This is a genomic window from Calditrichota bacterium (assembly GCA_013112635.1).
GTDB lineage: Bacteria > Calditrichota > Calditrichia > Calditrichales > J004 > JABFGF01.
In genome coordinates, this window is the sequence record JABFGF010000002.1 from 230,685 (window position 1) to 346,027 (window position 115,343).

Annotated in this window: 113 protein-coding genes and 4 tRNA genes (2 of these 117 cut by a window edge); 29 read left to right on the forward strand and 88 right to left on the reverse strand. The window is 36.7% G+C overall.

Annotated features, from left to right (window positions below; translation table 11 throughout):
- Window positions 1-1,187, reverse strand: partial view of a M24 family metallopeptidase gene (locus HND50_06140; protein NOG44792.1) — the 5' portion only. 244 nt of this gene lie to the left of the window's left edge; 1,187 of the gene's 1,431 nt are visible here — the first part of the coding sequence; its start codon is at window positions 1,185-1,187; its stop codon lies off the left edge, out of view.
- A 164-nt stretch (window positions 1,188-1,351) separates the two neighbouring features.
- Here HND50_06140 and HND50_06145 point away from each other — a divergent pair, with 164 nt between their 5' ends.
- Window positions 1,352-1,843 (forward strand): acyl-CoA thioesterase, encoded by a 492-nt coding sequence (locus tag HND50_06145; GenBank protein NOG44793.1) that lies wholly within the window; start codon window positions 1,352-1,354, stop codon window positions 1,841-1,843.
- Window positions 1,844-1,852: 9 nt separating this feature from the next.
- Here HND50_06145 and rpsU read toward each other — a convergent pair whose 3' ends face one another.
- Window positions 1,853-2,050: a 30S ribosomal protein S21 gene (gene rpsU / locus HND50_06150; protein NOG44794.1), complete on the reverse strand. Its 198-nt coding sequence runs from the start codon at window positions 2,048-2,050 to the stop codon at window positions 1,853-1,855.
- Window positions 2,051-2,220: 170 nt separating this feature from the next.
- Here rpsU and HND50_06155 point away from each other — a divergent pair, with 170 nt between their 5' ends.
- The 4 genes from HND50_06155 to HND50_06170 all read left to right on the forward strand — a co-directional run bounded on the left by HND50_06155 (window position 2,221) and on the right by HND50_06170 (window position 9,465).
- A complete protein-coding gene (locus HND50_06155) occupies window positions 2,221-3,900 on the forward strand; it encodes a SpoIIE family protein phosphatase (protein NOG44795.1) in 1,680 nt (559 codons plus the stop codon).
- A gap of 131 nt (window positions 3,901-4,031) precedes the next feature.
- Window positions 4,032-6,935 (forward strand): PAS domain S-box protein, encoded by a 2,904-nt coding sequence (locus tag HND50_06160; protein NOG44796.1) that lies wholly within the window; start codon window positions 4,032-4,034, stop codon window positions 6,933-6,935.
- A gap of 91 nt (window positions 6,936-7,026) precedes the next feature.
- Window positions 7,027-8,088, forward strand: coding sequence for a PAS domain S-box protein (locus HND50_06165; protein ID NOG44797.1), 1,062 nt, complete (start codon window positions 7,027-7,029; stop codon window positions 8,086-8,088).
- A gap of 21 nt (window positions 8,089-8,109) precedes the next feature.
- Window positions 8,110-9,465 carry a sigma-54-dependent Fis family transcriptional regulator gene (locus HND50_06170; protein NOG44798.1) on the forward strand — a complete coding sequence of 452 codons (1,356 nt, stop codon included), beginning with the start codon at window positions 8,110-8,112 and terminating at the stop codon, window positions 9,463-9,465.
- A gap of 69 nt (window positions 9,466-9,534) precedes the next feature.
- On the opposite strand, the gene HND50_06175 is transcribed toward HND50_06170, so the two are convergent.
- From HND50_06175 to HND50_06230, 12 genes are all read right to left on the reverse strand, one after another.
- Window positions 9,535-10,140 carry a hypothetical protein gene (locus HND50_06175; GenBank protein NOG44799.1) on the reverse strand — a complete coding sequence of 202 codons (606 nt, stop codon included), beginning with the start codon at window positions 10,138-10,140 and terminating at the stop codon, window positions 9,535-9,537.
- Between the two features lie 241 nt (window positions 10,141-10,381).
- Entirely contained in the window at window positions 10,382-11,326 is a 945-nt protein-coding gene (locus tag HND50_06180; protein NOG44800.1) for a hypothetical protein, read from the reverse strand.
- 165 nt (window positions 11,327-11,491) lie between these two features.
- Window positions 11,492-12,328 carry a hypothetical protein gene (locus tag HND50_06185; protein ID NOG44801.1) on the reverse strand — a complete coding sequence of 279 codons (837 nt, stop codon included), beginning with the start codon at window positions 12,326-12,328 and terminating at the stop codon, window positions 11,492-11,494.
- 144 nt (window positions 12,329-12,472) lie between these two features.
- Window positions 12,473-13,075 (reverse strand): DUF4145 domain-containing protein, encoded by a 603-nt coding sequence (locus HND50_06190; GenBank protein ID NOG44802.1) that lies wholly within the window; start codon window positions 13,073-13,075, stop codon window positions 12,473-12,475.
- Between the two features lie 160 nt (window positions 13,076-13,235).
- Window positions 13,236-13,928, reverse strand: a complete 693-nt coding sequence (locus HND50_06195) for a sulfite exporter TauE/SafE family protein (protein NOG44803.1) — start codon at window positions 13,926-13,928, stop codon at window positions 13,236-13,238.
- A gap of 166 nt (window positions 13,929-14,094) precedes the next feature.
- Window positions 14,095-14,547: a FixH family protein gene (locus tag HND50_06200; protein NOG44804.1), complete on the reverse strand. Its 453-nt coding sequence runs from the start codon at window positions 14,545-14,547 to the stop codon at window positions 14,095-14,097.
- The gene (gene ccoG / locus HND50_06205) at window positions 14,547-15,974 is read right to left on the reverse strand and encodes a cytochrome c oxidase accessory protein CcoG (GenBank protein NOG44805.1); all 1,428 of its coding nucleotides are present in this window, start codon (window positions 15,972-15,974) and stop codon (window positions 14,547-14,549) included. The genes HND50_06200 and ccoG overlap by 1 nt, the downstream gene beginning before the upstream one ends.
- A gap of 3 nt (window positions 15,975-15,977) precedes the next feature.
- A complete protein-coding gene (locus tag HND50_06210) occupies window positions 15,978-16,637 on the reverse strand; it encodes a c-type cytochrome (GenBank protein ID NOG44806.1) in 660 nt (219 codons plus the stop codon).
- 2 nt (window positions 16,638-16,639) lie between these two features.
- Window positions 16,640-16,828 (reverse strand): CcoQ/FixQ family Cbb3-type cytochrome c oxidase assembly chaperone, encoded by a 189-nt coding sequence (locus HND50_06215; GenBank protein NOG44807.1) that lies wholly within the window; start codon window positions 16,826-16,828, stop codon window positions 16,640-16,642.
- A 12-nt stretch (window positions 16,829-16,840) separates the two neighbouring features.
- Complete coding sequence (ccoN, locus tag HND50_06220; GenBank protein NOG44808.1) at window positions 16,841-18,976, reverse strand: cytochrome-c oxidase, cbb3-type subunit I; 2,136 nt, start codon at window positions 18,974-18,976, stop codon at window positions 16,841-16,843.
- 29 nt (window positions 18,977-19,005) lie between these two features.
- Window positions 19,006-19,155, reverse strand: a complete 150-nt coding sequence (gene ccoS, locus HND50_06225) for a cbb3-type cytochrome oxidase assembly protein CcoS (GenBank protein ID NOG44809.1) — start codon at window positions 19,153-19,155, stop codon at window positions 19,006-19,008.
- A gap of 123 nt (window positions 19,156-19,278) precedes the next feature.
- A complete protein-coding gene (locus HND50_06230) occupies window positions 19,279-21,693 on the reverse strand; it encodes an HAD-IC family P-type ATPase (protein NOG44810.1) in 2,415 nt (804 codons plus the stop codon).
- Window positions 21,694-22,024: 331 nt separating this feature from the next.
- Between HND50_06230 and HND50_06235 the strand changes: the two genes are divergently transcribed.
- The 6 genes from HND50_06235 (at window position 22,025) to HND50_06260 (ending at window position 31,223) form a co-directional block, all read left to right on the forward strand.
- A complete protein-coding gene (locus HND50_06235) occupies window positions 22,025-22,420 on the forward strand; it encodes a response regulator (GenBank protein ID NOG44811.1) in 396 nt (131 codons plus the stop codon).
- Window positions 22,421-22,507: 87 nt separating this feature from the next.
- The gene (locus HND50_06240) at window positions 22,508-24,151 is read left to right on the forward strand and encodes a M1 family metallopeptidase (protein ID NOG44812.1); all 1,644 of its coding nucleotides are present in this window, start codon (window positions 22,508-22,510) and stop codon (window positions 24,149-24,151) included.
- A gap of 321 nt (window positions 24,152-24,472) precedes the next feature.
- Window positions 24,473-25,717 (forward strand): hypothetical protein, encoded by a 1,245-nt coding sequence (locus tag HND50_06245; GenBank protein NOG44813.1) that lies wholly within the window; start codon window positions 24,473-24,475, stop codon window positions 25,715-25,717.
- A gap of 65 nt (window positions 25,718-25,782) precedes the next feature.
- A complete protein-coding gene (locus HND50_06250) occupies window positions 25,783-26,490 on the forward strand; it encodes a DUF4212 domain-containing protein (GenBank protein NOG44814.1) in 708 nt (235 codons plus the stop codon).
- A 66-nt stretch (window positions 26,491-26,556) separates the two neighbouring features.
- Entirely contained in the window at window positions 26,557-28,194 is a 1,638-nt protein-coding gene (locus tag HND50_06255) for a VC_2705 family sodium/solute symporter (protein ID NOG44815.1), read from the forward strand.
- Window positions 28,195-28,310: 116 nt separating this feature from the next.
- On the forward strand, window positions 28,311-31,223 hold the full coding sequence (locus tag HND50_06260; GenBank protein NOG44816.1) for a PAS domain S-box protein: 2,913 nt from the start codon (window positions 28,311-28,313) through the stop codon (window positions 31,221-31,223).
- A 17-nt stretch (window positions 31,224-31,240) separates the two neighbouring features.
- Here HND50_06260 and HND50_06265 read toward each other — a convergent pair whose 3' ends face one another.
- Complete coding sequence (locus tag HND50_06265) at window positions 31,241-32,065, reverse strand: sugar phosphate isomerase/epimerase (protein ID NOG44817.1); 825 nt, start codon at window positions 32,063-32,065, stop codon at window positions 31,241-31,243.
- Between the two features lie 99 nt (window positions 32,066-32,164).
- Complete coding sequence (locus HND50_06270; GenBank protein ID NOG44818.1) at window positions 32,165-33,925, reverse strand: ABC transporter ATP-binding protein; 1,761 nt, start codon at window positions 33,923-33,925, stop codon at window positions 32,165-32,167.
- Between the two features lie 219 nt (window positions 33,926-34,144).
- Here HND50_06270 and HND50_06275 point away from each other — a divergent pair, with 219 nt between their 5' ends.
- Window positions 34,145-34,948 carry a hypothetical protein gene (locus tag HND50_06275; GenBank protein NOG44819.1) on the forward strand — a complete coding sequence of 268 codons (804 nt, stop codon included), beginning with the start codon at window positions 34,145-34,147 and terminating at the stop codon, window positions 34,946-34,948.
- Window positions 34,949-34,970: 22 nt separating this feature from the next.
- Here the strand turns inward: HND50_06275 and HND50_06280 are convergent, their stop codons facing one another.
- The 54 genes from HND50_06280 to HND50_06545 form a co-directional block, all read right to left on the reverse strand.
- On the reverse strand, window positions 34,971-36,437 hold the full coding sequence (locus HND50_06280; protein ID NOG44820.1) for a hypothetical protein: 1,467 nt from the start codon (window positions 36,435-36,437) through the stop codon (window positions 34,971-34,973).
- A 57-nt stretch (window positions 36,438-36,494) separates the two neighbouring features.
- Complete coding sequence (locus tag HND50_06285; GenBank protein NOG44821.1) at window positions 36,495-41,984, reverse strand: response regulator; 5,490 nt, start codon at window positions 41,982-41,984, stop codon at window positions 36,495-36,497.
- 15 nt (window positions 41,985-41,999) lie between these two features.
- Window positions 42,000-43,790, reverse strand: a complete 1,791-nt coding sequence (locus tag HND50_06290; GenBank protein ID NOG44822.1) for a methyl-accepting chemotaxis protein — start codon at window positions 43,788-43,790, stop codon at window positions 42,000-42,002.
- Entirely contained in the window at window positions 43,790-44,266 is a 477-nt protein-coding gene (locus tag HND50_06295) for a purine-binding chemotaxis protein CheW (GenBank protein ID NOG44823.1), read from the reverse strand. Before HND50_06295 ends, HND50_06290 begins: the two co-directional genes overlap by 1 nt.
- Window positions 44,267-44,292: 26 nt before the next feature.
- Complete coding sequence (locus HND50_06300) at window positions 44,293-45,426, reverse strand: response regulator (protein NOG44824.1); 1,134 nt, start codon at window positions 45,424-45,426, stop codon at window positions 44,293-44,295.
- A 14-nt stretch (window positions 45,427-45,440) separates the two neighbouring features.
- On the reverse strand, window positions 45,441-46,220 hold the full coding sequence (locus HND50_06305; GenBank protein NOG44825.1) for a ParA family protein: 780 nt from the start codon (window positions 46,218-46,220) through the stop codon (window positions 45,441-45,443).
- A gap of 160 nt (window positions 46,221-46,380) precedes the next feature.
- Window positions 46,381-47,466 (reverse strand): family 10 glycosylhydrolase, encoded by a 1,086-nt coding sequence (locus HND50_06310; GenBank protein NOG44826.1) that lies wholly within the window; start codon window positions 47,464-47,466, stop codon window positions 46,381-46,383.
- A gap of 131 nt (window positions 47,467-47,597) precedes the next feature.
- Window positions 47,598-48,047, reverse strand: a complete 450-nt coding sequence (gene rplQ / locus HND50_06315) for a 50S ribosomal protein L17 (protein ID NOG44827.1) — start codon at window positions 48,045-48,047, stop codon at window positions 47,598-47,600.
- A gap of 20 nt (window positions 48,048-48,067) precedes the next feature.
- Window positions 48,068-49,057, reverse strand: coding sequence for a DNA-directed RNA polymerase subunit alpha (locus HND50_06320; protein NOG44828.1), 990 nt, complete (start codon window positions 49,055-49,057; stop codon window positions 48,068-48,070).
- A 25-nt stretch (window positions 49,058-49,082) separates the two neighbouring features.
- Complete coding sequence (gene rpsD / locus HND50_06325; GenBank protein NOG44829.1) at window positions 49,083-49,697, reverse strand: 30S ribosomal protein S4; 615 nt, start codon at window positions 49,695-49,697, stop codon at window positions 49,083-49,085.
- 21 nt (window positions 49,698-49,718) lie between these two features.
- Complete coding sequence (gene rpsK, locus HND50_06330) at window positions 49,719-50,108, reverse strand: 30S ribosomal protein S11 (GenBank protein ID NOG44830.1); 390 nt, start codon at window positions 50,106-50,108, stop codon at window positions 49,719-49,721.
- 16 nt (window positions 50,109-50,124) lie between these two features.
- Complete coding sequence (gene rpsM, locus HND50_06335; GenBank protein NOG44831.1) at window positions 50,125-50,493, reverse strand: 30S ribosomal protein S13; 369 nt, start codon at window positions 50,491-50,493, stop codon at window positions 50,125-50,127.
- 18 nt (window positions 50,494-50,511) lie between these two features.
- Window positions 50,512-50,628 carry a 50S ribosomal protein L36 gene (rpmJ, locus tag HND50_06340; protein ID NOG44832.1) on the reverse strand — a complete coding sequence of 39 codons (117 nt, stop codon included), beginning with the start codon at window positions 50,626-50,628 and terminating at the stop codon, window positions 50,512-50,514.
- Between the two features lie 10 nt (window positions 50,629-50,638).
- A complete protein-coding gene (gene infA / locus HND50_06345) occupies window positions 50,639-50,860 on the reverse strand; it encodes a translation initiation factor IF-1 (GenBank protein ID NOG44833.1) in 222 nt (73 codons plus the stop codon).
- 16 nt (window positions 50,861-50,876) lie between these two features.
- Window positions 50,877-52,208, reverse strand: a complete 1,332-nt coding sequence (gene secY, locus HND50_06350) for a preprotein translocase subunit SecY (protein NOG44834.1) — start codon at window positions 52,206-52,208, stop codon at window positions 50,877-50,879.
- Window positions 52,202-52,642 (reverse strand): 50S ribosomal protein L15, encoded by a 441-nt coding sequence (gene rplO, locus HND50_06355; GenBank protein NOG44835.1) that lies wholly within the window; start codon window positions 52,640-52,642, stop codon window positions 52,202-52,204. The genes secY and rplO overlap by 7 nt, the downstream gene beginning before the upstream one ends.
- A gap of 17 nt (window positions 52,643-52,659) precedes the next feature.
- Entirely contained in the window at window positions 52,660-52,857 is a 198-nt protein-coding gene (gene rpmD, locus HND50_06360) for a 50S ribosomal protein L30 (GenBank protein NOG44836.1), read from the reverse strand.
- 24 nt (window positions 52,858-52,881) lie between these two features.
- Window positions 52,882-53,385: a 30S ribosomal protein S5 gene (gene rpsE, locus HND50_06365; protein NOG44837.1), complete on the reverse strand. Its 504-nt coding sequence runs from the start codon at window positions 53,383-53,385 to the stop codon at window positions 52,882-52,884.
- A gap of 18 nt (window positions 53,386-53,403) precedes the next feature.
- Window positions 53,404-53,730, reverse strand: coding sequence for a 50S ribosomal protein L18 (locus tag HND50_06370; GenBank protein NOG44838.1), 327 nt, complete (start codon window positions 53,728-53,730; stop codon window positions 53,404-53,406).
- 21 nt (window positions 53,731-53,751) lie between these two features.
- Complete coding sequence (rplF, locus tag HND50_06375) at window positions 53,752-54,291, reverse strand: 50S ribosomal protein L6 (protein ID NOG44839.1); 540 nt, start codon at window positions 54,289-54,291, stop codon at window positions 53,752-53,754.
- 18 nt (window positions 54,292-54,309) lie between these two features.
- Window positions 54,310-54,708 (reverse strand): 30S ribosomal protein S8, encoded by a 399-nt coding sequence (gene rpsH, locus HND50_06380; GenBank protein ID NOG44840.1) that lies wholly within the window; start codon window positions 54,706-54,708, stop codon window positions 54,310-54,312.
- A gap of 20 nt (window positions 54,709-54,728) precedes the next feature.
- Window positions 54,729-54,914, reverse strand: a complete 186-nt coding sequence (locus tag HND50_06385) for a type Z 30S ribosomal protein S14 (protein ID NOG44841.1) — start codon at window positions 54,912-54,914, stop codon at window positions 54,729-54,731.
- A 15-nt stretch (window positions 54,915-54,929) separates the two neighbouring features.
- On the reverse strand, window positions 54,930-55,490 hold the full coding sequence (rplE, locus tag HND50_06390; protein ID NOG44842.1) for a 50S ribosomal protein L5: 561 nt from the start codon (window positions 55,488-55,490) through the stop codon (window positions 54,930-54,932).
- Window positions 55,491-55,508: 18 nt separating this feature from the next.
- On the reverse strand, window positions 55,509-55,829 hold the full coding sequence (locus tag HND50_06395) for a 50S ribosomal protein L24 (protein NOG44843.1): 321 nt from the start codon (window positions 55,827-55,829) through the stop codon (window positions 55,509-55,511).
- 15 nt (window positions 55,830-55,844) lie between these two features.
- On the reverse strand, window positions 55,845-56,213 hold the full coding sequence (rplN, locus tag HND50_06400; GenBank protein ID NOG44844.1) for a 50S ribosomal protein L14: 369 nt from the start codon (window positions 56,211-56,213) through the stop codon (window positions 55,845-55,847).
- Window positions 56,214-56,236: 23 nt separating this feature from the next.
- Complete coding sequence (gene rpsQ / locus HND50_06405) at window positions 56,237-56,494, reverse strand: 30S ribosomal protein S17 (GenBank protein ID NOG44845.1); 258 nt, start codon at window positions 56,492-56,494, stop codon at window positions 56,237-56,239.
- Between the two features lie 2 nt (window positions 56,495-56,496).
- Window positions 56,497-56,703 carry a 50S ribosomal protein L29 gene (gene rpmC / locus HND50_06410; GenBank protein NOG44846.1) on the reverse strand — a complete coding sequence of 69 codons (207 nt, stop codon included), beginning with the start codon at window positions 56,701-56,703 and terminating at the stop codon, window positions 56,497-56,499.
- Window positions 56,704-56,718: 15 nt separating this feature from the next.
- A complete protein-coding gene (gene rplP / locus HND50_06415) occupies window positions 56,719-57,129 on the reverse strand; it encodes a 50S ribosomal protein L16 (protein NOG44847.1) in 411 nt (136 codons plus the stop codon).
- A 32-nt stretch (window positions 57,130-57,161) separates the two neighbouring features.
- Window positions 57,162-57,794 carry a 30S ribosomal protein S3 gene (rpsC, locus tag HND50_06420; GenBank protein ID NOG44848.1) on the reverse strand — a complete coding sequence of 211 codons (633 nt, stop codon included), beginning with the start codon at window positions 57,792-57,794 and terminating at the stop codon, window positions 57,162-57,164.
- Window positions 57,795-57,814: 20 nt separating this feature from the next.
- Window positions 57,815-58,153 (reverse strand): 50S ribosomal protein L22, encoded by a 339-nt coding sequence (gene rplV, locus HND50_06425; protein NOG44849.1) that lies wholly within the window; start codon window positions 58,151-58,153, stop codon window positions 57,815-57,817.
- 14 nt (window positions 58,154-58,167) lie between these two features.
- Window positions 58,168-58,455, reverse strand: coding sequence for a 30S ribosomal protein S19 (rpsS, locus tag HND50_06430; protein NOG44850.1), 288 nt, complete (start codon window positions 58,453-58,455; stop codon window positions 58,168-58,170).
- A gap of 12 nt (window positions 58,456-58,467) precedes the next feature.
- Entirely contained in the window at window positions 58,468-59,295 is an 828-nt protein-coding gene (gene rplB, locus HND50_06435) for a 50S ribosomal protein L2 (protein ID NOG44851.1), read from the reverse strand.
- Between the two features lie 20 nt (window positions 59,296-59,315).
- Window positions 59,316-59,615 (reverse strand): 50S ribosomal protein L23, encoded by a 300-nt coding sequence (gene rplW / locus HND50_06440; protein NOG44852.1) that lies wholly within the window; start codon window positions 59,613-59,615, stop codon window positions 59,316-59,318.
- Window positions 59,615-60,241, reverse strand: coding sequence for a 50S ribosomal protein L4 (rplD, locus tag HND50_06445; GenBank protein NOG44853.1), 627 nt, complete (start codon window positions 60,239-60,241; stop codon window positions 59,615-59,617). The genes rplW and rplD overlap by 1 nt, the downstream gene beginning before the upstream one ends.
- 19 nt (window positions 60,242-60,260) lie before the next feature.
- A complete protein-coding gene (gene rplC, locus HND50_06450) occupies window positions 60,261-60,881 on the reverse strand; it encodes a 50S ribosomal protein L3 (GenBank protein ID NOG44854.1) in 621 nt (206 codons plus the stop codon).
- A gap of 21 nt (window positions 60,882-60,902) precedes the next feature.
- Complete coding sequence (gene rpsJ / locus HND50_06455; GenBank protein ID NOG44855.1) at window positions 60,903-61,211, reverse strand: 30S ribosomal protein S10; 309 nt, start codon at window positions 61,209-61,211, stop codon at window positions 60,903-60,905.
- A gap of 14 nt (window positions 61,212-61,225) precedes the next feature.
- The gene (gene tuf, locus HND50_06460) at window positions 61,226-62,416 is read right to left on the reverse strand and encodes an elongation factor Tu (GenBank protein ID NOG44856.1); all 1,191 of its coding nucleotides are present in this window, start codon (window positions 62,414-62,416) and stop codon (window positions 61,226-61,228) included.
- 23 nt (window positions 62,417-62,439) lie between these two features.
- On the reverse strand, window positions 62,440-64,530 hold the full coding sequence (fusA, locus tag HND50_06465; GenBank protein ID NOG44857.1) for an elongation factor G: 2,091 nt from the start codon (window positions 64,528-64,530) through the stop codon (window positions 62,440-62,442).
- A gap of 18 nt (window positions 64,531-64,548) precedes the next feature.
- A complete protein-coding gene (gene rpsG, locus HND50_06470; protein NOG44858.1) occupies window positions 64,549-65,019 on the reverse strand; it encodes a 30S ribosomal protein S7 in 471 nt (156 codons plus the stop codon).
- Between the two features lie 25 nt (window positions 65,020-65,044).
- On the reverse strand, window positions 65,045-65,416 hold the full coding sequence (locus HND50_06475) for a 30S ribosomal protein S12 (GenBank protein NOG44859.1): 372 nt from the start codon (window positions 65,414-65,416) through the stop codon (window positions 65,045-65,047).
- Between the two features lie 64 nt (window positions 65,417-65,480).
- Window positions 65,481-69,716, reverse strand: a complete 4,236-nt coding sequence (gene rpoC / locus HND50_06480) for a DNA-directed RNA polymerase subunit beta' (GenBank protein NOG44860.1) — start codon at window positions 69,714-69,716, stop codon at window positions 65,481-65,483.
- Between the two features lie 41 nt (window positions 69,717-69,757).
- Window positions 69,758-73,498, reverse strand: a complete 3,741-nt coding sequence (gene rpoB / locus HND50_06485; GenBank protein ID NOG44861.1) for a DNA-directed RNA polymerase subunit beta — start codon at window positions 73,496-73,498, stop codon at window positions 69,758-69,760.
- Between the two features lie 188 nt (window positions 73,499-73,686).
- Entirely contained in the window at window positions 73,687-74,070 is a 384-nt protein-coding gene (gene rplL / locus HND50_06490; GenBank protein NOG44862.1) for a 50S ribosomal protein L7/L12, read from the reverse strand.
- Window positions 74,071-74,103: 33 nt separating this feature from the next.
- Window positions 74,104-74,619, reverse strand: coding sequence for a 50S ribosomal protein L10 (gene rplJ, locus HND50_06495; protein ID NOG44863.1), 516 nt, complete (start codon window positions 74,617-74,619; stop codon window positions 74,104-74,106).
- Window positions 74,620-74,642: 23 nt separating this feature from the next.
- The gene (locus tag HND50_06500) at window positions 74,643-75,344 is read right to left on the reverse strand and encodes a 50S ribosomal protein L1 (GenBank protein ID NOG44864.1); all 702 of its coding nucleotides are present in this window, start codon (window positions 75,342-75,344) and stop codon (window positions 74,643-74,645) included.
- A 14-nt stretch (window positions 75,345-75,358) separates the two neighbouring features.
- A complete protein-coding gene (gene rplK, locus HND50_06505) occupies window positions 75,359-75,781 on the reverse strand; it encodes a 50S ribosomal protein L11 (GenBank protein NOG44865.1) in 423 nt (140 codons plus the stop codon).
- A 28-nt stretch (window positions 75,782-75,809) separates the two neighbouring features.
- On the reverse strand, window positions 75,810-76,355 hold the full coding sequence (gene nusG / locus HND50_06510; protein NOG44866.1) for a transcription termination/antitermination factor NusG: 546 nt from the start codon (window positions 76,353-76,355) through the stop codon (window positions 75,810-75,812).
- A 17-nt stretch (window positions 76,356-76,372) separates the two neighbouring features.
- Window positions 76,373-76,555, reverse strand: coding sequence for a preprotein translocase subunit SecE (secE, locus tag HND50_06515; GenBank protein ID NOG44867.1), 183 nt, complete (start codon window positions 76,553-76,555; stop codon window positions 76,373-76,375).
- 29 nt (window positions 76,556-76,584) lie between these two features.
- Window positions 76,585-76,658 (reverse strand) — tRNA-Trp (locus HND50_06520).
- Window positions 76,659-76,665: 7 nt separating this feature from the next.
- A complete protein-coding gene (gene rpmG, locus HND50_06525; GenBank protein NOG44868.1) occupies window positions 76,666-76,815 on the reverse strand; it encodes a 50S ribosomal protein L33 in 150 nt (49 codons plus the stop codon).
- A gap of 12 nt (window positions 76,816-76,827) precedes the next feature.
- Window positions 76,828-78,018, reverse strand: coding sequence for an elongation factor Tu (gene tuf, locus HND50_06530; GenBank protein ID NOG44869.1), 1,191 nt, complete (start codon window positions 78,016-78,018; stop codon window positions 76,828-76,830).
- A 63-nt stretch (window positions 78,019-78,081) separates the two neighbouring features.
- A tRNA-Thr gene (locus HND50_06535) sits at window positions 78,082-78,154 on the reverse strand.
- Window positions 78,155-78,212: 58 nt separating this feature from the next.
- Window positions 78,213-78,286, reverse strand: a tRNA-Gly gene (locus HND50_06540).
- Window positions 78,287-78,343: 57 nt separating this feature from the next.
- A tRNA-Thr gene (locus HND50_06545) sits at window positions 78,344-78,416 on the reverse strand.
- A gap of 175 nt (window positions 78,417-78,591) precedes the next feature.
- Between HND50_06545 and rpsT the strand changes: the two genes are divergently transcribed.
- A complete protein-coding gene (gene rpsT, locus HND50_06550; GenBank protein NOG44870.1) occupies window positions 78,592-78,846 on the forward strand; it encodes a 30S ribosomal protein S20 in 255 nt (84 codons plus the stop codon).
- Window positions 78,847-78,912: 66 nt separating this feature from the next.
- On the opposite strand, the gene lon is transcribed toward rpsT, so the two are convergent.
- The 4 genes from lon to tig all read right to left on the reverse strand — a co-directional run bounded on the left by lon (window position 78,913) and on the right by tig (window position 84,561).
- Window positions 78,913-81,234 carry an endopeptidase La gene (lon, locus tag HND50_06555; GenBank protein ID NOG44871.1) on the reverse strand — a complete coding sequence of 774 codons (2,322 nt, stop codon included), beginning with the start codon at window positions 81,232-81,234 and terminating at the stop codon, window positions 78,913-78,915.
- A gap of 79 nt (window positions 81,235-81,313) precedes the next feature.
- Window positions 81,314-82,561 (reverse strand): ATP-dependent Clp protease ATP-binding subunit ClpX, encoded by a 1,248-nt coding sequence (gene clpX, locus HND50_06560; protein ID NOG44872.1) that lies wholly within the window; start codon window positions 82,559-82,561, stop codon window positions 81,314-81,316.
- Complete coding sequence (gene clpP, locus HND50_06565) at window positions 82,562-83,170, reverse strand: ATP-dependent Clp endopeptidase proteolytic subunit ClpP (protein ID NOG44873.1); 609 nt, start codon at window positions 83,168-83,170, stop codon at window positions 82,562-82,564.
- A gap of 131 nt (window positions 83,171-83,301) precedes the next feature.
- Window positions 83,302-84,561, reverse strand: coding sequence for a trigger factor (gene tig, locus HND50_06570; protein NOG44874.1), 1,260 nt, complete (start codon window positions 84,559-84,561; stop codon window positions 83,302-83,304).
- A 186-nt stretch (window positions 84,562-84,747) separates the two neighbouring features.
- Between tig and HND50_06575 the strand changes: the two genes are divergently transcribed.
- From HND50_06575 to HND50_06635, 13 genes are all read left to right on the forward strand, one after another.
- Window positions 84,748-87,144, forward strand: coding sequence for a zinc-dependent metalloprotease (locus HND50_06575; protein ID NOG44875.1), 2,397 nt, complete (start codon window positions 84,748-84,750; stop codon window positions 87,142-87,144).
- A gap of 56 nt (window positions 87,145-87,200) precedes the next feature.
- On the forward strand, window positions 87,201-88,658 hold the full coding sequence (locus tag HND50_06580) for a 2Fe-2S iron-sulfur cluster binding domain-containing protein (protein NOG44876.1): 1,458 nt from the start codon (window positions 87,201-87,203) through the stop codon (window positions 88,656-88,658).
- Between the two features lie 4 nt (window positions 88,659-88,662).
- Entirely contained in the window at window positions 88,663-88,935 is a 273-nt protein-coding gene (locus HND50_06585; protein ID NOG44877.1) for a DUF4258 domain-containing protein, read from the forward strand.
- Window position 88,936: 1 nt separating this feature from the next.
- Complete coding sequence (locus HND50_06590; protein NOG44878.1) at window positions 88,937-89,161, forward strand: type II toxin-antitoxin system MqsA family antitoxin; 225 nt, start codon at window positions 88,937-88,939, stop codon at window positions 89,159-89,161.
- The gene (locus HND50_06595; protein ID NOG44879.1) at window positions 89,161-91,419 is read left to right on the forward strand and encodes a molybdopterin-dependent oxidoreductase; all 2,259 of its coding nucleotides are present in this window, start codon (window positions 89,161-89,163) and stop codon (window positions 91,417-91,419) included. Before HND50_06590 ends, HND50_06595 begins: the two co-directional genes overlap by 1 nt.
- Window positions 91,420-91,621: 202 nt before the next feature.
- A complete protein-coding gene (locus tag HND50_06600) occupies window positions 91,622-91,927 on the forward strand; it encodes a DUF2442 domain-containing protein (GenBank protein NOG44880.1) in 306 nt (101 codons plus the stop codon).
- Between the two features lie 39 nt (window positions 91,928-91,966).
- Window positions 91,967-92,668, forward strand: coding sequence for a purine-nucleoside phosphorylase (deoD, locus tag HND50_06605; GenBank protein ID NOG44881.1), 702 nt, complete (start codon window positions 91,967-91,969; stop codon window positions 92,666-92,668).
- Window positions 92,669-92,961: 293 nt separating this feature from the next.
- Window positions 92,962-94,110 carry a hypothetical protein gene (locus tag HND50_06610; protein NOG44882.1) on the forward strand — a complete coding sequence of 383 codons (1,149 nt, stop codon included), beginning with the start codon at window positions 92,962-92,964 and terminating at the stop codon, window positions 94,108-94,110.
- Window positions 94,110-95,423 carry an allantoinase AllB gene (allB, locus tag HND50_06615; GenBank protein NOG44883.1) on the forward strand — a complete coding sequence of 438 codons (1,314 nt, stop codon included), beginning with the start codon at window positions 94,110-94,112 and terminating at the stop codon, window positions 95,421-95,423. The genes HND50_06610 and allB overlap by 1 nt, the downstream gene beginning before the upstream one ends.
- 82 nt (window positions 95,424-95,505) lie before the next feature.
- Window positions 95,506-96,510, forward strand: coding sequence for an allantoicase (alc, locus tag HND50_06620; protein NOG44884.1), 1,005 nt, complete (start codon window positions 95,506-95,508; stop codon window positions 96,508-96,510).
- Window positions 96,507-97,013, forward strand: a complete 507-nt coding sequence (gene uraD, locus HND50_06625) for a 2-oxo-4-hydroxy-4-carboxy-5-ureidoimidazoline decarboxylase (protein ID NOG44885.1) — start codon at window positions 96,507-96,509, stop codon at window positions 97,011-97,013. Before alc ends, uraD begins: the two co-directional genes overlap by 4 nt.
- 82 nt (window positions 97,014-97,095) lie before the next feature.
- A complete protein-coding gene (gene uraH / locus HND50_06630; protein ID NOG44886.1) occupies window positions 97,096-97,434 on the forward strand; it encodes a hydroxyisourate hydrolase in 339 nt (112 codons plus the stop codon).
- Between the two features lie 124 nt (window positions 97,435-97,558).
- A complete protein-coding gene (locus tag HND50_06635) occupies window positions 97,559-98,980 on the forward strand; it encodes a phosphoenolpyruvate kinase (protein ID NOG44887.1) in 1,422 nt (473 codons plus the stop codon).
- Between the two features lie 123 nt (window positions 98,981-99,103).
- Here the strand turns inward: HND50_06635 and HND50_06640 are convergent, their stop codons facing one another.
- The 5 genes from HND50_06640 to HND50_06660 form a co-directional block, all read right to left on the reverse strand.
- Window positions 99,104-99,919 (reverse strand): XdhC family protein, encoded by an 816-nt coding sequence (locus HND50_06640; GenBank protein ID NOG44888.1) that lies wholly within the window; start codon window positions 99,917-99,919, stop codon window positions 99,104-99,106.
- A 231-nt stretch (window positions 99,920-100,150) separates the two neighbouring features.
- Window positions 100,151-100,993: a hypothetical protein gene (locus tag HND50_06645; protein NOG44889.1), complete on the reverse strand. Its 843-nt coding sequence runs from the start codon at window positions 100,991-100,993 to the stop codon at window positions 100,151-100,153.
- A gap of 56 nt (window positions 100,994-101,049) precedes the next feature.
- Window positions 101,050-101,976 carry a bifunctional molybdenum cofactor biosynthesis protein MoaC/MoaB gene (locus tag HND50_06650; GenBank protein ID NOG44890.1) on the reverse strand — a complete coding sequence of 309 codons (927 nt, stop codon included), beginning with the start codon at window positions 101,974-101,976 and terminating at the stop codon, window positions 101,050-101,052.
- 1 nt (window position 101,977) lies between these two features.
- Window positions 101,978-102,754 carry an amidohydrolase gene (locus tag HND50_06655; GenBank protein NOG44891.1) on the reverse strand — a complete coding sequence of 259 codons (777 nt, stop codon included), beginning with the start codon at window positions 102,752-102,754 and terminating at the stop codon, window positions 101,978-101,980.
- Window positions 102,742-103,902: a methionine aminotransferase gene (locus tag HND50_06660; protein ID NOG44892.1), complete on the reverse strand. Its 1,161-nt coding sequence runs from the start codon at window positions 103,900-103,902 to the stop codon at window positions 102,742-102,744. Before HND50_06660 ends, HND50_06655 begins: the two co-directional genes overlap by 13 nt.
- A 175-nt stretch (window positions 103,903-104,077) precedes the next feature.
- On the opposite strand from HND50_06660, the gene HND50_06665 reads away from it, so the two are divergent.
- Window positions 104,078-104,689: a PAS domain S-box protein gene (locus tag HND50_06665; GenBank protein ID NOG44893.1), complete on the forward strand. Its 612-nt coding sequence runs from the start codon at window positions 104,078-104,080 to the stop codon at window positions 104,687-104,689.
- On the opposite strand, the gene HND50_06670 is transcribed toward HND50_06665, so the two are convergent.
- The 5 genes from HND50_06670 to HND50_06690 form a co-directional block, all read right to left on the reverse strand.
- Window positions 104,686-105,099 carry a hypothetical protein gene (locus tag HND50_06670; protein NOG44894.1) on the reverse strand — a complete coding sequence of 138 codons (414 nt, stop codon included), beginning with the start codon at window positions 105,097-105,099 and terminating at the stop codon, window positions 104,686-104,688. The genes HND50_06665 and HND50_06670 overlap by 4 nt on opposite strands.
- A gap of 29 nt (window positions 105,100-105,128) precedes the next feature.
- Window positions 105,129-105,464: a rhodanese-like domain-containing protein gene (locus tag HND50_06675; protein ID NOG44895.1), complete on the reverse strand. Its 336-nt coding sequence runs from the start codon at window positions 105,462-105,464 to the stop codon at window positions 105,129-105,131.
- Between the two features lie 136 nt (window positions 105,465-105,600).
- On the reverse strand, window positions 105,601-106,974 hold the full coding sequence (locus HND50_06680; GenBank protein ID NOG44896.1) for an NAD(P)(+) transhydrogenase (Re/Si-specific) subunit beta: 1,374 nt from the start codon (window positions 106,972-106,974) through the stop codon (window positions 105,601-105,603).
- On the reverse strand, window positions 106,974-107,273 hold the full coding sequence (locus tag HND50_06685; protein ID NOG44897.1) for an NAD(P) transhydrogenase subunit alpha: 300 nt from the start codon (window positions 107,271-107,273) through the stop codon (window positions 106,974-106,976). The genes HND50_06680 and HND50_06685 overlap by 1 nt, the downstream gene beginning before the upstream one ends.
- A 73-nt stretch (window positions 107,274-107,346) precedes the next feature.
- Window positions 107,347-108,480: a Re/Si-specific NAD(P)(+) transhydrogenase subunit alpha gene (locus HND50_06690; GenBank protein NOG44898.1), complete on the reverse strand. Its 1,134-nt coding sequence runs from the start codon at window positions 108,478-108,480 to the stop codon at window positions 107,347-107,349.
- Window positions 108,481-108,782: 302 nt separating this feature from the next.
- Between HND50_06690 and HND50_06695 the strand changes: the two genes are divergently transcribed.
- Window positions 108,783-109,103, forward strand: a complete 321-nt coding sequence (locus HND50_06695) for a BcpO-related WXXGXW repeat protein (protein NOG44899.1) — start codon at window positions 108,783-108,785, stop codon at window positions 109,101-109,103.
- A gap of 93 nt (window positions 109,104-109,196) precedes the next feature.
- Here the strand turns inward: HND50_06695 and HND50_06700 are convergent, their stop codons facing one another.
- From HND50_06700 to hppD, 4 genes are all read right to left on the reverse strand, one after another.
- Complete coding sequence (locus HND50_06700) at window positions 109,197-109,817, reverse strand: flavin reductase family protein (GenBank protein NOG44900.1); 621 nt, start codon at window positions 109,815-109,817, stop codon at window positions 109,197-109,199.
- Window positions 109,818-109,914: 97 nt separating this feature from the next.
- Window positions 109,915-111,063 carry a homogentisate 1,2-dioxygenase gene (locus HND50_06705; protein NOG44901.1) on the reverse strand — a complete coding sequence of 383 codons (1,149 nt, stop codon included), beginning with the start codon at window positions 111,061-111,063 and terminating at the stop codon, window positions 109,915-109,917.
- Between the two features lie 143 nt (window positions 111,064-111,206).
- Window positions 111,207-112,142: a fumarylacetoacetate hydrolase family protein gene (locus tag HND50_06710; GenBank protein ID NOG44902.1), complete on the reverse strand. Its 936-nt coding sequence runs from the start codon at window positions 112,140-112,142 to the stop codon at window positions 111,207-111,209.
- 98 nt (window positions 112,143-112,240) lie between these two features.
- Window positions 112,241-113,332, reverse strand: coding sequence for a 4-hydroxyphenylpyruvate dioxygenase (gene hppD, locus HND50_06715; GenBank protein NOG44903.1), 1,092 nt, complete (start codon window positions 113,330-113,332; stop codon window positions 112,241-112,243).
- Window positions 113,333-113,547: 215 nt separating this feature from the next.
- Here hppD and HND50_06720 point away from each other — a divergent pair, with 215 nt between their 5' ends.
- Window positions 113,548-115,343: the 5' portion of a TonB-dependent receptor gene (locus HND50_06720; protein NOG44904.1), read on the forward strand. It continues 1,402 nt past the right edge of the window; the window shows 1,796 of its 3,198 coding nt (coding positions 1-1,796); it begins with the start codon at window positions 113,548-113,550; its stop codon lies beyond the right edge, outside the window.

Below are 115,343 nucleotides of genomic sequence, written 5' to 3' on the forward strand. Positions count from 1 at the left end.
ACATATATCCCTGGCTCTACTGTAAAAACCATTCCCTCTTCTAATATACGTCCCTTTTTACTTCTCTCCGAATAGCCACCGGCATCATGTGTATCCAATCCAAGCCAATGGCTTACACCATGCATAAACCAAACTCTGGTTTGCCAACGACTGTTTTTATCTGTAATTAATCCTAATTCTAATAATCCATCTTGAATAACACGTGCACTTGTTTCATGGACTTCACCAATTCCAATTCCTGGTTTCGTCTTTTCAATTCCTGCATTTTGCGCATCCAATACTATTTGGTAAATATCCGCTTGCTCTTTCGAGAATTTGCCATTTACCGGAATTGTACGAGTCACGTCGGCAGAGTACATCCCAAACTCCGCGCCAATATCCATCACCACAACATCACCATTTTTCATTTTATAATCATTGTCTTGATAATGTAAAATGGTCGAGTTTACACCAGAACCTACAATAGACGGAAATCCAACTCTCGGGCTACCATTTTTTAAATAGACATAATTAATCAACGCATCAATTTCGTACTCAAATAATCCGGCTTTTGTAGCTTGCATCGCTTCTTTTTGTGCTTCTACCGTTATGTCAATTGATTTTTGTAACTGTTCAACTTCCCAGGTACTTTTAATTAAACGCAATTCACCAATGTGTTTTCTAACATCTTCAGTTTTTTTAGGATACATGCCCCAGGAAGATTTAAGTACCCCTAAAACAGTTTCTATTAATTCCAAATCATCAAAAGGGAAATAAACTTTCTCTTTCCCACGTAGCAAGGTTTTTAATTTTTCTTCAAACAGATCCTTTGAATACGCCGTATCAGCCTTAAAAATATTCATGGCTCCATGCACTCCATAAGATTCTCCTACCCAAATCGCCATTCTAGGATCATTTGGTTTCACAAAAAGAATAAAATTTTTCGCATCACCTGGCATAATTATCATTGTGGCATCCGGTTCATCAAAGGCGCTCAAATAATAAAAATCGCTTTTTTGGCGAAATTTATATTCAACATCATTATTTCTTGGTTGTAAAGTGGCACCTCGCAAAATTATAACCCCATCATCTAATTTTTGCATCAAAGCCTCTCGCCGCGAAGCAAATTCTTCTGTATTTACTTGTGACAAAAGGAATGTGCTCATTAGTAATATTAAAACTATTGCCCAAATTTGTATGCGGCCCATAATGTTCTCCTAAAAATTAAATAATCTGAAAATAATTTTTTGTTATGGAAAAAAACTATAATTTAAATGAAATATTTGAAGAGCGTTGCAAAAAAGAGAATCTATAAAAGAAACAAGTATTCCCCAAATTGAGTTCTGCCCCATCCAAAAAACAATGAGGTATAATGATCCAAAAAAAATCGATTGCTTTGTCTAGCTGGGATATCGTTTTTCCAAATGATGCCAATCCGTTGGGTACAATGTTTGGAGGAAAATTAATGGCCATCATGGATGAGATGGCGGGTATTGCCGCTGCACGCTTTTGTAACCGGCCATCGGTAACCGCTTCAACAGAAGCTTTTATTTTTAAAAATCCTGTAACAGTAGGCGATAGAATTGAAACAACCGCGCGGGTTGTTTGGGTTGGAAAAACATCTTTAGTAGTTAAAGTAGAGGTGTTTTCAGAAAATCCTGTAAAAAACAAGGAAAGAAGATCATGCACAACCGGCCACTTTAATATGGTCGCCGTAGATGACAATGGAATTCCTACAAAGGTTCCACAATTAATTGTAGAATCCGATATGGAAAAACAAGACTACGAAGTAGCAGAAATTGTAAAGAGGCAGGCATTAATTCGAAAAAAGGAAGTATTAAAACGAAAAGGAATACTTCGGTAAAACCTGTTACTATAAAGAATACCTTTGCTGACGCATCATTTTTCTGATCTTTTTAACAGCTTCTTTTTGTTTTCTTTTTTTCTTTTCAGAAGGTTTCTCATAAAAACTACGTTTTTTCATCTCTTTGTAAAAACCTTCTTTTTGCATAATTCTTTTTAAGGTTCTTAACGCACGGTCAACATTGTTATTGTGTACTTTAATCTTCATAAATCATTGTTCCTGGTTTGTTGTTTTATTTAAAGAGCATGGAATATACAAAACTTCAATGCATGTTAAAAATAATTTTTATCTTTTATTAAAAAAAATATACATTTTATCTTCTTTTACAGGGATAAAATATTTAACTAGTTAATATTTATTTAGGTTGAAAACACTCTATGTTACTAAACTCCGAAAAATTTCATAAAAATCTTGAGCAACTTTTACAAAAGTTCAGATTGTTATGGCCGCTAAATTCTATATATGTATTTACTTTTAAAAATAAACTATTCAATGTTTGCTATGTTGATGAAAAAGGTGCCGTTGTTTACAAAGAACCGCCCAATGTTGAAAAACCAGAAAACTCATTTCTAATATTTGATATAGGTAAGAATGGTTCAAACACGGTTACTGAAACTATTAGTGATTTTGGTCTTAATACCCTCTTTTGTGAACAAACAGCAGCAAAAGAGCCTTTACTTATTGGATTGGTTTTCCCAGGTGCTTCAGAAAAAGAAAACGAAGTAAGCCTGATCTGTCATTCAATTCTATCTTTATATAACCAAAATTTCTTTGATGAAAAACTTCAGAAAAGTACAGAACGCTCAAAACAGGTTATGTCTGAAGTAAGTGTAATGCATGAGATTAGCCGTGCTTTTGAAGGATCAAATAGTCTTGACAACCTGCTTCATTACATTGTCGAAAAATCCAAATTTCTTATGCGTACTGAATCCGCTTCATTGATGTTGCATGTGGCTGAAACGGATGAGTTAGAGTTCAAGGTTGTTTTAGGACCGAAATCTGAAGAAGTGAAACCCTTTCGTCTTCCTGTAGGAAAAGGTATTTCAGGATGGGTTGCTCATAACCGTAAGCCTATCCTTATACCCGATGCTTATAAAGATGAACGCTTTGATCCAACTTTCGACAAACGAAGTGGCTACAGGACACGCAGTATATTATGTGTTCCTATGGTTCATAAGAATAAAATGGTTGGTGTAATGACCGTTTTAAACAGATTAGATAATCAACCCTTTTCTGAAGATGACAAGAACTTAATGCTTACTTTTGCTTCACAAGCGGCACTGGCAATTGAAAATGCCCGTTTATTAATTTCTGCGTTGGAAAAAGAACGCCTGGATAAAGAACTTCAGGTAGCATCTGAAATCCAAAATTTATTATTACCACAAGAAATACCGCAGATACCCGGTTTGGATATTAGTGCAACATATCTTCCTTGCAAAGAAGTAAGTGGTGATTTTTATGATATAATTAAACTGGATGAACACCGCTCAGCATTTATTGTGGCCGATGTAGCTGGCAAAGGCATCCCTGCAGCTATGCTGGTTTCTACAATGCAAGCAACTTTAAGCGCCTATCTGGAAGGAAGCCTTGATCTAATTTCAATTGTAGACAAATTAAATCTTAGTATTATAAAAAAATCTACTGAAGACCGCTTTATCACTTTTTTTATCTGTATATATGATTCCCGTTTCTCTACTATTACATATTTAAATGCCGGGCACAATCCACCTATTTTAGTGCGCAATAATAAGCTGATACACTTAAGGACTGGCGGGCTTTTCTTAGGATATACACCCTGGCAATATGAAAGTGAGACCATAGAACTAAAAGAAAACGATATATTGACACTTTATACAGATGGCCTTGTTGAAGCTATGAATGAGGCGCATGAAGAGTATAGTGATGAGCGGCTGGAACAAGTAATTCTTAATAATCAGAACAATCCCACACATTTAATCCTAAAGAATATTGAAAGCGATGTAAATAAACATATTAAACAGACTAAGCTAGACGATGATTTTACTTTGGCAGTCATCAAAAAAATCCCTCAGGATTGACTTCACAATAGAAATGACCTTTTATAGTTTTTAAAAATCTGCGAATACTTATTTACCATTACGAATATTCAATTAACAACTATATCTTTGTTTCCGAATAAAAACATATTACAAAAATAAAAATTGGAATTATGGCATTTCAGGAAAACAAAGTTTTTTCTGGTGAGGACTCCTTGACTGTTCTTGACCAGAAAGAAACAGAATTTGATTATAAATCAATCTTAGATACAATTGCAGACGGCCTGGTTATTACAGATGAATTTGGCACTATTGAATCTGTAAATAAATTAATTGAAGATATATTTGGTTATTCTGAAAATGAAATTCTTGAAAATAATATTAATGTTTTGGTTCCAATTCTTTTCATTAACGGACAACCAACTTTTACAAAGAAGACCGAATCTTTAGGGGTAAGACAGGATAACAATTCCTTTCCAATTAAATTTTCTGTTTCCAATTTGCATCAAAACGGCAAGCTTTTTTATAGCATCATCATTCAAGACATTAGTAAACAAAAATCATATGAACAGCAGCTTCAACTTGCGGCAAGTGCATTCCAAACAAATGAAGCCATTCTAATTACAGACAAAAATGGGCAAATAATCAAGGTTAACGATGCCTTTTCTAAAATTACAGGTTATCTATTTGAAGAAATTGAAGGGAAAACCCCGGCGGTCCTAAGTTCAGGTATCCATGATTCTGATTTTTACAAATCATTTTGGAATAAGCTAGTTTCAGATGGCAATTGGGAAGGTGAAATTTGGAATAAGAAAAAAAGTGGCGAAATTTATCCCCAGCACGCAAGCATAAGCGCTGTTAAAAATGAGGAAAACAAAACAACTCATTATGTTGCCATTTTTTCAGATCTTTCTGAAATAAAACGCCAGGAAGAGAATTTAAAAAGAAAGTCTGCAGAAGAAAAGGCATTAAGTTCCCTGCTTCGGTTGGCGCTAAAACCATCAAACACAAAAGTGTATTTACAAAAATCACTTGTCAAAGTATTATCTTCAATTCCTTGGCTTAAGCTTTCTAAAAAAGGGGCAATCTTCTTAGTAAACTTTGATCATGAAGGAGATGGTGAATTAGAAATGATTGCCCATTATAAACTTGGAGCTAATTTAAGAAAAAAATGTAATAGGGTAAATTTTGGCTCGTGTTTATGTGGAATAGCAGCGAAAAAAAAGAAAATACAATTTGCCTCTTGTATTGATAAGCGGCATACCACTACTTATGACGGGATTAAAGAGCACGGACATTATAATATTCCAATAATTGTTGAAGATGATGTAATAGGTGTTATTGTTTTCTACTTACAACACAACCACAAAGCCATGCCGCACGAAAAGCAATTCTTAAAACAAATTGCTAATGTTTTGGGTATCGGTATTTCACGTAGATATGCTGAAGAAAACTTGACAGAAGCTTTGATTAATGCGCAAATGGCACGAAACGAAATACAGGTTATTGCCGCGGAGGCTGAGCAAATGCGGGTTAAGGCTGAAATGGCAACAATAGCAAAAAGTCAGTTCCTAGCATCGATGAGCCATGAAATCCGTACTCCTATGAATGGTATTTTGGGTATGACAGATCTTCTTTTAAATACCAATCTTGATCAGGAACAGCAGGAATATGCCCAGTCGGTTAAATACTCCGGTGATACCCTTTTAACATTAATTAATGACATCCTGGATTTCTCAAAAATAGAAGCGGGTAAAATAGAATTGGAATCTATTGATTTTGAGCTACGGGATATTATGGACGGCATTAACGACATACTTGCGGTAAAAGCTAATGAAAAAAACTTGAATTTTAGCTGCCTTATGGATCCGGCTATAAGAAGTGAAATAAAAAGCGATCCAGGACGGCTTCGTCAAATAATAGTTAACCTGGCCGGCAACGCAATAAAGTTTACTGAAAAAGGTAGTGTAGAAATTTGTGGAAAACTGGAGTCTGAATCTGATACGAAATTGAAAATTAAATTTAGTGTCAAAGATTCTGGAATTGGTATTCCAAAAAGTGCCCAATCTAAACTATTTAAAGAGTTTACCCAAGTGGATTCTACCACAACACGCAAATATGGTGGAACAGGATTGGGGCTTGCCATATCTAAAAAGTTTGTCCAGCTGTTAGGCGGCTCAATAGGTGTTGAAAGTGAAGAAGGAAATGGCTCGACATTCTGGTTTACCATTGAAGTTGACAAAACAAATCATAAAAAAAATCAGTTTCAGATTGACTTACGGGGCAAAAAAGCCTTATTAAATTCTGATGCTGAAGCGACAACTTTATATCTGAAAAAACAATTGGAATCCTGGGGAGCTTTGGTTACCGAAACAGATTTTTCGAAAGTGTATCAGCATTTAAGCATAAACTCATATGATTTTATATTTGCTAAAACAAATGACCCAGATATTAGTTTGGATGAATTTTCTTTATATTTAAAACACAACAAAGCTCATAAAAAATGTAACATGCTTTTATTAACGCCTTTATATGCTAAAGAAAAATTAGAAGATTTTAAAAATGAATTTACTTCGCACTTAACATTGCCTTTAAAGCATAAACAGCTTTTCAATTGTTTTTCTGCACTTGTTAAAGATACAACGAAATTAAATGAAAATAAGAAACAGGATATTAGAAATAGTTATTCGCAAGAGAACAAAAAACAGACAAAAATCCTGCTTGCAGAGGATAATAAAATCAACCAAAAAGTTGCCTTAAAAATGCTGGAAAAAATAGGCTATGATGCCGATTGTGTTGAAAATGGTGCAGATGCTGTTAAGGCAATTAAAACTAAAACTTATGATATTATTTTGATGGATTGCCAAATGCCGTTAATGGATGGTTTTGAAGCTACTGTGGCAATTAGAAACCTGGAAATGGAAGGCAATCCAAAAACAAATATAATTGCAATGACCGCATTTGCTATGAAGGGCGATCGTGAAAAATGCATAAATTCTGGAATGGATGACTACCTGAGCAAACCCATCGATAGAAATGCCCTTAAAAATATGATTGAAAGCTGGTCCCCTAAATAAATACCCTGCCGAAGCTACCGGGAAACAGAATACATTGGAAAATGGTGTTCAATTTGTTAATTTTATTAAATCTTAACAAAAGAATTTTTTAATGGACAAACCCATAAACGATTGTGCTTTATTTAAAAGCGCTTTTAAATATTCACCAGACGCTATAATTCTTACAGACTTGGATGGATATATTACCGATGTAAATCAGGCCTTTGTTGATTTATATGGTTGGCAAAAAACAGAAATACTTGGAAAGAATACAAGTATTGTTCGGTCTGAAAAAACAGATGATGCCTTTATCAGGGATATGTGGAAATCGATAAATGAAAGTGGCCGATGGCAAGGTGAAATTACCAATAAAAATAAAGATGGAAAGCTGATCCCTATTTTATTGACGATAACGCAAATTATAAGAGACGGGCAAAAAATTGGTTACATGGGTCTTGATATTGATATGACCAACCAGCTAAAAATGCAAGAACGCATCGCCCAATCACAAAGACTTGCCACCATTGGCAAAATGGCATCAAAAATTGCTCATGAAATCCGCAATCCTCTTTCCTCAATAAGCCTCAATGCAGAGTTACTGGAAGACGAGATGACTTCCGACACGTTAGACAAGGATGAAGCAAAACTTTTACTAAAATCCATAATGAGTGAAGTAGACCGGTTAGCCAAACTTACAAACGAGTATTTGCAATTTTCACGTTTGCCCCGCTTGCAAAGTAGTGAACATGATATTTGTAGTTTAATCAATAACTTGGTTTTACTTATTGAGAATGAAATAAAAGCCACCAAAATTGAAATGAATATTCAGCTTCCGGATAAGCCCGTTATTCTAAATATGGATAAAGATCAGATTCATCGCATGCTTTTAAATCTTATCCGTAACAGCATTGAAGCCTTGCCAAACGGAGGTTTAATAAGCGTAGGAGTTGTTCAAAAAAATTCTCACATTGAAATTGATCTGCAGGATAATGGAGCAGGCATTCCTGAGGACCAGCTTGATAGAATATTTGAGCCATTTTACACAACAAAAAATCTTGGTACAGGATTGGGCCTTTCCATTAGCAGACAAATAATTGAAGAACATGACGGTGTAATTCAATACATTACAAAAAATAGTGGTGCTAATTTCTTAATTACCCTGCCAATAAAATGATCTTAATAATGAAGGTGATCTTTGCAAAATCCCACAAATAATATTTTGATTGTTGATAATGAAACCAGTATCCGGCAATCGATTACAAAAGTTTTAGAACGTTCCGGTTATTCCGTTTTTCAAGCTGAAAGCGGAAGGAGTGCCCGAAAAATTATAACGGAGCATCCGATTTCTGTAATTATTAGCGATTTAAGTATGCCAGTTATGGATGGTATGGAGCTTTTAAAATCTATTAAAAATCAATATCCTCTTATTGAATTTATTATGATTACCGGCCATGGTACAATTGAACGGGCGGTTGAAGCAATAAAATCCGGGGCTTACGATTTTATAAGTAAGCCGTTTAAACGAGCAGATATAATAAGAATTGTTGAAAAGGCACTCGTTAAGTTTAATCTTGCAACAGAAAACCGCTATTTAAAACAGCAACTGGCAGAAATTGAAACTGAAAAACATAACTTTATTGGCAACAGCCAACATGCGGTAGAGATTAAAGCTCTAATCCAGAGAATTGCCAATACGCCTTCTAATATTCTGGTTTCGGGAGAAAGCGGAACAGGAAAGGAAGTAATCGCTCGTTTAATCCATACAAACAGTAACCGAAATGATAAACCTTTTGTAGCCGTTAATTGTGGCGCGATTTCTGACAACCTGATTGAGAGTGAGTTATTTGGACATCTCAAGGGTTCATTTACAGGGGCTATCCGCGATAAAGATGGGCTTTTTATTTCTGCTAAAGACGGAACCCTTTTTCTGGATGAAATTAGTACAATCCCTATAAATCTCCAGGTTAAATTATTACGGGCTTTGGAAGAGCATGAGGTAATGCCGGTTGGGGCCACTAAAACTTATCCGGTAGCTGCCCGAATTATTGCAGCAACAAACCAAAACCTTCAAAAAGAAGTTGCCGAGGGTCGTTTTCGGGAAGACCTTTTTTTTCGCCTAAATGTAATTGAAGTAAATATCCCGCCATTAAGGCAGCGTGCAGAAGATATTCAGCTTTTAGTGACATATTTTATTAACCGAATTAACAAAAGTTTAAACAAAAATGTACAAGGTTTCTCAGCCAATGCTCTTCATTTGCTGCACTCACATTCATGGCCAGGCAATGTTAGAGAGCTGGAAAATGTGGTGGAACGAGCTATGATTTTTTGTGATGATGAATTAATTCATTCCAAACATTTACCACCCATGTTTTCTACCCAGGAAAATAACGGCCCGACAAGTTTAAAGGAAGCTGTTGCCCATTTTGAAATGAAGCATATAAACTCAATTCTATCCATGACACAGGGTGACAAGAAGGAAGCTGCAAAGATGTTGGATTTGGGTGTTTCGTCTCTTTACAGGAAAATAAGTGAATTGGGAATTGAGAAGTAAAAAGTTGTTCAAACATGACAGACTGAGCATAACGGGATTAACCGACTGCTAAATTTTCTGGCTGCCAATTCATCGTCCGGCGGTTTTACCGGTAATAGCCCAATGTAACTTATTTTGCACAGTCTGATAAAACAGTTGGGTTAATTCTGCCTGTGGATCATAATCGATGCTGCATTGCACGTAGATGTCAGTGATCTTTTGATAGAAGCGGCGTTCACTGGCACGGATTTCCCGGATGCGTTCCAACAGTTCATCAAAGTAATCTTTACCGAACAGTGTACCGCCTTGCTTTAAGCGCTCATCATCCAGGGCAAAACCTTTGGTGATAAACTCACGCAAAACACGTGTTGCCCAAATACGAAATTGTGTTGCAATACTTGATTTAATCCGGTAACCAACTGAAATAATAGCATCCAGGTTGTAAAACTTCTGATTTCTTTTTACTTCCCTGTTTCCTTCTTTTTGAACTTGTAAGAAATCCTTACAAGTTGCTGATTCTTCCAGCTCGCCTTCTGCATAGATATTTTTTAAATGCAGCGTAATATTTTGTGGTGTGGTCTGGAAAAGCTCCGCTAACATCTTTTGCGTAAGCCAAACTGTTTCTTCCCGCATAAGGACTTCAACTTTAACATTGCCCTGGGGCGTGGTATATAAAATGATCTCAGAGCTTTTCATAATTTCAGGTTTCTTGTGTTGGTATTTGTAAAAAATTTTGTGGACATTAAGTACTCACAGGAATAGTGAATAACGTAAAGAGAAGATAATGGAAAAAGTGATAAAAAAATAGAGAATTCATAGAACTATTTTAGAAGGATAGAGTTGGTTAACGACCGTGGTCAAGCCGATTTACGATTGCAAATTTTCAAACCAGGATTCATGCTCCTACGAGCAAATTAGGCTACAATATTTTGTTAATTTATTTAGTTATATCTAACATTTCATCAATAAAATCTTTATGTTTTGAGCTTATATTTTCAAATGAATAATTTTCATTCTTCGAAAAAGATCTTGAATCATAGAAATGAATCTCAAAAAATGGGTTCTTAAATGGATATCCATAATGGGCAAAAACTAAGTTTCGAAAATATCGAGCAACCCCATTAAAGTCGCCATGATTAAAAACATCATATTGTGCTTCAATCATCCAGTCGAGTGTTTTATTTTTATACATATCGGGTAAAGAAGAAATTGATAGATTAAACTCAGGATTAATATCTGTAAAATTCCACTCAAGAATTACATAGTTATTTTCAACGTAGCAGTTACTTTCTTTTGGACTGATTATTTGAAATTCAGGAACCCTTTTCTTTCTAATTTTCAGTTTGATATCAATTTTTTCAATATCTCCTTTCCATAAAGAACCAGTCTGTAAAATATATTCAAAACTTTTTGAACCTACTGAGTTAAATGACTCAGCTAATGAATATGTGTGTTTTATCCTCTTCGATTCTCCTGGCTCAAAATGCACATTAAATGTATAGACAACTGCATACTTTATATCTGGGAACTGTTTATTTAGCGTACCATTTTTCAGTTTAAAAGGATATTCTTTGTCATTAACAAAAACCTTGAAAGAATCTGGAGTAGAAGGATAATTAATAATATCACCGCCACCATTGTACACCCTAAACGGAAACCCAATTTGTAAGTCAAGTGCATCACCATAATTTTTAAAAGTTGCATCAACAAAAACATCCCAATAAGGTCCGGCCCTTTCGGTGATCTCAATTGTTTCATGAACCATTTGGACATCAGATGAAAACTCAGGAGTTACATTAACACCACTACCTTTAAATACACTGTCATTTGAAAAAGTAAAACCATGCAAAACAAAGATTATACAAAGAATGTTTTTTGTCATTTTATATTTTATACCAATATTTTTTTTGATAAGCTAACGATCTGCAATAAGGTGATTTGCCACTGAGCAAAACCCTCCAAGCCAAAATCATGCTCCAACGAGCAAATTCACCTACAATATTTTGTTATAATGCCCATATTTTAGCTAATAAACTGTTTGATACTTTTAAAACTGTACTTCTTTTATAACATGTATTTTAATATTATTATCTTCTGCTATTTTGTTTGCTCTTTCTTTGTTGACACCTATAAATTTAAAAGAGATATTACGAAATTCCTGAAAGTCTTCTAATATTGAATATGACTTAGGCAAATGAATTGAATTGTTACTCACTAACTCAATAATAATAGATCGTTCACTTTCAATATTTTTAAAGCTAACCATTTCAAATTTTTCATTCGATTTCAACTCTTCATATATTAAATCTTTTACATCTAATCCAGGGAAGTTTTCAAAGTATTCTTTTTTAATTTTTACAGTCCCTTTATACTTTTCCCAAATAAATACGCTATCAATTCCTTCAATAAAAACAAAAGCTTCATTCTTAATAATGTTATTGAATTTTCTACATTCATTGAGTGTTTTAAATTGGACATCCAAACCAATTAATGGCTTAAAAAAATCTTTATATTTTAATAAGTCATTAGGATTGAAGTCATAGCTTCCGAAACTTGTATTTAACTTGTCAAGGCATTTATTAAATGAAAAACTGCGCTGAGGAACATTATCCTTTAATACAAATAATTTGAACTTGGGAAAGGATTTTGAAGTGTTGTCATGATATTCCCAATTCTCAAGGATTGTTCTGATAGTTGATTGATTATCTAATAAAATTCCATTCTCTAATGGAAGCGCACATGATTCATCACCTAAATCAAATTCGAAAGGGAAAACACATATTTTCAGATTGTCAGGCGTAATATCAATATTCTCAAAAATTCGTTTGGAATTATCACATGAAGATATTAGCAGAACTATAAATATGGAGAATATATTTTTCATTATTAAAATACCGATTTACGATTTTTTCATTCTAACGTTTTGGGTTTACGGATTTAATACTGAAAAATATTAGAACCCTGAATCATGCTCCCCGTGTTAAATTCCTTGTACAACCCTTTGTTATAAGCATTGATATACAATTTATTATGCCTTAAGATTTTTTAAGATTTGTGCACCATTATTTAAAATAATATGCACAGCCTCTTCATTTACTTTCTCTCCATGAGCTGCGTGATTCGCAATATCGATCAAAGTTTTTAATCCTTCAAAAACATTTTCAGTTATGATATTTTTTTTATAAAGAGATCTTAATAAAGGAAAGAGTGGCAATCTGCTTTCAATACTATTTTTTTGGGCTATATCCAATATTCTTTTTTCCAATTCTATCCGAAAGCCTATTAGACCTAAATTTGGATCATGTTCGGCTACCTTTAATAATATTGCCATTGGATCAGGAGAAATAACCGTTGGATTGGCAGACATTGAAGATTCTTCCTCTATTTTTCCAGATACAGTTATCAACTTTCCTGTTACTTTTTCTGTCGCTTCTTTTATATCACGCAATTCGATTTTTATTCCCCCGGGCAACTCTAAGTTCTTCAGGTATGGTAAAATCCATGGCAAAAAGGCTAAAATGAACAGGGAAAGGGCAATTGTATCAATTTTAAAATTGGGGAAAACCAAATGCAAAACTAAAAGAACAAAAGATAGAATAGAAAAAATAATTAAAAGTATTTTTGATTTCATTTTTATCCTATATTTTTGAATTGCTTATAACATAATATTAGCGTGATTCAACTTGATTTAACTCTATCACTATACGACATAAAATCAACAAATTCAACCGTTTAAAGTTACGTTGAAAACTGCAAAGAATGTTGAATGAGATTTATATTCAGGAAGACACTTAATGGCAATCGGGGATAAACAATTCCTGGTTGGTGCCCTTGTTTCTTAAGTCCGGGCTAATGTAGGGAATACCTAAGGAAAGACCGCGCAAAATGAGCAATATTCCTAAAACAAACATTGTAACCGGTAAAGCTCGTTTTATAAATCCTTGCCAATTAATTTTTGTAATCCGCCCAACAATGGAAACAACGATTAAAGCAGGGATTGTGCCCATGCCAAAAACAAACATAAACATCGCACCATATAAGCTGTCACTTGCTGCGATGGCACCTGCTAAAGCCGTGTAAACAAGACCGCAAGGTAAAAGGCCATTTAGCAATCCAATACCTGCCAATGCGGAGAATGATTTCTTTTTGAATAAACCACCAAGTGTTTTCCGCCATAAGGGACTTGTATTTATTACATCCAGGGTTTTACTGATGGGCAAAAAAAGGGAAGCTAGAATAAGAACGCCCAATACAATTGAAAGAGTGGATTGAAAACCAGCAAGCGAAATTACTTTTCCAAGACCGCCAAAAATTAATCCAAGAATAAAGTAAGTTACAATCCGGCCTAAATTATAAACCAGCCGACCTGTTAAAAAGTGAAGTTTTGTTGGATTTTCTGTTTGAGGAAGGGCAAGAACTATCGGGCCACACATTCCAACACAATGCAAACTGCCGACAGTACCTAATATTAGTGCCGTTAACATTTTTATTCTTTTAATTTAAAATAATACATACCATAAAGATCACGAAGTAGACGAAAAGAATACCATTTCAAAGCTACTCTAAATTCGTGAGCAAAAGTTTTATTGTCACCAAATACACCATTGATCGCATCGACAAACTAAACAGGGATAGCTCTACATGTTTTCTCTACAAAACCAGGACTTGTTTATAAAAGTATTCTGTGCCATCAGCAGTCCAATGTAACTGAACATCCCATTTTCCTTTAACAATACCGGTTACCGGAATAACCTGAATATGATTTTCATTAATATTCAATTTTATTGTTTGGTCAAGGTTTGCATCCGAAGGCCGGAAAAAAACAATTTTCCCGGTAATGGATGAGCTATCAAAAACAGCCGGCATAATTAGAAAAATTTCATTTGAAGCTTTATTGAAATTAAAAACCGGTTTTATCTTTAGCGCATTTGTATTACGGATTCGATTAATCTGATCTTCATATTCCAGGGTTTTTTCATAATAATTATCCGTAACCATTTGAATATTATTATTGAATGAAAAAAATAGAAATGAAAGCATCGCAATCATGAAAAGGACATAGAAAATTGTGATCGAATATGGCCAGCTTTTATTTTTATCCATTAATTTGCCCCCGGAGCAACAAAACCGGTTGTCACTGTATCTAGTATTTCACCATTACTTGTTATTTCAATTGTGATACTGTTTTTACCTGGTTTTAATACTGAAGGATCAAACTCGACAATTAGAGCTGATTGCCCAATACCGTCCGGTTCTATAACAAGTGTAGATCCTGCCAGAATCAGTTTTCCTTCTATACCTTTTAAATTAAATTCAAGCGGCATTTTCTCGAATGTTTTGTTTACAATTTTCACAGAAAAAAGATTGCTAACATTACCATTTTCAAGCATCGTAAACATTGTTCCCGGTGACCGCAAAATAGTAGTTTCGATTGGCGACCTTAATACAAGCAAAGTTGTGAGCAAAACTATTAATGCCGTTAACACCGCTGTATATCCAAGGGCCCGTGGTGTAATCAGCTTATGGTTATTTTCTTTTATAGCATTATAAGATGCATATTTTATCAGACCACGCGGTTTATTTATTTTGTCCATAACAGTATCACACGCATCAATACATGCTGTGCAATTTACACATTCAAGCTGTGTACCATTGCGGATATCAATTCCTGTTGGGCATACATCCACGCACTGATTACAATCAATACAATCACCCTGATCTGGCTTAGGCTCTTTTCGCTTGGATACTTTGCCCCGCTTTTCGCCACGTAAAAAATCATAAGAAATAACAATTGAAGTTTTATCAAGCAAAACTGATTGGAAGCGTCCATAGGGGCAAACAATAACACAGGCTTGTTCACGAAATCGTGAAAACACAAAGTAAAAAATTCCGGAAAAAACAATAACAGAAATAAAACCGGTCATGTGTTCGGAAGGTGATGAAGTAACTATTTTAAGTGTTTCATCAATACCAACAATATAAGCCATAAACATATTGCCAATTAGAAAAGCAATCCCCAAAAAAATTATATGTTTAAGGCTTTTCTTGAAAAACTTTTCACCGTTTAAAGGCATGGAGTTTAGTTTTTTTTGCTGACGGGCATCGCCTTCGATCAAATATTCAATTTTGCGGTAAACCAGTTCCATGAACACTGTTTGAGGACAAGCCCAGCCACACCAAACACGGCCAAAAACGGCTGTAAACAAAACTATAAAAACAACAAAAGTTATTGTCGCCAAAAGAAACAAATGGAAATCCTGAGGCCAAAAAGCTAAGCCCAAAACAATAAATTTCCGTTCCAGAAAATTAAGCAACAATAAAGGCTGCCCGCCTATATGAATAAACGGGCCGCCAAAAAAGATCGCAAGTAAAAGAAAACTTACCCACGTACGCGCATTGTAAAACTTTCCCTTTGGTTTTTTGGGATAAATCCAAACGCGTTCGCCTTTTCTATCAACAGTTGCTATTGAATCCCTAAAAGATTCATCCGCCAGTTCCTTTTTTTCTTCTACTTGTGGATCTACGTTCACTACTTAGTCTCCGTACTTTTCACCTTGTGGTTCTTTTGGGTTTGGTGGATTAGTACCTATAAGGTTGTACATATGGCTTGATACATCCAACAAATCACTCTCTTTTAAAACAGGTTTCCAGGCAATCATTCCTTTTACGGGAACACCATCCTGAACAACTTTTACAATCGAATTAAAAGAACCATCACCATTTATCCAGTAATTATCAGTCATATTCGGCCCAATACCACCTTCTCCATTTGCTCCATGGCACGCCAGGCAATTTGCCGCATAAACCTTTGCACCATTTTCAAGCCGGCCTGCATCAGTTACAAGATCATAATTAATCGCAGGTACTTCCTCTACAGGCTCCTGGCTTTCTGTAGTTTCTGTAGTGGCGGCTTCCCCACCGGCTGGCGGTGGAGGCGGAGTTTTATCACCGGTATCGGCATATGGGGATTGATAGCCGGATAACCCGGATGAGCTTTCTTCTATAACTCCCATTTCAATATTATATTCATCAATTTGCAAAGGGCCCATATCAAATACATGATAGTAGAAAACATAAATCACACCCCAGACAATTGTTATATAAAACAGGTTTAACCACCAGGGAGGGAGGCTGTTATCCAGCTCCTGAATCCCATCATAATTGTGGTCAAGTAGTTTATCTTCATATTTCATATTTATTTTCTCCCAATATTTTGAGACTGATCATTATCTTCAAGTGGCATATTCTCCAATTTTTTAACTGTTTTCTTATCAAGCTTTACAACCCAAAACAATACAACTACAAAAAAAGTTGTGAAGATCAATAACGAAATCAATGGAAATATTTCTACACCTGATATTGATTCGAGTACATTTTTAATCACTTTTTCCTCACCCTATTTGGTGGCATTTTCCGAAACCGCAGAACCCTTTATATCTGTTCCAAGTCTCTGCAGATAAGCTATTAAGGCAATAATTTCCTTGTTTGGATCTGCATTTGAAATACCTTGTGTTTTCAAACTGGCAGCAATTTTCTCTGCCTGAGCTTTGAGATCATTTAATGCCTGACTTGAATAACCCTCGGCATAAGGGACACCAAGTGTCTGCATTGCTTCAATTTTTGCTGCAATATCTGATGTGTCTAAATCGTCTTCAATTAGCCATGGATAACGTGGCATCAGTGATCCGGGAGACATCAAGCTTGGGTCATCCATATGGTTGTAGTGCCATGCATCAGGATATTTTCCCCCAACACGGTGAAGATCCGGGCCTGTTCTTTTTGATCCCCACAAAAATGGATGATCATAAACAAACTCGCCTACTTTTGAGTACTCACCATAGCGTACAGTTTCCGAACGGAATGGACGGATCATTTGTGAGTGGCAGTTGTTACAACCTTCGCGAATATAAATATCGCGTCCTTCGAGTTCTAGTGGTGTATAAGGTTTAACGCTTGCAATTGTTGGTACATTGGATTCAACCATATACATTGGAATCATTTCCACTGCCCCACCAATTAAAATAGCCACGGTTGCCCATACAGTAAAATGAACTGCTTTTCCTTCTAACCAGTGATGCCAATAGCCAGATTCTTCTTTATACTCTTTTTCAAGGGCTGGTGCTTCAGCCTTTTCATCTGCTAGTAAGTTACCTGCTTTAGCTGTTTTAAATAAATTCCATGCGCCTATTATTGTACCAACCAGGAACAATGTACCACCAATGGATCTGACAATGTACATTGGAACAATCTGTATAACCGTTTCTAAAAAGTTCGGATATTGTAAAAATCCATCTGCGGTAAATTCTTTCCACATTAAGCTTTGTGTCAATCCTGCCCAATACATTGGTAAGGCATAAAAAATTATTCCTAAAGTGCCAATCCAAAAATGAGTATTTGCTTGTTTTACAGAATGTAGTTTGGTTTGAAAAATGCGTGGCCACAGCCAATACAACACTCCAAAAGTAATAAAACCATTCCATCCCAAAGCACCAACATGAACATGCGCAATAGTCCAATCTGTGTAATGGGTTAATGCATTTATACTTTTTACTGAAAGCATTGGGCCTTCAAATGTGGACATACCATAGGCTGTCACACCCACAACCATAAATTTTAAGATCGGATCTTCCCTTACTCGGTCCCATGCTCCACGCAAAGTGAGTAAACCATTTAGCATTCCACCCCAAGAAGGTGCAATAAGCGCCACAGAAAAAACTGTTCCTAAAGTTTGAGCCCAATCCGGTAATGACGTATAGATTAAATGATGTGGACCAGCCCATATATAAATAAAAATAAGTGACCAGAAGTGGACAACGGATAATTTATATGAGAAAACAGGCCGGTTAGATGCCTTTGGCAGGAAGTAATACATTAATCCTAAAAAGGGTGTTGTCAGAAAAAAAGCAACAGCATTATGACCATACCACCACTGGGTCAACGCATCCTGAACACCTGCATAAATTGAATAACTTTTTAACAAAGTAACTGGTATTTCCAAAGAATTGACAATATGCAAAACCGCAACTGTAACTATGGTAGATATATAAAACCAAATAGCAACATAAAGATGACGCTCACGCCGCTTTGCAATTGTTCCAAACATATTTATGGCAAATACAACCCATATCAAAGTAATAAGAATATCGATAGGCCATTCCAGTTCAGCATATTCTTTACTTGTCGTAATACCAAATACAAATGAAAGTGCCGCAAGCACAATAATTAACTGCCAACCCCAAAAATGTATTTTGCTTAACGTATCGCTAAACATTCTCGCTTTAGTTAAACGCATCAATGAATAATAGACACCCGTGAAAATAGCATTACCGGCAAATGCAAAGATAACTGCATTTGTATGTAAAGGGCGCAACCGACCAAATGTTGTCCACGGGAGATTGAAGCTAAATGCAGGTATATACAGTTGGATTGCTATTATAACCCCAACCAACATACCAACGATCCCCCATAATAAAGTTGCAAAACCGAAGTTCCGCACAATCCGGTTATCGTAATAAAATGTCTCTACAGCCATAGAGAAGACCTCCTTTTAATTAATTAAAATCACTTTTTTATTTCATCATCAAATAGCATACGAATTGCTGGCGTTTCCTGGTCATCAAACTGCCCTTTTTTTACTGAAAATAAAAAGGCAATCAGGAACCCCAAAGCCACAGAAAAACTAGCGCCGATTAGAATAAAAATTACTTCCATAAAATCCTTAAAATCTAAAACATTAATTTTCAAATAACATACAAATTACAATATCCAATTTTAAATTGTATCTAAATGTTTTGGATTTTGATATTTGTGTTCTGTTAATTGTATTTATTGTCTCTATAATCCCAGCCTTTTTGCATTTATCCGTGTGGAAAGTGTTGCAAAAACCACAACGGAAATTGAGCTTAAAGGCATTAAAATCGCTGCAATCAAAGGAGATAAAACCCCTGTTACTGCAAAATATAATCCAACCGAATTATATAAAAATGATAAAATAAAACTTGTAATTACCGTATTATAACTCGATTTGGCATAATTTATAAACACAGGTAATTTTTCAAAATGGTTTGCATTTAAGATTGCATCACAAGCCGGAGAAAAAGTATTCACATCCTCCGATATAGAAATCCCCAAATCGCTTTGCTTCAGAGCACCGGCATCATTGAGGCCGTCTCCTATCATCAATGTTCTGTCTCCGGCTTTCTGTAAATTCAAAATAAAATTTTGCTTGTCATAAGGAGTTTGGTTAAACCGTATTTCTCCTTTTATTTTAAACTTTTCAAACAGACCTGTTAAGAAGTTTTTCTCACGGGCATTATCTCCGGAAATTAGGGCTATTTTAAAGTTTTTGGCCAACTTTTGTAAAACATTGCTCAACCCTGGACGGTAGCTGTTTTTTATGCTGAAATAACCTTTATAATCACCATCAATTAGTACATGGGCAGTCGATCCGGAAAACTCAATATTTTGTAATTGAGGTACGCCAATCCATTGTGCGCTTCCAATCCGTACATCATGGCCATTTATTTGTGCCAGCATTCCTTTGCCGCTGATTTCAACAAAATCATTTGCCGGCAATATTTTCCCTGCTTTTAAAAAATTATAAATAAAACGGCTTATCGGATGAACCGAATTATTTGTTAAAGATTTAATCAACTCTTCGTCAGGAAGACTTAGTTTTTTAGAAAATGAAATTTCTGGTTTTTTTTGCCAGGTCAAGGTTCCTGTTTTGTCAAAAACAATATGCGAAATTGATTTTATCTGTTCGATGGTTCGGATATTTTTTAGAAAAAATTCATTCTTTCCAAACACACGCAAGGCATTACCAAAAGAAAATGGAATAGACAAAGCCAACGCACATGGACAGGCAATAATCAAAATGGCAGATACAACATTTATGGTCATTCGCCAGTCAACCATCGCCCAATAAGTTCCGGAAATTATTGCAATAGCCAGCACAGCAAAAGTAAAGTTCTGAGCGATCTTATCAGAAAGTGAGGATAATTTAGCCTGGCCTTCTTCTTTAAAAATATCGTTGTTCCACAGTTTGGTTAAATAGCTTTGGGACACTTTTTTTACAATTTTAACCTCAATTGTCGATCCGCTTAATCGTCCGCCCGCGTACAACATCTCATTTTGATTTTTATCAACCAGCTCAGATTCACCGGTTACAAAACTATAATCAATGGAGGCAGTCTCGGAGAGCAAGAGTGCATCAGCCGGTATTAACTCCTGGTTTCTCAACAAAATGGTATCTCCGATATTTAGTTTTGAAACGGGAATGACCCTGTTTTCACCAGCCTCTAAAAGTGTTACGGAAACAGGAAAGTATGATTTATAATTTCGCTCAAAAGAGAGGGTTGCATACGTTTTATCCTGGAACAACCGGCCTAAAAGCAGAAAAAATACCAACCCTGTAAAAGAATCGAAATACCCGGGTCCATTTCCACTAATAATTTCAAACAAGCTACGTGCAACCAATGCCAAAATCCCAATTGAAATGGGGACATCAATATTTAGCATTTTTTTACGGAGCCCTTTAAATGATGAGATAAAATAATCTGATGCACTGTAAAATAATACCGGGATTGCTAACAGGATATTTAATGTACCAAAAACCAATTTAAAGTCTGAAGTTAATGCCTGCCAAGCATCAAGGTATTCAGGAAAACTAAACATCATCGAATTGCCAAAAGCAAATCCGGCTATGCCAATTTTTATATATAGCTTTTTATTTGATGTTTCCTGCTTTTTCTGTTCCAGGTCTATTAGGTTTATTTGGGGCTCATAACCAAGCGAAGTTAATAATTCGGCAATTTCACGTAATGAAATATTAGCGTTGTTATAAGTTAAAGATACCTCTTTTTTTACAAAATTTACCCTTGATGACTTTACAGCGGGGTTTAGCTTATATATTTTTTCCAGTAACCAAATACAGGAGCTGCAGTGAATTGAAGGGATAAAAAATGTAACTTTTGAAGTTTCGCTTTCTGAAAATTCTAAGAGTTGATTTATAACAGCATTGTCATCTAAAAATGAAAACTTCTCTTTAAAAAAGGGAGTTGCGGCGTTAATACCAGGAGAGTTCTCCAAATTATAGTACGTGCAAAGGTTATTCTCAGATAAAAGCTCGTAAACAACTTTACAGCCGTTACAACAAAACAGCTTATCATCGAAACTAATCTTTGTTTCGCGGCACTCTTCACCACAATGATAGCAAAGTTGTTTTTTGTCTATTGAAGTTTCATGCATAACTAAAAAGCGGGATTCGACTCAACTATTGAATATGCTAAATACATGCCAAATATTAAAATTATCATGGTTTATATTATGAATCGGGAATTGCGTATTTTAGTACAAAAAACCCTTCATTACAAAAATAAGATATTACTAGTGATTCTTATTTATAGCACAATAATTAAACCATATTCCCACTAATGAGAACTTAGTAAAATAATACATTGATCTAAACATGATAATTGATGCATTAATGCTAATATCGATACAAATTAATAATGCCAATTATACAAGTATTTATATTGAATATTTATGGCACTAAAATTGTACTTAGCTGAAATAAACTATGCGTTTAGATTTTATGACTATAAAAAACGAAAATAAAAAAATCCTTTTAATAGAAAGTGATCAAGTATTAAGCCAATCTCTTATCCGGATGCTTAATAAAGAAGATTACAATTTAGTCTTCCATAAAAATTTAGAAAAGGCCATTTGTGATCTTAAAACAAAACATTTTGATACTATCATTTTTGGACTGAATCAACCCTTCACTAACTCGATTGATTCACTTAATCACCTACAATCTTTATCAGGTATTCCAGAGATAATTGTTTTAAGTTCATTTAACTTAGATGAAATCAAAAGCGCTTTTCAATCGCGCTTAATAAATAATATTTTGATTAAACCAATCAAAAAAGAAACCCTCTTAGACTGTATTTCAAATATTAAAACATTTGCCTAACTTTTCCTGTAAATTAGAACGGGACATCTCTTTAACTTAAATTAAGTACATTCCTGTGTGTAAATAAAACTTATTTTGGGATCTTTAATGAAAACTTTTTTTAAATGGTTGGGAATAATTATTGGTAGCCTGATACTACTTTTGATAATTGTTGCAGGTATACTTTATTGGTATTTTAGTCCGGATTATTCCTCTGGTGGAATCCTTTCAGAAAACCAGGCCCAATACGATGTTTTGCATTACAATATAAACCTTGAAATTGATGCACAAGAAGAGACAATTGACGGCTATACTATAATAAATATTAAATCCACTTCAGATTCGTTAGATGTACTGGAATTTGACCTGCTTGATAATTTTGATATTTCAAATATCGAGATTGATGATGTTACAATAAAAAGTTTTACCCATGTGGATTATAAACTATTAATCGATGCTGGCAAAACCTGGCAGAAAAATGATCAAATAAAAATAAAAATTGTTTACAGAGGCTCACCTCCTGAAGCCAAAAGACCTCCATGGGTTGGCGGATTTGTTTGGGAAAAAGATGAAAATGAGAATGATTGGGTTGGGCTTGCCTGCCAAGGAGAAGGTGGTAAAATCTGGTTCCCTTGTAAAGATCATCCATCAGATGAACCGGATAGCGCAGCTATAAATATTACAGTCCCGGAAGATTATTTTGTAGCAGCAAATGGACTTTTGCGAAAAGAATCATACCCCAAGCCCGGGCATAAAACATATCACTGGTTTACCGGTTACCCTATCAATAATTATTTAATAAACTTCGGAATGGGCAAATTTGAAAAGGTTGAAAAAAAATATCTCACAGAAAGCGGCAAAGAAATGCCTGTTGTTTTTTATGTTTTACCACAAATGCGTTTCGGTGCAGATTCGCTTTTAGACCAGGCTGTTGATATGCTTGAATCCTACAGAAAGTTTTTTGGGGAGTATCCCTGGACAGATGAAAAACTTGGCCTTTTAAACACCAGTTTTTTGGGGATGGAACATCAGACAATAATTGCTTATGGAAACAAATATCATAATCGCACAATTGGTGATTTGAGTTTTGACCAACTATTGTTACATGAGCTGGGTCATGAATGGTGGGGAAACAAAGTAACAGCCGGGGATTGGGGTGATTTTTGGATTCAGGAAGGTATTTGCACTTATGGAGAAGCATTGTATGTTTTGGATAAAAGCGGTGAAGAGGCGTACCATGAATATATGAGACGTTTTCAAAGAAGAATCTGGAACCGGTCACCCATCGCCAGCCCTAAAAATACAACATCTAATGATGCTTATAGTGGAGATATTTATACTAAAGGGGCTGCATTTATGCATACTCTTAGATTTGTAATTGGTGATTCTGTTTTCTTTCCTACTCTGAAACAATTTGCAACAGATTCGGCATATACTTTTCATAATTTTGTAAGTACTAATGATCTACTAAATTTAGTAAATAAAAACTCTGGAATGGCTTTGGACAGCCTTTTTAATCTATACCTTTATACGACAGACTATCCGCAAATAAGAATTGATTCTCTCTCGGCAAACAGTTTTAATGTTTCTATCCCAAATATAAATTTTAATCTTCCAATGGAAGTAAGTTATAATGGAATAACTGACACACTTCAGATTGGCAAGCAGACAATCCAAATAACTTCAGATAGCAGACCGGTTGTTGATGAGAAAAACTGGTATTTAAAAGAAGTGGCCAAGACTGATGAATAGAAAATCCGATTGTAAAATGTAAACTTAACTATCTTTAATTTTTTTAATATAGGATCGAATCGCAAAAAAATGTTCACTTAATAACTTCCTTTATCGAAGTGAATCATGCTTCTTCTTTTCTAACTTTACTACCTTCATAATACCTCTAAACAGCTGTTTATTTATAAGAAAAAAGAATTTTCAAACATTGTGAATTTTATCTCTAATATGGTTATATTAGAGGTGATTGTTTGAAAGTTTAGAAATAGCGTCACATAATTTAGAGCAAATTCAATCCCAGAATTATTGAACTCAACTAGATAGACAACAGGAGGTAGTACAGTGCATAAACTCTTATTACTTTTATTACTTTTTTCAATTTCATTATATGCTCAATCAGCTCAGGAAGTTGAAAATACATTCGGTGTAAAGTTTAGTGGTTTTATTAAAACTGATGTTATGTTTGATAGCCGCCAAACCGTTTCTGCGCGGGAAGGCCACTTTCTCCTTTATCCTGCAGGTGAAATGCCGGATGCAAATGGAGATGATATTAATGCAAAGCCAAATTTGAATATGCTTTCAATCCAAACCCGGCTCAAAGCAGGAATCACAGGCCCAAATGCCTTTGGTGCAAAAACAAGCGGCGTAATTGAGGGTGCCTTTTTTGGACACTCAAACTCCGACATAAATGGATTCAGGCTTCGCCATGCTTTTATTAAACTAAGTTGGCAAAAATCATCTTTGTTGATTGGTCAAACCTGGCACCCAATGTTTATCACAGAAGTTTTCCCTGGTGTCGTTTCATTTAATACCGGTGTTCCATTCCAGCCATTCTCAAGAAATCCACAAATAAGATATACAAAAAATGTAAACCATATTTCAATTAGTTTTACTGCCGCATCTCAAAGGGATTTTGCAAGCACCGGCCCAAACGGAGGTACATCCTCATACCTGAGAAACTCTTCTATACCAATTATAAACACAACTGTTAAGTATAAAACCGATAATGTCGTTTTAGGTGCCGGATTAAATTACATGACAATTATGCCAAGATTATTTACTTCTAATGATTATGGTGCTGATCCGCTTACTAAATATGATGCTGATGAAACCGTAAGCAGTTTAGCGGGGATTGCTTTTGCAAAATTTGTCTCTGGTGAGTTTACAATAAAAGCTGAAAGTATTTATGGGTCTAATATGACCGACTTGCTTATGCTTGGTGGTTATGCAGTTAAATCTACAGACTTAGCAACCGGTGCAGAAGAATATACCAATTCCAAAACCTTGTCTGCCTGGACTGACTTATCCTATGGAAAAGGATTTGGTTTCGGTCTATTTGCCGGTTATACAAACAATATGGGGACAGAAGATGAAAATACCGGTCCGTATTACTCACGCGGATCAAATATTGACAATGTTATTCGTGTCTCCCCACGGCTTCAATACCAAATAGGTAAAACACGGTTTGCCGGAGAAGTTGAATATACATCTGCAGCTTATGGTACAGCAGATATCAACGGAAAAGTTAAAGATACAACAAACACTGATAATATCAGGTTGGTTATTGCAGCCTATTTATTTTTTTAAAAAACAATCAAAATGTTACGTGCTAAAAAAGTGAAATTTTATTTACATAATTTTAAGGGGTAAATATGACAACTCAAGATCAGTATAATATCAATTTCTTTAAACCGCTGACCGAACATGCAAAAGGCAATAAGAAATTAATTTCCAGTTTAGCAATTATCTGGGCCGTTGCCGTGTTCGGTTTTCATTTCCTGCTAATATTTGTTACTACACCCACTGCAGAACAAACCCTAGATGAGTTTAATTCCGTATGGCCACAGGTAGTCGAAGACACTTCAGCAGCAACGGAAATGAAGCAAACATTTGCTAAATCTATGTTAGCGGTTTTAGGTAAAAATATTGCTGTTAAAGACAATCATAAATCAGTTTTAAAAGAATCATTAAGTTGGATTGTTTTTGATATGCAGCCCGATTCAATTAAACCATTGTTTACAAAGGAAGTAAATGATGAGACCATAATTCAAGCCGCTGCAACTATTGGCTTAAAGGCGGAAGGTTTTGACAAGATTATGAAAGATCTTCTGCCGACATCATTGACCAAAGTTGAAAACCCTACTTTGAATGCAGAATCAATCAGCTCATTACCGCCAATTATGAAGCTCTATTTAACACATAATCAAAGTTTTTTAACAGATTTTAATTTTCTCGGATTTCCTTTCCACTATTGGTATACGGCACAATTCTTATTAATTCTGTTTGTTGTATTGTGTTTAATTTATGCGATTTCAATAGATAAACTAAATACCAAATTTGAAATTGTTGAAGAGACTTGATAAACCTAAAATTGAATTGGAGGAATTGTGAAAAAGTTAGTCAATATTATATGTACATTATTTTTGATGGTATTGTTTTCCGGCTTTGCCTTTGGCCAGGAAGCTACAAAATTAGAGGGCGAATTTAAGATTGGCCCAGCTATTATTTTAATCATTCTTTTACTTACTTTTATTTTAGTGGGTGTTTTTAACAGGGCCAAAGATACAAAAACATATTGGGCTGCAGGGAGAAAAATTTCCCCGGTTGGTGCCGGTATGGCAATTGCATCAAACTGGATGAGTGCTGCGTCCTTTTTAGGAATGGCCGCCGTAATGTATGGTGCGGGATATCATGGGCTGGCTTATGTTGTTGGTTGGACTGGCGGATATGTATTGCTTTTAATATTAATGGCCGGTCAAATAAGGCGATACGGCAAATATACTGCTGCAGATTTTATTGGTGACAGGTATTATTCACAAGGTTTAAGAGGCTTTGGTGCCGGCCTGGCCATTTTTATTTCATTCTCATATTGTGTTGGGCAGTTTGCAGGAATTGGGCTAATGTTCAAATGGATTTTGGGAATTGACTTTGCCTGGGCAGTTATAATTGGCGCATCAGTGGTTTTAGCATATACTCTTATTTCGGGCATGCTTGGTGTTACAAAAAATATGCAGATTCAATATGTAATCATTATTATTTCCTTTATAATCCCACTTTTTATTTTATCCTATAAGTTTGGATATTTTTACTGGCTTCCACAAGTTGGTTACGGATCAGTTATAAGTGATATTGTAAATGGCATTGCACCCGGAGCCGGAATTTCCGCAATGGGTCATGACTTTGCGATTCTTCCATCGCCTGAGTTTGCCATGCCCTGGGATCCTGCAACTGGACAAACTGCTTTTCAGTGGCTGGCAATTTGTTTCTCATTAATGATTGGAACTGCCGGATTGCCTCATGTTATCCAAAGATTCTATGTTGTACCACGCGCAAAAGATGCACGCTGGTCTGTAGTTTGGGGACTCTTTTTTATTTGTATTCTTTATTGGAGCGCTCCGGTTTATTCAGCATTTGGAAAAGTATTATCTTCTAATCCTGAAGTAGGAAAGTTAGCTAAAGATGCGATTGTAGTTTACACAGCTCAGCTGGGAGACCTTTATCCACTTGTAATTGGGTTTCTTGCTGCAGGTGCGGTTTCTGCTGCCTTTTCAACCGTTTCCGGATTACTTGTAGCAGGTGCATCGGCATTTTCACATGATTTATATTACAATGTAATAAACCCAGAAGCATCCGAAAAAACGCAAATGATGATGGCCAGATTAGGTACAATCCTAATGGCAGCCGGTGTTGCTATTATCGCTTTACTTAATTTGGGTTTAATAGCGCAATTGGTTGCAGTTGCTTTTTCATTGGCAGGATGTACAATTTTCCCACTTTTCTTACTGGGCATTTGGTGGAGTGGATCAAATAGAACCGGTGCATGGGCTGGTCTTATTGCCGGTTCTTCTGTAACACTTGTAGCGCTGGTTTATTTTATTGCCGGTAAATTTGGAGTTACTCTTCCTTTCCAGGAATTTATTAACTATTATTTAAATGCGTGGTACTTTGCCTGGTTGGGTGCTCCATTAGCAATAATCGCAAATATTATTGGATCTAAACTTTCTAAAAACAAAACGCCAATTGAAATTAAAAAATTCTTAGCAGAGAAAGTTCATAACGCTTAATTATCAAAATAAAAACCCCGCATAACAGTGGGGTTTTTGTAAAATTTAAATGAGAATTGTTTAATTTATCTAAACTTTCTTATTATTTAATTATTTTCATTAAAAATTCATTTAAAATGAACAAAAGAAAAATTAACAAACAATTTGTTCTTAAGATAATACTCCCCACGTTTTTGGTTTTTTCCATTTTCACAACTTTGATATTCGCTGTAATAATTCCATCAATCAAAAGCTATATGCTGGATGGTAAACGTGAAATGATTATGGAATTAACCAACTCTGCATGGAGCGTTCTTGATGAATTTGAAAACGAAGTTTCGGACAGCATTCTGACCCTTCAGAAAGCACAACGCGAAGCTATTACAAGAATTGAAAACATGCGTTATGGATATGAAAGAAAAGATTACTTCTGGATTACTGACATGCATCCCAACATGATAATGCATCCATACCGCAAGGATTTAAACAACACTGATTTATCATCATACACAGATCCGACTGGCAAAAAACTTTTTGTGGAATTTGTTAATGCCGTTGAATTAAATGGCCAGGATTATGTTGACTATATGTGGCAATGGAAAGACGATTCGACCCGGATTGTTTCAAAGCTTTCTTTTGTAAAAGGATTTAAAAAATGGGGATGGGTTGTTGGAACGGGAATTTATATAGAAGATGTAAATGAAGAAATATCTTCGTTGACAAATAGTTTATTTTACGTATCTCTCGTGATTTTACTATTTCTTGGTTTTAATCTTTTTTTCATAAGCAGGCAAAGTTTATTGATCGAGACAAAACGAAATAAAGCAGAGGAAGGTCTGAAAGAATCGAAAGAGAAATATAAAGCATTGGTGGAAGCTTCGACAGATGGTTTGGTTATGTTGCTTGATGGGACTTATATCTTTTCTAATCTGGCAATGTTGAATATGCTTGGTTATGAAACGACTTCGGATATCGATATAAATAAAATCCTTTGCAATGATGAACAAAATCAAATATCAGGCTCAGAGTATTTCACTAATATAGCCTCCGGCAAAAAACCAGAAGATCAATATTCAGCTCAATTAAAAAGAAAAAACGGCAGCATTATTGATGTGATTTTATATGCATCAAAAATTTCTTTGGGAGAAAAAGATGGATATAGCATTATTGTAAAGGACGTAAGTACGCACAGACAAATTGAGGAGGAGTTATATTTAAATAAGGAAAAATATTTAACACTGGCGAACAGTATTCGGATAGGTGTGTTTAGGTCTACTCTTGGTTCAAACGGGAAAATAATTGAAGCAAATGCTTCTGCTATCAATATTTTCGGATATAATACACCGGAAGAACTTTATGCAATAAATCTTATTGATCTTTTTACTAATAATTCTGATAAAAGAAGTTTTACAAAACAGTTGATGGATGAAGGAAGTGTTAAAAATTCAATTATTCAGATCAAAACGAAAGATGGCTCAACGTCAATTGTTTCAATTTCTGCTGTATTGGTTAAAAACGAAAATAACGACCCTAAATACTTTGATGGTACAATAGATGATATAACCGATAAAATAAAAGTTGAAGAGCAAAGAGAAAATTTGATAGTTGAGTTACAAACGTCACTTCGCTTTTTAAACCAACCCATTAGCCATTTTTTAAAACATCTTGTCTCTTGTGATATGAACACTCCCATCTATAAAGTAGCAAAGTTAATGACCAAAGAAAGATATAGTGCTGCTCTTATTAATACCGATGCCGGAGAGTTTATCGGGATTATTACAGATCAGGATTTACGAAAACGGGTTGTTTCTGAAAATCTAAATCTGGAAAATCCTATTTTTGAAGTAATGAGCTCCCCATTAAAAACAATTTCTTCTAATTCCCTGGTTTATGAAGCTTTCCTTATGATGAACGAATCTGCAACCCGCCACCTGGCTGTTAAAAATGGCGACAATGAAATAGTCGGAATTATTAGCAGTGAAGAATTAATTACTGTTCAAAGACATTCGGCCAGTTATTTATTGCAATCGATTGAAAGGGCTAAATCAATTGATGATCTTATTTCTACGACAGACAAACTACCAACACTTGTAAAAGTTTTAATTGACAGCGGAGCCAAAAGCAGCAATATTTCGCACATCATTTCTTCAATCTTTTCATCTATTTCTACAAAATTAATTTCATTTGCAATTACTGAGTTAGGAGAGCCACCGGTTAAATTTGCATTTATTGCACTTGGCAGCGTAGGCCGAGAAGAACAAACTCTTATCTCTGATCAGGATAATGCCATTGTATATGAAGACATCCCAAAGGAATCTGAAAAAGAAGTTCATAGTTATTTTCATAATTTGGGAACAATGGTCTGTGACTGGTTAAATGATTGTGGATATGTCTATTGTATTGGGGAGGCAATGGCTAAAAACCCAAAATGGTGCCAACCTATTTCACAGTGGAAAGATTATTACCACAATTGGATTACAAACTCCGATCAGCAAGATTTAATTGATCTAAGTATATTTTTTGATTTTCGATGCATTTATGGGGAAAGTAGCCTGGCGGATGAACTGAAAAAATATCTCTTTGAAACGGCTAAGGGACAAGCCGGATTTTTTCAACATCTTACAAAAAATAGTTTGCTCCATAAACCACCTGTTGGACTACTCGGAAAAATTGTTGTTAAATCAAAAGGAGAGCATCAGGAGACTTTTGATATAAAAGCTGCAACGATGCCAATAACAGATTTTTGTAGAATTTACGCTTTAAAAAACAGTGTAAGTAATCCAAATACTTTAGCCAGGCTTAGTGGCCTATTAAAAAAAGATGTCATAAACAAAACGACAAACCAGGAACTAGAGCAAGCTTACAATTATTTGATGCAGTTGAGATTGAGACATCAAACAGAACAAATAAATAAAAATGAGATTGCAAATAACTATATAAATCCATCCAAGCTGACACAAATTGAACAAAAAACATTAAAAAATATATTTACTCAAATATTAAGTGTTCAAAAGAAATTAAGTTACGATTTTAGTGGTGAGGCACTTTAAGTAGAATGGTGGTTTATTTAATTATTTGTAAAATAGTTTTCAAAAAGTAAAGCCGATTCATGTGCTTTAATACCGCGGCACTCACTAATAATTGGGCCTGTAAAATTTATATCTTCTAACTTAGATGCCAGTTCTTGCCAAGGAACTTTTCCTTCTCCAATTGCTAAATGCTCATCATTAAACCCATTATTATCATGATAATGAATGCAACTTAGCTTCTCATGGAAATTATTTATATACTCAATTACGCCTTCGGCCATATTAGCGTGACCCGTATCTAAACAAAATTTTAAATACTCTGATTCAACATTGGAAAAAATATATTCAAAATCATCGATGTTATCCCCAAGCAAATAATATTCTGAACCGCTTGGAATAGGAACCACATTTTCGAGAGCAATAACCACACCCTTTTCCTCACAGAGTTTCAATATTTTTACAAGACTTTTAATAAACCTTAATAAGGCTTTTCTCCTTTCCCATTTTTCAACAGGAAACCAATAAAAATTTCCAAGATGGAGCGTAACATGGGTTGATTTTAGCTCGCTGGCAAGTTGGATAGATTTTGATAAATACTTAATGCTTGAACGTCTCAAGTGAATTAATATATCGGAGATATTTGTATAGTAGGGAATATGAAAGCTTAGTTGAATATTATGCTCATCAGAGAGATTTTTTAACTTACTTATTTTATCTTTTGTAAATGTTTTTAACCCAAATTTCTCACTCGATAGATTAATTTCTATGTGTTTCAATCCTGAAGAAGCTGCATACTCAAATAAATTTTCAGGGTTATGATTATTTACATTTAAACCATATTTTCGCTGAAAAATAATAGACATTTATTTCATGGGTTTGGATGCGCAATAGCTATAAATATATCATTTATTTTTCAGCAAAACAAAATAAGAAAAGAATACTTTTCCTTTAATAACCCGTTTTTAAATACGTGCCTGGTATGTGTACAGCCTATGGTAACGACCTTCCGTTTTTATCAAATCATCATGGGTGCCCCGCTCTACAATCTGCCCTTCTTCAATCACTAAAATCTGGTCTGCCTGGCGGATTGTACTAAGCCTGTGTGCGATAACAAATGTTGTCCGGCCCTTCATTAATTTTTCCAACGATTGCTGAATATATTTTTCGCTTTCAGTATCCAGATTTGAAGTTGCTTCATCCAAAACAAGAATTTTAGGATCAGCAAGAATTGCCCTGGCAATTGCAATCCTTTGGCGCTGGCCACCGGATAGCTTCACACCACGCTCACCAATTAATGTATCCAAGCCATCATCAAATCGGTTTGTAAATTCATCCACGTAAGCAGCTTTTACTGCTTCATTTACTTGTTCATTGGAAGCATCTGGTCGTGGAAAAAGAATATTTTCTTTTATTGTGCCCTCAAATAAAAAATCATCCTGCAATACAACGCCCAATTGTGAACGGTAGCTTTCAAGAGTTACTTTGCTCAGATCATTTTCATCAATTGTTATTTTACCGGAACCCGGTTTAAAGTAAGAAGCAGCTAATCCGGCAATTGTGGTTTTTCCTGATCCTGAACTACCAACTAATGCAGTAACCGTTCCTGAAGGTGCATCGAAGGAAATATTTCGCAATACCTCAGTGCCTTCATCATATGAAAAATGAACATCGTCAAAACGAATATTACCCTTAATATTTTCAACCTGAACGGATCGGTCATTATCCTGATTTTCTTTTTCCATCTGAAAAATTTCATCCATGCGATCCAATCCTGCAAAGGCTTCGGTTATCTGGCTGCCAATATTACTCATCTGCACGATGGGAGCAATCAAAAAAGCGAGATATAAAATAAAGGCTACAAAATCACCGGTGGTCATTTCATTGTTTATTATCAGGTTGCCGCCTACGCCCATAATTGCCACGGATGTTATGCCCATCAACAAAGTGGCAGAGCTTGTAACAAGGCTAGAGGATGTGAGCGATTTCTTCACGTTCAGGTACAGTTGTTCCACACCTTTTTCAAAAACATTCATCTCCTGTTTTTCTGCGTTAAACCCTTTTATCACCCGGATGCCATTTAAAGACTCTGTTAACCTGCCTGTTACATCTGCATTAATTACACTTCTTTCACGAAAAATTGGCCGGATAAATGCGAATGCCTTCATGGAAATTAGTCCGAATAAAAGCAAGGGTACAATGGCGATTAGCGTCATCATTATATTGATTTTTAAAAGAATAATCAGTGCAATAATCGAAGTGAGAACACCGCCAAAAAGTTGCACAAGACCAGTGCCAACAAGGTTACGTACACCCTCTGCATCGCTCATAATTCGAGAGACAAGTGACCCGGATTTGCTGTTATCAAAAAAACGAACAGGCAGAAATAGAATTTGTTTTTGTACCTGTGCGCGCAAAAGAGAAATAAGATGCTGGGCCTCAACGCTTAATAAACGGACAAGAGAAAATGAAGTCACAGACTGAACAGCAACAGCGGCAATAACTGCCACAAGCAAAGTGTACAGCAAATCATAATCAGAATTTAAAATAACACTATCCAGCAAATATTTACTGGCCCCGGGTAAAACCAATCCTGAAAGACGGTTTATTATTATTAATATTAATCCAATAAAGAGAACTTTTTTTCTGGGAAGTAAAATCTCGTTAAAAACATATCTTATCGAATTTCTTCTTGTTTTGCGCACCGCTGTGTCTTTTTTGCTCATATTAAAACTTTTCCTGAATTTGAATTATTTTTATCAATGAGGATATTTTAACTAAAACGGGGTTTAAGTTGCTAAAATTTCACAAAAATAGCCAAATAACAATCATTTTTTGATTTGATTGGCTACTATTTTATTTAACACTCTTTTTGGCACAAATAGTGCATTTAGTTTCAAAGATTTTTTCTCCAAACATGGATGCATAACTAATAAAGGAAGCAAATGAATACAGCAAAGATTATTACTCACAATGGTCAGGCACATTTTGATGAGTTTTTAGCAATCTCTTTAATACTTGCCCGCCACGAAGAAACACATTTTTTTATCGAACGTCGTGAGCCGTCTGAAAAAGAATTATGCGATCCAAATACCTGGGTTATAGATATTGGAGAACGCTATGAGCCGCATTTAAAAAATTTTGATCATCATCAGGATTTAAAGCTTCCTGCAAGTTTTGTACAAGTGGCTGAATATTTAGAATTAGAAGATATTTTAAAAAAGTCTCCATGGTGGGAGTTTAAGGACAAGATCGATCGCAGGGGAGGATTTAAAATGGCCAGCGAATTAGGCATTGAATCGCTTGATCCGTTAAACAGTCCACTTGAAAATTTCTTTTTGGAAGTTTTTGCTCAAAGCCCAATTTCAATGTACCAGCAAATGAAGTTTTTTGGGAAGAAACTAATTGCAAACGGCTATCGCTTAAAAGAACAGATATCATTTTGGGAAAACTGCGATCAGCTTCATATAAAAGACAAAAAAGTAATAGTCGGTTATACCGATGAAACACTGGGTTCTGTTCAATATTGTGAATCCCTGGATAATCCACCTGCGGTAAGAATAAACTACGATGGACGTGGAGATGGCTGGAGTATGTCTACTATTAAAGATGCCGATGGTATCAACTTCTTCAGAGTGCAGGATCATGAGCATATAAAGTTTGCCCATAGAAATGGATTTATGGCAAAAACAAAAACTCGGATTCCACTGGAGAACGTTTTGCAGCTTGTTGAGATGTCAATAATCTAAACGAAATAATTATAAACGAGGATTAAAACTCAAAGAAAATATTTGTATAAAAGCGAACCGGGTTATTTTTGATTGTTCCCGGTTTATATTTAAACTTCAAAGCAGTTTCTACAGAAAGCTGATCAAAATAAGGATTTAAACCTTTTATTACTGCGGCAGATTCTACTAATCCATTTTTGCTAACAACAGCACGAACAATTATTTGACCTTTAGCCCCTCGCCCAAGAGTTGAATTAGAAATTTGAGGTGCAAATTTCTGTACAACCTCACCTTTTTGTGTATCCAGAAAATACTCTAAAAATATTTGGTCGTAATTAACCTGTGGTGGCGCAGATTTGGTTTCAAGATTTTCTATCGGTTTTACGTCATTACTCGCCAGCAATTCAGTATTATCAGTATTTGTATCTTCAACAACTTCATTCTCTTCGGGCTCAGCTATGGATTGCTGTTGAATCCTGTTTTGTGAAATAGCTGGTGTTTGAGTAACCGGCTGAGATAAAGGTGGATTATTATTAACAGGATTTTGTACTTGTGCAGAATTTGAATTGTTATCCTGGGTAGTTTGTGTTTGCGCTAAAACTGGTTCAGGAGAAGGTTGGGAAATTTCTAAAAATTCTTCAATGTTAGATTTTTTAAATACCGGGAGAAAATCTATGGCGCCATATTTTGCTTCATCCTTAGCGTCATAAACACGCAATGCAATTTCCGATTGGTTCGTATTATCACCCCAGGAATTGTTTTCAGCTAAAAGCGGTAAGTTTGTGTGGTTATAAACATCATATTCACTATTTTCAAAAATACTATTTCTTCCCTGGTTCACCTTCTTTGAATCACGCAAGTTTCCCAAATTGGGCTGAGAAAGGCTAAAGGCAATTATCCCGATCTGGTTTGCCACAATAAGATTATCTGATAAAATTGGTTTTGCACCAAGATTTGTAATTACCCCGGCATAACCATTTTCAGAAATAATATTCTTATTAATTTTAGGTTCTGCTTTAACTTCAACTAAAATTCCTGCATTATAATTAAGGCTCATCTGTGAATTTCGGATAACCGGATTGCTCTTTTTAACCGCTAAGCCGTTAAAAGCATATTCTACCAGACAGTTTTCAACAACAGAAATCTGTTTTGGGCTCATAATTCGGATACCGTACCAGTCTCCCATACGAGGATTAGCTGAAGCAGAGGAAAATGTAACCTTTGCATCCAGGCGGCCTTTAACTATCAAAATACCATAAACAATCAACTCAGACCGGGTTTTATCTTTACCAGAACGTTGTTTGTCCATATTAGGCATGAAAGAAATATTTGAACCGGCATTGATAATTAGCCTGCCTGTTTTTGCAACAATCACATCGCCTTCAATAACAATATTGCCAGACCAAGTAGCAGTTGTTTCAATAGTTAGGCCAGAAATCACCTTCTGTTGTGCAAATAAAGATTGGATTAAAAATAAAAAAGATATGTAAATAAGACGGGTTTTATTCATGATACTTATAACTTAGGGACGATATTTCAATTAAATAAATCATTCTCGATTTGTTCATCATTGCCCGGTGCTGATAAACTCTGACAATGAATGTAATAAATCTTTTTCTTTAAATGGTTTTACAATAAATGCGTTTGCGCCAAGTTCCTCTCCTGTTTGACGATGCTTCATACCTGCCCGGCCTGTGAGGATTATTATAGGAAGGCTATCATGTTTCTTTTCTTTCCGGATATTACTGATCAGATCAAAACCATGCATTTTCGGCATTTCCAAATCAGTAATCATAAGATCAACTTTTTCTGTTTTCATTTTCTCAAGGGCATCGGCACCATTAGTAGACTTTATCGTCAGAAATCCATTTCTCTCTAGTATAGAACCAACAAAATTTCGAACACTATTTGAATCATCAACAATAAGTACTTTTGGTTTGCGTGATTTTATCGTTCGTTTCTTAACAGTTTTTGTTGGTGCTTTTGTATCTTCTGCTTTTTCTTTCTTGGTTTCTTCTGCCTTTTTGGGTTTACGCTTTGTGCTTTTTGGAGCAGTAGTTTTCTTAGCTGGTTTTGTTTCTTTTTTAACGGTCGTTTTCTTGGTTACCTGTCTTTCAGCTACCTTTCCAAAGTAATGCATTTCAATGGTTCTGATCACAAGGGCAAAATCGAGAATTAGTGCCACATCGCCATTGGCCAGAATTGTTCCACCGGAAATATAATCAACATTTTGCAGATGAGTTCCAAGTGATTTTATTACTACCTCCTGGCGGCCAACAAGTTCATCAATTCCCAATGCCATGCTAATACCTGCATCATAAATGACAACCGCCATTTGCTGATTTCTTTCTGACTTATCTTTATCTTCACCAAACTTTAAGATATCGCCAAGATAAATGTATGGTAAAAGGCGTCCACGGACTCGAATGTATTTTTTGTCCTCATCCGTAATAATATCCGGGGTGTTAAATTCTATTGTTTCCTGAACTGCAATTACCGGAATAGCAATAGATTGCAAATCGACTTTAACCATTAAAGCTTGTGAAATAACCAGGGTTAACGGAACACGCAAACTAAAAGATGTTCCCGTTCCTGCCTCCGTTTTAATACGGATATTACCTTTTAACTTTTGGATTTGGTTAGAAACTGAATCAAGACCTATGCCCCGTCCCGATACATCTGTTGCTTCATCGCGTGTAGAAAATCCTGCAACAAAAATATAATCAAGAATTTCTGCTTCGCTCATTTTATCAACAAGCTTTTTCTCAGACAATCCTTTCTCAACTATTTTTTTACGAACACTTTCTATATCAATTCCACGGCCATCATCGGTGATTTCTATTATTATTTGGTTCTTTTCCTGACGCGCTTTTAATAGTAAGGTACCGGATTCAGATTTTTCACTTTTTGTTCTTTCCTGTGGTGTTTCCAAACCATGATCGATGGCATTGCGGATAATATGCAGAATTGGCTCGGCAAGTCCTTCAACCATTGCCCTATCCATTTCCGTATTATTATCTTCAATAATCAGATTAACCTTCTTCTTCTGCTTTTGGGCCATATCCCTTACTGCGCGCGGATACCGGTTAAACAAATTATCTACAGGCACCATCCGTGTTTTCAACATATCGCTGTGCAGTAGTTTACTAATGCTGGCAAGCCGTCCAATATTTTGCTCAAATCCCTCAGATAATTTATTTAAATCTCCGTGGATCATATTTACCGCACGAACCACATCTTTTATATTACCAGACATTTTACGGATCTGATCTTTCTTTTCAGAACTTACATTTTCACTATCCTGTTCTCCTAAAACGCCAAACTCAATTGCGTCTTCCAAAACATTTTCAGCACCATGGATTTGTTTCTTCTCGCCTTCAATATCGTTTAAAATATCTTTTAAAGAATGAAGGTGCGAGCCAAGCTGTGTTTGATTGATCATTAATTCCGAAGCCATATCAACCAGCTTGTCCATGTATTCTGTGCTTATTTTTATAATATTATCTTCGGTACTTTTCTTTTTCTGAGGGGCATCAGAAACAGGAATTGGCTGCATATCGCTTTCAGGAGCTGTGCTGGTTGCTGCTTCAGCAAAATTTTGGAAAGCAAACATCCTGTTGTCGATTTCTGCAAGTCGTGTTGTAAATTGATCAACTTTTTCAGTTCCGTTCTTTTCGATTGAATCAACCATATCTGTCGTCAAATCCAACGCAACAAAAGCCGTATTAATCATTTCATTTTTAATGGACGTTTCTTTTTGAGTGTATAAGCTAAAATAATCTTCCAGCTTATGTGCAAGATCGCCAATCAAATTATATTTTGATATATATGAGCTGCCTTTTAAAGTATGCATCCTTCGCAAAATATTAGAAAGGATCATTTCACTTTCAGGCATTTTTTCTAATTCAAGATAATCATCATTCAAACCGGCAGTTAATTCACGTGCTTCTTCAATGAAGATGGTCACCATGTTTTCCGGTAGTTCATCTTCCGAAGTTTCATCTTCGGTTACTTCTTCTTCCGTCCAATTATCAACTTCTAAGTCAAAAATTATTCCAGTGATCTTTTCAGCACCAAGTGATTCTCCCTCACTCAATTTTGTCAGTATGTTCACAGCTTCATCTATTTTTGCATGTAACTCCGGGCTGTGTGAAATTTCATCATTAATTATTGCCTCTGTTAATAATTCCAGTCCATCCGTGATCTGGGAAATCTCTCTAAAACCGAGCATTTTTGAAGCTGACTTTAACGAATGTGACGCATAACTCATTTTTTCAACTGCTTCTTCATCATCCGGCTTATCCAATAATATTTTATTTGATTCGGAAATATTGGATAAAAATGTGGTTGATTCTTCACGGAAAATTTCCAGCAGCTCTTCATCTTCCTCAGCGCCTTCAGCAAATAGCGGTTTTTCCTCTACTTTTTGCTTACCTGCATCTTTATCTTTATCGATATTATCAAAACCAAACTGATCATCACCCGAAGTACCGACATCTTCAATTGCTACATTGTCAAGTAAAGCTTCCAGCATTTCCATGGTTTCACTAAAATCAAACTCCGGATCTTCAATCAAGCTTTCAAGTGTTTCAACGCCTTTGGATAAAGAAGTATCTAAATCTTTGGGGATTGCAAACTCGCTTTTTCCAAATAATTCTGCTGCATCTTCTATTGCTGCGGCAAATTTGGAAATATCTTTAAAATTTAGAAAGTGGGCAGAAGAACGAATTGAGTGACAGGCATTTTCAATTTCGACCAGGGATTGTCTTTCTTTGCTATTTGAAAAAGCATCCAGGTTTTCATGAATTATTTTTAAATGCTCTTTAGTATCCTCTCTGAACAATGCGAGGTCATCATCAACTTCTTCAATCTTTTCCGGTTTTTCTTCTTCAGCTTCTACAGCTTTTTCGGGTTTTGCTTCAGCTATCGTTTCCTCTTCAACCGCTGTTTCCTGCTCAACTTGCTGATTTTCACTAGGTTCACTTACAGTTTCTTCAGATGTGATATCGTAAAGTACTGCAAGGATATCGGTGCAATTGCCATTTTTGCCCTGATGTTGCATCCGTTCAAGAAAAAGATTAAATGCATTTTCAATTTCAGTTGCAATTTCTTCATCTAATGGTTTGTTTACTGATTTATCAACTTGTTCTTTTACAAAATCAACAAATGGTGAATAATTTGAATACCCCAAAACTGATAAATTATTGCCAAGCCCGGCCAAATAATTTTGAACAGGTTCAATGTTGGCTCCACTACTTAAAGTATTTTTTAATAGTTCTTTCTGTTTAGACCATTCCTTTAATGCAGATTCCAGAAAAGCATCTACCGTCTGCTTGTCTTCTATTCCACTTAACGTTTCTTGCTCTGGGCCACTTAAATCATTAAGCGTGCTATTTAGTGAATCAAAATCTACTTTGGAAATTGGGGTTCCGGATAAAATATTCCAGACTGACTCCAGGGAATCAATTGTTTCAGCTGGAGTATCTTTCCCCGACTGAAGAATTGTATTATAAATCCCATTTAATGGATCAATGATTTTAGGCGCAAGTTGCTCATGAAAATGGGCACTATTATTTTGAACTAAATCCAGAGTTTGGCGAAGTGTTGTCTTATGATCGGTTGAGTCCAGGTTATTATGGCATTCAAAAATACCTTTAGAAATAGTTTTAAAAAAAGATTGTATTATTTTTTCAAAATCTTCTTTATCATCAATTCCAAAACTCGGTTCAATAGCCTCTTCAGTTTCAGGTTTTATTTCTGCCACTAACTCAGGTTCCGGAACAACCTCTTGCTTTGTACTTGTTTCTTCCTTGTCTAATGGTTTAAATGAATCACCCAGTTTTGAGATTTGTTTCTTGATCGCATCTACATTTTTTTGCCCATGGTCTTTATCAGCATAATTCTCCACAGACAATAAATCCGTGTAAATACCAGAAAGTATTTTAACACTTTTATCGGAAAGGCCATTTTCTGAAGTACATAAATCTGAGAACTGAGCAGAAAGAAGTTGAGCTATATATTCCAAACCACTATAGCCATGGATCATACTAACTTCTTTAAGCGCTTTGAATTTTTTAACCAAATACTGAATATTTTTCTTGCTGTTTAAATCTTGTAAATCTTTTTCAAGATATGGTTTTAAGTCATTATAGTTTTCTTCAACTTCCGATTTAAAATACTGAACAAGAAGTGAATCTAAATCAGACTTTTTATCTGCTGGTTTATCTTTAGCAACAATCTTTTCTTCTTCCTGTTTTTCAATGATAACAGGCAATATTTCACCGGAATTTAATATGCTTTCAAATTCTTCTTTTTCGTTTTTTCTAAAATCACTCACAAGTGATTCCAGGACTGCAGCATTAGAATCAATATTTTTGTAGAGGATTGAAGCAGGGTTAGTTTCTGTTGGTAAAATTGACTGAAGCGATTCGCCGATTTTTTTTATTGCAGGTGAATAGTCTTCTTCAATTTTTGTAAGGTTAACAAGCAGGCCACATACTTTAGTTTTATCTTTTCCTGTCTCACCCGAATCTGTAAGTTGGCCTACCTTATCCAGTAATTCTGTTAAATAAAATTCATTAAATGATAATTCTGGTTGTGGCTCTTCTTCTTGAGCATCCGCCTTTGGTTTACTCATCTCTTCAAATTCATCAAGCTGCTTTTCTTTTTCTTCTTCACCAAATTTGTTCTCATAAGAGTCTACAACTAGCTGAAGGGTTTTAACACATTCATCATCTTCAACCATTAATGAGTATAGATTAAGAAAATCTTCTGCCAGATCAGGGAGTGTGTTGTAAACAACTTTAGCGCCATAATCATTTGCCCGTTCGACCATATCAAATAAGAAAATAGCTAAATCATTGGTTTGTTGATATTTTGCTAATTTTTCAAGTCCTTCAACAATGGTATCTTCTTTTACAAGATAGGTACTGATTTTCTTCAATAACTTAAAATGGGAATCTGCTATTTTCCCTTCAATCTTACTCAAAGTAATATTAAGAAATTCAGTTAAATAAAAAAGATTGAAAGAGATGGCTTCCGTAGAAGTTATATCCATTTTATGCTCCAATTATCATTCAGTCAATCTAAATTTTTCTACAGCACGGTTTAGATTTTTGGACAAGTATTCCAATGATGATGCTGAGTCTTTTGACTGTTTCGCACTATCTGCCGTCTCTTTTGCGATCCCGGCAATTCGTTCTAAAGCAGAAACAATATCCGAACTTATTTTTGTTTGCTCTTCAGTTGCATTAGAAATATCAACTGTTGAATGGGTTGAAATTTCAACACTTTGAATAACGTCATCAAAGGTGTCGCCAGCGTCATCAACCAGCTTAGCACCTTCGGCTACTTCAACTTCTCCCTTTTCAATTGCGGTAAGTGTCTCTGCAGTGCTGGTATTTATATCTTCAATTAACTGGGAAATTTCATCCGCTGATTTGCTTGACCTTTCAGATAGATTTCTAATCTCATCAGCAACAACCGTAAATCCACGTCCTGCTTCACCTGCCCTTGCAGCCTCAATTGAAGCATTCAACGCAAGTAAATTCGTACGGCTCGCAATTTCTGAAATAAAGTCAGTAATTTCACTAATTCTAATTGAATTGTCACTTAAAATTTTCATCTGCCGCACAACTTCACGTACAGAATTTCTAATTTTTTGCATTCCATCAGTGGATTTTTGTACAATTTTGCCACCACTCTCAGCAACTTCTTTTGCTTGCTTAGCTGCCTGAGATGCGCGTTGTGCATTCTGGTTTGTATTAAAAATCAAATCGGCCAAACCTCTTGCCAACCCACTAATAGTTTCTGTTTGCGATGCCTGGGAAACGGCTCCATCGGCCATTGTATCTGTGTTTTTTGAAATATCCTGGGTTGTGGTTGCTACCTGATCTGATGCATTTTTAACATCTTTGATAAGCTCGCTCAAATCACTAATCATTATATTAAAAGAATCAGACAAGGCCCCTAATGCATCGGCAGTTACTTCAGCCTTTTGGGTAAAGTCACCATCCGCTGCAGAAGAAACAATTTTTAATAATTCTTTAATTTGCTTTTGAATCTTCTCCTTTTCTTCTTCAGATTCTTTTGTATCTTTAAGATTAGTCTCAATATCTTTTAAATAAGGATGGAGCTCAGACAAATAGATATTTTTCTTATCCATGAAAGAAACATTTTCATCTTGCTTTATTCTGCTAAGATTCAGTTCAATTTCACTTATCCCCTGTTTAATGTTTGTTGATTCAATAATCAGAACAATTAAAGAAATCAAAAATAGGATTACTGACACAAGAAGGGGCATGGTAAAAAAGTCCAAAAAACTTGATTCCATTTTGTTATAGCTTTTTGATAGCACCAAAACATACGTCTTCGAGTTATTTAGCGGGGCAAAAGCATAAAGAACAGTATTTGTTTCATTTTCCTGTTTATCAATTTTGGATTGTAATTTCTTTTCAGCAAAGGCTTTTGTCAATTCCGGATGTGAATCAAAATCTTCTCCGATGTGATTTGCTTCATCATCCTTCATTATCACTTTATTTACAGGGCTGTCTTTTTTTACCAAGGTGATTTGAACTGATGGATCGTTTATTGAGTTCTTTAGCATTTTAACCTGCAAGGCTACTTTTTCATACCATGAAGACGATTTATAGTCGCTCGCTTTTTCTATTAAAGAAACGTCATCCTCACTAATCAAAGACGAAGCTGTTTTGGATATATTCTCGAGTTGAACCAGTTCATTGTTTAAACTTGACTCGACATCATATTCCCGTTGCATATAAGCCCAAAAAACTACAATCAACAATAAAGCAGGAAGCATTTTTTTGAGATAATTTTTAAAAAATATAATTCCGGTTTTACCCATTATACCCCCAACGAATAGCTGTAGCTTACAATTTCTTTCGCGTTAAATAGAGTTTCCAAATCAAGTAAAAATATTTTGCCTAATTTTTTATGACTGTAATAACCATTACAATATTGAATTAAACTGAGCGGCATATCCCTTGTTGGAATCTGGATCTTATTTCCATCTATGGAAAATACATCTAAAACCTTCTCTACAACAATACCTAATTTTGTTTCGTTAAAATCAACAATTACAACAAAATCCTCATCATTTATATCCTCAATCGGGAGATTTAAGAAACCTCTGATATCAATCACAGATTGGATTTGCCCCCGAAGGTTAAAAACCCCTAATACACTATGATGCACATTGGGAATTTTTGTTATAAGAGGTAAACTCAGTACTTCCTGAACAAATTTAACTTCTACACCAAAATACTGTCCGGATATACAAAGAATAGAATACCGAAACTCTGCGCTAGATATATTTTTCACGTTAATTTAATAAAATGAGCTTGTAATTAGATCAGTTTTTTAATTTTTTCAACAAGATCGTCGTCTTTAAATGGTTTTGGCAAAAATTCTTCCGCGCCTTCATTCTTTGCAGTTTCAATCATTTGAGGCGAATCTTTACCTGACAACATTATTACAGGAATCCCTTTTGATGCTTTGATCGTTTTTAAGATTTCAATTCCATTTATATCCGGCAGCATCATATCCAAAATTACCAAATCAGGATTTGTTTGGTCCATCACATCTAAACCTTCTTTGCCACTTACTGCAGTTTCAATACTAAACTCTTCTTCTTCCAAAGCAATTTCAACCATTTTTCTAATTACAAGGCTGTCATCAATAACAAGTATTTTCTTGAATCCAGTTTTATCAACTGTTTCTTCCGGAGCTTTTTCAGCTGGAGGAGCCTCATCAACTTTTTCTGCTTTTTCATCACCTGTTAAATTAAAATTGAACTCCATTTCATCAGAAATATCATCACCTTCATCACCTTCCGGGATATTTATTTCTATTTTTTCTTCCTTAGTTTCAATTTCAGGTTCTTCAGCAAGAATTTCTGGTTCTTCTGGTGCCTGTTCTACAACCTCTTCAGAAACAGGTTGTTCAGTCTCCGCTAATAATTCATCAAGAGCCTCATCAGCATTTTGAAGTTCCTCTTCTTCAATAACCGGAATCAATTCTTCCTCTGACGGTTCTTCAGCCGGCTCATTTTTTAACTCTTCTGGTTCTTCGCTTTCAACAACTTCTTCAATGCTTTCTTCTTCCTGAAGTAGCTCTTCAAGTGTTTCATCCTGTCCTGGTTCTTCAACAACTGGCTCGCTGACTTCTTCTGCCACCGGCTTTTCTTCTTCAACTTCTTCAATTACTTGTTCAGTTGCCTCTTCAATTTCTGGGCTGGGTAGATCAGTAACCGTTTCTTCAGTTGTTCCTTCAGATGTTTCTTCAATTGAAACCAAACCATTTTGAATTAATAGTTGCATAGAATTTGAAACTGATTCTTCATCTGTTTCGAGAAGTCCAGCAATTTCCTGGGCATCAGAATTTTTATTAACTAAAAATAAAATCTTCCACGCCAGATACGGTAATTTTACTGACCGAATAAGTTCATCCAGGTTTTCAACACGATTATACAGATTTTTCACGTCTGAATCCTTTCTTATTTCGATAAACTGTGTTCATTTTTAATAATTTCTTCAGCTAAATTTAAATAACTTATAGCACCTGCAGAATTAATATCAAATAAAGCAACAGGTTTTCCAACAGCTGGTGCCTCTGATATTTTTGAATTCCTTGGTATTTTCGTCTGAAAAATCAAATCTTTGAATGATTTTGACATATCATTTGCAATTTCACGGCTTTTTTTTAACCTTTTGTCAAACATTGTAATTAAAATACCCAATATTTCTAAATTAGTATTAAATTTATTGCCAATATTTTTTATTGATCTTAAAAACTTCCCCAATGATTTAAGGGAGTAATACTCGCATTGAACAGGTATAATTACTGAATTTGCTGCTGCAAGTGCATTCATCGTAAGTGTACCAAGATTGGGGGGACAGTCGATTAAAATATAATCATACAACTCCAAATATGGTTGTAATACGTTTTTTAATAATTTTATATGAAATGCATTGGTATAAAGTTCTACTTCATCTTCCTCATTTCGAACATTCGCCGGTACAATTTCAAAGTTTTCCAAGCCAATATCTGTAATAGATGAAGATAATGGAATTTTATTTACGAATATATCAAATATGCCATACTTAATTTCAAATTCATTTAAGTGAAATGTTTCAGCTATGCTTCCTTGCGGATCCATATCAATCACTAGGGTTTTCTTTTGAAATATAGTTAGGCTAACTCCAAGATTAATTACAGTTGATGTTTTCCCTACACCACCTTTTTGACTAGCAATCGCAACAATTTTTCCCATCATTATAAGCCGGTTTTGAGCATAGGTACTTTGATATTAGGTTCTTTCGTGCTATTAATAGCGATTTCAAAACCAGTATCTGTATGCTTAAAAATCCACATTATCAGATCATTTATCAAAATATCACTTCTTCTTTTATCCATCGCTAGTCTAATTCATTCTATTAATCAAAATGTTTCAATACATTATACAAACGGTTGTTTTTTTTAATTGAGTTATAAGAAAAAAGTACATAGCCCGCAGAAATATCATTATCAACATATTTTATTCTTTTTAACACTTCCTCATTTTTAATATTATATGTTGCAATTCCTATCCTGATGCGATCTAACCCAATTTTTTCTTTGGTGATTTTTATATTAGCTTTAAATTTAGGCATTTTTGGGTTATAATTCATCATAACAACAAAATCACACAATTCATTTTCCACCCAAAATAACCAATCCTGCATAAATCTATGTTTTGCCTCAACAGGATTTGGTTTCACAGCAACACTAAGTTTTAGACCTGGATTTATTTCTTCAATTCCACTTTTAATTTTTCTTAAAGCTTCGGTTAATTCGTTCCTCAAAAATTGCTTATATGTATTTTGGAAATAATAAAAGGCTTCCGCACCTCTCTCAGTTACAAAGTTTTTAGGATTTGATAAAGGTATTAATGGGTCTAAGCCGTGCTTAACCATATATTCGGTTCTTGCAATCTTCGAAACATGGTTAATTTCCTTTGGATAACGAAAATAATCTAAATGTACACCATCAATGTTATACAACGAGTACAATTCTTTTATAACAGTTATGATTTCGGATAAATTTGAATTATCATTAGGATGCAAATAATATCCTTCTGACTCGATACCTGGAGTTGTTGGCTCCACTTTGGCATTTTGTGTGCGGTAAATAATATGATTTGGGTCTGAGGGTAATATTTTCTTATGCCAAATATAACATACATTCAACCAAACATGTACTTTAATATTATTTTGCACTGCTGTCTTAAAAAGCAATGCCAACAGTTCGTCGTCAACATGTTTTTGCGGTATGTTATTCAGAGTTGGATAATACACATTGCCAAGGGCGCGGAATTGAAGAAAAATTGTATCAATTTTTAGGTCTTTGGAGTTACTTATTATTTTTGAAATACTTTCTTTCGAAGTAAGTGCATCTCTTACAACCCAAATTCCCCTTTGAGATGCAACTAGATTACCGGTAAAGATATTTAAGAAAAAGAATAAAACAATAAGTTTTTTCACAAGGTTCTGCTTTAATAAGGACAATAAAAATATAGGTTTAGGTCGCCAAGTATGCAAATAAATGAAACATCTATAAACAAAAAAAGGGTTATTTCGATTTGAAATAACCCTTTTGTGAAAATATTTTAAACTTATTCAGCGGCAGCGGCTTCTTCTTTTTCAGCAGCTTCCTTCTTTTGAGCTTTTTCTTCAGTTTTCTTTGCTCTCTTTTCAGCTGAGTATGTACTGAAATCAACTAATTCCAACATACTAATTGATGCGGCATCTCCTTGCCGAAATCCTAATTTGATTATCCGTGTATACCCGCCCTGCCTTTCAGCACATGCTGGACCAATCTCATCAAATAATGTCTTTACAGCTTCTTTGTTTTGCAAAAATTTAAAAGCAAGACGTCTATGATGTAATGATCCTTTTTTAGCGTAAGTAATCAATTTTTCAGCATATCTTCTGGTTTCTTTGGCTTTTGCATCTGTTGTCTTAATTGATTTGTGTTCAAAAAGACTGGCAACCATATTACGCATCATTGCTTTTTTATGGCTTGTAGTGCGCCCTAGATGTGTACCTTTTTTATTGTGTCTCATTTAAATGTTCCTTATCGGTACTATATTTTATCTTCGGATTTAACATAACTTTCTATATTCATTCCAAACTGTAAGCCACGTTCTTCTAAAATTTTGCCAAGTTCCATTAATGACTTACGGCCAAAATTTTTGAACTTAAGCATTTCACCTTCTTCACGGCGCACAAGATCGCCAATTGTTTTGATATTAGATGCTTTTAAGCAATTATGTGAACGTACAGAAAGTTCAAGTTCATCAACATTCATTTTGAGAAGCTTTTTAATTCTCAAGGTTTCTTCATCAACTTCAGCAACTTCATCATCTTCAGTATCAATATCAAAATTGATGAACAATTGGATATGATCTTTAAGAATTTTACCTGCATATGTCAAAGCATCATCAGGAGTAACACTGCCATCTGTTTCAATTTCAAGAATCAACTTTTCAAAATCTGTTTTTTGACCAACACGTGTATTTTCTATATAGTATTTTACATTGATAACAGGTGTAAATATAGAATCTATAGCAATCACGCCTATAGGTTGATCCGTTTCCTTATTTTCATCCGCAGTTACATACCCTCTGCCTTTACCAATTCTCAATTCGAGATCAACATTGGCATTTTCATTTAAAGTAGCTATATGCAAGTCTGGGTTCAGGACTTCAAAATCAGTTGTTTGTTCCTGAATTAATCCAGCTTTAAAATCCATCGCTCCTGATAAGGAAAGATTAATTTTTTCCGGACGCTTGTTAATCAGCTTAATACGAACTTGTTTCAGATTTAAAATAATCTCAGTAATATCTTCGTAAACACCGTCAATCTGTGTAAATTCATGTTGGATATCGTTTACTTTTATCGATGTAATGGCTGCACCATGCAAAGAAGAAAGTAATACTCTTCTTAACATATTTCCAACAGTTACACCATATCCTTTTTCAAGAGGCTGAACAACAAATCTTCCAAAGTTGTCAGTATATGTTGACTCTTCTAATTCAATACGTTCTGGCATTTGTAAATTAGACCAGCTCATTCTCCACCTATGTGTTTTGAGTTAATTATTTTGAATACAATTCCACAATCATGTTTTCTTGAATATTAACCGGAATTTCTTCTCTGTTAGGAGCATATAAAAATTCTCCGATTAATTGGGCCTTATCAAGGTTTAACCAAGCATACATATTCTCTGCCCGAACCTTTTTTAATGACTCATGGAAAACAGATAATTTTCTACTTTTTTCGCGCACTTGAACAGTATCACCTTTTTGCAAGACATATGAAGGAATATTCACTACTTTTCCATTCACGGTAATGTGTCTGTGCAATACAAGTTGCCTGGCCTGGGTTCTTGAAACTGCTAATCCAAGACGGAAAACTGTGTTGTCCAAACGGCTTTCTAAAAGCATTAACAGATTTTCTCCAGTAACGCCTTTCATACGTTCAGCTTTTTTAAATGTCTTACGGAATTGTCTTTCCAGCAGCCCATACATGAATTTTAATTTCTGCTTTTCTTTTAGCTGCATTCCATAATCAGATACTTTTTTCCTACCCATCCCATGTTGCCCTGGTGGGTAAGGTTTATTACTTAAAAGCTTATCAAACTTAGGGTTGCCGAAAATATTTTCACCAAATTTACGGACAAGCTTTCCTTTTGGACCCGTGTTACGTGCCATTTACTAAACTCCAATATATTTTTAAACGCGTCTTTTCTTAGGTGGTCTGCAACCATTGTGCGGAATTGCTGTCACATCTTTAATAGATATAACCTCCAGACCTGCAGCCTGCAAAGATCGAATAGCTGCTTCACGTCCAGAACCAGGGCCTTTTACTTCAATATCAACCGATTTCAACCCCAGGTCTTTAGCAATTTTTGCTGCATTTTCAGCAGCTACCTGAGCAGCAAAAGGTGTATTTTTACGTGAACCTTTAAAACCTACTTTTCCTGCAGTTGCCCAAGAAATAACATTACCATAATTATCCGTAAGCGATATTATCGTATTGTTAAATGTTGCTTTAATATGCGCTTTGCCATGAGGCTCAACGCTTTTTTTCTTTTTTTGTTTTTTTACTTTTGGTGAAGCCACCCATTACCTCCAATGCTTATTTTTTCTTTCCACCTACAAGACGTTTACGGCCTTTTCTGGTGCGGGCATTTGTTTTTGTCCTTTGCCCATGAACTGGTAAACCTCTGTGGTGCCTGTAGCCGCGTACAGAATTAATATCCATCAATCTCTTAATGTTCATATTAATCTCAGACTTTAAAGCACCTTCAACTTTATATCTGTCTTGAATTAGTTTACGGATTTTAGCTACTTCATCATCTGAAAGGCTTTGAACACGTGTATTAATATCAACTTTACACTCATCACAAATATTCTGAGCCGAAGTTTTGCCAATTCCGTAAATATAGGTTAAACCTATAAGTACTCTTTTATTTTTGGGTAAATCTACACCAGCTATACGTGCCAATCTATTTCTCCTTAAATTTTAACCTTGGCGTTGTTTATGACGTGGATTTTTACTGCAAATTACACGAACAACACCTTGTCTACGGATTACTTTGCATCCGTCACAAATCTTTTTTACTGAAGCTTGTACTTTCATTTTAAAGCCCTTATTTATATCTGTAAACAATTCTTCCACGTGTCAGATCGTATGGCGAGAGTTCCATACTAACCTTGTCACCCGGTAAAATTTTTATAAAATGCATTCTCATTTTGCCAGAAATATATGCCAACACTTCATGACCGTTTTCTAAAGTAACTATAAATGAAGCATTTGGTAACGTTTCTTTTATAATCCCATCTACTTTGATGGCTTCTTGCTTTTTTGCCAAAAGAGAACCTTCTTCCTTATGCCCTACGGCTTTTTATGGCGCCTGATTTCATAAATCCATCATAATGCCGTTCAAACAATTGAGATTCTATTTGCTGTAGAAAATCCAGAGCAACACCAACAATAATTAACAATCCTGTACCACCAAAAAAGGACGCTAAACTAAATGGAATGTTAAACCATTGGGCCAGCATCATAGGAACTATAGCAATTAAACCTAAAAAGATTGATGCCGGTAAAGTTATTCGTGTTAAAATGTTATCCAGAAATTCTGAGGTTTTTTTACCTGGACGAACGCCTGGTATGAAACCGCCCTGTTTTTTCAAGTTGTCAGCAACATCAACCGGATTAAGAGCGATTGCCGTGTAAAAATATGTAAAGAACACAATCACAACAAAATAGAATATCCAGTAGAACCAGGAATCATAAGAAAACAGGCCCTGTATATAAACGGTAAAATCACTTTCCGGTAAAAATGTAATCATTGTCTGTGGTACAAACATCAACGCTTGTGCAAAAATAATTGGCATTACACCAGCCGTTAATACTTTCATTGGGAAGTGAGTGTTAACCCCACCATATACTTTGCGTCCCACAACACGTTTTGCATATTGAACTGGTATTTTACGAGTTCCCTGTGTTAACAGAACAACTACATAAATAATTGCGAATGCAAGAGCCATCAATGCTACTTCTTCCAATAAATGACGCTGGCCACTTGAAAACTGTTCAAATTCCTGAATTAAAGCGGATGGTAATTGTGCAATAATCCCAATAAAAATAATCAGCGAAATACCATTGCCAATTCCACGGTCGTCAATCTGCTCACCCAGCCACATAATTAACATTGTACCTGAAGTCATCGAAAGAACTGTCATTAAAACAAAACCTAATCCAGGATCCGGAACAGCCAATCTTCCATCAGCAACCTGTATGCTTTGTAAAAAGAATGCGACTCCTGCTGCCTGTGCAGCTGAAATTGCCAATGTTCCGTACCGGGTAAATTGCGTGATTTTTTTACGGCCCTCATCTCCTTCTTTCTGAAGTTTCTGGAAATAAGGAAAAACAGCACCGAGTAACTGTATTATGATAGAAGCACTAATATAAGGCATAATACCAAGTCCGAAAATGGCTGCCTTTTTGAAGGCGCCGCCGGCAAATAAATCATATAATCCAAATAATGTGCCTTGTAAATTTCTAAAACCTTCAGCAAGAACCGCTGTATCAATTCCCGGTGTAACAATATGAGTACCAATCCGTTCGATACCTAATATCATAACCGTAAATAAAACGCGCTTTCTTAAATCAGCAATCTTGAAAATATTTCGGAATGATTCTAAAATCATGATAAAGTAACTGTGCCTCCTGCTTTTTCTACCTTTTCACGGGCAGATTTGCTAACTGCGTCTACTTTAATATCCACTTTTTTATCTAATTCCCCTGTACCCAACAATTTAACAGGAACAGTTTTCTTGCGAATCATTTTTAATTCATATAAAGTTTCTGGTGTTATTTCTTTTTTAACGTCAATTTCCTGCAAGTCAGAGACATTAATTACCTGAAACGTAACTTTGTTTATATTTGTAAAACCAAATTTTGGTAACCTTCTTTGAAGCGGCATTTGCCCACCTTCAAACCAGGCTCTCTTTTTACTTCCACCGCGAGAACCGTATCCTTTGTGTCCACGTCCTGCTGTAACACCCAGTCCTGAACCTTCGCCACGTCCGCGTCTTTTATTTTTTTTAGTTGAACCTTTATTCGGTTTTAAGCTACTTAAATCCATGAAATATCCTAATTGACTTAGTTTGCGTCTTCTACTGAAACTAAATGTTTTACTTTAGTAACCATTCCTTCAATCTGTGGAGTACTGTTGTGAACTACTGAATGGTTTAGCTTTTTTAAGCCCAATGCTTCCAATGTTCTTTTTTGTTTAACATTGTACCCAATTGCACTTTTAGTTTGCGTAATTTTAATTTTTGTATCTTTTTTCTTTGCCATCGATATAATCCTCTGAAAGCTTTATTAGCCTTGAAACAATTGGCTTAGTGACATTCCGCGTCTTTTAGCTACATCTTCCGCGCTCACCATATTGACCAAGGCGTTAAATGTTGCTTTACTTAAGTTGTGCGGATTTGAAGAGCCATTTGATTTTGTTAAAATGTTTTGAACACCGGCCATCTCACATATTGCCCTAACAGGGCCACCGGCAATAACACCAGTACCTTGTGCGGCAGGCTTTAACATTACTTTTGCGGCACCAAATTTTGCATTAACAGCATATGGTATTGTCCCATTAAGCAAAGTTACACGGACAAGATTTTTTTTAGCCTGATCAGTTGCTTTGGAAATTGCGTTTATTACTTCGCCAGCTTTACCAAGCCCTAACCCTATTACACCATTGCCATCACCAACAACAACAATTGCATTAAAGGAAAAGCGCCTTCCGCCTTTTAAAACTTTAGCAACACGATTGATATAAACTACTTTTTCCTTAATATCTAACTCACCTGGATTTATTCTTTCCAGCACGATAAATCTCCTAATTTAGAACTTTAATCCGCCTTCTCTAGCACCATCAGCTAAAGCTTTTACACGGCCATGATATATGTAACCATTTCTATCAAAAACAACTTGTTCAATTTTTTTCTTTTTTGCTTTTTCAGCTAAAAGTTTACCGATAGTATTAGCTGCTTCTGTTTTTGACTTAGCTTTTTTTATTTCAGCAGATACATCTTTAGTTTTGTTCATTAGACCAACAAGCACAACATTTTTTGTGTCATCAATTAGTTGTGCATGCATATAACGCAAGCTTCGATATACAACCAAACGAGGTCTTTCTGCTGTACCAAATATTTTTTTCTTTTTACTCATTTTTCTATCCTGATAGCTAAATTATTTGCCTGCTGTTTTACCTGCTTTACGTCTTACGTATTCACCCTCATACTTGATACCTTTACCTTTATAAGGTTCAGGTTTTCTGAAGCTTCTAATTTTAGCAGCTATTTTTCCAACCATCTCTTTATCAATTCCACTTATTTCAATTGAAGTTGGTGAAGATGTTTTTATTGTAATTGAGTTTGGAACAGCTATTACAATCTGATGTGAATAACCAATTGTTAACACAAGGTTCTTTGCTTTCATTTCAGCTTTGTAACCTATACCAACTATTTCCAGCTTTTTTGTAAAGCCATTGTTAACGCCCTCAACCATATTTGCAATTAAAGCCCTGGTTAATCCATGAAGACTGCGGCTTTCTTTAAGATCATTCTTTCTATTAACAACGATTTGATTGTCTTTGTGCTCAAGCTTTATAGCTGGGTGAAAATCCTGTACCAACTCACCTTTTGGGCCTTTAACTACCAAATGGTTATTTGCAAGTTCTATATTTGTGTTTGCCGGAATATCTACAGGCAATTTTCCAATTCTTGACACTTTGATTCCCCTTATTAACTACCAAACTTCACAAAGGACTTCACCACCGACATTTTGTCGTTTTGCTTCGCTGGCAGTAATAATTCCTTTGGGTGTTGTAAGGATTGAAATCCCTAAATTATTTTTTACTCGTGGTAAACTATCTACCGAGACATAATGCCTTTTACCAGGCGTACTTACACGTTTAATACTATGGATAACCGGGTTGCCTAATTCATCGTATTTTAACCAAACACGAATGATACCCTGACTTCCATCATCAATAATAATGTATCTTTTTACAAAGCCCTGTTCTAACAGGATCCTTGATATTTTTCTTTTGATATTTGATGCAGGAATATCTACAAAATTCTTTTTTGCATGTAATCCATTTCGTACACGCGTTAGATAATCTGCTATCGGATCAGACATTGACATAATTCTCTATTCCTCCACCACTACCAGCTTGCTTTTGTGACACCAGGTATTTCACCCTGGAGAGATAATTGACGAAAACAAATTCTGCAAATACCAAACTTGCGCATGTATGCCCTTTGGCGTCCACATCTGTTACAGCGGTTGTATTCACGCACTTTAAATTTTTGTTTCCGGTTTGCTTTAACAACTAAACACTTCTTAGCCAATTTTAACCTCTTGTGCTAATTAACATTTTTTTTGAAAGGAAATCCCATCGCTAACAGTAACTCGTAAGCCTCCTCATCAGTTTTGGCTGTAGTTACGAAAGTAATATTCAATCCATGTATTTTATCAATTTTATCAACATTTATTTCTGGGAAAATAATTTGCTCACGAACACCCATGGAATAATTACCACGGCCATCAAATGACTTATCGGTATAACCTCTAAAGTCACGCACGCGAGGCACAGCAACAGCGATAAACCGATCCATAAATTCAAACATTCTTTGATTGCGCAACGTGACCATACATCCAATTTTCATACCTTCACGCAATTTAAAATTAGAAATGGATTTTCGTGCTTTTCTTACTGAAGGTTTCTGTCCGGAAATAATTGTCAATTCACCAATTGCTGTATCAAGATGTTTTGAATCTTGAATGGCTTCGCCGACACCCATGTTTAAACTTATTTTAACAAGCTTAGGAACTTGGTGAATGTTTTTATATCCAAACTTTTTAGTAAGAGCAGGTACTACCTCCTCTTTATATTTTGTTGCTAATCTTGGTACGTACGTAGACATTTGCTTATCCAGTCAATATTAATTTATTACTTCGCCCTGGCATTCAGGATTTTTGCAAAACCTGACCTTAGAGCCATCTTCTAAAATTTTATAACCGATACGTGTTGCTACATTAAATTTTGTTGAATAGTACATAACTTTGGATACATGAATCGGCGCTTCTTTTTCTAAAATTCCACCCTGCTGATTTTTCTGGGATGGTTTTGTATGGCGCTTCACTATGTTAACACCTTCAACAATAAGCTTATCGCCTTCGGGAATAACTTTTAATACTTTGCCGGTCTTCCCACTGTATTTTCCAGTAATTACTTTTACCGTATCGTTTTTTACAATCTTCATTTTACTTTTCCGTTTTTAAAGCACTTCTGGCGCTAATGAAACAATTTTCATGAATTTCCTATCCCTTAGCTCGCGAGCTACCGGGCCAAAAATACGTGTTCCACGTGGTTCATTCTGGTCATCAATTATAACAGCTGCGTTTTCATCAAAGCGGATATAAGAACCATCAGTACGCTTAATTTCTTTTTTTGTCCGTACAACAACTGCTTTATGTACAGTACCTTTTTTTACATTTCCACCCGGAATTGCGCTTTTAACCGTGATGACAATAAGATCACCAATTGATGCATATTTCTTTTTTGATCCGCCTAAAACCCGAATACATTGAATCTTCTGAGCACCCGAATTATCAGCAGCATTAAGCCTAGTTTCTTCTTGAATCATTTTCTTAAGTCCTTATCGGAATTCTATTTTGCTTTTTCTAATATTTCAACCAAACGCCAGCGTTTTAATTTACTTTGCGGGCGGGTTTCCATGATTTTAACAACATCACCTTCAGTGCAGCTGTTTTCAATATCATTGGCATAAAGCTTCAATGTTTTTTTAATATATTTTCCGTAAATCGGGTGTTTAATTTTTCTTTCAACCGCAACTGTAATGGTTTTGTCCATCTTATTGCTTAACACTTTACCAACCCGTGTTTTTCTTAAATTACGATCGCTCATTTCTAATTTTCCTGGTTACTCAGTTTTTGCTGATGAATTAACGTTTTAATCCGTGCAATATCCCTGCGAATATAGCGGATTCGAATTGGATTCGTTATCTGATGCGTAGCTTGCTGCATACGTAAGTTTTCTAACTCCTCAATTCGTTCGCCAAGTCTTTCATTCAACTCGTCTGCTGATAGTTCACTATAATTTTCTTGCGACTTCATCTCTTACCCGATTTTTTAATGTTCGTTATATACAAATTTTGTTTTGATTGGCAATTTGTGTGATGCCAAACGCATAGCTTCTTTTGCCAAATCAAATGATACACCTTCAATTTCAAACATAATTCTGCCAGGGCGTACAACAGCTACCCAATATTCCGGAGATCCTTTTCCTTTTCCCATGCGTGTTTCTGCAGGTTTATTGGTAACAGGTTTGTCAGGAAAAATTCGGATCCATACTTTCCCTTCACGTTTCATGTGCCTGGTCATGGCAATACGTGTTGCTTCAATTTGACGGCTTGTTATCCATCCTGATTCCATTGCTTTTAAAGCAAAAGTACCAAAGGAAATCTGATTACCACGCTGAGCGTTGCCTTTCATTTTTCCGCGTTGTTTTTTACGATACTTTACTCTTTTGGGCATTAACATTTTTTATTCTCCTAAAAAGCCAATCTTTGCTGCTATCTTTTTCCGATTACTTCGCCAGTAAATATCCATACTTTTACACCAATTGCACCATAAGTGGTATGAGATGTATAAGTCGCATAATCAATATCTGCGCGCAGTGTATGCAATGGAATCCGTCCATCTTTATATTGCTCCTGGCGTGCCATTTCTGCACCACCCAAGCGACCACCACACATAATTTTAATTCCTTCGGCCCCTAAGCGCATTGTAGAAGTAATGGCTTTTTTCATTGCTCGCCTAAAGCTTACTTTACCTTCTAGCTGACGGGCAATGTTTTCCGCAACCAGGTAGGCATCTAATTCTGGCTTTTTAATTTCATGTATATTTATCTGTACTTCTTTTCCTGTTAAAGCCTTTAACTCTTCACGAAGCTTATCAACTTCAGATCCCTTTTTACCAATTACAATTCCGGGTCTGGCAGTGTGAATTGTTAATATTACTCTTTTTACAGTTCGCTCAATTTCAATTTTTGAAACGGCTGCTTTGCGTAAACGACTTTTGATATATTTACGTAAACGTAAATCTTCTTCAAGTTTTGTAGCAAAGTTCTTTTCATCGAACCAACTGCTGTTCCAAGATTTAATTATACCAAGTCGTAATCCGACGGGATTTACCTTCTGTCCCAAAATAAACTCCTTAAACTACCTTATAATTCAACTATAACGGTTATATGAGATGTTCTTTTTCTGATTTTTCCAGCCCGCCCCATAGACATTGGACGAAACCTTTTTACAGAAGGCCCACCATCTACAAATGCAGTTTTAACAATTACATCCTGCATGTCAAAACGCTCATTTTCTTCCTGATTTGCAAGATTAGAAAATGCTGTATGAATCGTTTTATAAATTGGAGAAGCAGCATCTTTTCTGGTAAAATGCAATGTATCCAATGCCTGCTGAACTGTTTTTCCTTTTACCAACTCTAAAACTCTTCTTACTTTGAATGGCGACATTCTTACAAATTTTGTGCGCGCTGTAGCTTGCATTATAAATCCTCTGTTTACCTGATTTTTGTCATTCTTTCAGCCAGCTTACCACCATGGCCGCGGAATGTTCTTGTTGGAGCAAATTCACCAAGCTTATGACCAACCATGTTTTCTGAAACATAAACAGGTATAAATTTTATCCCGTTATGAACAGCTATTGTATGCCCTACAAAATCAGGCGGTATGGTACTTCTTCTTGCCCAGGTTTTAACAACAACTTTTTTATTGTCTTCATTTAATTTATTGATCTTGTTTTCAAGATTCTGATCAATAAAAGGTCCTTTTTTTATAGACCGTGCCATTAATAGCTCCTCTTACTTGGTGCGTCTTTTTACGATGTACATGTTTGAAGGCTTACTTTTCTTACGGGTCTTCAAGCCTTTTGCCAATTGTCCCCAAGGAGAACACGGGTGCCTTCCACCGGAAGTTTTTCCTTCACCACCACCCATAGGGTGATCAACCGGGTTCATTGCAACACCTCTAACATGAGGTTTTTTACCAAGCCAACGTGAACGTCCGGCTTTACCAATTGAAATATTCATATGGTCAATATTTGAAACAACCCCTATTGTTGCATAACAATTAATTGGAACTCTTCTAACTTCACCTGAAGGTAATTTGATCATGGCATACTTTGCTTCTTTTGCAAGAAGTTGAGCCGATGTTCCAGCACTTCTGGCCATTTGAGCACCTTTTAACGGTTTCATTTCAATTGCATGGATTGTTAAACCAACCGGGATCTTTGCTAATGGCAGAGAGTTACCGTCTTTTATTTCAACTGACTCACCTGTAATAACAACATCACCCTGGTTCAATTTATCCGGTGCAAGAATATATCTTTTTTCGCCATCAGCATAAACCAACAAGGCTATTCTGGCTGTTCTGTTTGGATCATATTCTATGGATTTAACTGTTGCCGGGATATCAAACTTATTTCTTTTAAAATCGATTTTTCTATACTGTCTTTTATGACCACCACCAAGATGTCTTGCTGTTACTCGTCCGTGGCTATTTCTTCCACCACTTTTCTTGATTGGAGCAAGCAATGATTTTTCAGGCTTATCTGTTGTGACCTGTGCAAAATCACTTACAGTCTTGAATCGTTGTCCTGGTGTAATTGGTTTAAAACTTTTAATACCCATTTCTCTTCTCCGCAGAAACCTTACGCGTTATCAAATAATTCAAGTTTATAATCTGCCTCAAGCGTTACAATTGCTTTTTTCCAGCTTGGCCTGCGTCCGGTGAAACGACCCTTGCGTGTCATTTGCTGACGCATTTTACCAACAACATTCATTGTTTTAACAGATTTAACTTTTACTTCAAATTTATTTTCAACAGCTTTTTTAATTTCAATTTTATTGGCATGGTTCTCTACATGGAATGCATATTTATTCAATATTTCCTGCTGAGCAGCCATTTTCTCTGTGTACAAAGGCTTGATAATCGTGCTTCGAGTTTTCATTATCCCAACACCTCATTTATTTTTTTCAAAGCACCTTCCTGAATAATAACAGTGTTAGCTTTTAGCAGATCATATGTGGAAAAAGTAACATCCTGTTTTACATCAATCTGATACAAGTTTGCAGCTGATTTGTATATTTGAGGTGCATATCCATTGGTTAATACCAATACTTTTTTTGCATCAACTTCCAAAGCACTAATAAATTGCAAGAACTCTTTTGTTTTTGGTTGATCAAAATTAAAATCTTCAACAACATAAATCTGTTTGTTATTAACTTTGTCCGTTAGTACTGATTTTCTGGCAAGCAGCTTTGTTTTTTTATTTATTTTACTATTGTAATCTCTTGGGCTTGGGCCAAATACACGTCCACCACCAACATGATGTGGAGCGCGTGTACTTCCCTGACGTGCACGACCGGTACCTTTTTGCTTAAAAGGTTTGCGTCCACCACCGGAAACATAAGAGCGACCTTTACTTTGATGTGTTCCCTGCCTTTTATTGGCAAGTATATTTTTAACATCAAGCCATACGACATGCTCGTTGATTTCACAAGCAAATACTGAGTCTTTTAACTCTGCTTTCTTTGCTGTTTTTTTACCTTTTTGGGAGTAGATTTCTAAATTCATTTCGAAATTTCCAATTATTCTAATTATTGATCTCTAACAGAGAGTTTTTTGATCCGGGGACTGAACCACTCAAAAAGAGTAGGTTGTTCTCAACATCAATTTTTACAATCTGAACATCTTTGATTGTTTGGCGGTCGTTGCCCATTCGTCCACCCATCTTAATACCTTTGTATACCCTTGATGGAGTTGATCCCTGACCAATGGAGCCAGGTGCTCTTAGCCTACTTGATTGACCATGAGTGTTTTTTCCACCTGCAAAGTTGTGGCGTTTTACAACTCCCTGAAAACCTTTACCTTTGGACACACCGGAAACATTTACAAAGTCACCCGATTTAAATCGGTCTACCTTAATTTCCGCTCCAGGTTGCAAGTCAGACTGATCAGAGAAAGCAAACTCTCTTACATATCTTTTAAAACCAACCTTTGCTTTTTCAAAATGACCCTTAGCAGGTTTTGAGGTGCGGCTTTCTTTTTTGTCACCAAAAGCAATCTGCACACTTTCATAACCATCGTTTTCTTTTGTTTTAATTTGTGTTACAAAACAGGGCCCCGCTTCAACAACCGTAACCGGAACTACTAGTCCAGAATCATCGAAGATCTGAGTCATTCCCTTTTTAACACCTAAAATACCTTGCATTATTTTCTCCTACTCAACGCTTTATCAGGTTTTAATTTCAATATCAACACCAGCCGGTAATTCAAGCTTCATCAGTGCGTCAACTGTTTTACCTGTAGCATTTAATATATCGATTAACCTTTTATGGATACGGGTCTCAAATTGCTCACGGGATTTTTTATCCACATGAGGTGATCTTAAGACGGTATAAACAGAACGATCAGTTGGCAATGGAATCGGTCCAGAAATTACTGCCCCGGTTGACCTTGCGGTTCTAATAATTTTGTCCGTCGATTTGTCAATCAAATCATGATCGTAGGCTTTTAGTCGAATGCGTATACTTTGATTCGCCACAATACTAATCCTTTTTACTCAATTATTTCAGATACAACGCCGGCACCTACTGTGCGGCCGCCTTCACGAATCGCAAAACGCAATTCTTTTTCCATCGCTATTTCTTTGCCAAGCTCTATCTCAACACTAATATTATCACCAGGCATTACCATCTCTACGCCATCAGGTAACTTAATTGAACCTGTCACATCTGTTGTACGGAAATAAAACTGTGGACGGTATCCATCAAAAAACGGTGTATGACGACCACCTTCTTCTTTTTTCAATACATACATCTCACCTTTAAACTTGGTGTGCGGGGTAATTGAACCGGTCTTAGCTAAAACCATTCCACGCTCAATCTCTTCCTTATCAACACCGCGAAGCAATAAACCAACGTTATCACCGGCTTCACCACGATCAAGTAATTTACGGAACATCTCAACGCCCGTATCAACTACTTTACGGTTAACACCAAGGCCAATCATTTCAACTTCATCACCAACATTAATAACACCACGCTCAATACGACCGGTACCTACTGTTCCGCGGCCCGTGATTGAGAAAACATCTTCAACGGGCATAATAAAAGGCTTGTCAACATCGCGGTCCGGTGTCGGGATATAATCATCTACCGCTGCCATAAGGTCAACGATTGATTTTGTCGCTTCTTCATCATTCGGGGCATTCAACGCATTTAAAGCGCTACCCATAACAACGGGAAGATCGTCACCAGGAAATTCATAAGAAGAAAGAAGCTCTCTTAGCTCAAGCTCTACAAGCTCAAGAAGCTCAGGATCATCAACCTGATCAACTTTGTTCATATATACTACGATATAAGGTACGTTTACCTGGCGTGCCAATAAAACGTGTTCGCGTGTCTGAGGCATTGGGCCGTCAGCTGCGCTTACTACTAAAATTGCACCATCCATCTGTGCAGCACCCGTGATCATGTTTTTTACATAATCCGCATGACCCGGACAATCTACGTGGGCATAGTGCCTGTTTTCTGTTGTGTATTCTACGTGTGCGGTTGCGATGGTAATACCACGCTCGCGCTCTTCAGGAGCATTGTCAATACTGTCAAAACTACGCTCTTCGGACAAACCTCTTTTAGCCAAAACCAATGTGATGGCGGCTGTCAAAGTTGTTTTACCATGATCTACGTGACCAATTGTTCCGATATTTACGTGCGGCTTGCTCCGGTCAAATTTCTCTTTAGCCATTTTTAAACTCCTTCAAAAACAGTTTACTTTTCTGTATTCTGTGATTTTTCTATAATTTCTTTTGCAATTGCATCCGGCACTTTTTCATAGTGTGAAAACTGCATTGAATAAATTGCCCTACCTTGTGTTACTGATCTCAACGCTGTAGCATATCCAAACATCTCGCTAAGAGCAACATGTCCGCTTACAACTTGTGCATCTTTTCTTGGTAAGATACCTGATATTTTTCCACGTCTTGAGTTTAGGTCACCAATTACATCGCCCATATACTCTTCCGGAACAACTACCTCAATTGAAAAAACAGGTTCTAAAAGAACAGCACCTGCTGCTTTCGCTGCATTTTTCAAGGCCATAGACCCTGCAACCCTAAAGGCCATTTCATTTGAATCAACATCATGAAATGAACCATCAAACAAACGAACTTTTATATCTTCAAGTGCATAACCGGCAACTACGCCGTTTTTCATAGCATCCTGAATACCCTGCTTGACAGGATTAATATATTCTTTTGGAATTGAGCCGCCCACTATATTATCAACAAACTCAAAACCTTTTCCGGTTTCATTCGGTTCAACATCAACAACAACATGTCCGTACTGACCTCTACCACCAGACTGTCTTACAAATTTCCCCTCAACACCTTCAACTTTACGCGTTATTGTTTCTTTATAGGAAACCTGCGGTTTGCCAATATTTGCACCAACTTTAAACTCACGAAGAAGACGGTCTACAATAATCTCAAGATGTAATTCTCCCATCCCACTGATAATTGTCTGACCTGTTTCATCATCTGTACGAACATGAAAAGTAGGGTCTTCATCACTTAATTTCACAAGTGACTGACTCAGCTTATCCTGATCAGCTTTAGTCTTTGGTTCAACTGCCACAGAAATAACCGGCTCTGGGAAATTCATAGATTCAAGAACAATCTGCTTAGATTGATCACAAAGTGTGTCGCCCGTACGTGTGTTTTTTAATCCTACAACCGCTGCTATATCACCTGTTTGTACTGAAGTAATATCTTCACGGCTATTAGCATGCATTTGCAGCAAACGACCAACGCGCTCTTTTTTACCACTTACAGAATTATATATATATGACCCTGCATCGATTGAACCTGAGTACACTCTAAAAAATGTGAGGCGTCCAACAAATGGATCAACCATAATTTTAAAGGCTAATGCAGCAAAAGGTTCTTCATCAGAAGGCTTTCTAACTGCTTCCTGGTCGTTGTGTGGATTTGTTCCTGCGATTTCACCTTTATCCATTGGACTAGGTAGATAATCTATCACACCATCCAACAATCGCTGAACACCCTTATTTTTAAAGGCAGAACCACAAAAAACCGGCGTGATCTTCAAATCAAGCGCTGCAATTCTAACAGCATTTTTCAACTCTTGAACAGAAATCTCTTCCCCTTCAAGATATTTTTCCATCAAATCTTCATCATATTCTGAGACAGCTTCCAATATATCTGTTCGGTATTGTTGAGCTTTCTCTAACAAATCATTTGGGATTTCAGCTTCTTCAAATTCAGCGCCGAGAGATGTTTCATTATATAAAACAGCTTTCATCTCAATCAAATCAATAAGACCAGTAAACAACTCACCTTCACCGATCGGGATCTGCAAGGGAACTGGATTTGCACCCAAACGCTCGCGGATCATATCCAACACATTATAAAAATCAGACCCAACACGATCCATCTTATTTACAAAGGCAATTCTTGGAACATTATACTTGTCAGCCTGGCGCCAAACTGTTTCTGATTGAGGCTCTACACCACCTACTGCACAGAACAGAGCAACAGCTCCATCTAACACTCGAAGTGAACGTTCAACTTCAACAGTAAAATCTACGTGACCCGGAGTATCAATAATATTAACAACATTGCCACGCCAGTCAGCGGTTGTAGCAGCAGAAGTAATCGTAATTCCACGTTCCTTTTCCTGCTCCATCCAATCCATTGTTGCAGCGCCATCATGAACTTCACCCATGCGGTGCAGACGACCAGTATAGAACAAAATCCGTTCTGTCGTAGTTGTCTTACCGGCATCGATGTGAGCCATAATGCCTATGTTTCTAATTTTTTCTAAATTTACTTTTCTAGCCATTTTTTAAAACAAACCTCATTACCATCTGAAATGAGCAAAAGCTTTGTTAGCCTCAGCCATCTTGTGTGTATCTTCTCTTTTTTTAACGCTGGCGCCTTCATTTTTAAAAGCCATCATAAATTCAGCAGCCATTCTTTCTGCCATTGTTTTCTCATTCCTCAAGCGCGAATAGCGAATCAGCCAACGAATTGACAATGCCTGTTTCCTGTTATCACGAACCTCGATAGGCACTTGATAAGTAGCCCCACCTACCCGTCTGGATTTCACCTCAAGCATCGGAGCAACATTTTCCATTGCCTTCTTAAAAATAACTAACGGATCTTTTTTCAACTTACTTTCTACAATGTCAAGTGCAGCATAAAATGATTTTTCTGCAACACTCTTTTTCCCATCATACATTAGGCCGTTTATAAATTTCGCAACAACAAGATCCTTGTATTTTGGATCAGGCAATATAACTCTTTTTTGAGGCCGTCTTCTTCTCGGCATACTAACTCCAATAAATCTTCAATTTTTATTTAGGTTTTTTTGCGCCATACTTAGACCGACTCTGCTTACGGTCTTCAACACCTGTAGTATCTAAGGTTCCGCGTACAATATGATAGCGAACACCTGGTAAATCCTTAACACGTCCCCCGCGAATCAAAACGATGGAGTGCTCTTGCAAGTTGTGTCCTTCACCCGGAATATATGCTGTCACTTCCATGGCATTTGTTAAGCGAACACGAGCAACTTTACGTAAAGCCGAGTTTGGCTTTTTTGGTGTCGTTGTATAAACACGTGTACAAACCCCTCTCTTTTGAGGGCAGGCGCCGAGTGCCGGAGCCTTATTTTTTTTCGTAATGGTTTTTCTACCTTTACGAATTAATTGATTAATCGTTGGCAATTCTTACCTCCAAAAAGTTGCAGAATGGTAATATACGAAATAGTTTTACGTCATTCAACTGAATCTATTCACTTTTTTCAGTTTCTTCAATTACTGCTTCTTCAACCGGTTCTTCTGTTTCTTCTTCCTGTTCAACTTGCATGCGCATTTCATTGTAACGAGTCAATCCTGTACCCGCTGGAATTAAATGCCCCATGATAACATTTTCTTTTAGACCAACAAGAGCATCTTCCTTTCCTGCTGTAGCCGCATCGGTTAGTACTTGAGTTGTTTCCTGGAATGAGGCTGCAGAAATAAAACTCTTTGTTGTAAGCGCAGCTTGTGTAATTCCTAGTAACAAAGGATTAAAGCTTGCTTGTTTTGCTGGTCTGTATTTTACAATATTCTTTTTAGATTTTTTCAAATCTCTATTTATAGCATCAACTGTTTTTTTGTCAGATAACTGACCATCCCTGAAAAGCGAATCTCCAGCTTCTTCAATAACAATTTTACTTGCCATGCTAACATTTTCCACAAAAAAGTCTGATCGATGAGCCTGATCACCATCGAGGAATTTGGTATCTCCAGAATCCTTCACCCGTACTTTTTGCAACATCTGGCGAACAATTACACCAATATGTTTATCGTTTATTTTTACACCTTGCAAACGGTAAACTTCCTGAATTTCATTAACCAAATATTCCTGAACTTTACCAGGACCTTTGATACTCAAAATATCATCAGGTGAGATCGCACCATCTGTCAATCTTTCACCTGCTTCAACAAAGTCATTTTCATGAACTAAAATATGAGATCCGTGTGATGCTGAATATTTTTTGGATTCCATATCAGATTCAACTATTAACTCACGAACACCTCGTTTAATTGTACCAAACTTTACATAGCCATCAATTTCACTTACAACGGCTCTTTCTTTTGGCTGACGTGATTCGAATAGTTCGGCAACACGAGGAAGACCGCCTGTAATATCCCTTGATTTTCCAAATTCTCTTGGGATTTTAACAATTATGTCGCCCGCATCTACTTTTTTTCCGTCTTTTATCTGAAGTAAAGATTTTACAGGAATGATAAATTGACTGACCCTTTCATCATTTTTATCCTGAATATGAATTGAGGGGTTGAGATTTTTATTTTTTGATTCGATCACAACAAGGTTTTTACGTCCTGTTTGTTCATCCATTTCTTCACGGAAAGTATGATTCTTAACTAAATCTTTGTACTGCAATTTCCCTGCATTATCAGCAACAATAACAGACGAATATGGATCCCATTCGAAAAGAATATCACCAGCTTTGATTTTATCCTTATCCTTAACATTAATGGTTGCACCATAAGGGATATTGTAAACAGCTTCTGGCCTGTTATCAGAATCAAGTATTTCAACTTTACCATTTCTTCCGATTACAATCAGCTCACCAGCTTTGTTTTTCACTGTCTTAATATTTATTTCTTTAATAACACCTGTTGCCCTGGATTCAACATTTGATTCTGTCGCAATGTGCGCTGCTGTTCCACCAATATGGAAAGTACGCAATGTTAACTGAGTTCCCGGCTCACCAATACTTTGTGCAGCCATAACACCAACAGCTTCCCCAACTTCAACAAGGTCACCGGAAGCAAGGTTACGCCCATAACACATGGCACAAATTCCCTGACGTGTTTCGCATGTCAGCTCAGATCTTACGCGAATTGAATCAATACTGGTTGAATTAACTACTTCTTCAACACGTTCATCAATCATTTGATTTCTTTTGCAGATAACCTCGTCGGTTTCAGGATTAATAATATCCTGTGCTGAAACCCGTCCTAAAACACGTTCGGAGAGAGGTTCAATTATTTCTTCACCTTCTTTCAGGTCAGTTATATCTAAACCTAAAATTGTACCACAATCCCCTTCAGTAACAATTACATCCTGGGCTACGTCAACAAGACGTCTGGTCAAATAACCCGCATCAGCTGTTTTTAGTGCTGTATCTGCTAAACCTTTACGTGCACCGTGTGTAGAAATGAAATACTCAATAACTGAAAGCCCTTCAACAAAGTTTGCAGTAATCGGGTTTTCAATAATCTCACCGGTAGAACCAGTTAATGATTTCTGTGGTTTAGCCATCAAACCACGCATACCGGCCAACTGTCTTATCTGCTCCTTACTACCACGAGCTCCAGAATCAGACATCATATAAAGAGGATTAAACCCATGACGGTTTGTTTTTAATTTGGTAAACATCGTTTCAGCAACCATTGATGTTGTACGCGTCCAAACGTCAATTATTTTATTATAACGCTCACCATCTGTAATAAAACCTTGCTCATACTGAGCTGTAATTTCATCAACTTCTTCCTGGGATTCGTCAACAATCTCTACTTTTTCTTTTGGTATAACAATGTCAGAAAGCCCTACAGATGCTCCTGATTTCATAGCATAAGTAAAACCAAGGTTTTTAAGATTATCCAAAAACTCTGCAGTTACCTTGTTGCCACATTCACGATGTGTAGCAGCAATAATTTCTGATATAGTTTTTTTGGAAAGAATCTGGTTTAAAAATCCAATTTCGTCCGGTACAATTTGGTTAAAAATAACCCGGCCTGTTGTGGTTTCAACAATTTCATTCTTTATACGAATTTTAATTTTAGCATGAAGCGAAACTTTACCAGCATCATAAGCACAAATAACTTCATTCGAATCGGAAAAAATTAAATTTTCACCCTCAGCTCCAGGTAACATTTTTGTAAGATAATAACAGCCTAAAACAATATCCTGGCTGGGAACTGTAATTGGCTTTCCGTTTGATGGTGAAAGAATGTTATGGCTTGCCAACATTAACAATTTAGTTTCAACTTGCGCCTCATATGAGAGAGGAATGTGAACAGCCATCTGATCGCCATCAAAGTCAGCATTAAACGCTGCACATACCAAAGGATGGAGGCGAATAGCTTTACCTTCAATCAAAACCGGTTGAAAAGCCTGGATTCCTAATCTGTGCAAAGTAGGTGCCCTGTTCAATAATACAGGATGGTCTTCAATAATCTCTTCAAGAATATCCCATACTTCAGGTCCGCGGCGCTCTACTAATTTTTTCGCACTCTTTACAGTTTTAACATAGCGGCGTTCTACTAATTTACGAATGATAAATGGCTTAAATAATTCGATAGCCATATCTTTTGGCAAACCGCATTCATGTAAGTTTAATTCTGGTCCAACAACAATAACTGAACGACCGGAATAATCAACACGCTTACCAAGAAGGTTCTGACGGAAACGGCCTTGCTTTCCTTTTAACATATCTGAAAGGGATTTCAAAGGTCTGTCACCATCGGAACGCATTGCAGCAGATCTCTTAGAGTTATCAAAAAGAGAATCGACTGATTCCTGAAGCATGCGTTTTTCGTTTCTTAAAATTACTTCGGGTGCTTTTATCTCTAATAACTTTTTCAAACGGTTATTACGGATAATTACCCTACGGTAAAGATCATTCAAATCACTTGTTGCAAATCGGCCGCCTTCTAATGGAACAAGCGGACGCAATTCAGGTGGAATTACAGGAATAACATCAAGAACCATCCATTCAGGGCGGTTACGGTATTCTGTATTTTGCTCTTTTCTTCGGAATGCTTCTACAACTTTTAAACGTTTTAAAGCTTCAAGACGTTTATGTTCTGATGTTTCTGTTTTGACAGCAGTTCTTAATTGATGAGCACTATCTTCAACATCAATCATTTTTAATAGCTGATGGATACCTTCGCCGCCAATTTTAGCAATAAATTTATCCGGATCATCATCCATTAACTCGTCATTTGCATCACCATGAGCATCAATCTGGTTAAAGTATTCTTCTTCGTTTATAAGTTCTTTAAACTTAAGATCACTTTTTCCAGGATTTACTACAACATAACTTTCGTAGTAAATAATACGCTCTAATTCTTTAGGTGTAATATTTAATAAATAACCAATTTTTGACGGTAATGATCTGAAAAACCAAATATGTACAACCGGAACAGCAAGAGAAATGTGCCCCATCCGTTCACGACGTACAGATTTTTGTGTAACTTCAACTCCGCAACGGTCACAGATTATGCCTTTATAGCGGATACGTTTGTATTTTCCACAATGGCATTCCCAATCCTTAACCGGGCCAAATATTTTTTCACAAAAGAGGCCGTCTTTTTCAGGCTTAAAAGATCGGTAGTTAATTGTTTCCGGCTTTGTAACTTCACCAAATGATTGTTCTAAAATATCATTAGGGGATGCCAGACCAATAATAATCTTACCAAATTTGTTAGGGCTTCTTTTTATATGCAAAGTAATGCTCCTTAATACTTAATATTTTCGAAAGCAGTATCTCAGTCTAATCTAACTTTAAGACCAAGACCTTGTAATTCCCGTACCAATACGTTAAACGATTCAGGCGTACCTGGATCGGGTAAGTTCTCACCTTTTACAATTGCTTCGTATGTTTTGGAACGACCTGTTACATCATCACTTTTCACTGTCAAAATTTCTTGTAATGTGTATGCCGCTCCGTAGGCTTCTAATGCCCAAACTTCCATTTCACCGAATCTCTGACCACCAAACTGCGCTTTACCACCAAGAGGCTGTTGTGTAATTAGCGAGTATGGGCCAATTGAACGGGCATGGATTTTGTCATCAACCAGGTGGGATAACTTCAGGATATAAACCATCCCAACGGTCACTTCCTGATCAAAACGCTCTCCTGTCCGGCCATCGTATAAAAATGCTTTACCACTTTGAGGTAAACCAGCTGATTCCAGTTCACCAGCAATATCATCTTTTGAGGCACCGTCAAAAACAGGTGTAGCATATTTTTTGCCAAGCTTTGATCCAGCCCAGCCAAGTGTTGTTTCAAAAATCTGACCAAGGTTCATACGGGATGGTACGCCAAGTGGATTTAAAATTATATCTACCGGAGTTCCGTCATCAAGAAACGGCATGTCTTCCATTGGTACAACTTTAGAGACAACCCCTTTATTACCATGTCGTCCAGCCATCTTATCACCAACAGACAGCTTTCTTTTTTCGGCAATATATACCTTAGCCAACTGCACAATTCCCGGAGGCAATTCATCACCAACTTTAATTTTGTGCTTTTCACGTTTCAAATCATTTTCAATATCCAACATTACCTGACGGTAATCTGAATAAATCTGACGAACAAATGTGTTCTTAGGATCTTCTTCAAACCAGGTTGAATTAATATCAAGATTTTGAACATCAATATTTGTAAAAGTACCTTCTTCAATTTTTGTTTTTGCTTTAATAGCAACTTTGCCGTCAACCAGCTTTATGGCATTGCATGTCATACCCGCAAAGTGTTCCGAAAGTGTGTCAGCCAATTTTTGAACAACTTTTTTGCGGCTTATTTCTGCTTCAAGCTCAAGTTTTTCAATGTGGGCACTGTCATCTTTTTTAGATGAGACATCTTTTCTTTTACGTGAGAATAAGCGTGTTCCAACTACAACACCTTTCATTCCCGGAGGAGCTTTAAGTGATGCATCTTTAACATCGCCTGCTTTAGAACCAAAAATTGCTTTTAACAATTTTTCTTCCGGGGTCGGATCGGTTTCACCTTTTGGTGTCACTTTTCCAATAACTATATCTCCGGCATGAACCTCAGCACCAACACGGATAATCCCATTTTCATCAAGGTCTTTTGTGGCTTCTTCGCTTACATTTGGAATTTCGCGTGTAAGCTCTTCTTCACCGCGTTTTGTATCTCTCACCTGAAGTTCAAATTCTTCCACATGAACCGAAGTATAAACATCATCACGAACAATACGATCACTCATGATAATAGCATCTTCAAAGTTATAACCCATCCAAGGCATAAAAGCTACAAGAATGTTTCGTCCTAGAGCAAGTTCGCCGTTGTCGGTTGCACAACCATCAGCCAGGATATCGCCTTTTTTAACTTTTTGGCCAACTTTAATTAAAGGACGCTGATTTATACAAGTATCCTGATTTGTTCTTTGGAATTTCATCAGATCATAAGTAATCTCTGTGATGTCCGGCATCAAACGTTCTTTACCAGCTTCAGCTCTTATGGCCTTATTAAGCTTAAGTACAATTTTTGATGAATCTACATAAACTATTTCACCATCTTCACTGGCAATAATCATTGTTCCGGAATCAATTGCCACACGGCTTTCAACACCGGTACCCACAATTGGAGAATCAGGAATTAATAATGGAACTGCCTGACGCTGCATATTTGATCCCATCAAAGCACGGTTCGCATCATCGTGTTCAAGAAATGGAATCAATGAAGCTGCGGGGGATACAATCTGATTTGTTGCAACATCCATATAATCTAGGTTATCAGGAGCTACTACAGGAAATTCACCTTTAATACGGGCTTTAACCTTATCACGTTTAAAACGACCCTTTTCATCAACGGGTGCATTAACCTGTGCGATTGTGTAATCATCTTCTTCTGTAGCAGACAGAAAATTGATTTCTTTTGAAACAACACCTTTTTTTACCATGCGGTAAGGCGTTTCAATAAAACCAAAATTGTTGATTTTTGCATGTACACAAAGAGAAGATATCAAACCAATATTTGGACCTTCAGGTGTTTCAATCGGGCACAACCGGCCATAATGTGTATAGTGAACATCACGCACCTCAAAACCAGCGCGTTCTCGTGTCAATCCTCCAGGCCCTAAGGCTGATAGGCGTCTTTTATGTGTCAATTCTGACAATGGATTCGTTTGATCCATAAACTGTGACAGCTGCGATGTACCAAAAAATGTATTAATTACAGATGAAATTGTACGTGCATTAACAAGGTCCTGTGGTGTTAATTTATCAGGATCTCCAATATTCATACGTTCTTTAATTGTACGTGCCATGCGGGAAAGACCAAGACTGAACTGTGCCGCGAGCTGTTCGCCCACTGTACGCACACGCCGGTTACCCAAATGGTCAATATCATCTGTCGATTTTGTACCCATGCGCAATTCAAGTAAATACTTAATAATTGCAATTATATCTTCACGGGTCAATACAGTTGTATCATAAGGTGTTTCAAGATGCAGCTTTTTATTTATTCTATAACGGCCAACAGCACCCATATCATATCGTTTTTCATTAAAGAACATTCTTTCAATCAATGCTCTTGCCGTTGCAATATCAGGTGGTTCTCCAGAACGCAGTTGACGATAAATTGCTTCAATTGATTCTTCATCAGTTGAAGTACTGTCTTTTCTTAATGTGTTAAGGATAACATTTGGAGCATTCGCATCACCGGGTCTAACAATTTTTACTTTTTTTACACCAAGTTCTAAACATTGGTTAAATAGTTCTTCTGTAATGTCTTTGCCCTGTTCCGCAACAACTTCGCCGGTTTTAGTATCCACAATATCTGTAGCCAGCATTTGCCCAATCAACGTAGGCATAGTATCCAAACTAATTTTCACTTCATCCTGAATTCCAAAAACTTCAATGATGTCTTCATTTTGTGAAAATCCAATAGCTCTTAAAAGCATTGTTACAGGGAATTTTTTCTTTCTGTCGATATAAACAAACATTACATCGTTTACATCTGTAGTAAATTCTACCCATGATCCACGGAAAGGAATAATCCTGGCAGAAAATAACGGGGTTCCATTTGGGTGAACGGTTTCAGAGAAAAACACACCAGGGGATCTGTGCAACTGTGTTACAACAACCCGCTCCGCACCGTTAATAATAAAAGTACCACGATCAGTCATATAAGGCATGTTGCCTAAATAGACATCTTGTTCAATAAATTCTGTAAAGTTATCTGTTTCACCGGTGGAGTCTTTAATAGCCAGGCGCATTTTAGCCTTAATTGGAAGAGCATAACTAACACCTCTTTCCTGGACTTCACGCACACTGTATTTTGGTTTATCTAAATAGTATTCAACAAACTGTAATTCAAAATTACCAGAACTATCAGAAATTGGAAATATATTATTAAATACTGATTGTAAACCTTCGTTTTTTCTTTCGTCTGCCTGTACATTAACCTGCATGAAAGATTCGTATGGCGCTGTTTGAATCTCCAATAAATTTGGATAATCCATCGCCGGCGCGATACGCATAAAAGTTTGTCTTTTAAAAGAGTTCTTCTTTTTCAAAGAATGCCTCTGAGTTTGATTTTACAAAGTTGTTTTTGATAATTACTTAAAACAAACATAGCAGGGCTTCCCTTTAAGGAGAAAAACCCTGCAAGTTGAATTAATAATGCCCAATGATCGAATCACCAACACTATTTTAATTTGAAGTGAAACTATTTTACTTCTACTGTAGCGCCAACTTCTTCAAGTTGTTTTTGAATGTCTTCAGCTTCAGCTTTAGCAACCGCTTCTTTTACAGCTTTAGGTGCTCCGTCTACAAGTTCCTTAGCTTCTTTTAAACCAAGACCTGTAATCGCACGAACAACTTTAATCACCTGGATCTTCTTTTCACCAGCAGCTTGTAGTACTACATCAAATTCTGTTTGCTCTTCAGCAGCTTCGCCACCAGCAGCAGCAACAGGACCAGCAGCAACGGCAACCGGTGCAGCAGCAGTAACTCCAAATTTGTCTTCAATTTCTTTAATTAAGTCAGAAATTTCTAACATTGTAGCGCCTTCTAAATATGAGAGAACGTCTGTTTTAGATATCCCAGCCATTTTTGTATTCCTCCAATGAAATATGTTTAATTTTTATTCTTTAGTGTCTTTTAATGCATTCAATACGCCAACAAGGTTTTGCATAGGTGCTTTAATTGTTGCAGCAAACTTCGTCATTGGTGATTGAAGCATTCCAACCAATTTCCCAAGGAGTGCATCCCTGGAAGGTAGTTTTGATATATTTTTAGCTTCATCTGCTGAAAGTACTTTACCTTCAAACAAAACAGCTTTTATTTTTAGGACTTCATCTTTCTTGTTAAAATCTTCAAAGATCTTTGCTGGAACAACAGGATCATCATATCCGATAACATAAGTATTTGCACCGGTAAGATATTCGTTAAGCCCATCAACACCCGCAGCATTCAGAGCACGTTTAGCCAACCTGTTTTTCAAAACTTTATATTCAACGTTTTGCTCTCTGAATTTATTACGGACGTTTGTAACAGTCTCTACGTCGATTCCTTCATACTCAGCAATATATACACATTTAGCGTCTTTAAATTTGTCTGTGTACTTTTCAACTATTGCAATTTTTTCTGATGTTTGCATTTTTATTCCGTTCTGTTAAAACATTATATTGAATAACTTGAAGAGTTTGTATCTAAAAAGATACCTGGCCCCATAGTACTTGAAATTGAAATTGACTTTAAATATATACCTTTGGCTGAAGCCGGTTTCAATTTTACAACCGTGTTTATAAAAGCCTTCACGTTGTCAACAATTTTATTTTCTTCAAAAGATATTTTGCCTAAGCCCGTGTGGATAATCCCGGTTTTTTCAACACGGAAATCAATTTTCCCTGCTTTGATTTCACTAACGGCATTTGCAACTTGTGGCGTAACTGTACCACTCTTCGGATTAGGCATCAAACCACGTGTTCCCAGAACCTTACCTAGTCGCCCAACCATGCTCATTACATCCGGAGATGCAACGACTACATCAAACTCAAGCCAGCCACCGTTTATCTTTTCAATATATTCATCCAGACCTGCGTAATCTGCTCCGGCATCCAGGGCTTCTTTAACTTTGTCGCCTTTGGCTAAAACAAGAACGCGAACCGTTTTGCCTGTTCCGTGTGGCAGAGAAACTGTTCCCCGTACCATCTGGTCAGCATGACGCGGATCCACACCAAGTCTCATAGCAATTTCAACAGTCTCATCAAACTTTGCTTTAGAAACTTGTTTTAGAATTTTTACAGCATCTTCTATTTCGTAGAGCTTTGTTCTATCTATTTTAGAGAATGCTTCTTTATAACGTTTACTTCGTTTCATTATCACCTCTTAAACCATTATTCCACGACAATTCCCATACTACGGGCCGTCCCTTCAACCATTCTCATGGCCGAATCAATATTTGCTGCGTTTAAATCAGGCATTTTGATTTCAGCAATTTTTTTCACCTGATCTTTTGTTACTGTTCCAACCTTTAGTGTATTTGGTTCACCTGAGCCTTTTTCAAGACCGGCTTCCTTTATTAATAGCACTGCAGCTGGAGGGGTTTTCGTAATAAACGAAAAAGATCTGTCTGCATAAACTGTGATCTCGACTGGAATAACAAGCCCTGCCTGATCCTGGGTTTTAGCATTATATGCTTTGCAAAACTCCATAATATTCACACCATGCTGACCCAATGCTGGCCCAACGGGTGGAGCGGGCTTAGCCTGACCGGCAGCCAACTGGAGTTTTATCTTACCTATTTCTTTTTTTGCCATTTGAATTAAACCTCAATCTCGTTCTAAGCTATTTTTCTAGCTCGATTTGCAGAAAGTCAAGTTCAACAGGTGTCTGCCTGCCGAAAATGCTTATATTTACTTTTACTTTATTTTTCTCTTCATTTATTTCTTCAACATATCCGGTAAAATCGTTAAACGGGCCATCAACTACACGGATAGAGTCCCCAACAACAAACGGGACATCAACCTTCCCTTTAACTTCTTTTTCATGACTTTTTTCAATCTTGCCAAGAATGTTATCAACTTCCGATTGCCGTAAAGGAACCGGTTCATTTTTGGGACCCACAAAATTGATAACACCAGGAGAATTAACAACCACATGTTGTGTCTGACTATCAAGAAGCATCTCCACAACCATGTATCCAGGAAAAAAAACTTTATTTTTTACTCGTTTTTTGCCATCCTTCATTTCAATGATATTCTCAGAAGGAATAATCACATTACCTATCTTTTCTTCAATCCCGGCAAGTTTTATTTCATGTTCAATATGAGCCTTTACCTTTGCTTCTTTCCCGGAATAAATACGAAGCGCGTACCATTTTTTTTCTGACATCCTGCAACCTCGTCCTTTTAGTAAAGGTATTCTACAAGTTTAGAGATGATCAAATCTGCAAAAAATATATAAATTGCAAATAATGCACTTACCACAACAACAATAACCGAGGAGTTCATTAGCTCATCCCTTGATGGCCAGGAAACTTTCGACATCTCCTTTTGAACATTCTCTATGAACATCTGTATTTTTTTGATCATTTTTCTATGCTTCTCCAGCAAAACAAAAGCAGGCCTGGAGGGACTCGAACCCCCAACCCCCGGTTTTGGAGACCGGTGCTCTAGCCAATTGAGCTACAAGCCTAGCTTATTTATTTTGTTTCCCTATGAATTGTGTGCTTGTTACAGCGTTTGCAAAATTTCTTTTGCCCTAGTCTTTCAGAATGAGTTTTTTTGTTCTTACTTGTTTTATAATTGCGAGCTTTACACTCTTCGCATTCAAGAACAATATTTATCCTCATCACACACTTCTTTTACTCAATTATTTCAGATACAACGCCGGCACCTACTGTGCGGCCGCCTTCACGAATCGCAAAACGCAATTCTTTTTCCATCGCTATTTCTTTGCCAAGCTCTATCTCAACACTAATATTATCACCAGGCATTACCATCTCTACGCCATCAGGTAACTTAATTGAACCTGTCACATCTGTTGTTCGGAAATAAAACTGTGGACGGTATCCATCAAAAAACGGTGTATGACGACCACCTTCTTCTTTTTTCAATACATACATCTCACCTTTAAACTTGGTGTGCGGGGTAATTGAACCGGTCTTAGCTAAAACCATTCCACGCTCAATCTCTTCCTTATCAACACCACGAAGCAATAAGCCAACGTTATCACCGGCTTCACCACGATCAAGTAATTTACGGAACATCTCTACACCCGTAACAACTACTTTACGGTTAACACCAAGGCCAATCATTTCAACTTCATCACCAACATTAATAACACCACGCTCAATACGACCGGTACCTACAGTTCCGCGGCCCGTGATTGAGAAAACATCTTCAACGGGCATAATAAAAGGCTTGTCAACATCGCGGTCCGGTGTCGGGATATAATCATCTACCGCTGCCATAAGGTCAACGATTGATTTTGTCGCTTCTTCATCATTCGGGGCATTCAACGCATTTAAAGCGCTACCCATAACAACGGGAAGATCGTCACCAGGAAATTCATAAGAAGAAAGAAGCTCTCTTAGCTCAAGCTCTACAAGCTCAAGAAGCTCAGGATCATCAACCTGATCAACTTTGTTCATATAAACTACGATATAAGGTACGTTTACCTGGCGTGCCAATAAAACGTGTTCGCGTGTCTGAGGCATTGGGCCGTCAGCTGCGCTTACTACTAAAATTGCACCATCCATCTGTGCAGCACCTGTGATCATGTTTTTTACATAATCCGCGTGACCCGGACAATCTACGTGGGCATAGTGCCTGTTTTCTGTTGTGTATTCTACGTGTGCGGTTGCGATGGTAATACCACGCTCGCGCTCTTCAGGAGCATTGTCAATACTGTCAAAACTACGCTCTTCGGACAAACCTCTTTTGGCCAAAACCAATGTGATGGCGGCTGTCAAAGTTGTTTTACCATGATCTACGTGACCAATTGTTCCGATATTTACGTGCGGCTTGCTCCGATCAAATTTCTCTTTAGCCATTTTTAAACTCCTTCAAAAAAAATGAACGTCTTAATTATTATTGCAACCACTCTACAATCTCTGAGCCCACGACCAGGATTGAACTGGTGACCTCATCCTTACCAAGGATGTGCTCTACCGACTGAGCTACGTGGGCTTACACCCTTGTAAAAAATGTATTTAAATTTTTGATTAACTAAAGTGAGGTTATGCAGAGCGGGAGACCGGACTCGAACCGGCGACCAACAGCTTGGAAGGCTGTGACTCTAGCCAACTGAGTTACTCCCGCTAAAAAATTCTGCGGTGCAAGCATAACCAATAAAGCAAATCACCAAAAAAATATGTGAGCTGGTGATGGGACTCGAACCCGCAACCTGCTGATTACAAATCAGCTGCTCTACCAATTGAGCTACACCAGCTTTTCTATTTTAATAGAGTTGTGTAATTTAAGGAACATTTAAGAAATGTCAACACCAAAGTGAAATTTTTTTAAAGAAATTTTTCGAAGTATTTTGAAGACATATTTGACAATGCATTTATAGTAGCTTAAATTTGACGACTTTTTAATTTTATCGAACAGGAGAGTTTTATTAAATGGCACACCATAAGTCTACTATCAAAAGAATCAGGACTAACGAAACATCCCGCCAATATAACAAGAGATATAAAACTGAACTTAAATCTGCATTAAAAGATGCATTTGCCGCAGAAACAAAAGATGATGGTTCACAAAAAATTTCTAAGGCTTTTAAATTGCTGGATAAACTGGTTCAAAAGAATATTCTTCATAAAAACAACGCATCCAATCAAAAATCGCGTTTAAGCAAATTTGTAAACGGTTTAGCTTAGTTTTTATCTTAATTATTGGCTGTTCAAAATGAGCAGCCTTTTTTTTATTACTTACTTGTCAACTCTTTAAAATACCGTTTTAAAAATCTCATCATAATTTCTTACAAAGATTAATTCAATCCCGGTATAAAGATCTTTTTCTATCTCAGCCATATCTTTTCTGTTATCTTCTGGCAGAATAACCTTTTTTATTCCAACCCGCTTTGCCGCTAACAGTTTTTCATTTAGGCCGCCAATTTCCAAAACTTTTCCACGCAAAGTAATTTCACCCGTCATTGCCAGGTTTTTTGGAAATGACTTATTTGTTAAAGCTGATAAGATTGCTGTTGTTAAAGTAATTCCTGCGGATGGACCTTCCTTAGGAATTGCCCCTTCGGGAAGATGAATATGGATTTCATATTTTGAATAAAAATCCGGATCAATTTTATATTTTTTTGCCCTAGAACGTAAATAAGTAATCGCTATTTGTGCTGATTCCTGCATGACATCGCCAAGATTTCCGGTTAAGGTGATTTTTTCTTTTCCTGGCAAAAGGTTAACTTCTATTGGAAGTACATCACCCCCATAAGAGGTCCATGCCAGTCCAAGTGCAACGCCTTTTTCCCCATGACTAATTATTGGATTTAATGTATAATATGGCTCACCAAGATATTTGGATAAATCCTTTTTTGTGACTTGCACGGATTTCTTTTGATTATTTTTTGACAGCTCAACAACAACTTTTCTGCAAATCTTGTTAATTTCCCGTTCAAGGTTTCTAACCCCTGCTTCCGCCGTATATCCGGAAATAATTTTTTGCAAGGCCGGCTCACTTATCTTTAATTCATTTGGAACTAATCCATGATTTTTCAAAGCCTTTTTAAAGATATAATTTTGAGCAATCTGTCTTTTTTCCTGATCATGATAGCCGGGCAATTCAATAACTTCCAACCGGTCATACAACGCATATGGAATATCCGATCTTGAATTTGCCGTTAGTACAAATAATACTTTGGATAAATCATACTCAACTTCAAGATAATGATCGATGAAATGGCTGTTTTGTTCCGGATCTAAAACCTCAAGTAAAGCAGATGCAGGATCTCCTCTAAAATCCGATCCCAGTTTATCAATTTCATCCAGCAGAAAAACGGGATTTGTAGTTGCGACTCGTTTCATTGCCTGGATTATTTTACCGGGCATAGCGCCAATATAAGTGCGCCGATGTCCCCTTATTTCTGCTTCATCACTAATGCCACCAAGAGAAATTCGGACATATTCGCGGTTTATTGCCCGGGCAATTGATTTTCCAAGTGATGTTTTACCAACTCCCGGAGGTCCCATCAAGCACAAAATGCTACCTTTGATTTGCTTTACCCTTTTCAAAGTTGCAATGTATTCAACAATCCGCTCTTTTGGTTTTTTTAATCCAAAATGATCCTGGTCTAATATTTTCTGGACTTTTGAAATATTATATTCGTCTTTTGTCTCTTTAAACCACGGCACATCAGTCATCCATTCCAAATATGTTCGGACGACTCCTGATTCCGGAGACATTGCCGGAATCCGTTCAAAACGTTTATATTCTTCCATGGCTTTTGCCTCAGCCATTTTGGGAAGTTTAGCCTTCTCAATTCTTTCAATTAATTCTTTGGATTCATTATTGTAAGGGTCGTCTTCACCCAGCTCATCCCGAATTACTTTTAGCTGTTCCTGCAAATAATAATTTCTTTGTGATTTAACCATTTGATCACGAACCTGATCATCAAGGTTTGACTTGATAGCAAGAATACTGTTTTCCTTTTTTAATAATTTCAGCAAAGTACTTACACGATCGTTAACCGCCAATTTCTGCAAAATACCCTGTTTTTCCTCAATACTTATATCCAGATGGGTGGATATAAAATCTGTAATTTTTGACATTTCGGAAAGCTGATTAAAAGAAAATAATATCTCCTCAGGAATATCATTGCTCAGCTTAATATACTCCTTGAACAGTGCTACTAATTGCCGTTTTTTTGCTTCATCTTCATCTTTATTTTCATAAACGGGCTCAAGAATATTTAACGTAGCTTTCATTAAAGTGTCTTTGCCCATGTAGCGTTTTACCTTTCCGCTGGCAACGCCTTCAACCAGAATTTTCACCAAACCGTTTGGAAGCCTAACAAGCTGAAGTATCCTGCCAATTACACCAAACCTGAAAAGATCAGCCGGTCCTACATCTTCTTTTAACGCATCTTTTTGAGCAACTAAAAAAAGAAGTTTTTCATTTTCCATAGCTGCATCAATAGCTTCCAGAGAAGTCTTTCGGCCAATTATAAGCGGTACAACCATGCTGGGAAAAACCACAAGGTCTTTTAATGGAAGGACACGATAACTTGGAAGGGAGATATTGTTTTCTGTTTTCATTTAATAATCTTATTTGAGATGAAAAAAGGCTGCCCAAAAATAAATTTCAAGCAGCCTTTATAAAGTCGGTTTTATTTTATTATGCGCTTTGTTCAGCGTTTCCAAACTGGTAAAGCGGTTCTGCTTTTCTTACTATAACATCTTTTGTTATCGTAACAGATTTAAGATTTGGAATAGTCGGAATGTTATACATTATATCAAGCATGTGTTCTTCAAGAATGGATCTTAAAGAACGTGCTCCTGTTTTTGTTTTTATAGCCAGCTGAACTATTTCCTGCAATGCACCTTCTTCAAAGTCAAGCTCTACATTCTCTAGCCCAACAAGTTTTTTATATTGTTTGATCAATGCATTTTTGGGTTCTGTTAAAACTTTGTACATTGCCTCTTCGTCCAGCTCACCCAATGCACTTAGTACGGGTAATCGTCCAACCATTTCAGGGATTAATCCGTACTGGATCAAATCCTCAGTTTGTACCTGGCCGTATAATTCACTTTTTGTGAATTTATGACCGGAGACCACATCCTGCTCAAAGCCAATATTTTTCTCGCCAACCCTGCGCCGGATTACATCTTCTAAACCTTCAAATGCTCCGCCGCAAATAAACAAAATATTTGATGTGTCTATATTAATCAGATTTTGTTCGGGATGCTTTCTTCCGCCTTTTGGAGGAATACTGGAAACCGTTCCTTCAAGAATTTTTAAAATGGCCTGTTGCACACCTTCACCTGAAACATCGCGCGTAATAGAAGGATTGCCACTTTTGCGGGTAATTTTGTCAATTTCATCGAGATAAATTATTCCACGCTGGGTTTGCTCCAGGTTATAATTAGATGCCTGGTATAAACGAACTAAAATATTTTCAACATCTTCGCCAACATAACCGGCTTCTGTCAAAACTGTTGCATCAGCAATTGTAAAAGGAACATTTAAAATTCGGGCAAGTGTTTGGGCAAGAAGAGTCTTCCCGGTTCCCGTTGGTCCAATCATTAAAATATTGCTTTTTTCAATTTCAACTTCATCGTCCGATTTTTTCTGATTAGTGCGTTTATAATGGTTGTAAACTGCCACTGATAAAACGCGTTTTGCCCTTTCCTGGCCAATTACATATTTATCCAGTTCTTCTTTTATTTCTACCGGAGGAATTAGTGCAAACTCAAAAGGAGATTTTGCATCTTTGCGGTGTTTTTCAATTATGTCCATCGCACTAAAGACACAATCATTGCAAATATGCACCTCAGGACCAGAAATTAAACTTTCAACTTCTTCTGCTGAACGTCCACAAAAGGAACATTTGTAAACTGGCAATTTTACGTTTTTACGACTCATTTATTTGTCTTTCCCGGATCCTGGTTTTTCACGATGTTCTAAAACTTTGTCCACAATTCCATATTCCAACGCTTCAGTAGCTGACATAAAATAATTACGGTCCGTGTCTTCACCAATTTGCTTCAGAGACTTTCCAGTAGCGTTTGCTAGAATATCGTTTAATATTGTTCTGATTCTTAAAATTTCGTTGGCTGCTATTTCAATATCTGAAGCCTGGCCTTCAGCTCCACCTAATGGCTGGTGGATCATAACACGTGCATTTGGAAGTGCAAATCTTTTTCCTTTTGTACCCGCTGCCAACAATACCGCACCCATACTTGCTGCCTGCCCCATGCAGGTTGTAACAACGTCCGGCTTAATATAATTCATAGTATCAAAGATACCAAGCCCGGAAGAAACCACACCACCAGGTGAATTGATGTAAATATATATATCTTTTTCAGGGTCTTCTGCTTCAAGAAACAATAACTGGGCAATTACAAGACTTGCAATATTATCATCAATAGGCGTTCCTAAAAAGATAATACGCTCTTTCAAGAGACGTGAATAAATATCATATGCGCGTTCACCGCGACCTGTTTGCTCTACAACCATTGGTACTAAAGACATATTTTTCCTTTCCGCATCAATTTTAAATCTTAAAATAACTTTTAACGCAGAGCTCGCAGAGTCCGGCAAAGATTAAGTGATACTAAAACTAAGTCTTCTTTGCGTTCTTGGCGTTCTTCGCGGTGGTTTTTTTAATCCAGCTTAACTTCGTTTTCTTTTATCTTAGAATTTTCTACAAGAAAATCATGTACTTTACGATCTTTTATTGAGTGTTTTACTTCGTTCAAGGCCGCTTCATTTTCTTTATAGATTTTACGGATTTCTTCATTCTCGATCTTTTCTAAGAATTCTTCAACATCTTTGTCCTCAACGGTAATATTTTCGTCTTTTCCAACCTGTTCTTTTATATAATGCCATTTCATGTTGGCCAAAGAATCCGTCCGGTAATACTCTCTTAATGAATTTTCATCCGCTTTTGGGTCCCGCTGTTTTACATCTTTAATTACATTGTCCAAATAATTCTCAACAAGGACGTCCGGTACATCAAAAGAGTTTTCTTCTATCAATTTTTGAGAAAGTTCCTGACTGAAACGGTTTTCTGCTTCTTTTTCATAATCATGCTGTATACTTTTACTCACCTGTTCACGGAAATCTTCAACATTTTTTGCATTCGGATTTACTTTTTTTACAAACTCGTCATTAACCTCAGGCAATGTCTCTGTTTCAATTTTCTTAACAGTAATTTCATAGTTTTCTTTTTTGCCTGCCATTTCTTTTTGGGCATAATCTTTAGGATATTCTTTTGAAATCTTTGTCGGTTTATCCTTTTCCAGGCCTATGATTTGTTTTTCAAGTTCAGGATCAAATCGTCCTTCACCAATTGAAATCGTGATATCATTGTATTTTTTGCCCTTTAGCGGCGCGCCGGATTGATCTAATTCCTGCATGTCAATAACAACAATCTGACCATCTTTAACCTTGCCTTTTGCTTCAGTTTTTGTTGCATGCTGTTTACGCAAGCGATTGATATTTTCTTCGACAAATGAATCTTCAATCACATATTTATCTTTAATGAACTCAAAGCCTTTATAATTTTTTAGCTCTACATCAGGATATGTGTCAACTTCAATCGTCATTGTCAAATCGCCATCATCATTGAAATCTACTTTCTTTGCATCGGGCATTCCAACAATGTGAATTTCGTTTTCTGTGACGGCTTTTTCCAGGGCATCCTGAACAGCGCTTTCCATTGTATAAGCTTCTATGTGTTGCCCATAACTTTTTTTAATCATCGCCAATGGGGCTTTCCCTTTTCTAAATCCGGGAAATTGAACACTTTTTCTAACTTTTAGAATTTCCTTCTCACGGATTGGTTCAATATCCGCTTTTGCCATTACAATATTTAATTCTTTGCGGCAATTAGATATTTTTTTAATTTCTGTTGTTACCATGTTGGTTGTGATTCCTCCACAAATTTCAATAAAAGTGAACTTTTAATTTAGCCAGATCATTTCCTAAAAGCAAAAAAACAATAAACCAGATTTTGGGGATTAAGAGTAGGAACTTTGCAGGAATAACAGCAATATATTTTTGACTTATATAATTAAAGATAAAAACATTTCTTAACAGGAGAAAATATGCCGCTATCAAACACATTTAAGATATTTTTCATTTTAGTTCTTCCTTCCCTGATTCTCTCAAAAGAGTCTATTTCTGAAAAAACAAAAGAAATGGTGAAATACAGCGGCTTTTATGATTTTTACTGGGATAATAACTCTGGAAATATTTATCTGGAAATTGAAAACCTTGAACAGGAATTTTTGCTTGTGAATTCTTTAAGCCAGGGTTTGGGTTCAAACGATATTGGCCTGGATCGTGGGAAGTTGAATAAAGAATATGTTGTGTATTTTCAACGTTCAGGACCCAAAATTTTACTTATCGAGCCAAATTATTATTATCGGGCTATTAGTAACGATCAAAGTGAGAGGCGCGCAGTAAAAGAATCTTTTGCCAAATCAACCTTATGGGGTTTCGAAATTGAGGCCGAATCCGATAATAAAATTCTAATAAATATTACGCCTTTTCTTCTGAGTGATGCACAAAATATTTCTCGTACTATCAAAAATCGGCAACAAGGAAGTTTTGCAATAAACAGTAGCCGCTCTGCCATAAATTTGCAAAGAACAAAAAGCTTTCCTCGAAACAGCGAGTTTGACGCATTATTGACTTTTACAGGAAAAGATCCCGGTAACTACATTAGAAGTGTAACACCTACTTCAGGATCAATTACACTTTTTCAGCACTTTTCAATGATTGAATTACCAGATGAAAATTTTCAGATGCGGGCAAATGATCCTCGATCAGGGTTTTTTGGAATTTCTTTTCATGATTATGCCACACCTATTCAGGAGCCGCTTCTCAAGCAATTTATTTCACGGCATCGCCTGCAAAAAAAATTCCCTGGCCAAAACCCAAGTCCTCCCGTTGAACCAATCGTTTATTATGTAGACAATGGTGCGCCGGAACCTATTCGTTCTGCATTGATTGAAGGAGCGTCATGGTGGAACCAGGCTTTTGAAACTGCCGGTTTTAAAGATGCATTCCGTGTCGAAGTTTTACCGGATAGTGCGGATCCGATGGATGTGCGGTACAATGTAATTCAATGGGTTCATCGTTCAACCCGCGGCTGGTCTTACGGCGGCGGAGTTATTGACCCACGGACCGGTGAAATTATAAAAGGCCATGTTTCTCTTGGCTCACTGCGTGTCCGGCAGGATTTTTTAATTGCTGTTGGTCTTCTTGCCCCCTACAAAGATGGCACAACAGTACCACCGGAAATGGAGGAAATGGCCCTGGCAAGATTGCGGCAACTTTCTGCACATGAAGTTGGCCACACACTTGGATTGATGCATAATTTTGCAGCCAGCTCAAATAATCGTGCTTCCGTAATGGATTATCCGCATCCCTTAATAAAAATAAACAACAAGGCCAGTTTAGATTTGAGTGATGCCTATGCAACAGGTATTGGTTCCTGGGATAAAGTAGCCATTTCATATGGTTATTCAGAATTCAAATCGAAACAAGAAGAAACATCCGGTTTAAAAAAGATAATTAATGATTATGTAGCGGATGGCCACAAGTTTATTTCTGATTCCGATGCAAGGCCAAGAGGTGGTGCGCATCCGTTTGCTCACCTTTGGGAAAATGGCACAAATCCGGCAGATGAATTAATCCATATTTTAAAAGTACGTGAAATCGCTCTGAATAATTTTTCAGAAAATGTTATCCGCACCGGCCAGCCATACGCCGATATTGAAAATGCCTTAGTTCCAATTTATTTAATGCACCGCTATGCTGTTGAAGCTGCTTCAAAACTTATAAGTGGAGTTGATTATTCCTATGCTGTTCGAGGTGATAACCAGATTATTACAAGTCCAGTCGATCAAAAAATTCAAGAAAAAGCTTTTAAAACAATCCTAAAAACTTTGTCCCCAGATCAACTCATTCTGAAAAAATCCTTATTAAATATTTTACCACCACATCCACCGGGGTTTAGCCGGACCCGGGAAAGTTTTGGCTCACGAACAGGTGTAACATTTGATCCATTGAGCGGTGCGGAGAGTGCTATAAATATTTCATTGGGCCAGCTTTTTCATCATGAGCGGATTGCACGGCTTTTACAACAAAACCCAAATAATAAGTTTGTGGATAAATTGTATGATGGCTTTTATGAAGCCGTTTTTGAAAAGAGTTTTGACAATCCTACAAAACAGCAAATTCAGGAATTGCAACAAGCCTTAACTATTGATCAACTTTTTAGTTTAATTAAAAATGATCGTTCTGCAGAATATGTAAAAAGCTGGGCATTTAATAAACTTGAAGAATGGCAAGACGAAGCGAATGATTTTATAAGATTCAAAATTAAAAAGTTCTTAAAAAATCCAGGTGAATTTAAACTTTCTAAGCCAGGAAAAACACCACCGGGTTCTCCAATAGGCAATAATAACGCTTTCGATTTTAATTGTGGATTCTAATAAAAATCTGAAATTTATTTTCGCACAAATATTAAAAATGTAGTATAATTATTTCCATGATTTCATTTATTCTTAACAACGATCTTATTGAAACAAACATGCCGACCGGAACAGTTCTGCTGGACTTTATCCGCGACCGGCAAAATTTAAAAGGGACAAAAGAAGGTTGCCGCGAGGGTGATTGCGGTGCCTGTTTAATTTTATTCGGCCAATTGAAAAAAAGTGTGCTTGAGTATAAACCTATCAATTCTTGTTTGCTTCCTTTAGGTGATGTGCATGGTTGTCATATAGTAACAATAGAAGGAATTGACACTGGCAATCCAAATCCACTACAACAGGCATTTGTTGATGAGGGTGCCACTCAATGTGGTTATTGTACTCCCGGATTTATTATGGCGGAAATGGCTTTTCTTTTATGCAGCAAGGATTTTGATCCACAAAAAGCAATCGCCGCTATGGATGGAAATATTTGCCGCTGTACAGGATACCAATCCATAAAAAGGGCAGTGGAAAAAATCAGCACAGAACTATCTGAAAACAAGGGGATTCTTCGCTTTGCTCAGAATGACAGACATAGAACTTCGGTAAGCTCAGTCACCTCAGAATTTCAAAATGACAGGATTAAGCCTCTAATTCAAGAAGGTTATTTGCCTGATTATTTTGCTGACATGTCAGATCGTCTTTCAAAAATAAAACCGGTACCGATTCTCAAAGAGGAAAATATTTTCGTTGCCGGTGGAACAGATTTGTTTGTTCAGAAAGAACCACAAATATCTGATAAAAATCTTGGGTTAATTTTAAACACATCTCGCTTAAAAGGCATTGAAGAAAAAAAAGGAAATATTTATCTTGGCGCCTCCTCAACTGTAACAGAAATTTCTGAATCCAAGATTATCAGAAAATATTTTCCAAAAATCGAATCCTTTTTAAAATTGCATTCTTCCGCCCCAATTCGAAACCGTGCGACTCTCGGTGGTAACATCGTAAACGCTTCACCAATTGGAGATATGACTCTTTTTCTTTTGGGATTGGATGCAACTCTTGTCTTGGATCTAAATGGGCAAACCCGGGAAATCGCTATAAAATCTTTTTATAAGGATTACAAAAAGTTTGATCTTAAAAATGACGAACTTATAAAATCTGTTTATTTTAAAACGCCTTCGAAAAATGGCCATTTTAATTTTGAGAAAGTTTCTCGACGCACTTATCTGGATATTGCAAGTGTAACAAGTGCTGCTTTGGTTGAAGTTGAAGACAATTTAATTTCAGATATTCACATTTCAGCAGGTGGTGTTGCGCCCTATCCTTTTTATCTTTCTGAAACGCGCAGTTATTTAATCGGTAAAACCCTTTCAGTTGAAAACATCAAAAATGCAATCAAAATTACAATGAATGAAATTGCCCCAATCAGTGATATGAGGGGAAGTGCAGAGTACAAAAGTTTATTGCTCGGGCAACTGATTTTAGCGCATTTTGCTGTTCTTTTTCCCACAAAGTTAATTCTAACAAACTGATATTATGAACTATATTTTCACAAGCCATGCAATCCAAAGAATGTTTGAGCGAGAAATTAAAGAGAGTGATGTTATTGCTGTTATTAACAGTGGAGAAATAATTCAGGAATATATAGGCGATAAGCCTTTTCCAAGTAAACTCGTATTGGGATTTATAAAAAAACGTGCAATCCATGTATTATTTGCTTTGAACAAATCTGAAAATCAATGTATAATAATAACAGTTTATGAACCATCTCCTACAATATGGAGACAGGATTTTAAAGAAAGAGGTTAAAATGCATTGTGTTATCTGTAAAAATGGACAAACAAAAGCTGGAAAAGTAACAACTACCCTTCAACGTGGTGAAGCAATTATTGTTTTCAAAGAAGTTCCGGCTGATGTTTGTGATAATTGTGGAGAATATTACCTTTCTAAGGAAACTACTAAAAAGCTTTTACATAAGGCAGAAACTGCGGTAAAAAGTGGTGCAATTGTTGAAATTCAGAAATTTGCTGCGTAATGAAAAATACCGAAACCAATTTACATGTCCGCGGATTATCTCAGTTTATTGATGATCGCAATGTACCTGAAGGAACTTTACATGCGGCGGTCTTTGATTCACCAATTGCTCATGGAGATATATCCAAACTCGATATCAAAAAAGCAAAATCTTCGAATGGTGTTGTAGACGTTCTTACTTTCAAAGATATTCCGGGCCAAAACCAGGTTGGCAATATTATAGCGGATGAAGTTTTGCTGGCTGAAAAGGAAGTTGAATTTATTGGCCAGCCAATCGCAATTGTTGTAGCCCAATCAGCCAGAGAAGCAAGGGCTGCACTTTCTAAAATTAAAATTGATACGGATGAAAAACCACCGGTAACAGATCCGCGCGAGGCAGCTGCAAAAGGCAACTTTATTGCACCCCCAAGAACCTTCTCTCTGGGAAATACACAAACCACCTGGCAAGATTGTGATTTAATTGTTGAGGGTATTGCCGAATCCGGCGGGCAAGAACATCTTTATCTGGAAATGCAGGGTGCTCTTGCAACACCAAAAGAGAATGGCAAGATAGAAGTTATCTCTTCCACACAAGGACCTACATCTGTCCAGAAAACGGTTGCGCGGATTTTAGATATCCCTATGCATAAAATTGAAGTAGATGTGCTTAGGCTTGGTGGCGGCTTTGGTGGAAAAGAAGACCAGGCTACTATTTGGGCCTGCCTGGCTGCACTTGCTGCAAATGTGTGCAATAAACCTGTTAAATTGGTTTTGCGCCGCCATGAAGATATGCGCATGACCGGAAAGCGTCATCCTTATACATCAGATTTTAAGATTGGCCTAAGCAGTGATTTAAAAATCCTGGCTTATGAAGCACAATTCTACCAAAATGCCGGCGCTTCTGCTGATTTATCCACAGCCATTTTAGAGCGTACCTTATTTCATGCAACCAACAGCTACTTCATTCCAAATGTACAGGCAACCGCTTATTCCTGCCGCACAAATTTACCACCCAACACAGCTTTTCGCGGATTTGGCGGACCACAGGGAATGTTTGTTATCGAGTCGGCCATTGCGAAAGCGGCAGAAAAATTGGATGTTGATCCAATCGAAATTCAAAAAGCCAATCTGCTAAATGAAGGTGATACTTTTCCTTATGGCCAGATAGTAAAAAATGGCCGGGCCAAAGCAAGTTGGGATGACATGGAAAAGCGTTATGAACTTGATGGTCTGAAAAAACAAATCAATAAATTTAATTCAGAAAATACCATGACAAAAAAAGGATTGGCCGTAATGCCAATCTGTTTTGGGATTTCTTTTACTGCCACCTTTTTAAACCAGGCCAATGCACTTGTTCACGTTTATTCCGATGGAAGTGTTGGCGTTAGTACAGGCGCTGTTGAAATGGGACAAGGCGTAAACATGAAAATGCGCCAGGTTGCATCTACCATTTTCTCCATAGCCGTAAGCCGCGTACATACTGAAACGACAAATACATCACGAAATGCAAATACATCTCCCACTGCCGCCAGTGCTGGTGCAGATTTAAATGGCCATGCTACAAAGATCGCTTGTGAAAATATCCTGACACGATTAAAAAAATCCGCAACAGAGATTTTATTCAAGGGTAATCCTGATAGCATTACAATTCAAAATGAAGTCGTTTATTTTAATGGGGAGCCGACAAACCTAAGCTGGAATGATTTGATCACACAAACCTACTTGAAACGAATCAGTATGTCTGCCCATGCACATTATTCCACCCCGGAAATTTATTTTGATAAAGCCAAAGAAAAAGGATTGCCGTTTGCTTATCACACATTTGGAGCAGCCATTGTTGAGGCAAGTGTCGATTGCCTGCGAGGAACTTACCATATCGATAAAGTGCATGTTTCGCATGATTTTGGGAAAAGTATGAATGAGTTGGTAGACCTTGGACAGGCAGAAGGTGGCATCGTTCAGGGATTGGGCTGGATGACGCTCGAAGAAATTATTTATAACAAAAAAGGGAAGTTGCAAACAGGGACACTTTCAACTTACAAAGTTCCGGACATATATTTTGCCCCGGATGAGATTAATGTTCATTTCCTGGAAAACCCATTTCCGAATGCAGCAATCTTCAATTCCAAAGCTATAGGTGAACCGCCGCTGATGTATGGAATTGGCGGGTATTTCGCAATCCTGGATGCCATCAAAGCTTTCCGCCCGGAGATAGAAAAAGAATACATCGCCCCAATGACAAATGAACGGGTATTGATGATGCTGCATAAAATGACATGAAAATGGCAAGTTGATTCAATCAACAAATAAAATTACATTTAAATATGCCAACACTTTATTATTACTTGGGGATGGTTTTTTATTTTGGGTCAAATGAACATGAACCAATACACATATGCTGAAGAAATTGTAAAAAAGTGGATTGACTATTTTGAATTCGGTAAACCTATCAGACCAAAAACAATAAATAAGAGGATTTAAGATGCAATTATCCTTTCAAATAGAAAGAGCCTCAAATTATCGCGTATATGACACCATTTCAAAAAAATCTGATCCGTACGTTGAAAAAGCCCTGTATCTTGACACTTACCGATTAAAACTTATTTTTCGAGATGGAAACATAAATCATATTGACTTTAAACCATTTTTAAAAAAATCTAAAAACCCATTAATATCAAAATACTTAGATCTTGCCAAGTTTAAAAAATATCATTTAGAAGATGGGCGCTTATTATGGGGAAATGATCTTGAATTTGAGTCAGAATCCTTGTATAACAATAATCTTTAAATATGACCTGTAACTCTTATTAGAAACGATCGGATAAAAATGAGCATACATATTGCAGCAAAACCAGGCGAAATAGCAGAAACAGTTTTACTTCCCGGAGACCCGCTAAGGGCAAAATTTGTAGCAGATACATTTTTGGATAACGCTGTTTGTTATAACGAAGTCCGTGGTATGCTTGGCTTTACCGGCACATATAAAGGAAGACGGGTTTCTGTTCAGGGAACTGGAATGGGCATCCCTTCAATCTCAATTTATGTAAATGAGCTAATTGCAGATTATGGACCAAAAAATCTGGTTCGCGTTGGTAGCTGTGGCAGCATTCAAAAGAATATGAATCTAAAAGATGTTATTTTGGCTTCTGCTGCATGCACAGATTCCCAGGTAAACCATATGCGTTTTAAGGGAATGGATTTTGCACCAATAGCATCCTTTTCACTGCTGCAAAAAGCCCACGAAGCGGCTGTTAAAAAAAACTATAATGTTGAGGTTGGTAATGTTTTAAGCGCCGACAGATTTTACCACGATGACCCCAACTATTGGAAATTATGGGCAAAGTATAACGTACTTGCAATTGAAATGGAAACTGCAGAATTATATACGCTTGGCGCCCTGAACAATATTAATGTGTTATCAATTTTAACGGTGAGCGACAATATTTTAACCGGTGATGTTTCTACTTCTGAGGAGAGACAAAGTACTTTTAGCCAAATGATTGAACTGGCCTTAGAAGCCACAGCTTAATCAAAATAAATTACTATCTTCCAATATTCATAAACCACTTGGATTTTGTGATTTCTTAAAAAATATTCATCAACTTTTTAAACCATGTTCATATTTGCCGAGAATATAATTAATTCGGTATAATTACCTTCCAAAAAAGTTTAGAGCTTAACCAATCCCGAGGATAGATTATCAAAAAAGTATTTGCCATATTATTGTTATTTCTAATAACCGCTGCTTCTGTTTTTTATTTTTATTATTACAATGTACCGCTAGCCCATCTTACCGATTGGCTCAATCTAATTATCCGTTGGATGCATTTTATTTTTGGCATTGCCTGGATTGGGGCGTCCTTTTATTTTGTATTTCTGGAAAACGCTCTCAACCGCTCAGATTTGGAAAACAGGGATGAGCTTGCAGGTCACCTATGGGCAATTCATGGTGGTGGAATTTATTATCTAGAAAAATTTAAAAATGCCCCTCAAAAGATGCCCCGCCATTTACACTGGTTTAAATATGAGGCCTATTTTACATGGATAACCGGAATAGGTCTGCTTTTTATTGTCTATTATTTTAATGCTCAATCTTACTTAATTGATACTCAGAAAGCAGATATTGGAACCTTAATGGCCGTTTCGATTGGCATTGGTTCAATGATTATCTCGTGGTTTTTTTATGATTTGATCTCCAGAACTTCTTTATTGAAAAAACGGACTGCCTTCTTTTGGGTGATGTTTTTTTTCATGGTAATTGTAGCATTTATTTTAAGCCAGGTTTTTACCGGCCGCGGAGCATTTATACATGTTGGGGCAATAATCGGGACACTGGCTGTAGGCAATGTTTTTCAGGTAATAATCCCTTCTCAAAAAGCGCTTGTTAAAGCTGCCGAAGAAGGAAAAGAGCAGGATCCATCTCTTGGTCTGCACGCGCAACAGCGATCTTATCATAATAATTATTTTACTTTCCCTTTGCTTTTTATTATGATCAGCAGCCACTTTCCGGCTACTTTTGGCAGTTCATTTAATTGGATTATTTTGGCAATTCTCTCACTTGCCAGCAATGGGATCAAACATTTTTTCAATCTGCTGGACCGTGGAGAAAGAAACTATATTTATGTAGGGTTGGCACTTGTTACCATTATTGGCCTCATCATTTTTACGGCACCAAAACAAGTTGTTTCCGAATCTCAGGATGCAGAGCAAGTTTCGTTTGAAGAGATAAACACTATTTTTAAAATTAGATGCATTACCTGTCATTCCGAAAATCCTACTGACAAGATTTTTGTAGCTGCCCCCAATGGAGTAAAATTTGACAAAGCGGAAGAAATTGTAAAAATGAAAGACCGCATCTTAAACCGGGTTGTGCAAACCAAAACAATGCCATTAGCAAATCAATCCAATATGACCGATGAAGAACGTAAAAAAATTGAAATCTGGATTGCACAGGGAGCAAAAGTAGAATAATGAATTTAAGTAAGTCCTTTGCAATTTACAGTAAACGAACAATGCTTCCGGATAAAACCGTACCTGCCACAATTATTGTTGACGATGGAAAAATATCCTCAATCCATCTTGGTAAAAAAGAAGCGGCAAATCTTAAATTTATTGATGTTGCTGATTCTGTAGTTATGCCCGGTGTGATTGATCCTCATGTGCATATAAATGAACCCGGCCGCACCGAATGGGAGGGATTTGAAACTGCAACCAAAGCAGCCGTTGCCGGTGGAATTACAACTGTGGTGGACATGCCTTTAAATTCATCACCGGTTACAATTAATAAAAAAAACTTTATCAAAAAAACAGAAGTTGCAAAAAATAAATGCTCGGCAAACGTTTATTATTGGGGTGGTGCTACTCCACAGAACTCAAATAATATAGGTGAAATCCTGAGTACAAGCGTCCTCGGGATTAAAGCATTTTTAACCCATTCAGGGATTGATGAATTTCCAAATGTAACAGAAAATGATTTGAATAAAATAATGCCTGAAATCGCAAAAAGCGGTAAACCGTTGTTGGTTCATTGCGAGCTTGATGAGCCAAACTCCGGGCAGGAATTATTGAAGCAAAATCCTACAAGTTATCAGGCCTGGTTAAAATCGCGCCCAAAAGACTGGGAAAACAAAGCAATAAAAATGATGATCGATTTGTGTGAAAAACATAATTGCCAAGTGCACATTGTTCATTTATCATCTGCCGAGGCAATGCCTTTAATTGAGGATGCAAAAAGAAAAAGGTTGCCGATTACTGTGGAAACTTGTCCACACTATCTTTATTTTTCTGCCGAAGATATTCCGGATGCAAATACCAAGTTTAAATGCGCACCGCCAATTCGGGAAAAGGAGAATAATAAACAGCTTTTTAAAGCACTACAAAACGGGCTGATTGATTTTGTTGCAAGTGATCACTCTCCTGCTCCACCTGAAATAAAAGAACTAAAGTCAGGGGATTTCTCTAAAGCCTGGGGTGGAATTGCATCGCTTCAATTTTCGTTATCTTTGATGTGGACATTGGCGCGCAAAAACAATTTACCACTGGAAGATATTCGCACATGGCTTTCTGAAAACCCGGCAAAACTAATCCAAATGTCCAATTCAAAAGGAAAAATTCAAGTTGGCTATGATGCTGATCTTGTAGTTTGGAACCCGGATGAAAAATTTATAATTACAGAAGATCTGATCAAATTTAGGCACAAAATTTCTCCTTATATTGGAGAAAAGCTTTTTGGGAAGGTCGAGAAAACTTTCGTAGTCGGCGATTGTGTTTTTAATCGAAAATAGTTGCTCAAACAAGTTCAGCATGATGATTACCATAATTCCTGTCTGTTTCAGAATCACAAAAGTATAAGAGAATTAAAACAACGTGAATAATAAAAAACCAGAATTCGTCAAACTAACAAATCTTGCTGCAGAAGGACTGGGTTCAAAAACCCTTGCTTGCAGCGATGATTTTTTTGCTCCAATGCACAACCTTATTCAAGAAGGACGTGGCATTTTTATTGCCGATAAATATACCGAAAATGGAAAGTGGATGGATGGTTGGGAGTCTCGCCGTAAACGTACTCCCGGCAATGATTGGTGCATAATTAAACTTGCCGTTCCCGGAACCATCACAGGTGTTGATATTGATACAAATCATTTTCTGGGCAATCATCCACCGCATTCATCCATAGAAGGTTGTTATGTTGATGACCAAACGAATACCGATGAGCTAATCTCAAACAAAAATTTGTGGCAGGAGATTTTGCCTATATCAAGCTTGGAACCCGGTAGCCATAATTTTTATGACATCGAGTCTGAAAAGCAGTTTACACATTTACGATTAAATATTTTTCCTGATGGCGGCGTTGCCCGATTAAAAGTTTACGGACATGTTTATAAAAACTGGGATTCAGTAAATAAGGAAGATGAAATTGATTTGGCTTCTGCATTAAATGGAGGACAGGCTGTTTTATGCAACGATATGTTTTTTAGCCATATGCAAAATTTACTTAAACCGGAACGCGGCAAAAACATGGGTGACGGTTGGGAAACAAAACGAAACAGAACACCTGGGAATGTGGATTGGGTAATAATAAAACTGGCTCATCCGGGCGTAATTAAAAAGGTAGTTATTGATACAGCGCATTTTAAAGGCAATTTTCCTGATAGTTTTATGCTGCAAGGATTTAATTTTGGAGATAATAATAATCCGGATTTTGAAAATATAACCTGGCAGGAATTATTACCAAAATCCAAACTCAATGCGGATCTTGAACATGAGTTTATAAATGAACTAAAAAATATTGGCCAAATTAGTCATGTTAAATTAAATATTTTCCCGGATGGCGGAATTAGTCGTCTGCGGCTTTTTGGAACATTAAAATGACACTTGATATTTTAAATAATCTCCCTTTAAAGCAATTACGGCTTGAGCTTTGCAAATGCTGCGGATCATCTAAATGGATAAAAGAGATGACCCGTTTGCTTCCATTTGAGAATCTTGAACAAATAAAACAGAATGCCATGGATGTGTGGGAAACGTGTTCTGAAGTTGACTGGTTGGAAGCATTCAGTTACCACCCGCGGATTGGTGAAAAAGAAATTGAGGAAAAATTTTCTTCAACAGCCGGCTTCGCAAAAAATGAACAGGCTGCCGTTGGGCAAGCATCCAAAAAGGTCATTTCAGAATTGGCAGAATTAAATAACACCTATTTCCAAAAATTTGGATTTATTTTTATAATATTCGCCACAGGAAAAAGTGCTCAAGAAATGCTTTTAGAGCTGAAAATTCGAATTAAAAATGAGCGTGAAACAGAAATAAAAATTGCTGCGGATGAACAACTAAAAATTACTTTGCTGCGAATTGAAAAAATGCTTAATAAACAGTGAAACGCTTTTAGATTGCATTGAATATATCAATGCATTAATCAACACAGTTAATTCATTCCATAAAAATTTAAAAAGGGAAAGAATGAGCCAGATAACTACACACGTTCTTGATACTTCACTAGGTAGGCCCGGACAAAAAATAAAGATTGAATTGCAGAAACCAGATGGAGTTAACTGGAAAACAATTGCGCAAGGTGTAACCAATGATGATGGTCGAATTTCGGACTTGCTTAAACCAGATGAAGTGCTTGAGCCAGGGGTTTATAAAATGTTTTTCCACAGTGGTGATTATTTTCGGTTCATGGGCATAAATACTTTTTTTCCATATGTAGAGATTGTCTTTGAAACAACGGATACAGAGCATTATCACGTCCCACTATTGTTAAATCCATTTGGCTATTCAACCTATCGTGGCAGCTGATTTTAAACTAATAAAATATCATTCCTGAATGTTCTTATCAGGAATCTTCACATATTTAAGATTCCCGATTAAAGCGTTCGGGAATGACATAAAGAAATACTCAAATCAAAGACTGAGAATATAAATGAAATTATCAATCCCAGAATCCGCAAAAGAAAAAATTTTTACCGAGCTAAAAACAGCAAATATTGCCTTTCAAAATATTTATCCCGGAGATCGGCATGACCGGCAACCCGTGCATACAGTTTATGGTGGCGCCAATTTGTTCAAATCAGATTCAATAAAAAAAATGAACGAACGCGCATTGAAAACCCTAAAAACAAACGCGCCGGATTTTGTTGAGTTTGCAAAAGTATTAATGCTGGAAAAACATGATCAGTTGCCAGATAATGCCAGTCAAATAAAAGCACTTAAAAGCAAGTTGGAAAACAATCCGGATCAAAAAAACCATCCGGCTTGGCTATCATTTGCTGTTTACAACAAAGTGATCGAAAAACTTAAACGAGAAGCTGTAGAAGATTTCCGGATAGATTTTGAAGACGGCTTTGGTAACCGCAGATGGCCGGAGGAAGATGAAACGGCTGTTTTTACTGCAAAAGAACTGGCCAAAGGAATGAACGAAAAAACAATTTCTCCTTTTGTTGGAATCCGCATAAAACCTTTTACTGAAGATTTAAAGGAACGAGGTGCAAGGACACTGGATATTTTTGTCACTACTCTGCTTGCCGAAACAAATGGAGCTTTGCCTGATAATTTTGTGGTGATGCTGCCCAAAGTTACTATCCCAGAACAGGTTACAGCAATCGTCCACCTTTTTGAAATCCTCGAAAAAGTAAACGGTCTGCCCGCAAATTCATTAAAAATGGAAATTATGGTTGAGACTACCCAGGCCATCATGAATGATGAAGGAACAAATTCATTGATGCGTTTTATCCGGGCAAGCAAAGGGCGTTGCATCGCCACCCATTTTGGTACATATGATTACACGGCTTCCTGTGATATCACCGCGAAGTATCAAACCATGGCGCATCCTGTTTGCGATTTTGCCCACCATGTAACACGCGTTGCTTTAGGCCATACAGGAATTTGGTTATCCGATGGAGCGACCAATGTTATGCCGGTTGGTCCACATCGTGGAGAAAACCTATCTGAATCTCAATTGGCAGAAAATAAGAGAGTTGTACATCGTGCCTGGAAAATGGGCTATGACCATGTTCGTCATTCTTTATTTAACGGTTTTTACCAGGGATGGGATTTGCATCCTTCGCAGCTCCCGGTTCGTTATGCGGCAGTGTATGCCTTTTTTCTGGAAAGTTATGAGGATGCGGCGATGCGTTTAAAAAAGTTTGTTGAGCAGGCAGCTCGGGCAACTTTAACCGGTGATGTGTTTGATGATGCTGCCACGGGCCAGGGTTTATTGAACTATTTTCTGCGTGCGTTAAATTGCGGCGCAATTTCTGTTGATGAAGCATTGGCTACCGGTTTGACAATTGAGGAATTTCGCTCGCGGTCCTTTTTGAAGATTTTGGAAGGAAGAAGGAAATAATTACAAATTTATTAGCGTGTCATGCCCGCCAGTTGGCGGATCAGTCTATTGACTGGCTGAGGTACGAAGCATCCCATCAAAGATGAGATTCTTCACTCCATTTCATTCCACTCTGAATGACACTTACTTTTTATCTCCGTCAATCAGAATTTTTCCATATCGTACAGATTGTATTTCGGCGCTAATTGCCAGCCCGATTTCTGAAGCAGAGTTCCCGCCAATCTTGAGACCAATCGGTGAATAAATTTTAGATGTATCTACTTTTTCATCCAATGAATCCCGCAGGTTTTTCATAATCCCGGCAGCTTTTGTTTTAGAAGCAATAATCCCGATGTACGGAAAATCCAATCCCCGTTTATAAAATATATTTAATATTTTGGAATCGTATTTATGGCCATGAGTTAAAATTGCCACAAATGAATTGGGTACAGGCTCAAATGAATTAGCAAACTCTTCATAATCTGCATGGATAATTTCTGAGGCATTTGGATTTTTTACTGCTTCGGCAAATTCAATCCGGTTATCCACAAGAATAGAATGATACCCCAATGGCTTTAAATGATACAACAGCGCCTGGCCCACATGACCGCCACCAAAAACATAAACTGTTGGACGATTTCCGTTGACTTCATAAAAAATTGTAACTCGCCCGGCACAAGACATTGGGACGATTTCAGCTGTCTCATCTTTCTCTATTTTATCGGATAAGAGATATTCCTGTAAACCATTTTCTGATGTTGACAGTCTTTTCTGTGCTTCTTCAATTACTTTCTTTTCAATGGCACCCCCACCAACTGTTCCGGTTGTGGTTCCATCGCTTTCAATAATAATTTTAAAACCGGTTTTTCCCGGAGCTGAACCTTTGTGCTCAACAATGGTGGCTGTTACAAACGATTCATTTTCTGCGATTAGCGTATTTATTTTATTATAAATTTCCATTGCTCTTTTTTTTGTTATTTGTGATTGGGAGATATTACAAAAAATTCGTTGAAGAAAAAATTCAATTCTACCGCAGAGGCGCAGAGAAAAACAAAATATAATTTTTTAAACTTTGCGTCTTTGTGTTTAAACTTTTTGACTATTCATTATCCTGTACTACCGCCAGTTTCATAATCTTCTTGCCAATTTTGGGCATTTGCACATGAGCGATAAATATGAATGATAAAGGGCTTAGTGATATTTGTGCAGAAATCGTCGCAAACCAGACCAATACATTTTTTTGCGAATAGGTAAATTGGGAAATTTTGTGTTTGACAATATCTTAAACCAGGGAGAGCCTTGTTTGTTTTTTAACAGATAAAACTGGCAAGCCGGTGTATCGCCCTGCCCAATAAGAACAACCTTTTCATTTTGCTTATTAATTGCTACATCAACAATCAAAACTGCATGGCCTTTTTTACCTTTCTTGACAATAAAATCGCCGGGTTTTATTGAATCTAATGACACCTTTGAGAAGTGATGATAAAACGTCTGTGTACCTGAATAACTGAAAATATTATTTAGATATCTTTGAAAATTTTTTGCTGTAGAGTCTTTTCCAGAGCTTACTGATTTAGCAAAACGATCGCCGGAAAACTCTGGTCTAATTCCATCTTTCCATTCCGCCCAGGAAAGGTTTGTTCCATCTGGTAATGGAAAATTTATTTTGTCGACCTTATTTGAGCGGGATAAAAAATCAGTTTGAAATAATAGAATTATATCCATGCACTGCCATAACCTATTCCCCTTAATTGAGACGGGCACAACCAATGCGAGGCTGCTGTCACCATTTTCAATCCGGACATTGTTCTTAAAATCCAGAACATTATCATTTATCGCTGGTAGATTTCTAAGATATGCTGCAAAAGAATTTGAGTCAGTTTTAACACGCAGGTAGCCAACTGGTGGGGCAAGCTTTTCTTCTATTGTAATAAATTTTTCAAGACTGTAAAGTTGGGGAGATAGGAATATTTCTTCCTGGGCAAAAAGAAAATTTGAGGTTAATAAAAATAGTAAAACAATGGGATTCTTCACTTCACTAAGTTCCGTTCAGAATGACAATAGAAAAAGGTGTGTATGTTTTTTGATAATTAAAACTCAAAGGCCTGGTGGATATTTGGAAGAATTACGTTGAGAGCATCTTGAGCAAGTGCGTTATCTATCGGCAGGCAAATCACGATTGTTTTACCAATTTTCCCGGCAGCCAACCTATCGATATAAAAACCGTTATTGTTAACCTGGGCAATTGAATGCAGGGTTTGTTCAAGGCCTTCCATGCGGAAGTCAAAAAATGGTTCAAGCGAAGTAAGGGTAATATCACGCGGGCCAATACCGTTTCCGCCAGTCGTAATAATCAGCTCAATATTTTGCTCCAACCACTCCTGCACTTTTTCGATTAGCTTATCTGCATCATTGGAAATGATAGAATAATTATTAGCATGATAACCGGCTTTTGCAAATCCTGATTGCAACATTTGGCCAACTTCATCATCTGCCAGTCCGGCCGTGATACGATCTGAAATAACAAGAACCCCAACTTTTAGCGGCGTCTTGACGGTCAGCATTTTCTTTTTTGAAACCTTGGGTACAATCTTAATATCCTGGATATTGACCTGCTGATCATGATCCTTACAGATATCGAGAATTGTAAGTGCTGCAACAGAAACAGCTGTTAAAGCTTCCATTTCCAATCCGGAACGTGTTACAGCTTTTACTGTAGATTCAATTTTTATGTGATCTTCTGAGGATGAAAAATCGAGTTCAACCCAGTTTAATGAGTTTGCATGATGAAACGGAATAAATTCTGATGTGCGCTTTGCAGCCTGGATCCCAGCTACTTTAGCGGCTGTGATAACATCAGCTTTTGGGTTATTATCTGCAAGCAGAATTTCCCGGGCGCCATTGCTAAAATAAATCTTTCCCTCCGCCTTTGCACTTTGCTGTGCTTCAGGTTTAGAAGAAGAATCATCCATATTAAAATGGCCATTGTTTCCGTTTAGTAAATTGTTTTCACTCATATTACTCATCTATTTTAAAGGAGTCAGCATCTTTCCATACTGGGAATTTATTTCTATAATCGTCTAGTTTCTTCCAGGGTAAAGTTTCTGTATGAATAAACTCAATATGTGACTCCTGCTTTAATACTTTTCCAAGTGGATCAATTACTGCCGAGTCACCGCGGTACTCAATATCCAGCCCATCTTTACCAACCCGGTTCACTCCAATCGCATAAGCCTGGTTTTCTACTGCTCTTGCTTTTAACAATAATCTCCAATGCGATGAACGTCGTTCGGGCCAATTTGCAATAAAAACAATTAAATCAAAATCATTTTTTCCACGCGACCAAACCGGAAAACGTAAATCGTAACAAATAAGGGGCAATATTCTCCAACCCTTAGTTGTATTGATTATTTTATTCTTTCCGGGAGAGTATATATTATGTTCTCCAGCCATTCGAAATAAATGACGTTTGTCATAATGCTCGAATTTACCGTCACTTTTAACCCAATACAAGCGGTTAAAATAAGAATTGTCTTCTTTTATTATCAGGCTTCCAATAAGATCGGTCTTTTTATCCTTTGCTTTATTTATCATCCATTGTAGAGTTTGACCATTGTCGGTCTCTGCCAAATCTTTAGCATTCATGGTAAAGGCGGTTGTAAACATTTCAGGTAAAACAATTAAATCTGTCTCTTCTTTAATGGCATCAATTTTTTCTGAAAAGCTGGCCAAATTCTGTTCCGGATTTTCCCAAACCAGATCCGACTGGATAATAGTTACTTTTAAATCCTGCATAGTTTTTCCGCTGCTAGCTCTAATGTTTCATCCTTTTTTGCAAAACAAAACCGAATTATTTTGTTATCAATTTCATCTTTGTAAAAAACCGATGTCGGGATTGCTGCAATTTTATTTTGAATCGCCATTTTGGTTACAAAACTATAATCATATTCATCGGATATATTTTTGTAGCCCATCAGTTGAAAATATGTCCCATAACAAGGAAGTGGCTCAAACCGGGAGTTTTCCATCAAACCCAAAAATAAATTACGCTTCTTTTGATAAAATTCTGCCAGCTCCAAATAATGATCTTTTTCTAACAAGAATTCGGCATAAGCAAATTGCGCCGGAGTGTTAACAGAAAATGTAATAAACTGATGTATTTTTTGAAATTCCTTCATCAAATTTTTTGGGGCAAGGCAATAACCAACTTTCCATCCGGTAGCATGAAATGTTTTACCAAAAGAGCTGATCACAAAACTACGAGCTTTTAGTTCAGGATATTTTGCCAAACTGTGGTGATCCATTCCATCAAAAATAATATGCTCATAAACTTCATCACTGATTAAAATTATTGATGTGTCTTTTACAATTTTAGAAAGCTGATCAATATCTTTTTGCGATAGAACTGCACCTGTAGGATTATGAGGCGAATTTAAAATTATGGCTCGGGTTTTTTCTGAAACAGCATTTTTCACCTCTTGCCAGTCAATATGGAAATCAGGCATTTTAAGAGGAATTGTAATCGGTTTTCCACCGCTATATTCAACCATTGGAATATAAGCATCGTACCATGGTTCAAATATTATCACTTCATCACCAGGATGTGTGGTTGCAGTGATCGCAGCATAAAGCGCTTCTGTTGCTCCCGCCGTAATTGTTATTTCTGTTTCAGGATCATATTGTGTCCCATATAAAGTCTCAACCTTTTCAACTATCCTTTCTCTAAAAACCGGGACTCCTGCCATGGGTGCGTATTGGTTATGCCCTTCTTTTGCATGTTTATATAAAAGCTCAACCAGCTTGGGGTGGCAGGGAAAATCGGGGAAACCTTGTGAAAGATTGATTGCGTTTTCCCGTATTGCCAAATTTGACATTACAGCAAAAATAGATTGTTTAAGATTAGGCTGTTTTGAAATAAGTAGTTGCTGTGGTTTAAGTGACACAATATTTCCAATTGATTTTAAGGGTTTGAAATTAACAATATGTTAATAAAATCGCTAATTATCCTTTTATTAAAATAAAACTTGAACATAAACAATTAAGAAAATGGAACTATAAACCAGATTTTTTTAGTTATTTAAATTAACCCATATTGATGTTTGATTTAAGGAAAACTTAATGGATGAAATAAATAATGAAGTTACTCTTCTTCGAAGTATCATTGAATCTGCGCCTACTGCAATGATTGTAATCGATGAAAATGGAATTATTACTTTGACAAATAAGCAAACTGAAAACTATTTCGGCTATTCACGAGGAGAATTGATCGGTAATCAATTTGAAATACTTATGCCTGAAAAATTCAGGAAAAATCATGCGGTTTTAAGAAAAGGTTTTCTGGATAATCCTGAAACCCGTGCAATGGGAGTAGGACGTGATCTTTATGCAATTAGAAAGGATAGTAGCCTTTTCCCTGTGGAAATAGGGCTTAATCCAATTAATACACAAAACGGGATGGTTGTGTTAGCTACAATTCTTGATATTACTAAAAGAAAAGCTGATGAACATGAACGTGAAAAACTGATTATTGAACTAGAAGATGCACTGGCAAAGATCAAAACACTAAAAGGCTTAATTCCAATCTGTTCGAACTGTAAGAAAATTCGGGATGATAAAGGTTTCTGGAATCAAATTGAAGAATATATTACAAAACATTCTGAAGCTATGTTCAGCCACGGTATTTGTCCGGACTGCACAACTGATCTTTATGGTGACTTAGATGATATTTAGTTTTTTTTCCCCTGCAAATAAGCCATATTAAAAGCCAGGAAATACAAGAACATCCAAAATCCTGATATTCCTCTTAGTTTATCATACCCCAAATCAAAATCTACCCAACCGGCGTTTGAATCAAATGACAATGTATATGCAAAATTTAAAAACGCATATAAAGCAAAAAATAACAATGAAAATTTAAAAGTTGGGGTTAGTTTTTGAAGATATTGCATTATATGAAAATCTTTATTCTCGCCGGATAAATCTTTAAAAGTATTACTGACATACAACCATGAAGCAAACATCCCAACAGTTAAAATAATAGTAACTATTGTAGATGGAAAATATATCGTAAATAGAATGAGAACGTGAAGAACCAAACTTATGATGAATGAAATTAAAAAAACAGGTTGGATACTTTTCATATAAGATTAATTATTGATAATCAGTTAGTTTAAACAGCCTTGGTCTCTCCTGGCTGACCCGATTCCATTGGATATTGTTTTTGATGCCATTCAATTATTCCATCTCTCAGGTTCAATAAGTTTTCATATCCCATAGAATAAAGTTGGAAAAGGAGGCTGGCGCTTCTGGAACCAGAACGGCAATACACCACAACCGGGTTTTCTTTAGGAAACTCCTGAAAGCGGGCGTTCATTTCACTCATAGGGATTAGCTTAGAACCAGGTATACGAACCTGCAAAAACTCATTGTATTCGCGGACATCTACAAATTCAGTCCCATTGTCAAATTCTTCTTTAGCCTGATCGGCGTTGATATTTTTAATCATCAATTCTCTTATTTTATATTAATAAATGGTAAAGTTTTTAAGATGAACGAAAAAATATATGGTTACATTTCATTTAAATAAAAAAACCTCCCGGGTTATTAATCCCGGAAGGTTGATTTATTAATTTAGGTTGGCTCTATAGTTCTTTTACTGCTTTAACTATTTCAGTAACCATTCCTTTGGCATCACCAAAGAGCATCATGGTTTTATCATCATAAAATAGTTCATTATCTTCACCTGCAAAACCAGTTGAAAGGCTACGTTTCACAATCATAACATGCTGTGCCTGATCACAATTCAAAATAGGCATTCCATATAATGCACTGCTTTTCTCGGTTCGTGCAGCAGGGTTTATCACGTCATTTGCGCCAATAACCAAGGCAACTGATGTTTCCTGGAAATCATCATTGATCATATCCATTTCAATCAGTTTTTCATAGGAAACGTTTGCTTCTGCAAGAAGAACGTTCATATGGCCAGGCATACGTCCTGCAACCGGGTGAATGGCATAGCGTACGTTGATTCCTTTTTCTTCCAACATGGCTGCCAGCTCTTCAAGCACATGCTGAGCCTGGGCAACAGCAAGCCCATATCCTGGAACGATAATTACAGATTCAGCATTATCAAAAATCATAGCTGCATCTTCAGCTGTATAATTTGTTACGGATCTTTTTTCACCCGAAGCGGCAGTACCACTTTCTACACCTACTGCAGCAAATAATACATTGGCCAGTGAACGGTTCATAGCAACACACATAATGTTGGTCAATATAAGCCCGGATGCCCCAACCAACGCACCGGCAATAATCAAAACATTATTCGATAAAACAAATCCCGTTGCACAAGCAGCAAGGCCTGAATATGAGTTTAACAGAGAAATAACAACCGGCATATCAGCACCGCCGATTGGAATTACAGATGTAACCCCTAAAACAATCGCAATACCCAGAATGATTAAAAGATACATTTCAATTGTTGTATCCATTGCAAAAACAACACCTATACCTGCAACAACAACAAGAAGAAAACCATTAAAAACAGTTTGTCCTTTAAATACAATAGGGGCACTGGTCATAACACCTTTTAATTTTGCCCAGGCTATCAGGCTGCCTGTAAATGTAACAGTACCTATTAGCAAACTAAGAATCATTGATATAACAATATCAGTTGTACCAATATTACCCGCTTGATTTACATACTCAGAGTAAGCAACAAACGTTGAAGCGATACCACCAAAACCATTAAACAATGCAACCATTTCCGGCATTCCTGTCATTTCAACTCTTCTGGCTGCAATTGCTCCTATTGTGCCTCCAATTACGACACCAATAATTATATAGGTATAATCCAAAATACCCTGATCGATCAAGGTAATAACGATTGCCAAAAGCATACCAACAAGCGAATAGACATTTCCTTTACGGGCGGTTTTTGGCGAGCTTAATTTTTTTAGGCCCAGTATAAACAATACAGAGGCAATCAGATAAACAACATTCGTAATCGTTTCCATTATTTAGCCTCCTGCTTTTTATCTTTTTTAAACATGCCCAGCATACGGTCCGTAACCATATAGCCGCCGACAACATTTATTGTAGCAGAAATAACAGCCAACATGCCAAGTATTGTTGCCAGTTGGGAATGTCCCATCCCGGTGCTTAAAATTGCCCCAACAATTGTTATTCCAGAAATTGCGTTTGATCCGGACATAAGCGGTGTGTGAAGCAATGGTGGGACTTTGGTGATGACTTCAAAGCCAATAAAAATGGCCAAGACAAATATATAAATCGATATAAGAATCATTTCATTCATAGTTTTTTCCTCGTTTTATTTGAGACAACTCAGTCGACCTTCAAGGTTTACCATTTACCCTGGAAGGTTCCTGTTAGCCTACAATTCCTGCAACAAGTTTATTAACAATTTCACCATCTTTTACAACACATGCCCCTTTGGTGATTTCATCTTCCCAATCGATAGGATCATCTTTAAAAATGAGGTGAAATAAATTTGTAATATTTTTTGAATACATCTGGCTGGCATGAACAGGAATTTCGGCAGGAAGATTTAAAACACCATGAATAATAACACCATGTTTTTCAATTTTACCTTTTTCGGTCAATTCTGTATTTCCACCATTTTCTGTTGCAAGATCGATAATGACTGATCCCGGATGCATCATTTTTATCATTTCTTCGGTGATAAGAATAGGTGATGCTTTGCCAAAAATTTGAGCAGTAGTAATTACAATATCCACTTTGTTTAAATTTTTAGCTATTGCCTCTTGCTCTTTTTTCAAAAACTCATCAGACATTTCTTTTGCATATCCGCCTTCAGTTTCAGCGTCTTCAGGCATTTCCATTTCAACAAATTTTGCGCCTAAGCTTTCAACCTGCTCTTTAACTGCAAGCCGAGGATCAAATGCTGAGACTCTTGCGCCAAGACGTTTTGCTGTGGCGATTGCCTGCAAACCAGCTACTCCTGCACCTAAAACCAGTACATTTGAAGGAGGAACCGTACCGGCAGCAGTCATCATCAATGGAAACATTTTTCCAAGATAATCCGCAGCCATAATAACAGCCTTATAACCGGCAACTGTTGCCATAGAGCTTAAAGCATCCATACTTTGAGCCCTGGTAATGCGTGGAACAAATCCCATATCAAAAGCCGTGGTTTTAGTTCCACTTAGCTTTTTTATACCTTCGGGATTAACTGTTGGAGATAAAAATGAGATGAGATAAGCACCTTCTTTTAATAACTCCGATTCATGCTTGCCCAATTCTGGGTGCATAATAGGTGACTGAATTTTTAAAACTATATCCGCTTTGGAATATAAGTCACCCGCATTAACAATTTGTGCTCCTTGATCAATATATTGTTGATCACTAAAACCGGCCGCTTTCCCTGCTTCTTTTTCCACAAGAACCTCATGGTTCAATTTTGTGATTACATTAAGCATGTTGGGAATTACTGAAACCCGTGTTTCACTGGGGGCAATTTCCTTTGGAATTCCTACTTTCACATGGCCTCCCTATATTTAGGATTGGTAAGTGTAGTTAAGACAAAAATAGATTACCTCGTAATTTACAAAATAGAAATCAAATTGTCCAAGGACGAATCAAGTTTTTCCAATTTCTTAAAAAAAATAAAGTGTTTTGTACGATTTAGTACGTTTTTTTAAAGACTATCTGGTACACTTTATAATTTCTAATATTTTGTTAAACGTGTTAAACCTTTAAAAAACATAACGATAGTATCGCGATTATACTTTTGGCATAGTAGTTGAAAATTCAAATACAAATAATTAACTGGAAAGGATTAAGCATGAAGCTATTAAAAAATATTTTATTTGCCATTTTTATCAGTTTATTTTTCGCAGGAAATGCCAACAGTCAAATCATTGTTACAAAAAAACCAAACAAGCCAAAAGTGTTAGTGGTAAAAACAAAACAGCCCGGCTCCAATTATGTTTGGATAAATGGCCATTGGAAAGTCCATAAAAATAAATATGTGTGGAAAAAAGGGCATTGGGTTAAAGCCAGAAAACATCATGTATGGATACCCGGCCATTGGAAAGAAGTCCGAAAAGGCTGGAAGTGGATTCCCGGGCATTGGAAGAATTTAGGTCGTAAACAAAAACGATAACTCCAAGTTTGTCCCAGTTTCAATTATCGTCTTCTTCCATTATGGTTGGAGGCGATTTTTTATTTTCTCTTCCTGAAAGTCCATTAGCTTTGTTTATTTCTTTAGTGATTTTCTTTGCAAGGTAAACCGTTCACCAAGTTTTGTATATTCCGCTCCGGCCAACCTGCCTATGGGATTTAAAAGATCTGTCTTAATACGACCATTTTCTAAAAGGGCATCCTTAATATGAAACATAACAATTTCACCAATAACAAGAAAACCGCCGCCTGCTTTAGCCTCGCCAATTTCAATAACTTGTAATTTTTTACATTCAAATGAGATTGGTGATTCATTCACCAAAGGTGCTTTAACTATTTTTGCACCGATTGCCGTTAAACCCGATTTCTGAAATTCATCAACATCCGGCGGGAATTCGGTAGCCGTTTCATTCATTTGCTCGACGATACTTTCATTTACAATATTAATAACAAATTCACCCGTAGACTCAATATTTTTTAAAGTGTCTTTTGCTTCACCATCTGTCCCGCGGCGAGTAGGTGAAAAACAAACTGTAGGCGGCTCAGATGTGATTCCTGTAAAAAAGGAAAATGGCGCCAGATTGTGTATTCCATCATGTGAGACAGTTGAAACAAATGCTATTGGCCGTGGCAAAATACTGCCAATCATAAGTTTATAATTTTCTTTGAAAGTTTGTTTTTTAGGATCGATTAGCATATCTCTGGGGCCCTTCTTTTTAATTTAATTTGGAATGCTGGAGAACAGGAATGATGAAAATGGACAATATTTCAATAATCCAATATTCCATGTTTTTCTATTCATTCCAGCTGTAAGGATAGTTTGCATCATCTACATCATCAGCTTCAGAGGCAACATGGATAGGCCCAAATGTATCCAGCATAACAGCATATTCAAATGTTTCTTTGGCACCAATAGAACCTTCATATTTTCCCGGCTGCGGCCCATGGGGCAATCCAGAAGGATGAATTGTAACAGATCCATCAGCAACACCTTTACGGCTCATAAAATCTCCCTCTACATAATAAAGAATTTCATCGCTATCTACATTGCTGTGCGCATAAGGCGCAGGGATTGCTAAATCATGATAATCAAATAAACGTGGACAGAATGAACAAATTACAAAACCAGGACCGGCAAATGTTTGATGAACCGGTGGCGGCATATGCACTTTTCCGGTGATTGGCATAAAGTCTTTTATATTAAAAATCCAAGGATAGTAATAGCCGTCCCAGCCAACAATATCAAAAGGATGGTGTGCCAAAGTATATTCCTGAAGACCTCTAAAACTGCGAACAAGGATATTGAAATCGCCCTGTTCATCAATGGCATCCACAAATTCCGGCACGCGGATATCACGTTCACAAAAAGGTGCGTGTTCTAAAAGCTGGCCATGTTTATTTAAATAATTTTTTGGCGGTGTAATCTCCCCAAATGCTTCCATAATTAAATAACGCGTCTCTTTAGATTGGTGAACCAGTTTATACAGCGTACCACCGGGAATAACAATATAATCGCCTTCGCCAAATGCAAGATTACCAAACTGGCTTTCCAAAACACCCTTGCCTTTATGGACAAAAATCAGCTCGTACGCATGGGCATTGCGGTAGAAAAAATCTCCTTGTTCGCTTGGCATAGCTGTAGACATAATTACATCTTTATTATAAGCCAGGATTCGTCTTCCGGTAACCCAATTGCCTTTTGCGCCAAATTTAAAAGTTTCCAAATGGCGGTGACGATGTACTTCAGAGGTTTCTTTCCATTCAACCGGTTTTAATGAGCCAACTGACTTTACTTTTGTCGGTGGATGAATGTGATAAACATTTGATGAAACATCCGAAAAGCCTTCACGACCCATCAACTCTTCATAAGTTAGTTTTCCATTTACATGGTGTTGAATATGTCTTTTGGAAGGAATACTTCCACGCTGAACATAAAATGGCATATTTTTTTCCTATTCAAATTTGTATGCTGAAAAGTTGATTTATAAAACACCTGTTATATTTATCATCGTAGAGGTCACAGAGGTTAAAATAGTGAAAAATATCTCCGCGTACTCTGCGCCTACGTGTTAAATATCAACCAAAACTACTTTATAAAATGAATTAGCTTACCCAGTTTTTCAATTTCCAATTCTATTTTATCACCCGGTTGTAACCAGCCCTCTGTATTCTCCGGACGCAGTTCTAAAATACACCCTGTTCCAACTGTGCCAGACCCGATTACATCACCTGGGTATAAAGTTACATCTTCCGAAGCCCTGGCAATCATTTCTGGAAAACTATAATAGATATCCGAAAAATTTCCATTTGAAATTTGTTTTTCATTTTTCCTGGCCGTCATCCTTAATTCATAAGCATTATTCTTAACCAGACCATCTAAGTCATCCAATGTTACCAGATACGGCCCAAGACCGCTTGCAAAGTCTTTTGATTTGGCCGGCCCCAAACCTACTTTCATTTCTTTGCGCTGTACATCACGAGCTGAAAAGTCATTTAAGATGGTATAACCAGCAATATGTTGATTCGCCTTTTCGACAGAAATATTTTTTCCTTCTTTCCCAATAATACAGGCCACTTCCAATTCCAAATCCAGTTCATCTGTATAAAGAGGTTTTTTTAATTCTGCTTTGTGCCCAATAAAAACATTTGGATTAGAAAAATAGAAAACTGGGATTTCGTACCATTCATCAATGACATCCAAACCACGTAAACCACGTGCTGTTTTTACATGCTGCAAAAAAGCATAAAAGTCACGGAATGTGCATTTCTCAGTAGTAGGCGGATGAAAAATTATTTCATCTTCATTTAAAGTTATGTCTTTAATTTGTTGCTTTGGTGTTGATTTTAATTTGGCTTCCATTTCCTTAAGACGTGAATATGCAACCAGCCAATTTTGGAGTGCGACATCCATGGAAGATGTTATGTCATTTCCCAGAGACGAAATATCCAAATGGCAATTATCAACAATCATTCCCAACCGCTTGGATTTCTCACTATTTGTTGAATAAGAAAAGAGTTTCATAATACTTACTATGTAGTGACAGGACATTGTCCTGTCATATTTTTTCCAGATAAAATAATATTAAAATAAACTGTGTTAAATGGCTGTACATTTAAAAATTACAAATTACCGCGCCGTTCCTGTTCCCGTTCTATGGATTCGAATAATGCTTTAAAATTTCCTTTCCCAAACCCGGTACAACCCTTACGCTGGATTATTTCATAAAACAATGTTGGTCTGTCCTGAACGGGTTTTGTAAATAGTTGCAGCAAATAGCCAAACTGGTCACGATCTACCAGGACACCCAATTCGGCCAGCTCAGATATATCTTCATCAATTTCACCAACCCGGTCCGGTAGCTCTTCATAATAGGTCATGGGAACATCTAAAAATTCCACACCATTTTCTTTTAATTTGCCAACGGTTGTAACAATATCACTTGTATCCAGGGCAATGTGTTGTATACCTGGCCCGGAATAATATTCAACAAATTCTTCAATCTGAGATTTGCGCAATCCTGCTGCCGGACGATTTATTGGCATTTTAATTCGCTCGTTGTCATTGGCAACAACTATGGAACGAAGCGAGGTATAGTCCGTGGCAACATCTTTATCATCAACAGTCCAAAAACGCTTCCAACCAAATACATCTTCATACCAGCTCGCCACTTTTTGCATTTGATCTTCAGGTTGATTGCCCACAAAATGATCCACAAAATTTAATCCAATTGGCTCGACTTTTATAAGCGATTCCCTGGCCTCAAAACCCGGTAGAAATGGCCCGGAGTAATTATCACGCTGCACAAAGCTATGGACAGTATCGCCATAAGTTTGGATTGTAGCCATAATGACTTCTCCAAAATCATCTTTTAAAATGGTCGGCTCCAAAACCGATTTCGCCCCTTTTTCTGTTACATGTTTCCAGGCAGCTTCTGCATTATCTGTCCAAAAGGCAACGTCCTTTACGCCATCGCCGTGTAAAGCCAAATGTTTGTTTAAATCCGAATCGGCTTTGTATGGAGATGAAACCACCAGCCGGATTTTGTTTTGTTGCAACACATAAGACGCTTTTTCACGATTACCCGTTTCAAGGCCGGAATAAGCTATTAGCTTAAACCCAAACTGTGTCTGATAAAAGTGTGCTGACTGTTTTGCATTGCCTACAATTAAATGAATATGGTCTGTGCCCATAAATTCAAAAGATTGATCCATTCTTAATCTCCTGCTAAGAAAAAATTTTGTCAATATAATAAAGATGTACTTTTTTTAAAATCACAAAAATATTATTGCATTAAAACGAAAAGAAAAAGGAAAAAATTCATTTTGTTTTTTAAAATTGTTGATTATCTTATTGTGATCTTCAGCACATCAGGCACTGACTCAATCAATAACCAACTTAAATAACCATACCAAACCTAAGGAGGCATATGTATCAATCTAATACTACAAAGAAGTTTTTAGCCATATTATTTGCCATAACCCTACTTTTTACAACCAACTCTGTTTTTGGCCAGGGTGTTACAACAGCGGCTATGAATGGTGTAATTGTAGATGTTGATGGTGAGCCATTACCGGGAGCAAATGTTGAGGTATTGCACGATGAAAGTGGTACAAAATATGGTGCGGCCACTCGTGTAAACGGGCGTTTTGATGTTCCAAATATTAGAGTAGGTGGACCTTACACAATCATTGTTTCATACATAGGATTCCAGAGCCAAAAACTGGAAAATGTATATATTGGTTTAGGGCAAAACCAAAGATTTGAATTCATACTTAAAGAAACATCATTATCAACAGAAGCCATAGTTGTTGAAGCTGGGGTAGATGATATTATAAATCCTAACAGAACAGGTGCCTCTACTAATATTGGTCAGCAACAGATAGAAGAACTTCCGACCATTTCAAGAAGTGCACAAGATATTTACCGTTTAACACCTCAAGCCTCCGGTAATAGCTTTGGTGGGCGAAATAATTATTATAATAATTTTTCCCTCGATGGGTCAATCTTTAATAATTCTTTTGGTTTAGATGTACCAACCCCAGGCGGACAAACAAATGCACAGCCAGTTAGTTTAGACGCTATCGAACAAATTCAGGTATCTATTGCTCCTTTTGATGTAAGACAAGGTGGTTTTACTGGTGCCGGTATCAATTCAGTTACGAGAAGCGGAACAAATAGATTTAGTGGTTCATTTTATAATTTTATGAGAAATGAGAATTTCATTGGAGATGATGTTTCAGGTACTGTAGTTGAAAACCCAAATTTAACATATAGACAAACCGGTTTTCGATTAGGCGGACCGATTATTAAAAATGAATTATTCTTTTTTATAAACGCAGAACAAGAAAGAAGAGAAGAACCTGCAACAACAATAATCTCAAATACAGGTTCTAACTCCGGTGCAAATGTATCAAGAGTAGCACAAAGTGATTTGAATGAAGTTATTTCAATTCTTGATAATCAATATGGTTATAAAACAGGTGCTTATCAGGGCTACGATCATCAAACTGAAAATGATAAATTTTTAATGAAGATTAACTGGAACGTAAACACAGATCATCAGGCAAGCTTTAGATATAACCATTTAACATCTTGGCGTGATGTGTTGCCTCACCCTGCTATTTCTGCTGGAGGTCGGGGCCCTGATCTTAACTCAGTTCCTTTTGAAAATACAAGTTACATGATTAATAATAATATCAATTCATATGTGGCAGAACTGAACAGTAGTTTTGGAAGTTTTTCAAATCATTTACGTTTAGGATATACTTCTTTCAGAGATTTTAGGGATAGCAAAAGCGCTGCATTCCCTTCTGTTGATATAAATAAAGATGGATTGAACTATATATCATTTGGTTTAGAAAGATTTTCAACAAATAACTTATTAGACCAGGACGTCTTTCAATTCACTGATGATATCACCACCTATTTAGATGAGCACATTATAACTGCAGGCATCTCCTATGAAAGTTTTCAGTTTAATAACTCATTTAATTTGTTTTTCTATCCTGGACATACTTTCAGCTCAATGGATGAATTTAGGGCTGCAACAAACCCATTAGATCCATCATATATTGATTTTAATGCAGAAGTAGCCAGATCAGATTCAAATGCTTTTAAACTTGATGAAGTTGATTTAGCGCAACTTTCATTTTATGTACAGGATGAGTGGCAGGCAACAGACGACCTCATCTTAACAGGTGGTTTAAGAGTAGATATGCCTAT

Excerpts from the sequence above, each read along its gene's own strand:
- HND50_06290 (NOG44822.1), bottom strand. The coding sequence starts at position 43,790 with ATGGGTAAAACCGGAATTATATTTTTTAAAAATTATCTCAAAAAAATG.
- HND50_06710 (NOG44902.1), bottom strand. The coding sequence starts at position 112,142 with ATGAAACTCTTTTCTTATTCAACAAATAGTGAGAAATCCAAGCGGTTG.
- HND50_06270 (NOG44818.1), bottom strand. The coding sequence starts at position 33,925 with ATGAGCAAAAAAGACACAGCGGTGCGCAAAACAAGAAGAAATTCGATA.
- HND50_06640 (NOG44888.1), bottom strand. The coding sequence starts at position 99,919 with ATGGAAATTTATAATAAAATAAATACGCTAATCGCAGAAAATGAATCG.
- rplJ (NOG44863.1), bottom strand. The coding sequence starts at position 74,619 with ATGCAAACATCAGAAAAAATTGCAATAGTTGAAAAGTACACAGACAAA.
- HND50_06700 (NOG44900.1), bottom strand. The coding sequence starts at position 109,817 with ATGCTAATCGATCCTAAAAAACAAACTTTCAAAGAAAATTATAAACTT.
- HND50_06195 (NOG44803.1), bottom strand. The coding sequence starts at position 13,928 with ATGTTAACGGCACTAATATTAGGTACTGTCGGCAGTTTGCATTGTGTT.
- HND50_06260 (NOG44816.1), top strand. The coding sequence starts at position 28,311 with ATGAACAAAAGAAAAATTAACAAACAATTTGTTCTTAAGATAATACTC.
- rplL (NOG44862.1), bottom strand. The coding sequence starts at position 74,070 with ATGGCTGGGATATCTAAAACAGACGTTCTCTCATATTTAGAAGGCGCT.
- rplK (NOG44865.1), bottom strand. The coding sequence starts at position 75,781 with ATGGCAAAAAAAGAAATAGGTAAGATAAAACTCCAGTTGGCTGCCGGT.
- rplQ (NOG44827.1), bottom strand. The coding sequence starts at position 48,047 with ATGAGACACAATAAAAAAGGTACACATCTAGGGCGCACTACAAGCCAT.
- HND50_06180 (NOG44800.1), bottom strand. The coding sequence starts at position 11,326 with ATGACAAAAAACATTCTTTGTATAATCTTTGTTTTGCATGGTTTTACT.
- HND50_06675 (NOG44895.1), bottom strand. The coding sequence starts at position 105,464 with ATGATTAAAAATATCAACGCCGATCAGGCTAAAGAAGAATTTGACAAT.
- rpsD (NOG44829.1), bottom strand. The coding sequence starts at position 49,697 with ATGGCACGTAACACGGGTCCAAAAGGAAAGCTTGTCCGTAAATTTGGT.
- rplE (NOG44842.1), bottom strand. The coding sequence starts at position 55,490 with ATGTCTACGTACGTACCAAGATTAGCAACAAAATATAAAGAGGAGGTA.
- deoD (NOG44881.1), top strand. The coding sequence starts at position 91,967 with ATGAGCATACATATTGCAGCAAAACCAGGCGAAATAGCAGAAACAGTT.
- rplP (NOG44847.1), bottom strand. The coding sequence starts at position 57,129 with ATGTTAATGCCCAAAAGAGTAAAGTATCGTAAAAAACAACGCGGAAAA.
- HND50_06240 (NOG44812.1), top strand. The coding sequence starts at position 22,508 with ATGAAAACTTTTTTTAAATGGTTGGGAATAATTATTGGTAGCCTGATA.
- HND50_06285 (NOG44821.1), bottom strand. The coding sequence starts at position 41,984 with ATGGATATAACTTCTACGGAAGCCATCTCTTTCAATCTTTTTTATTTA.
- rpoB (NOG44861.1), bottom strand. The coding sequence starts at position 73,498 with ATGCGTATCGCGCCGGCGATGGATTATCCAAATTTATTGGAGATTCAA.
- HND50_06255 (NOG44815.1), top strand. The coding sequence starts at position 26,557 with ATGGTATTGTTTTCCGGCTTTGCCTTTGGCCAGGAAGCTACAAAATTA.
- HND50_06395 (NOG44843.1), bottom strand. The coding sequence starts at position 55,829 with ATGAAGATTGTAAAAAACGATACGGTAAAAGTAATTACTGGAAAATAC.
- HND50_06580 (NOG44876.1), top strand. The coding sequence starts at position 87,201 with ATGATTTCATTTATTCTTAACAACGATCTTATTGAAACAAACATGCCG.
- HND50_06165 (NOG44797.1), top strand. The coding sequence starts at position 7,027 with ATGGACAAACCCATAAACGATTGTGCTTTATTTAAAAGCGCTTTTAAA.
- HND50_06575 (NOG44875.1), top strand. The coding sequence starts at position 84,748 with ATGCCGCTATCAAACACATTTAAGATATTTTTCATTTTAGTTCTTCCT.
- HND50_06680 (NOG44896.1), bottom strand. The coding sequence starts at position 106,974 with ATGGAAACGATTACGAATGTTGTTTATCTGATTGCCTCTGTATTGTTT.
- rplV (NOG44849.1), bottom strand. The coding sequence starts at position 58,153 with ATGCAAGCTACAGCGCGCACAAAATTTGTAAGAATGTCGCCATTCAAA.
- tig (NOG44874.1), bottom strand. The coding sequence starts at position 84,561 with ATGGTAACAACAGAAATTAAAAAAATATCTAATTGCCGCAAAGAATTA.
- HND50_06200 (NOG44804.1), bottom strand. The coding sequence starts at position 14,547 with ATGGATAAAAATAAAAGCTGGCCATATTCGATCACAATTTTCTATGTC.
- rplO (NOG44835.1), bottom strand. The coding sequence starts at position 52,642 with ATGGATTTAAGTAGCTTAAAACCGAATAAAGGTTCAACTAAAAAAAAT.
- rpsQ (NOG44845.1), bottom strand. The coding sequence starts at position 56,494 with ATGAGCGATCGTAATTTAAGAAAAACACGGGTTGGTAAAGTGTTAAGC.
- HND50_06590 (NOG44878.1), top strand. The coding sequence starts at position 88,937 with ATGCATTGTGTTATCTGTAAAAATGGACAAACAAAAGCTGGAAAAGTA.
- HND50_06655 (NOG44891.1), bottom strand. The coding sequence starts at position 102,754 with ATGCAGGATTTAAAAGTAACTATTATCCAGTCGGATCTGGTTTGGGAA.
- HND50_06175 (NOG44799.1), bottom strand. The coding sequence starts at position 10,140 with ATGAAAAGCTCTGAGATCATTTTATATACCACGCCCCAGGGCAATGTT.
- rplB (NOG44851.1), bottom strand. The coding sequence starts at position 59,295 with ATGGGTATTAAAAGTTTTAAACCAATTACACCAGGACAACGATTCAAG.
- HND50_06685 (NOG44897.1), bottom strand. The coding sequence starts at position 107,273 with ATGAATGAAATGATTCTTATATCGATTTATATATTTGTCTTGGCCATT.
- HND50_06665 (NOG44893.1), top strand. The coding sequence starts at position 104,078 with ATGGATGAAATAAATAATGAAGTTACTCTTCTTCGAAGTATCATTGAA.
- rpsT (NOG44870.1), top strand. The coding sequence starts at position 78,592 with ATGGCACACCATAAGTCTACTATCAAAAGAATCAGGACTAACGAAACA.
- HND50_06305 (NOG44825.1), bottom strand. The coding sequence starts at position 46,220 with ATGATGGGAAAAATTGTTGCGATTGCTAGTCAAAAAGGTGGTGTAGGG.
- rpmC (NOG44846.1), bottom strand. The coding sequence starts at position 56,703 with ATGAAGTCGCAAGAAAATTATAGTGAACTATCAGCAGACGAGTTGAAT.
- HND50_06185 (NOG44801.1), bottom strand. The coding sequence starts at position 12,328 with ATGAAAAATATATTCTCCATATTTATAGTTCTGCTAATATCTTCATGT.
- HND50_06265 (NOG44817.1), bottom strand. The coding sequence starts at position 32,065 with ATGTCTATTATTTTTCAGCGAAAATATGGTTTAAATGTAAATAATCAT.
- uraH (NOG44886.1), top strand. The coding sequence starts at position 97,096 with ATGAGCCAGATAACTACACACGTTCTTGATACTTCACTAGGTAGGCCC.
- HND50_06190 (NOG44802.1), bottom strand. The coding sequence starts at position 13,075 with ATGAAATCAAAAATACTTTTAATTATTTTTTCTATTCTATCTTTTGTT.
- uraD (NOG44885.1), top strand. The coding sequence starts at position 96,507 with ATGACACTTGATATTTTAAATAATCTCCCTTTAAAGCAATTACGGCTT.
- HND50_06650 (NOG44890.1), bottom strand. The coding sequence starts at position 101,976 with ATGAGTGAAAACAATTTACTAAACGGAAACAATGGCCATTTTAATATG.
- HND50_06280 (NOG44820.1), bottom strand. The coding sequence starts at position 36,437 with ATGAATAAAACCCGTCTTATTTACATATCTTTTTTATTTTTAATCCAA.
- HND50_06250 (NOG44814.1), top strand. The coding sequence starts at position 25,783 with ATGACAACTCAAGATCAGTATAATATCAATTTCTTTAAACCGCTGACC.
- HND50_06635 (NOG44887.1), top strand. The coding sequence starts at position 97,559 with ATGAAATTATCAATCCCAGAATCCGCAAAAGAAAAAATTTTTACCGAG.
- clpP (NOG44873.1), bottom strand. The coding sequence starts at position 83,170 with ATGTCTTTAGTACCAATGGTTGTAGAGCAAACAGGTCGCGGTGAACGC.
- rpmG (NOG44868.1), bottom strand. The coding sequence starts at position 76,815 with ATGAGGATAAATATTGTTCTTGAATGCGAAGAGTGTAAAGCTCGCAAT.
- secE (NOG44867.1), bottom strand. The coding sequence starts at position 76,555 with ATGATCAAAAAAATACAGATGTTCATAGAGAATGTTCAAAAGGAGATG.
- HND50_06585 (NOG44877.1), top strand. The coding sequence starts at position 88,663 with ATGAACTATATTTTCACAAGCCATGCAATCCAAAGAATGTTTGAGCGA.
- rpsS (NOG44850.1), bottom strand. The coding sequence starts at position 58,455 with ATGGCACGGTCTATAAAAAAAGGACCTTTTATTGATCAGAATCTTGAA.
- HND50_06320 (NOG44828.1), bottom strand. The coding sequence starts at position 49,057 with ATGAGCTGGTCTAATTTACAAATGCCAGAACGTATTGAATTAGAAGAG.
- lon (NOG44871.1), bottom strand. The coding sequence starts at position 81,234 with ATGAAAACAGAAAACAATATCTCCCTTCCAAGTTATCGTGTCCTTCCA.
- nusG (NOG44866.1), bottom strand. The coding sequence starts at position 76,355 with ATGTCAGAAAAAAAATGGTACGCGCTTCGTATTTATTCCGGGAAAGAA.
- HND50_06370 (NOG44838.1), bottom strand. The coding sequence starts at position 53,730 with ATGAGTAAAAAGAAAAAAATATTTGGTACAGCAGAAAGACCTCGTTTG.
- HND50_06145 (NOG44793.1), top strand. The coding sequence starts at position 1,352 with ATGATCCAAAAAAAATCGATTGCTTTGTCTAGCTGGGATATCGTTTTT.
- fusA (NOG44857.1), bottom strand. The coding sequence starts at position 64,530 with ATGGCTAGAAAAGTAAATTTAGAAAAAATTAGAAACATAGGCATTATG.
- HND50_06155 (NOG44795.1), top strand. The coding sequence starts at position 2,221 with ATGTTACTAAACTCCGAAAAATTTCATAAAAATCTTGAGCAACTTTTA.
- HND50_06275 (NOG44819.1), top strand. The coding sequence starts at position 34,145 with ATGAATACAGCAAAGATTATTACTCACAATGGTCAGGCACATTTTGAT.
- HND50_06695 (NOG44899.1), top strand. The coding sequence starts at position 108,783 with ATGAAGCTATTAAAAAATATTTTATTTGCCATTTTTATCAGTTTATTT.
- HND50_06600 (NOG44880.1), top strand. The coding sequence starts at position 91,622 with ATGCAATTATCCTTTCAAATAGAAAGAGCCTCAAATTATCGCGTATAT.
- rpsH (NOG44840.1), bottom strand. The coding sequence starts at position 54,708 with ATGTCAATGTCTGATCCGATAGCAGATTATCTAACGCGTGTACGAAAT.
- HND50_06210 (NOG44806.1), bottom strand. The coding sequence starts at position 16,637 with ATGAAATATGAAGATAAACTACTTGACCACAATTATGATGGGATTCAG.
- HND50_06670 (NOG44894.1), bottom strand. The coding sequence starts at position 105,099 with ATGAAAAGTATCCAACCTGTTTTTTTAATTTCATTCATCATAAGTTTG.
- hppD (NOG44903.1), bottom strand. The coding sequence starts at position 113,332 with ATGGATCAATCTTTTGAATTTATGGGCACAGACCATATTCATTTAATT.
- tuf (NOG44869.1), bottom strand. The coding sequence starts at position 78,018 with ATGGCTAAAGAGAAATTTGATCGGAGCAAGCCGCACGTAAATATCGGA.
- rpsU (NOG44794.1), bottom strand. The coding sequence starts at position 2,050 with ATGAAGATTAAAGTACACAATAACAATGTTGACCGTGCGTTAAGAACC.
- HND50_06595 (NOG44879.1), top strand. The coding sequence starts at position 89,161 with ATGAAAAATACCGAAACCAATTTACATGTCCGCGGATTATCTCAGTTT.
- rpsG (NOG44858.1), bottom strand. The coding sequence starts at position 65,019 with ATGCCGAGAAGAAGACGGCCTCAAAAAAGAGTTATATTGCCTGATCCA.
- rplW (NOG44852.1), bottom strand. The coding sequence starts at position 59,615 with ATGAAAACTCGAAGCACGATTATCAAGCCTTTGTACACAGAGAAAATG.
- HND50_06230 (NOG44810.1), bottom strand. The coding sequence starts at position 21,693 with ATGCATGAAACTTCAATAGACAAAAAACAACTTTGCTATCATTGTGGT.
- HND50_06160 (NOG44796.1), top strand. The coding sequence starts at position 4,032 with ATGGCATTTCAGGAAAACAAAGTTTTTTCTGGTGAGGACTCCTTGACT.
- rplN (NOG44844.1), bottom strand. The coding sequence starts at position 56,213 with ATGATTCAAGAAGAAACTAGGCTTAATGCTGCTGATAATTCGGGTGCT.
- clpX (NOG44872.1), bottom strand. The coding sequence starts at position 82,561 with ATGAGTCGTAAAAACGTAAAATTGCCAGTTTACAAATGTTCCTTTTGT.
- rplD (NOG44853.1), bottom strand. The coding sequence starts at position 60,241 with ATGAATTTAGAAATCTACTCCCAAAAAGGTAAAAAAACAGCAAAGAAA.
- HND50_06610 (NOG44882.1), top strand. The coding sequence starts at position 92,962 with ATGCATTTTATTTTTGGCATTGCCTGGATTGGGGCGTCCTTTTATTTT.
- rpmJ (NOG44832.1), bottom strand. The coding sequence starts at position 50,628 with ATGAAAGTACAAGCTTCAGTAAAAAAGATTTGTGACGGATGCAAAGTA.
- tuf (NOG44856.1), bottom strand. The coding sequence starts at position 62,416 with ATGGCTAAAGAGAAATTTGACCGGAGCAAGCCGCACGTAAATATCGGA.
- HND50_06705 (NOG44901.1), bottom strand. The coding sequence starts at position 111,063 with ATGCCATTTTATGTTCAGCGTGGAAGTATTCCTTCCAAAAGACATATT.
- rpmD (NOG44836.1), bottom strand. The coding sequence starts at position 52,857 with ATGGCAAAGAAAAAAGATACAAAAATTAAAATTACGCAAACTAAAAGT.
- ccoS (NOG44809.1), bottom strand. The coding sequence starts at position 19,155 with ATGGAAGTAATTTTTATTCTAATCGGCGCTAGTTTTTCTGTGGCTTTG.
- ccoN (NOG44808.1), bottom strand. The coding sequence starts at position 18,976 with ATGGCTGTAGAGACATTTTATTACGATAACCGGATTGTGCGGAACTTC.
- HND50_06235 (NOG44811.1), top strand. The coding sequence starts at position 22,025 with ATGCGTTTAGATTTTATGACTATAAAAAACGAAAATAAAAAAATCCTT.
- allB (NOG44883.1), top strand. The coding sequence starts at position 94,110 with ATGAATTTAAGTAAGTCCTTTGCAATTTACAGTAAACGAACAATGCTT.